The following is a 115,343-nucleotide window of genomic DNA, read 5'->3' as shown; positions in this document are numbered from 1 at the left end:
ATCTCTAATCGTTTCTGATCAGCAAGAGCTTTAAATTTTTGTTCATATTTCTGAAGTAGTGCTGATTTCGTCTCAACCATCATATCGCCTTCTTTAATCAAATTTTTTTGATGTATTTATTATACTCAGATTTTTTAAATAAATGCAACCAAATAAATCAATTTTTTTTGATTAATCGTTAAAGCCCCTAAAACTTGTGTAACCAGATAGAAATTTTCTATTTTTTAATATTTTCTTCATCGATATAACATCAAAGTTACCACTTGTATTTGGTGCCAAGTCATGAACTCCGAAAGGAGATTTAACAACTCCAAAAAAAGATAACAGTATCATTTGGTATCCTCCTTATAAGTTCGAGTTCCTCAATTAAGCAGAAGCTTATCATCCATTATAAAAGCCTGTTATTTTTCAACATTTAAAGTCATTCATAACCCTGTTGAAAACAAGACAATAAGAAGAAACTGTTTTTTCATCCTGTCAATTTGTTTTTCTCCAAACAATACATGCCTGACAGAGGCCACCGTACCAGAATCTGCTGTCAGGCATACGTGTTATCCATTTATTTGATTCATATGGGCTGCAATCTCTTGAGACACCAATAAAGGATTGTCCAGCATGGAATAATGGCTGCATTCCGGAAGCACTTTAAACGTTGAATTCGGAACAGTTTCTTGCAGCTTTAATCCCCAGTATGAAGGAAGGTACCGATCATATTGCCCATACAAAAAAGTAGCCGGTACGCGCACTTCCTGAAGCCCAGGAACCACATCCTCTGTTTGATGATGATCAAGCGCGAAGGAAGCTTCCTGTAATTCCCCCAGTCCGTTTTCATGGTCAAACGGCGCGATAAAAGCTTGAAGAATCTCGGGTGTAACCATCTGCTGATGAAAGACCCCTTCACTGATCATCCGCTCAATGAAATATGGAGACGGCTCAAACTCAGGCGCTGTCGGATACCGCAGCGATACAACTTTAGGCAGCGGCCAGTTGCTGAAGGTCACGCCATCAATGACAACAAAACTCTCTACCCGGTCCGGATACTGGACAGCTAATATTTGTGCGACTCCTCCGCCCAGATCATGCCCGACAACGTTTACTTTCTGAATGCCAAGCATATCTAGCAGCGATATTATGTACTGCGCCTGCATCGGGAGGGTCAACTCTTCTTTTGCCGCCCTGCCTGAAAGTCCGTACCCAAGCATATCAGGAGCAATAACAGTGTACTGCTTGGCCAGCTGCGGAATCACATTCATCCACAAAAAAGAGTTTGTCGGAATTCCATGTAACAGCAAAATCGTTTGGCTGCCGACACCTGCAGTCCGGTAAAATAATCTGTGCTCCCCAACCTGAATTTCTTTCTGAAGCATGTCCAAGCAAAAGCACCTCCTGAAATAAAATACATCATTTGGTGTTCCCTTTTTATGTATCTTTCACTCAAGAAAGCCTTTCCATTTATTTTTTGGAAAAGCTTTCACCTATGGTTCACTCATTCCCGACATGCTGATAGTGTTGCAGCGTCAGCCGCTGCATTTGTTCACTGGCCATCGGAACAAATTCACCATTTCCTCTTCTGATAAGACGGGTGTAGAGCATTTGCAGCGCGGCATCTTGGAAAGACATTTGAAGATGAATATTTCTCACGTTAGGATGTTTCATCATTAATGCAGAATTAAAATTATCGCTTCCCATGAGTTTTGCGGTCGATCTAGCCTCAAGAGCGATATCTTTTTCAGCAGCCGAAAGAGCCCCTGAATGCTGGTGAAAATGAACGTACGGCATTTCAGGCAAATGCACCTCACTCGTTTGATCCGGATTGATCAGTGCCAGCATCGCCGTGACATGAGTTCTTAAAAGATTCGCATGCAGGTGGAGTAAATCCCTCAAATCGCGATGCCGAACAGCAGATCCGTATGCTTTCAGCTTAGAAATCACACCTTCATGGGTGCTCAAATGCTCTGCCATTATCCCCAGATCTGCGGCAGGAAGTTTCATATGAACATCCCTCCTTTATTGTCTATATAGGCTATGAACGATTGAAAAAATGGTGCATTGTTTTCCCCAAGAATGATGAAAATAAAAGACATATGAATGAATCTATATAAAAGGAGCTTTCGCCAATGCCTATTCCTCAACTGATCATTAGACTCTTCATCGCCTTTATCACCTTGTTGGTGTTAACAAGACTGATGGGCAGAAAAGAAATCGCCCAGCTGACCTTTTTCAACTTTGTTTCAGCAATTTCCATTGGAACCATTGGGGCCTCGCTTGCCATTGACTCAACCCTTAGCATCAGAAATGGGTTAATCGCCCTGTTTGCCTGGAGCGCTTTTACAATCATCGTCGGATTTTTGGATATTAAGTTCCCTGCTATTCGGTATGCGGTTGAAGGGCAGCCGGTCATCTTGATTAGAAAAGGCAAAATAATGGATAAGCAGTTGAGAAGCGTCCGTCTTGATCTCGATGCTTTACAAACCTTACTACGCAAAAAAAATATATTTTCCTTGGCCGATGTCGATTATGCCATTTTTGAAACGGACGGCAGTCTATCCGTACTGAAAAAGGAAGCAAAACAAAACGTGACGAAAAAGGATATGAACGTTCAAGGAGAAAATGCAAATCCGAAAGTATCTCATCCTGCTTCAGTCATAACTGATGGGAAAGTGAGAGAAGACAACCTGAAAAAATTGAATCTGAGCAAACAATGGCTGATGGATCGGTTAAAAGAAACCGGTGTCCAGCATCCTAAAGAAGTCTTTTATGCAGAAGTTCAAACAGACGGCACTCTGTATATTGATAAAAAAGAGGATTCTACACCTGAATAAAAAAAGGCTTGAACCAGTCTTCTCTAACTGTTTCAAGTCCATGAAATACTCTCATTGTTAAGCTGCCTGTTTAAAAGCCTCAGCACATGAAAAACAAGCTTCCACGCAATCCTGACAATGCTCTTTGTCATGCTTTAGTATTATAAGTTATTATTATATTTGTTCATTGATATTAGCACATCAGAAGTCGCATACAGATTGTATGCGACTCAGCTTGTCGACGCAGACAATTTAATTGTCTGCTTTTTCATTTGGACGGTTTTTAAGAGAACATGATTTTCATATGGTTCAAGGACTTGCACTTGATGCCATGTTCTCGATAAAGAAGATCAATCACTCTAAAAAAAATACCAATATAATTTGGTATCTCCATCCAAATCGAGTCCCTCAATAAAATGGAAGCTTATTGTCAAATACAGAAGCCTGTTATCTCAAGTAGATGTCATTAATTAAACTCATTTTCATTGAATTTTATTTTGAGCCCTTATATCAAGTTAAAGAAGTTACTTTTTAATCGAATGTCGTATTTCCTCTGACTTTATTTGTTTAGCTATAATGTTAATAACGTTCCTCAGAAATTCCTCTTTTGTTAATGAAGCATAAAAAAGAAACCGTCATTTACTTTTGAACCATTGTTTAACAAAGAAGTGCATTAAATCTGATTAAGGAATCAACACACTAGTTACATTTATTTTTAACACGTTCTTCCTCTCTCCGTACAGCCAAAATAACCTCCTGTTACATACACAGGAGGCCGCCATTAAAACTCAATTTTAATTTTTTGAGAATCCCTGATTTTCTTGTGGTTTTGATCAAAAACGTCGCTCGTTGTGATCTCGATCCACTTCATATCCTTTGTTTTCTTACTGTCTTCTGCTTCCTTGTTATGCGCATGTCCGCTTGCTGCGTTAACGATAAAACCTAGGTTTCCGGCTTTTGCAGCGCCGCCATCCAATTCTCCATTTAACTCCTCAAGGTAAATATCCTTTTTCCAATCAAAGGTTTCACCTGTGTTTGTTTTCAGTAAAGCAATTGGTGCAAAATTCACTTTCTCAGAAGACTTGTTTTTAATTTCAACGAAAATCTTAACAAAATCAAACTCTTCATCATGTGTCAATACGTGAAAATAATCAATCATGCTGTAATCCGGGCGCAAGTGAATCAGCTTCACGTGTCTTACGGTTAATTCAATTGAGCCTATGTCATATGTTTTGCCTACGTTTTTGATATTTTTTAAAACGGCTTCACCTTTGTCATCAGAAAATGTTTGATTGACCTTTTGCAATGACCTGTCATCTGTAACTTGCGGATTAGGCTGATACTCATTTATTTTACTGTCTGCTTGAGCGGAAGCGTTCTGCGTTTTGACTTCTGCTGTTTGGCCGCCTGTATTGTTTTTGCTGGCGTTTGATGAGCAGCCGGCAAGCATCATGATTGAAAATAAGATGAAAAGCGCCTTTCTCATCTTAATGGCCTCCATTCAAATAGAGATCCCGTTACTTCATACAAGCAACGGGACACCTTGTATTCTCTTACTTATCTTTAATCTTGATTTTGTATTGTAGGGCATCGAAAACATTTTTTGCGATTTCGGTATTATCGATTTGTCCGGCAAATGTCTCGCTTGACGGTCCGTATGCGTATACAGGAACATCTTCACCTGTATGTCCGCCCGTTGTCCAACCGGTGTGAGAGCGTTTGTTGAAAATGTCTTCAATCGCATTGTCGATATCAAGCACTTTCTTCGTTTTGGCTGCTTCTTCTACTGATTGAATGTCTCCTGCCGTTAATGCTAACTTCTTTTGATCAATATATTTCTTTAATGTTTTTTCAACATCCGCACCGCCGGCGATTTTTTCTGCCATAAAGTCAGGCGTGCGCTTTGCTGCTTGAATCGGTTCACTGAACCAGTTGTAGATGCCGTCTGCACCGATAGAGTATCCGCCGGTTGAGTGGTCAGCCGTTGCAACAACCAATGTATGCTTGTCTTTTTTGGCAAACTTAATGGCTGCCTTATAGGCTTGTTCGAAGTCATCCATTTCACTCATCGCGCCGACAATATCATTGTCATGTCCGGCCCAGTCAATCTGGCTTCCTTCAACCATCAGGAAGAATCCGTCTTTATCCTTGCTTAATTTTTTAATGGCTGTGTCTGTCATATCTTTTAATGAAGGAATATCCTTCGTGCGGTCAAGCTTTTTAGGCAGGCCGCCGTCAGCGAATAGACCGAGAACTTGGCTGTCTTTATTTTTCAGCATGTCCTTACGGTTATCCACATAGCTGTATCCCGCTTTTTTGAATTCCTTGATCAAATTACGGTCCTTACGGTCAAAATTGCTTTTTCCTCCGCCTAGAAGGACATCAATTTTGTGCTTGCCGTTTACCATTTCATCAAAATAATCATCGGCAATCGAGTTCATATTTTTCCGGCTGTGGTCATGTGAACCGAAAGAAGCCGGAGTGGCGTGTGTAATTTCTGAAGTGGCCACAAGTCCTGTTGATTTTCCTTTTTCTTTTGCCGCTTCAAGTACGGTTTTGGCCTCTGAACCGTCGTTATCCACCGCAATCGCATTATTGTATGTTTTAATTCCCGCTGACATGGCCGTTGCCGCAGCTGCAGAATCCGTCACATTTTGCTCAGGGTCATCGGGGTAAGTCGTTTGCTGGCCGACAAGATATTGATCAAAAGCGGTAGGCTCCACAGCCTTTGTCTTTTTATTATCCTTTAAGTAGCGGTAAGCGGACGTATAGGACACACCCATACCATCACCAATCAAAACGATGACATTTTTGATTTCATTTTGCTTCCCCTTTTTCTTTTCTTGAGCGCTGGCTTCAGATACACCGCCGCCGGCTAAGCTGCTGAACGCAATAGATGACAAAACCGCGATAGGCAGTAATTTCTTAGGGAATTTTTTCAACTCGATAACCTCCTAACATAATTGACAAACCTATTATATTTATAAAGTATTAAGCTAATATTAATCGATTTTAAAGATTGGCTTAACAAGATGGACAACTTATGAATCGGAAAACGAAAACGTCATCGACACCATTCAAAGTCAAAAAACATATCGACATCCTCAGGACGAGAGAAAGAAAACGAAGCGCGAAATCGTAAAGGAGTCCGGGATCTCGCGCTGCTATGTACCCTGACCTGAGAAGGAGAAGCGATGGAATGGGAAATAAAAAGAGGCCGGTAATAGAAGCCGGCCTCTCTCTTCTTCGTATACTCCTTAAAATCAGAGCACCTTCACTTTATTTTCTTTATCTTATTTTTTCATCAATTGATACTCTTTCTCCCAAAAATGAGCATTTTTTATACCCGGTTTTTCCGGATTAAATACCGGGTCTTTCCTCGCTTTTTTTTGCTCCTCATCATACCTCAGCACTTTCACGCAACAATGAATGCGGAGGAACCTGGAATGTTTCAATCAGTTTTGGGATAAAAAACGTGTTGACGCTCCTCTGCTTGACTATTTAATATTCGATAGCTGGACCCTCCAATATGAAGCGGAACATCCAATTTTTCTAAATTCGGCATACCATTTTTTAAGAAAAGCTCTTTATCTTGATATCTCTGTAAAACTTCTCCCGCAATCCACTCTTGATCGCCCAAAGTGGAAATACTGTGTACTTTACACTCATAAGCGAAATACGCATCAGTTAAAATCGGTATCTCAGCTTTTAGTCCTTCTTCGTATTGAATATGAAATGCTTCAAACTTATTTAAATCTCTGCCGCTATGGGTGCCTAATGCTTGAATGAGTTCCGAACATCTCCCCGGAAGAAAATTCACACCGAAAACGTCGCTTTTCTCAATCAATTTGTAAGTATATGTCTCTTTATTTATCGATATCCCATACATCCCGGGAGAAGATCCAATATACGTATGCCACCCGGAAGCCATGGCGTTTTTTTCACCTTCATATTGAGCCGTAACGACAGCTACCATTCCAGGGTAGGCGTACCAAATGGGTTCATCTATCGGTGCTCTCATCTTCATCGCTCCTTTTGTTTTAGATTCATTTTTTATTTAAATTTGAGAGGCACACATCTAAATCGCCAAGTACTTCTTCAAATAAACCATTCGTTTAGAATTTAATAAATGGGCTTCCAGCAGGCTTTGCGGCATGAGTAACCGAAGCGTCTTATTTTCTGCCATCTTATACATCCTTCCTTTCAATATTCATCAGAACGATGCATAAATCATAAACCCTATAGCAACTATAGGGTCAAGGGGATTGTTAATTTTTCCGCACTCTAAATTCTGTGAGGAAGTCTTCTTCTTTTAATGAGTTATAGCTGTTTGGAAAAGAAACTTGATATACTTTTCCATCCGTTTGAATGCCATGTGATTCAATAAAATCGTACAGTTTTTGATAGTAGTAAAAATAATTTGTTGCCGTGCAATCAAATGAAATACATACATATTCGCCGGATGGGATTGTATCTATCCTCATGTTTTGTTCCCCTGTATCTATCTTTACTCCATCATAAATCGTCGTATAAACGCTGTTGCAATAAATGTCACCGGAATCTTTATAGGGCTTTAAATCATAAATCAGTCCATAATAGTTATCAACGATATCTCCTCTTTCTTCAAGAACTTCAGCCAATTTTCGGTAATACAAATCTGATTGTTCATGAGGATTCACTTGAGGTGTCACTGCTTTTAAAATGGTTTGGCCTCCTATATGTCGAACATAAACTAGACCTTCTTCTTTTTTAGTGCGTATCTCCAATTGTTCATTAAGCTGGTGCTTTCTTCTTTGAAGAAATTGCCTGGCACGTTCGAGGCTTTCCATCTCACGCTCAATCACGCTTTCTTGTTCCTCAAGAAAGGCTTGCATCAGTTCAGGGGTAGATGTATGTGAAATCATGCGCTTAATTTCTCCCAACGGTGTTTTAATAGATTTGAGATATTTTATAATATCTAAATAAAAAAACTGTTTAACATGGTAATATCGATAGCCATTATCCCGGTCTGTACATTGAGGCTTAAAAATTCCGATCTTATCATAATAGCGCAATGTTTGAATGGAAATGTTATTAAGACGGGCTGTTTCCCCAATTGAAAAATATTCCTTCATTAATCTCATCCTTTCTTCTTTGTTAGTTCAAGATGATATCAACTGAACGATCTTGAGAATAACCTGTTTAAGACGATCTTCTTTTTTCGTTCTTTGTTCAACATATCCATCAAGCAATGATCGTTCATTTGTTACGCAGCTTTAAAAATGATTATGAAAGGGGTGAGTATCTGCCAGAAGATGATTAAAGAATCCACCAAATATCCAGGTATGGTGTACTCGTGCGTGTTAAATTGACATGATATATGTCTCATTGCTTTGACTCCATCTTCTGTTTCTTTATGTAGTGATTCATGATGGGTTCATGGTTCTTTTGATCATCAAAATGCGAATGAGAATTAACCACATTATAGCAATTTCACAGTCAATAGAGTGTATATAATGGCATGAATAGCTGCATTTTAAGGGGAAGATATGGAATTTGTAAGTCGGGTATGAGTAGACGTTAAGTTTTAGTTGTTACTTATCTAGGTATGTAATGACTTGCTTCAAGTAAATGGTGTATGATCATCTTTACCGCCTTAATTGGTATCAAAGCCAAAAGATATATCGACACCTTGGATGTCAGAAAAAAGGAAGTCATCATCGGCCGTTTCGACCTTGATTTGAAGAAGGAGCTCAGGATCTCGCGGAGCTATGATTCCGAATCTGAGAAATGGGTGAAGAGGAAGTGTGATATTCAGTGAAGAGACTCAGGATGAGATAAACCTGCACTCTTACATGAAAAAAGAATACGCTGAGGATTTTTTGCACATTCATAGTTCCCTGACATGCTAAAGGACTGAATACTTGTTCAATTCAGCCCTTTAGCTTTTTTATCTTATCATAACGATAAAGTACAGGTTGCAAAATCAATAAACAAAACACAATCCAAATAAAAAGAGAAAACCACTTTAATAGTGAATCCCATCCGCTCCAAAAAGACATAAAATAAAGTATTGGCAAAATAAAAATCAAACTAAAAAGCAATTTTGAAGCTGTTGTTTCCTTTAGCGGACTTTTACATTTGGGGCAAGTTGGCTTCTTTGTTCTAATAAGTTTATATTTTTCTCTAAAAGTAAACGGTTTCCTGCATACCGGACATTTGCTCATTTTCCCGCTCCTTAACAGGGCTTACTTTGTAAAAACCAGCTTGAGCTTTGTTGTTTGCTTTGTTTTTTCTTATAATACCATGTGGACTTATGCTTATATTTATATTGTTTGTAACACATGCTTCCATCTTTGACAGGCTTCGAAGTTCTGTATTGCTTGATTTTCACCTTTATTAATTTATCAAGTGTCTCTCCTACAGCCAATGAAGTTAGGGTTAAAACTGTTTGTTTTACTCTGCTCGCAGGAACCCTGGTCCATATACTTGTCAAAGAAATTGCCGCTCCAACCAAAGTGCCTGCCGGAACATTATTTGTTACAGTTCCCATGTATACTTCTTTGTACGCTGACAAACCCATTTCAAATTCTTTCTTTGTTTCTAATGTTACACCGTTTAATAAGGTCATGCCCGTTGCAGGGTTATATTGAATATGAGTCGTATGTTTATTTTCAGTAACGATGGCTTCAACGATTCCATTTTCATGGTATGTTGTTTCCAGCGTAAAATGCATCTGCCCATCTTTTACAATTTCCCTTGTCTTTTTCCCTGAGTAATATAGATCATCAATGGCAGTTTTATGTTCTACAAACCCTTCAGCCGAGACAAAGTCATATGGAGTCACAAAAGAACCACCTGCAAAAAGCAGTACTATTAAAAAATACATTTTCTTTTTCACACTTCTCTCCCCCTTGAATATCCAAATAATTACTTTACATTTTATAAAAAGGGGTTATTTTGCACAATACTTTTGTCAATACCAATTTCCTAAAGTCAATAAAACACTTTTTGTATGTCACAGGAATGTATCGACATCTTGGACGGAAAAAAGTCATCATCGGCCGTTTCGACCTTGATTTGAAGGAAGAGAAAACGCGAAGAAGCGGGCGCTGCGGAAGATGTTTCAGAAGTGTGATCGGACGGAGAAGGAAAAGCGGAAATAATATCAGTCAGAGGCCGGGAGTAAGACAATATCGGCCTCTTGACTCTTTATTCCATGCGCTTGAGCAGACATTTTCTTTCATTACAATCCGCTTGTAATGGCAAGACCGTCTTTCTGCCATTGGACAATGCCCCCGCTCAAACTCAATACTTGTTTGAAACCGCCGTTAGCCTGCAGGATGCTGGCTCCGATGGCAGATCGGGCTCCGGAATGACATTGCACAAGGATCGGACAGTCTTTTCTAATGTCATCCAGACGTTCTTGGAGCGTTCCCAACATGATGTGTTGCGCATTTGGAATATGACCTTCCTGCCATTCAGTCAGATTGCGAACATCAAGCACGTGCACGAATCCGTCTTCCACTAATTTTTCGATCTCAGGTGGTGTCATCTCCGCGTACGATTCAAGTGAAAAAGCACCGCTTGCCAGAATTTTGTCACGATCCATAAACCCTGCAATATTGTCAATGCCTACAGAGCGCAGCGCTTCCACGAGTTCGTTCACTTCAGCCGGATTCGTTATGAAGTACACAGGACGAGTGTAGTCGATGAGCCAGCCTGCCCAGTTCGTAAACGCCTTGTTGAATGGAATGTTGATTGTGCCTTTGATATGCCCTTCAGCAAATTCCCGGGAAGAGCGGGTATCCACAATTTGCTCTTTTCCCTGCAAATCTTTCACTTGTTCAATCGACGTAATCTCTGGAACAGGAGAAAGATCTTTAAGCAATGCAGGGCCTTCTTTATTTACTCGTTTCATCACAGCGAAATACTTTGGCGGTTCTGGTTGCCCGTCAAGCAAGGCTTTAACGAATGTTTCTTCATCGGTGTATGCCATTGCCCAGTTAAACATCTTTTCGTAACCGACAGTCGTAGTTGGAATGGCTCCCAATGCCTTGCCGCAAGCGCTGCCTGCGCCATGAGCCGGCCAAACCTGCAAGTAATCCGGGAGTTGTTTAAACTTTCCGAGGGACTTGAACATCTCTCTTGCCCCCGATTCTGACGTTCCTTTGATCCCCGCCGCTTTTTCGAGCAAATCGGGTCTGCCGATGTCGCCCACAAAGACGAAATCTCCTGTAAAGATGCCGATTGGACGATCCGCATTTCCTCCGCTGTCCGTCAACAGAAAGGAAATGCTTTCCGGGGTATGGCCGGGAGTATGCATAACCTCAAACATCAGGTTTCCGATAGAAAAGCGATCGCCGTCTTTCACAAGTTGACGTTTCAATTCATCGACATATTGGTATTTCCAATCTGCGTCCCCTTCATCGGAAAGATACAGCTTCGCTTGATGTGTAGCGCCGAGTTCGCGAGCGCCGGAAACAAAGTCGGCGTGAATATGGGTTTCTGCGGCCGCTGTAATGTTTAGCCCTTCATCTTCGGCTGCTTGTAAATATGGTTTTAGATTGCGGCCGGGATCAATGACAATTGCCTCGCCTGTTTTTTGGCAGCCAACCAGATAGGATGCATGGGCCAGCTTTTCATCGTAAAAATAGCGCAATAACATGTTGTATTCCTCCTCTTGAAACATTTATCGGAATATGTCCTTTTTTGAGTTCGCATCACATCAGTCCTTTTAACATGCCATTCCAATACATGATGGGAAGCAATCTTCTTTTTAACAGGTACATGCTGAATCGTTCCTTGGACTGATCAAATGGAAACGTTTCTTGCGGCACCTTATGATAGTCAAACTCTGCCAGCACGAGTTTGTTGTATCCTGTAACCAAGGGGCACGAGGTATATCCATCGTACTTTGCTTCTAATGAAGATCCTTTGATCAAGGACATCAGATTTCGCACCACAACCGGAGCCTGTTTACGAACTGCAGCTCCCGTTTTGGACGTCGGCAGGTTGGCACAGTCACCAATTCCAAAAACATTGGCAAACTTTTTGTGCTGCAGAGTGTACGGATCCACATCGACCCAGCCGCCGGCATCCGCCAATACGCTTTCTTTGATGAAGAGAGGTGCTTTCATCGGCGGCGTCACATGAAGAAGATCATATGCTAATACTTCCTGCTCTCCCGTCTCCAAGTTTTCGAACAAGGCTTCTTTTGAATCAGGCCGAATTTCGATTAGATTTCTCTTGTACATCGTTTGGATATCCTTGCGCCTGACGACTTTTTCGAGCGCATTTGCGTATTTGGGGGCATCAAAAATGGTTGATTTCGCCGATGCAAAAATCATGTCCGATTGATTGCGAACATTTGACTTGCGAAAATAGTCGTCTGCTAAGTACATAATTTTTTGCGGAGCTCCCCCGCATTTCACAGGAGAATCAGGATGAGTGAAAATGGCGGTTCCGCCTTTGAAATTACGGATATTTTCCCAAGTGCTGTCAACCGTATGGTATGAATAGTTGCTACAAACCCCGTTTTTTCCAACCGCATCTTTCAAACCTTTGACCCCGTCCCAATCGATTTGCAAACCGGCTGCTGCCACGAGATAATCATAGGAAACGATCGTTCCTTGTTTTGTAAGAAGTGTGTTCTGATTCGGGCGAAACTCTGTTACAGCATCGCCGATCAAGTCTACCCCGGCAGGAATCAGGGAAGCTAAATCGCGCTCGGACTCTTCCTTCTTCGCAGCGCCGCCTCCGACTAATGTCCACAAAGGCTGGTAGTAGTGCTTTGTTTGCGGGTCAATGATGGCAATTTGTCCTTTGAGTGTTTTAGAAGCCCGGACGAGACGGGCGGCGACAGAGATGCCAGCAGTCCCAGCTCCTACAATAACAATGGTATAACGAGCTTGTCTTGCCATAGTCAACCACCTTTTGTTTTAAAAAGTTGCTGTTTTTCTTAAAGATGTGTCTCTTGTTTTTTAAGTTACCATCCATCTTCCTTTTTTTGTATAGGGGAACTCCCCTACTTTTATTTGAGCCCCGTCTTCCCAAGCTGACAAGGTTAAGAGGCTGTATGTTAGAACGTCAGATCGAGATATTTGTTTTTGATCCCATATTGGATTAATTCGTGTTTCGAGTCCAGTTTTAATTTCTGCATCATATTTGTTTTATGATTTTCGACGGTTTTGACGCTGATTGAGAGTTTATCGGCAATCTCCTTATTGGCATAACCCAGCACAATGAATCTGAGAATCTCCTTTTCGCGAACAGTTAAAACAGAAGGCGGCTTTTGGGACGCTGAACTCAGCCATTGATCAATGATGTCTTGCGATACAGATGTCTTGTAATAGAGATTTCCCCTGTACACTTCGACAATCGCCTGATAAAGCAACTGATAATGACTGTTTTTCAAGACGTATCCATGGGCCCCCGCCTCTATCGCTTTTTGGATAAAAATTTCTTCATCATGCATTGTCAAAATCACGATTTTAACAGAAGGGTTCATCTTTCGGATCGCAGTACTCGCTGTGAATCCGTCCAACCCGTTTGGCATCGACAAGTCCATCAGCACGACATCCGGTTTCAGCTGTCCGACCTTAAAAACGGCTTCGTTGCCATTGTTGCTTTCTCCCGCAATTTCGATTTCAGAAAAACCTTCCAAAAGCACACGGATGCCCTTGCGGATCATCATGTGGTCATCGACCAGCAATACCTTGATCACTCCCCCTCCCCTCCTTTGTCCTGTACTTTCACTTTAATTGTCGTTCCTTTCTGAAGTGCGGAGTGAATTCGAAGGCTTCCTTCCATCTGATCGACTCTTTCTTCCATATGTTTAAATCCCAAGCCTTCCTCTGTCAGCCCACGTTCAAAACCGATGCCATTGTCCTGAATCATCAAAACGAGCTCACCATCTTCTTTGTACAATATGACCTTAATATGTGTCGCCTGCGAATATTTCAGGGCATTATGCAGCGCCTCCTGAATGATGCGGTATAAATTGATTTCCAAAACCGGCAGCAAGCGATTGCTGACATTGCTTGAGGCAAACGTAATAGAAACATCCTGATGCGTCTTGTTTAAGCTGGACACAAGGTGTTTGACAGCAGGAATCAGCCCCAGCTGATCGAGACTGTGCGGCCGCAGCTGAAGAGAGTAGAGCTTGACGTCTTGGATCGCTTTTTCCAGTTCATCGATGATTTCCTGCATGTACTCCGTAAATGTTTCTTCCAGCTCCATGCGCGATTGAATCGCTTGAATACCTACTGAAACCGAATAAAGCGATTGCCCTACGCCATCGTGTAGTTCCTGGGCCAGCCGCTTGTGTTCGTTTTCCTGGGTTTCTAACGTTTTTTGCAAAACCAGCTTGGAGATCTTCGCTTCTTCCTCCTTTTTCTTCATTGTTAAATCTTTCAGGACCAAAAGAACTTCCATTTGATCGCCGTTTTCAGAAATGACGGCCGTACTCATCTCCATGTCGACGAATCGCCCCTCATAGGTGGGCATCGAGGAAAGAAAATAAGGAACTTCCCGCTTGGCCAGCAAATAACAACGCGCTTCTCCCGCTTCCAATTTTCTCGTTTGGCAGTAGGAACAGTACGGAACCTTGTCCCCTAATTTCCATCCCGTCATCTTCTCTGCGGACGGATTCATCACCAGAATTCTGCGTTCCTGATCCATCATGATGATTCCATCCTGCAAATGGTCGAAGATCTGCCTTAAATAGCCGCTTTCCATTGACTTTCCTTCTTCTTTATACCGTTCAAAAAAAGTCGATTTTTGACACATCATGGCCCCTCCCTCAGCTATCTATTCCTCGTACAACTGATAGACTCTTTTTAACTTCTGTTCAAGCTGCTGAAAATGAACAAAACGCGCTTCTCTTAGACATTCGGTTCCCTCAATAAACAAAAGAAGCACAGGAATTGTGAAGACTGAAAACCTGCCGGCAACCTCCTCCACTATATCAGCGTTGATATGCCCTAATTTAATCTTTGGAAAGCGAGTCAACAGTACTCTAAGCTGCGGCAGAACAGCATGACATACTGTGCATTGAGGCCTTGATATATATAGAAAACTCAATTCATGACCGGTTATAAACTTCTCAATTGCCACCATCGAAGTCAGATCTGTCATCTCTTTCATCCAATTCCTCCTTTAAAATGAAATTTTCTCTGATCTGTTTATCTTAAAATATGAATTTAAAATATCAACCTAAACTTTCACTGTTGTCATCATAATAACGAATATCAGAATCCTTGTGAGAAACGGGCACCGATCAAGAGTTTACCGGCCAGAGAAGGGAAAGCGCTCATCTTATTGACTCATAATTGTTTAACTCCCATAATACCCATTAAACCAATAAGTTTTTTCACAACTATTTAAACCTGTGCAAATCGCTATTATTAAAAAGAATGTCATCCAGCGCTTGAAACGATGATTGAATGCGATCGAGTTTCCTAACATGAAAGCAATCGACTATTGAACCTGTTGGGTCTTTCATTTTCAAAGGTATCCTAACCAGATTTTAATGGCTGTCGCTGCTATTAATAGAGCTAAAACCCATTGCAGGAATTGTGTATTTACCTTTTGTCCAACTTTTGCGCCAAGAGGAGATGCAATTAAACTAGCGATCATAAGAACCAGAGCCGGCCCAAAAAGCACCTGTCCGGTCATTACTTTTCCAATTGTTGCGCCGATAGAGGAAATAAACGTAATCGCAAGAGATGAAGCAACGGTGATTCTTACAGGAATATTTAAAATCGATAACATAATAGGAACTAAGATAAAAGCGCCGCCGGCTCCTAAAACACCTGATACGCCGCCAATAATAAAGGCTAAGGACGAAGCTAACCATTTTTGAAATGTGATTTCTTCGCCTTCCCTATGTTCTTGTCCTTTTTTAGGTGTAAACATTAATATAACAGCTATAATAGCCAAAATTCCGTATATGAAATTCATTCCTTGTTCAGATAAACGATGAGAAAAGTAACTTCCCAATACACTCCCAATCAGGATACTGCTTCCCATGTAAGTGATTAATGGTTTATTTAAAAAACCACTCTTACGATAAGCCCAAACACCGCCAAGTGTTGCAAAGAACACTTGAATCGCTCCTATCCCTGAAACTTCATGGGCTGTTAATGACATCACTCCCGCTAGAGAAGGAATGTACAACAACATAGGATAATTAATAACAGATCCGCCAATACCAATCATTCCGGAAATAAAAGCGCCAATAAACCCTATCATGAAAATCGTGATCATAAAGGCAATATCCATTTTGGTTTCCCCCTTTTCAAAGGAAAAGGGTATCTTTTGATTCGATACCCTTTTACATCCATTAGCCTTTTTTAATCCAGAATTTCAGTACATCGCCTTCTTCAGTTTGCTCTAAAAGGTCATGTCCGCCAGATTTAGACCAAGCAGCAAGATCATTTTTAGCTCCCTTATCTGTTACATGAACTTCTAATATTTGACCTGATTCCAGTTCATTCATCGCTTTCTTTGTTCTGACGATTGGCATTGGGCATGCCAGGCCCTTTGCGTCTAGTACTTTATCTGATTTCATGTTCATCTCTCCTCTTTTTAATAGAAACTTGTGTTACCTTATTGCACAGCGGTTTGGACCAATCTCCATTTCACGCTGTTTTTCTTCATCTGGGCTGATTTTCCCCATGTTTGTTTCTCGAATCTCTTGATATGCATTTGGTTGCGGAGGCAAATGATCTGTAACTAAGTGTCTAAATTCTGTTTCATCCGCAATATTCAAACCATGGTTCTCGGTAAATAATGTACTTAGTTTTTGACCAACACTTCCATCCTCATTTAGCTCATCAATGATCATAAAGTGTGCCGGTAATACGATTAAATCCTTCGATAACGCTTTGTAGCGGCTATAAAGCGTTTTTCTTAAATCTCCTACCCAATCTTCTGCCATACCGGCTAAGTCTGGTCTGCCAATTGAATCGATAAATAAGATATCACCTGAGAGAAGATACTGATCATCGACAATGAAAGAAGTGGAGCCAATGGTATGTCCCGGAGAATAAATCGGTTGAATTTTAATCTTTGTATTTCCAATGATAATATCATTTCCTTCTTCCAACGGCTGATAATCGAATGCCACTTCTTCAGCATCTTTAGGCGGTAACCAGTAGGTTGCATTTGTTTTTTCAGCAATGACTCTGCCGCCTGAAATATGGTCTGCGTGAAGATGTGTATCAAATACGTGAGTAATCGTTACACCTTTCTCCTTCGCAAAATCTAAAAATACTTCTGCCATACGTGTCGCATCAATGATCGCTGCTTCACCATTGGAGATGACCATGTAAGACAAGCAACCTTTCCCAATTCGAACAAACTGATACATCTCACCGCCATCTTTTAAACCCCCTACTTTTACCGGCTCTAAATGTTCACTCCATGCTTTCATTCCGCCTTTAAGATAGGATACAGAAAGACCTGCTTCAGAAAGCATTTCGGATACCATGACGGATGAACCTTCTTTTGCACATACGACCAGCACTTCTTTTCCAGAAGGAATTTTCTCCAAAATATCTTCTACGCCATCTAAAAGATCGAAATAAGGAACATTCAAATGGTCAAAATAGTGCCCTTCAATCTTCCAATCGTTAAAATCACTTTCATTACGTACATCCAAAATAAATAAAGGTTCTTTGTTAAAGATTTTTTGTGTCACTTCTTTTGCGGTAAGTGCTTGCACGGTCATGTTTAATTTCCTCCCATATCAAAATCTTATTAAGCAGGACTAAAATGTTAAAGATACATCTGCGTCTTTTGCAAAATCTAAGAAGGTAACAGCCCCGCCTACTTCAATTCCTTCTATAAAATCTTCTTTAGTTAAACCCATAACGTCCATCGTCATTTGACAACCAATAAATCTAACACCCATCTCTTGTGCCATTTCAATCAGTTCAGGAATAGACGGCACGTTTGCTTTCTTAAATCCTTCCGCAAAGTGTTCTTTTCCTTGCGGCATTTCTAATTCTTGATGTGCTTGCTTATGAATCAGATTTAATCCCTCGAATGTAAAGAAGATAGATACTTCTTGATCACTTGCTGCTGCCGCAGTTGCAATATTAAATACTTTATAAGCATCAAATAGACCACCATTTGCCGCAATAATCGCTACTCTTGTACTCATATGTTCATCACCCTTTTTATTTATTCTGTTTTACCTGTCCAATCACGCATACCTGAGACAACATTAATAACCTTTTTAAAACCTTGTTTTTTCATGGTGTGGGCTGCCATTTCACTTCTTCTTCCCGAATGGCAGATAATATAAATTTCATCATTTTTGTTTAATTCGTTAGAGCGCTTTTCCACTTCACCAAGAGGGATATGCACAACTCCGGGGATATGAGCTTCTTCATACTCCTCTATCTCCCGTACATCTAAAATGTTAAGAGACTCGTCACTATCCACTTTCTGTTTGAAAGCTTCTAATGAAATCTCAGGAATTGAAGATGCATTTTCTGATGAATGCTCTCCTCCTTTTCGAAGAAAATGACGAAGGACTTCTCCCTCTGTTTCAGTACCTAGATATTCATGACCTGTACTTTTTGCCCATGCTTCCAGATCTGCCGTAGAGCCCTTGTCTGTCGCTTGAATTTCCAATACTTCACCAGCTTTTAATTCTTTCATTTTCTTCTTCGTTTTTACGATTGGCATTGGGCAAGCCAAGCCTTTAGCGTCTAGTACAATATTTGCTTTCATCATTTTTTTCCTCCTTCTCTCTTATAGGGGTGGGGGTATACCATCAGATAAAAAATCGGTGTTAATGCCACGCATTCATGCCGCCTTTTATATTTGTGATACGTTTAAATCCTTGTTTTTTCAATACTTTACTTGCCTTTAAACTTCTCATTCCACTTTGACAGATCACAAATACGGCTTTATCTTTCGAAAGCTGATTAGTTTGATGAGGCAAGTCAGACAAGGGAATATTTTTGAACCCTTTAATATGCCTTGTCCGGAACTCATAAGGAGTTCGTACATCGATAAACTGTTTGTCTTTATTTTTCAGCTCTGACTTTAAATCAGCAATTGTTACTTGTTTAACACCTTGCAATGGTAAAAAACGTCGAAATACGATCCAAAGTAAAAATAAAATGAGTAATGTATTGATTATTACGCCGCTAACCATATTGTTATATAACCTCCCTTCATTTATTCAATTTGAAATGGTTAAAATTAGATGAATAAGTTGACATTGCCTTCTTCAGCATCTGCTAAATAAGCTGCTACTCCGGCATAGTCGATATCATCTAATAGTTCTTTTTCCTGCAAACCAAGAAGATCCATTGTCATCGTACAAGCTACAAGCTTCACATCCTGGTCTTGAGCCATCTCGATTAACTGTGGCAATGTCAGCGCGTTATGCTTTTTCATAACATTTTTAATCATTTTAGGACCCACACCCGCAAAGTTCATTTTAGATAAACCCATCTTTTCAGCACCGCGAGGCATCATTTGTCCAAACATTTTTTCAAGAAACCCTTTTTTCACTGGAACAAGTTCTTCTTTACGCAAAGCGTTTAATCCCCAAAAAGTATGAAAAATCGTCACTTCATGATCGTAGGCAGCAGCACCATTTGCAATAATATAGGCCGCCATTGCTTTGTCATAATCTCCGCTAAATAAAACAATTGTTGTACGTTTTGTTTGTTCTGTCATGTTTAACCTCCTATCATCCATATACCTATAGGGGTATATGGAGATTAAAAATTTTTTTCTGAAGATCTGCTATTAGCCAACTCGTTAAATACCGGTAGGGGTATATTATAAAACATATAAAAATTCGTCAACCCTAAAATTATAGGTTGATGAATTTTTTATCGGCTCTTTACCAATAAGTCGACTGCTTCTTTTACTAAGCTGGATGTGTCTTCTCCCTGTTCCAAGCTTTCACGAACACAATGTTCAAGGTTTGTACTCACAATAACACCTAATGCTCTATCCATTGCATTACGAGATGCTGCCAATTGAGTGACGACTTCTCTACAGTCTTTTCCTTGCTCCATCATCGTCAATACACCTTTAATCTGTCCTTCTATCCGGCGCAAACGATTTTTAATCTTTTGATCATACTCCATATCGCTAAGATCCTTTCTTTTATTAATTTCCGCTTTGCAAGTTGCCAATTCATAACTGTTCACAAGAATACCTTTGCGCTTTAGACAACGAACGCCTAAATTAAATTCTACCCTGTAACGAGCTATTATGTGTATCTTATCACGCGGAATCTCTAAATAAAAACGTTTTAGATACGCGTATGAGAATGTTTAAAATAAAATCTTCTGATAGATCGGGTACATCGTTTAATCGCGCATATCTATGATTGCCATATCTGCGGCTTTTTTTCATCCGGTTATAGGATCATAACGTTCGAATGATGATAAGCAGAAATGATATAGCTAAATCATTAATTTTATTGACACCACCTATTAACTTTCTTTATCGCTTACGAAGTAATTTTATACCCCTTAGGGTATATTGTCAAGCACAAAAGTTAACTTCTTATCTCCTAAAAATAAGAAACAAGCTGATTTATCAACTTTGTGCACATCGACGTCTCGGACGGCCGACAAAAAGAATCCATCACCACACGCTTCGGTCTTGATTTAAAAAAAGAGAACACAGAAAGGAAATCGCAAAAGATCTCGACATGCAATGGAGCCATGTGTCCGAACCCGGAAAACGGGATCGATGAGGATGTTCCATGAATTTTACCGGGCGGAGAATATGAAGCTGAAGGAGATGATGTGCCGTATGAGAAGCCGGATCGTTTTTCCGGCTTCCTTTATTTCATTTCAAAAAAACAAGAAATCACTTTATGCTGCTGGATATAAACATTGAGGCATCTTGATTCATAAAAATACGATGACCGTGATAGAATGTCTTCATTTCAGTTGATTTAAAGCCAACATCGGATAATCTTTTTTTCAATTCTTCGTGTGAAAAACCGCTGTGGACTTTCGGATGTTGAATTTTATCGTTTTTGTCAAAATCTACAATCATGAGCTTTCCGCCATGATTTAAAGCACCGAACAATTCTTGTAAAATTTTATTCGTATCCGGAATATGAAGAAGGACGAGTGACATTAACACGATGTCTGCCTTTAATTCCGGAGTTTCTTCGGTAAAATCTGAATGAAGCACTTTTGCGTTGGCGATTCCTTTGCGAGAAATTTTAGCTTTCGCCACCTCCAGCATTTGTTTTGACGAATCGACCAACAAAATAGACTGTACTAAATCTGATAATTCTAAACTAATGAGACCCGTACCGCTCCCATAGTCAATTAAAGATTTTGATTGACTATTTCGCAATTCCGGTCTTACTTCATCAACAATCACTTTTGCTAACTGAATTCTTTCTTCTGTATCATAGCGATTTGCCATCTGTTCAAAAACGTTATTTTCCATGCTCTGCTCCCCAGTTATTTTTAGAAGTTTCACTGCAGACTATGCTAACACCTTACATATTTTCGTTTGAAACCAAGGCGGCCTCTCTCTATATCCATTTGAATATTTTTGGAAGCGTTCAGGATACTGCTTTTTTTCTTGTCCCGCCGAAGTTCGACCGGGCCTACTGCTTTTGCGGTTTCAACCGCCTTTTCATGGAGGGGTAAATATGAAATCCCGACTGTGTAGATAAAGTTATTCATAGCCGATTTTGTTCGATCCGGAGAATCGTGAATCGCATGTTCCACCTGATCAAGCATACCGGCCATCTTGGTGACATTAAATTCATCGTCTGACCGATTACCTAAAAGCCAGCAATAACAGCTCCAGCCTGCCGACATTCTGAGTTCTTCCCCGCTTGAAATCCATTTATCTGCGACAGCTTGCGCAAAATCGGTTTCTGCCAAAGTTACGGCAACAACATAATCAGAAAGCATATAAAAATACATAGCATCGATCCAGCGCTCAAAATCCGCTTCAGTCATTGTCATTGGGTCAGCAATAATGCCGGCAAAATACATGGCATCGTAGTTCCCGGTAGCGTAAAGCTGCTCCGCCAAAGGCTGATTAACTTTGATTTTCTTTGCGAGCGGCTTCATTTTGCTTGTCGCCACGCCAAAAAGCGGTTCGTGTGCACCATTCGTTATGTATCTTTTTTTCATGTTTTCCGTACCCAACGCTTCCAGTTCCTTCATAACCGTTTCAAGATCCATGCTTTCACTTCCTACTTTAAATTAAATTCGTTTCTTTTATTCCATTATCATGCTCTTTCACTTCATCTAATCATTACAAATCCACTTTATTTGTTTTAATGCTCTCATAAACAGTACATCAGCATGAAAAGATCAGTTGCCATGAATGATCCTCATCTTTTTTAGCGGCAGTTTTGATTCCTAAATCTGATGAAAACTAAACTTCCTCTGCATATCATTTATGTTTATTATATGAAACATTTTAACAAGCAGAAAGGGGTTGTTTTTGACCGCCTTTTCTCTTCATGCGTCAAATTCGAATGCCGCCGATATTTGCAACAAAAAGAAGACTCTTAAAAAAAGAGTCTTCAATCGTTTCGCCAGCAGCTCAAGCTTTTCTGAAGGGATTCAGATGTCCCTGTCAACATTCCTTTTGTCCGCTTACAGCTTTCCAGTTAAAAACTGCGCCTCGCCGAGGCCGAAACTCCAATCGGCATCTCCATTTTCTGTGATGGACACCATGACATCTTCAGGTGAAATGCCGCATTCCGCTTCGAGCCTTTCAGCAAGTAAAGCATACAATTTCTCTTTTTGACTTTCCGTTCTTGTTTTACTGGTGATGCTGATCACAACCAGATCCTTTGATCTATTCAATCCCAAGCCTGTATCTTGGATAATAAGCTCATTCGCCGAATGCTGATGAACAATTTGATAGCGGTCTTTCTCCGGAACGTTAAACGCTTCTACCATCGCATCGTGTGCGGTATCTAATAATTTTTTTAATGCTTGTTCATCACGGCCTTCTATTAGATCGAAACGTAATAATGGCATTTGTTTATCCCCTTTTTGATCATTTTAAATTTCGTTAGCAAAATAACAAGAAATGATGTCTGTTAACTTGATAAAAACATAACACATAACCAAAATATATTCAATAATTGATCACCTTTTCATCTGCTTTATCAGTATCGAAGATATAAGGTCTGTATTATTAAAAATTAGTTGATACCCGTTCTTTAGGAGATGAGTATGTACATAATAGTTCATCAAAACATGACAATTATATAATCAGAAAACACTTTTTTTGTCTTCCAGTCAAATGAAATCGAATGCGGTTAAGGCGGAAATTACGAAGACCGCCTCCTTCTTTATCAACACTCTACTTATTTCTTAAAAAAGGACAAGCTTTCTCAACACGAATATGATGAAAATAATAAAAACAAATAAAGGGATAAACCCAACCAAGCTAAAACTTGTAAGCATAATAAGCTCCTTTCTTCATATATCCATTTAGTCCCTGCTCCAGTTTACGTTATCCACATTTTAAAAATATAATATAGATGTAAATGATATATTAAAAACAGATTTGTATACAAAAAAATCACCATCCAAGATTACGGATGGCGATTTTCTATTATTCAAGGTTGGCATGATTTCCATACATGTTATGAGTATTCAGCCCTTTCATTTCCATGATTCGCAATATGATAGCGTCATAATACAATAAAAGAGTCTGTTCAAAAAGCGAGCCCATCGGTTGTATCGTCTGTTTATTGCCTGTCGTTTGATCTTTTGGGGAGCCGGGCAGCTTCAGTATCAGGTCAGATATTTCAGCTATCGGCGAATCTGGAGAGATCGTAACTGTCGCTACAGTGCCTCCGATATCTTTTGCCTTTTCCGCCATATGAAGCAAACTTTCTGTTTTCCCTGATCCTGTGCCCACGATAAGCAAGTCTTTTTCGGTAAATGGCGGTGTTACGGTTTCTCCTGTTACAAATGCATCAATACCCATGTGCATTAATCTCATAGCAAATGATTTCCCCATTAAACCAGAGCGGCCTGCACCGGAAACAAACACTTTTTCAGAAGACATGATAGTGGATATTAAGTCTTCTATTCCTTCCGCTTGATTTTGAGAGGTTGCATGATCAAGCTCTGCGATGATCGCTTTTACATAATCATAAGTCTTCATGATTGTTGAATCATCTGTTTCATTTTTGCGGCTGCCGCCGCTTTGTCATCTTGATTTGCAATACCGCCCCCGACAATAATCAAATCAGGTTTTAATTGAACGACTTCGGGCAATGTGTCTAATTTAATTCCGCCTGCAATAGCCGTTTTAGCGTTTTTCACAACATTTTTAATCGTCATTAAGTCTTCAAATGAATTTTGGCCAATGGCTTGAAGGTCATAACCGGTATGCACACAAATATAATCGACACCAAGTTCATCCAATTCTTTAGCGCGCGATTTGATGTCTTTAATCCCAATCATATCCACGAGGATTTTGTTCCCTTGGGCTTTTGCCTCTTCTACAGCGCCTTTAATAGACATGTCTTCAGCAGCCCCTAAAATGGTGATGATGTCAGCTCCTGCTTCTGATGCTTTCATCACTTCATACCCCGCCGCATCCATAATTTTAAGGTCTGCCAGCACTTTCAAATTCGGGAAAGCGGCTTTCACCTCTTTCACTGCACGGAGTCCTTCATTTATCACAACCGGCGTACCGATTTCTACAATGTCAATGTATTCTTCTACTTCTTTTACTACTTCGATGGCTTCCGGTATGTTGACTAAATCTAATGCTAACTGTAATTCCACTTGCAATCACCCCTGTTTAAATTAAGAATTCCGCGGATTGTTCTTTTCATATTTTGTTACATGAAGAGTATAACAAGGGGAAAATTCCTTTAATAGTACGCACTTTTTTTTTACATACTATACTTTTACTCATATGGTATAGAAAAAGATACTGTCTCCAAAACAGTATCTTAAAGTCAATCATTCTATTCATCATCTTTTGAAAAGTTAGTTTCTATATAATTTTTACCCCATTCATACATCGCCTCTAATATAGGCATTAAACTTTCTCCTTGTTTTGTTAAGGAATATTCAACTTTTGGGGGAACAACCGGATATACTTCCCTATGTACAATATGATCTTCTTCTAATTCACGCAGCTGATTCACCAGCATTCTTTGCGTAATGCCGGGCATCAAAGCTTTTAATTCTCCGAACCTTTTCGTACCTTCTTTTCCTAAAAACCACAAAATCAGCATTTTCCACTTTCCGCCGATAATGTTGAGCGTCAGCTCCTTCTCACAATTAAATGTTTTATTTTCCATTCGTGACATATGAATTCACTCCTTATCTAAATGACTAAAATATGATCATCAATTACATCATTGTAAAAGAACTTTGTTTAACGAATCAATCATCGCGCTCTTACAAATTCCTTTATTCGCCATAACATCATGCGGATTTGCCCCATTATAACATTGTCAATCTTCTTATCCATTAGAATGAAGGAAACATGACAAGTGTCATGTTTGAAGCATGATGTGTGCTACTACAAAGACATCTCGCTGTGCCGTAAACTTAATTTAAGACCCATTTATGAGAGGATAACTTTACTATGACTGAACAAACTATTGCCCATAAACAAAAACAGCTAACAAAACAGGTTGCTGCGTTTGCCCAGCCTGATACCAAAAACAGTCTCACTCAGCTCTTCAATACGTTTATTCCTTTTTTCGGACTTTGGTTTCTTGCCTATTTCAGCCTCGATGTCTCCTATCTCCTTACTTTAGGAATAACGGTGATTGCCGCAGGGTTTTTGACGAGAATTTTCATTATTTTTCACGACTGCTGCCATCTGTCCTTTTTCAAACAAAAACGCCATAACCATATTCTCGGCTTTTTGACAGGCGTTCTGACTTTATTTCCTTTTCTTCAATGGCAGCACAGCCATTCGATTCATCATGCGACAAGCAGCAACCTGGATAAACGCGGAACAGGCGATATCTGGCTGCTGACGGTAAACGAATATAAAGCCGCACCTTTACGCACAAAAATCGCATACAGACTTTACAGAAATCCGTTTATCATGTTTATTCTCGGACCGATTTATGTCTTTCTGATCACAAACCGCTTTAACAAAAAAGGCGCAAGACGAAAGGAACGTGTGAACACATACCTCACCAATCTTGCGATCGCGGCATTGGCTGCTGGCTGCTGCCTGATCTTTGGCTGGCAATCGTTTTTGCTCGTACAGGGTCCGATCTTTCTGATCTCGGGTTCGATCGGCGTTTGGCTGTTTTATGTTCAGCATACATTTGAAGATTCTTATTTTGAAGCGGATGAAAACTGGAGCTACGTTCAGGCCGCTGTGGAAGGAAGTTCATTTTATAAGCTCCCGAAACTGCTTCAGTGGCTTACAGGCAATATCGGGTACCACCACGTTCACCATCTGAGCCCAAAGGTGCCTAACTATAAACTTGAAATCGCCCATGAGCAGCACGAACCACTAAAAAACGTCCCGACCATCACTTTAAAAACAAGCCTGCAATCACTCGCGTTCCGGCTTTGGGATGAAGAAAAAAAGCAGTTTGTAACCTTTCGGGACATGAAACAAACATCTTCCCATCTTCCGCAGGATTCAACGGAAAAACAGAAGCTGCGGAAGAACGCCTGACGATGAGGAGGTCTTCTTATATCAACAAGAAGGCTTCTTTATTTATTGTCGGATGATGCAATCCGGCTCAGGCAATGGTAAAGTTACTCTAAAGATGAAAAGCTGAAAAAGAGGTTATATCATGTTCAAAAAGCATTTTGCATTTCAAAAACTTAACGGGATCTCGCCGTATATATGGACGATATTTTTCATCCTGCCCTTCTACTTTATCATGCAATCATCATCTACACTTGTCATCGTCATCGGCATCATTTTGACACTTTTATTTTTTGCGGTATACAGATTTGCTTTTGTCTCAAAAGGCTGGGACGTTTATTTGTGGGCGTTTATTTTAATCGGCATTTCAACCGCCTCGATTATGCTGTTCAGCTATATTTATTTTGCTTTTTTTATCGCGTATTTTATAGGAAATATTAAAAAACGAGCCCCTTTTCACATTTTATATTACGTTCATTTAATAAGCGCATCCGTCGCTGCCAACTTCAGTCTCGTCTTAAAAAAGGAATTTTTTCTGACACAAATTCCTTTTGTCGTCATCACTCTCATCAGCGCAATTTTATTGCCGTTCAGTATCAGAAGCCGCAAGGAGCGCGAACGCCTCGAAGAAAAGCTCGAGTATGCTAATGAACGGATCGCCAATTTGGTAAAATTAGAAGAGCGGCAGCGGATTGCCCGCGACCTCCACGATACACTTGGACAAAAGCTGTCTCTGATCGGTTTAAAAAGCGACTTGGCGAGAAAATTAATTTACAAAGATCCCGATCAAGCCGCGCGTGAACTGAAAAGCGTTCAGCAAACTGCGAGAACTTCTTTAAATGAAGTCAGAAAAATCGTATCCTCCATGAAGGGCATCCGGCTCAAGGATGAAATTATGAACATCAAACAAATTCTTGAAGCAGCCGACATTGCGTTTATCTATGAAGAAGATAAATTGCCGGAAAATATCTCCTTGCTTAATGAAAACATATTGAGCATGTGCTTAAAGGAAGCTGTCACGAATGTCGTCAAGCACAGTCAGGCTAAGACCTGCCGCGTTGACATCCAGCAGCTCTGGAAGGAAGTTGTCATTACAGTGACTGACGATGGAACGTTTCAAGGTGAAGAGAAGTACTTTTCAAAAGGACACGGCTTGCTTGGCATGAGGGAACGGCTTGAATTTGCAAACGGAAGCCTTCACATTGACACAAAAAACGGAACTAAGCTTACCATGTCAATTCCTAATAACTCAAAATAAACAAAAAAGGATGGCTTGCATGATTAGTATATTTATTGCGGAAGATCAGCAGATGCTCTTGGGCGCTTTAGGATCGCTACTGAATTTAGAAGATGATATGGAAGTCGTCGGCAAAGGCACAACCGGACAGGATGCCGTTGATTTCACAAAAAAACATCGGCCTGATGTATGTATTATGGACATTGAAATGCCGGGAAAGACGGGGCTTGAAGCTGCTGAGGAACTAAAGGATACAGGCTGCAACATTATTATCTTAACCACTTTTGCCCGCCCCGGTTACTTTCAGCGGGCTATTAAAGCAGGTGTTAAAGGCTATTTGTTAAAGGACAGCCCAAGCGAAGAACTTGTGAGCGCCATCCGCAGCGTCATGAAAGGAAAGCGGATCTATGCGCCTGAATTGATGGAAGACATGTACAGTGAGGCCAATCCCCTCACAGATAGAGAAAAAGAAGTGCTCGAACTTGTGGCCGACGGAAAAAACACAAAAGAAATCGCCCAAGAACTCAGCATCAAAAGCGGAACCGTCCGAAATTATATCTCAATGATTCTTGAAAAGCTTGAGGTGAAAAATCGGATCGAAGCCATTACCCGTTCAAAGGAAAAAGGCTGGTTTAAATAAAAAGAGGATCTAGGCATATCTCCAAGATCCTCTCGACGAATCAGCCGCTCCCTCAGGCGGAAACGTTCCTTTTCTACACGAACATCTTCTTCACAAACTCGCGGTTGCGCTCTTTGAAAACCTCATTATGTGACGACACCATCGCACTCTTGTGCGCTTCGGGATCGATAAAGCGCTTGGCGCTGTTGACCGCGTTTGCCGCATCCTGAAACGCTCCGGCGATCAGGTGCAGCTTGCCTTCATAATGCACAATATCCCCCGCCGCATACAGTCCGGGCACGGAAGACTGGCAGTTGGCGGTACCTTTAATATAATAGTCATCAACCCGGTTAATATGAAGCCGGCTGTTCTCCAGCAGTGAGGTGTCGCGTTCATAGCCGTGGTTGATGACCACTTCGTCGACAGGGAGCTCCATCACCTCACAGGTTTGCGCGTTCGTGAGCTCAACCCGTTCGATCACCTCATGATCATCTGAAGCGATCAGCTTCGTAATCTGGGTATGGAAGAAGCAGCTCACCGAGCTGTTCAGCAGCTGATCCACCTGGGCCTCATGCCCGCTGAGCGCATCTTTGCGGTAAGCGAGGTAGACCTTTTTTGCTACAGGTTCGAGCTCGTTGGCCCAGTCGACAGCCGAATTGCCCCCGCCTGATACTATGACCGTTTTATCTTTAAAATGCTGCAGCGATTTGACCGTATAATTCAGATTGGACACTTCAAAACGCTCTGCTCCTTCGATCTGAAGCTTTTGCGGATTGAGGATGCCGCCGCCCACGGCAACGATGACAGTCTTGGACAGATGCACCCCTGAGGCAGCCGTATGTAATTCAAACAACCCTTCTTTATTGCGGGCAATCGATTCAACTTTCTCATTCAGCAGCACTTCAGGATGAAATGTTAGCCCCTGCTGCACGATCTGTTCTATCAGCCTGGCTCCGGAAATCGGTGTTAGCCCCCCGACATCCCAGATCATTTTTTCAGGATAAACGTGGACCTTGCCGCCCAGCATCGGCTGATATTCGATAATCTTCGTTTTCATTCCCCGCAGCCCGCTGTAAAAGGCGGAATATAACCCGGCCGGACCTCCGCCGATCACGGTCACGTCAAACACTTCATTTCTGCTCATCGCTCTTCACTCCCGGTATATGTCATGAGTTTACAACCTCAAACGTAAATGATTATCATTATCATTAAGTGTACTTTGATTGCTTCGTTTTTACAATCCATTTTAATAAAAAGTTCATTCTTCGCCCACTTCAATTTTGCCTCTCCCTCTTTGCGCTCGTTCTTCACGGGATGCCGCCGCTCCCCTATTCCGCAGCATTTAGGCAGTTCCTATATCTTACATTGACAAGGATATGCTTCCTGCATAGAATGAAAATGATTATCAACTTCACTTAGGAGGAAACAAAGCATGATGAGCGGAAGGATTAGTTTGAAAATTAAAATTACTTTTGTATTAATGCTTGTCTTTTCTATTTTATTAGCCGGATGTACAACGTCAGGAAATTCAACAGAGAAAACTCATGAAAACATGGTCACAATGGCTTGGCCTAGAGATATTGGCGAAATGAATCCGCATGTGTATAATCCTTCCCAATTATTTGCCCAGTCGATGGTATATGAACCTTTGGTTACCTATGAAGCGGGAGGAAAGCTTAAACCGCATTTAGCCGAATCTTGGGATATATCAAGTGACGGTAAAATATATACGTTTCATTTGCGTAAGAATGTAACATTTTCAGATGGAACGAAGTTTAATGCGAAAATTGTGAAAAAGAATTTTGATTCCATTTTAAAACATACTGAGTTACATAGCTGGTTAGGGTTTATTTCAAAAATAGCCCAAACAGAAGTGATCGATGATCATACATTTAAATTGACATTAACTGAACCATATTACCCGACCATTCAGGAACTAGCCGTTGTACGGCCGGTCCGTTTTTTGGGAGAAGCCGGCTTCCCTAAGGACGGCGATACTTCAAAGGGTGTCGCAAAACCGGTAGGTACGGGCCCATGGGTATTGGAAGAGCATAAAGCTGATGAATATGCGGTTTTTAAACGCAATGAACATTATTGGGGTGAAAAGCCAAAAGTCGAGAAAATCAAGGTGAAAGTCATCCCGGACGCCGAAACAAGGGTGCTTGCATTTGAAAAAGGCGAGCTTGACCTCATTTACGGCGAAGGCGTTATCAGTTTGGATGCATTCAAGCAGCTGCAATCGACAGGTCAATATGAAACAAGCCTTTCTGAACCAGTGGCGACGAGACAGCTTGTCATGAATACGAAAAAAGAACAGCTTTCTGATGAGCGCGTGCGTCAAGCCCTGCACTATGGTTTTGACAAAGAAGCCATGGTGAAAGGCATCACCTCCGGGTTAGAAGAAAAAGCAGATCATATTTTACCGACAGACTTCCCCTACACGTCTGATATTGATGTAAAGAAAATCAACTATGATCCAGAGAAAGCAAAAGCGCTATTAGATGCGGCAGGCTGGAAGCTTCCGAATGGCAAGACGGTGCGCGAGAAAGACGGAAAACCTCTTGAATTTAGTTTAATGTATGATTCAGCGGAATCCATTCAAAAATCAATGGCCGAAACGCTTCAGGCGGAATGGGCGGCGATCGGGGTAAAGCTGAATCTTGAAGGCGTAGAATTGGCAACCCAAGTCAAACGGTTTAAAGCGAATGAATTTGATATGAACTTTTTTAGCAACTATGGTGCGCCTTATGACCCGCACACATTTTTAAACATTGTCGCCTCCAAGGGATTCGGATTTAATGAAGCGATTTCAGCCTATCCAAACAAGGACGAGCTAATCAAGCAGATGGCAAAGGTACCTCAAACGACCGATGAAAAAGAGCGGCAGGAGCTTTACTCATCTATTTTAAAATCCCTTCAAGAACAGGGAGCCATCGTTCCTGTTTCTTATATTAAAAAGACGGCGATATATCAAAAGAATATTAGCAACTTTACGTTCCCTGCCAATCGTGACGAACATCCATTTACAGGGATTCGCATCAAACAGCAGCACTAGGAGGCTTTTATGGGCAACTATATATTGAAACGAATCATGTCTATTATTCCAGTGTTTCTTTTAGCTGCACTTCTGACAACTGGAATGATTCATCTCTCACCGGTTGACCCAGCTGAAGCATACTTAGCCGCAGCACATATCCAGCCGACCGATGAAATTTTAGCGCAAAAAAGACATGAGTTTGGCTTGGATCAGCCATTCTTTATTCAATATGTAAACTCTGTATTGAAGATATGCCAACTTGATTTTGGCATATCTTATGTTTCAAATCAGCCGGTTTGGGATGAAGTTGCACACCGAATGCCGGCGACGATCGAGCTCGCGCTTGGGAGTTTATTGATTGCGGTGCTTGTCAGTGTGCCGCTCGGCTTCTTAGCCGGAATCAAAAGAAACGGTGCAGTTGATCATATCAGCCGCTTCATTTCCTTTTTCGGGGCATCCATCCCGACTTTTTGGTTAGGGTATATGCTGGTTTTTTTCTTTTCTGTTCAATTAGACCTTTTCCCGGTAGAGGGAATCGGGACATGGCAGCATCTTGTACTGCCGTCGATGACTTTGGCGCTTCCTTTAATCGCGATGTATACAAGGCTGCTCCGTGCAAGTGTCATCGAAAACCTGCAAGAACCATATGTGCAATTTGCACGCATAAGAGGAATGACGAAGGTGAACATTATGGCCAAACATGTATTGCGAATGGCCATTTCTCCGATGATTACAGGGCTGGGAATGAACCTTGGCAAACTGCTCACCGGCACAATCATTGTTGAAGTCGTTTTTTCTTGGCCAGGCTTTGGCCGTTATTTTATTGAGGCCATTTTCAATCGGGACATCCCTGTCATTCAATGCTATGTGTTCTTAGCCGCCACCTTTTTTATATTGAGCAACTTAATTGTTGACCTCATTCAAATGTATATTGACCCGCGCATTTCAAGGAAAGAAGGGCAGCATCGATGATAAGTATACGCAAGATTTTCAAAGGCTCAAAAGTGATCACAATATGCGCCATCATATTAACCATCCTTTTTATCATCGCTGTATTCGCCCCTTGGATTGCGCCGCATCATCCTGCTGAAGTCCATTTGGTCTATAAGCTGCAGCCTCCATCCTGGACGTTTCCTTTAGGAACGGATCATCTGGGAAGATGCAACTTATCCCGCCTTTTGTACGGCACCCGGATTTCTCTTGGATTCGCGATGCTCATTTTCATTTCCTCACTCGTTATCGGCCTCATTATCGGGACGATCTCAGGGTATAAAGGCGGCTGGATTGATCAGCTGTTAATGAGATGCTGCGATGGTGTGATGGCCTTTCCGAACTTAATTTTAGTTCTTGGCCTCGTGGGCATATTCGGTCCTGGGCTGCCCCAAGTCATTCTGGCCCTCATGCTTGTGCAATGGGTCTATTATGCAAGGATTTTTAGAGGAATGGTGCTTAGTCTGAAAGAGGAGAACTTTATTGCGGCGGCAAAAATCAATGGATCTTCACAATGGAAAATTATTAAACAGCATATTATCCCTAATGTCCTCCCTCCCCTCGTCGTCATCGGCACATTGGAAATGGGCTGGGCTATTATGGATATCTCCGCCATGTCTTTTCTCGGATTAGGCGTCCAGCCCCCGGCAGCTGAATGGGGAGCGATGATTCATGAAGGTAAATCATATATTCGGACGAACCCCGAGATCATGATTTATCCAGGGGTGATGATCATGGTTGTCGTTGTGACGTTCAATTTATTGGGCGAAGCCTTATCAGATCAATACGGCGTCAAACGTCGATGATAAAAAGGAATGAGGAAGTTGGGAACAGAACAATCAACAGTGCTTCAAGTCAGAGATTTGCATGTACAGGTTCATAATCAAAAAGGACATTCAACCCTTGTGCAAGATATTAATTTTGAACTGAAGCGCGGACAGGTTCTTGGTTTGATTGGTGAGAGCGGCTGCGGAAAAACGGTAACGAGCATGTCTATTCTTCAGACGCTTGATCCGAAAACAACCAAGGTGGAAGGAAGTATTGCATTGCTGGGCCGGGAATTGAACGGATTAGCAGATCAGGACATGCGCAAAATCCGCGGCAAAGATATTGCCTATATCATGCAAAATCCGATGAACGCTTTTACACCCGTTTTTACGATCGGCCAGCAAATGACCGAATCGATTCGCTCTCATACATCTTTTAGCAAGAAACAGGCGAAAGAGCTTGCGACCGAAGCATTGCATCATGTGAATCTCCCCCACCCTGCTAAACTTTTGCATTCTTACCCTTTTCAATTAAGCGGCGGAATGCTTCAACGGGTCATGATTGCAATTGCGGCATGCCTGGAGCCGGCCGTTCTTATTGCGGATGAACCCACAACTGCGCTCGACGTGTTTAATCAAAAGGCGGTGCTGAAATATTTAGACGGCTTGCGATCTGAATTCGGCACGGCGATTTTGCTTATATCTCATGATCTGGGCGTCATTGCTGAATTGGCCGATGAAGTCGCTGTGATGCAGAATGGGAGAATTGTAGAAAATGGAGATGTGTTTCAGCTGTTTGATGAACCAAAACATGACTATACAAAGAGGCTGTTAAGTGCACGGTTGACATTGCCAATGGATCAACTTGCCACTTGAGTCAGTATGAAGAAGACCTGCATTTGATACGGGGTGAACAAGTGAGTTTATTACAAGTGAAAGACGTCACTCATCATTATACGGCGCGCAAATTGTTTAAATGGAAAGCTCCATCGAAACAAGTCCTTTCCAATGTCAGTTTTTCAATTGAAGAAGGCGCATGTCTAGGCATGCTTGGACCAAGCGGAGCCGGGAAAAGCACATTGGGAAAAGTGATGCTCGGTTTGGAACGGCCGCAATCAGGCCAAATCTTTTTTCAAGGTCATGATCTATATAAAGCCGATCAATCCATCCGGCGGAAAATCCGCCGCGACCTTCAAGCTGTTTTTCAAGACTCATATTCTTCCGTCAACCCGCGAATGACGGCGGAACAAATTATAGCAGAACCGCTGGAAAACTATGAAAGGCTCACAATCGCCGAGCAAAAACGGACCATTATCGAGCTGTTGGAACGAGTAGGCTTAACTGAAGAGGATTTAACAAAATATCCGCATCAATTCAGCGGCGGCCAATTGCAGCGAATTAATATTGCAAGAGCCGTATCGCTGAAGCCGAAGCTGATCGTATTAGACGAGTCTGTCAGCAGCCTGGACATGGTAACTCAAACGCTTATATTGGATTTATTAAAAGAGCTCAAAGACGATTTCGGAATGTCGTATTTCTTTATCACGCATGATTTAAAAGCCGCCTATCAATTAAGTGATACATTAGGTGTATTAGATCACGGCCAATTGGCCGGGCTATACGAGAAAGATCGGTTTTTAAAGTCAGACCACCCGGTAGTAAAAGAAATGAAGCGTTCCATACTGGCAGAACACCCGCGATTTCGTTCGATCGGAACAAGGGCGGCTCAGCAATGAATTTGCCGGGAGCTTTTCCTGAATAAGCTTCTTTAACCAATCTGTATTCACGGTTTTGAAAAATAAATATGGCAAATGAGGGCTTCCAATCATGAAGCCCTCATTTATTTTTGAAAATCTATCATTCGTGATCTCCGTTTCTGCTTCATGATAATAGATTGCTTCGGCGTAATGCCTCTTTTAGAGGCTGCGGTTCCTTGTTGACCAGGCATGCATTTTCACCTAATGTCAATAGTAGACTTAATACATAATTCCGATAACCGAATAGCTCTGTATTTCGGTGATATCACTAAAACGAACAAATGAGGTGAAAAATGATGAACAATCGATTCCGCGTGGGAGAAGTAGCGCGACTTTTCAAGCTGCCCGCATCGACTCTGCGTTACTATGATGAAATCGGACTGTTCAAGCCAAAGTATACCGATCCTGAAACCTCCTATCGATATTATGGTGTTGAACAATTTCAGGTTCTGGATACGATTATTTTTTTAAGGAAAAATGGATTTTCGTTAAAAGACATTCAGCATCAGTTAAATAAAAGGACTCCGGAAACGACGATGGACATTTTGAAGAAGAAGCTTGAGGAAGTCAGGACGGAAATTTTCCGGCTCCAACGCAGTGCGGCGCGGATCGAGAACAAAATTTCCACAATCGAAGAAGGGATAAAACTTGCCGGTCATCCCGCTTTAACATTTCAGTATTTCCCCAAACGGGCTGTTTCCTATCTGTATTTTGACAAACCTGTCGATCTGATAGAGGAAGGCGACGACATTTATTTAAAGGATAGAGAAACGCTCTCGAGCCAGTCGATCGAGAATAACGGCTTCTTCACCGGAGACATCGGAACGATCGTGGATATGAAAAGTTTGAAGCAAGAGGGACCTGTAAAATACATCGGCTTATTTGAATTGCTGCACGGCGAAGACAGCGATGAATATTTAAACGAAGGGTTGTATGCCAGCTATCCCCATATTGGCCCCTACGATGACATGAGGAAAAGTTATCAGCTTGTTTTACGTCAGCTGAAAGAGGAAGGATATAAACTTGAAGGAATCCCCGTTGAGATTTCCGTTCTTGATGAGGCTGTCATCAAGGAGCCCGATCATTTTGTCACTTTAATCCAAATTCCGGTGACAAAGTTTTGATTGACCTTCAAGTAACTTGAAGGTTTAGAATACTCCTGTAGCTCATTATAGGAGGAATACATGATGACAGAAACACATCAGCAGCTCATGAAATTACCAGTTAATCAAGTGTTTTTTAAATATTTCATCCCTGCAACGCTTGGATTACTCTTGATGTCAGCGAATATTTTAATTGATGGCCTATTCGTGGGAAATGGCATTGGAACCGCAGCACTGGCTGGAGTGAACCTTTCCTATCCGGTCATTTCTTTGATTATGGCCATCGCTCTTTGGATTGGGATAGGCGGAGCAACAAAATACTCCATCAGCATCGGCGAGAATCGCCCTCAGAAGGCCAGCAGCATTTTTTCATTGGCTCTCTTCTTGGCGTTTATCATCAGCTTGCTTTTAGGAGTATTCGGGATTCTCAACATTCAAACCATTTCGCTATGGCTTGGCGCTAACTCCGACACCTCTTCTTACGTCATAGAGTACTTAAACGTCATGTTTTTATTCGGCTGGGTCATCGCATTAGAACAGGTGTTAAGTATTTTTGTAAGGAATGACGGCAGTCCAAAGCTTTCGATGATCGCTCTTGCAACAACATCGATTGTGAATATCATCCTAAATTTTTATACAATCATGATTTTGAACATGGGGGTAACAGGCGCTGCGATTTCAACGGTGCTTGGCGGATTCGCCGGACTGCTTGTACTATCCCTGCACTTCTTTAACCGTCAAGCGCAACTGAGAAAGCTGGCGTTTCAATGGTCTTGGAAATCCCTTATGCATATCTTTTCCATCGGGTTTCCAAGTTTTCTGGCAGAGGCCGGGCTCCTCGCATTTGTGACAGGGTATAACTTAGCGATGGCCGGGCTGGCAGGCACGGAAGGAGTCGCTGCCTTCTCGGTCATTAACTACCTTCACGGGTTCATGTTCCTGTCCTTCTTCGGCATTGAAATGGCACTTCAGCCCATGATCAGCTATTATTATGGTGCTGAAGAAAGTGAACGAATCAAAAGCAGCATGAAGATTGGGGAGAAGACCTCTGTTATCCTGGGGATTCTTTTGCTCGTTATCGGCTGGGTGGCTGCACCGTTCCTTGTAGGCTTATTCGGAATAGAATCAACCGAAATCCAGCAGCTGGCCATCGATGGAATCCGCCTATTTTTTATCGGGTATATCTTCCTTGGCTATAACTTTGTCTATATGAGTTACTTTCAATCCATTGGCCGGGCCGGTTCATCGGCTGTGATCATCATATTGCGAAGCTTCGTGTCCCTTTTCATCCTGCTTTGGATTTTGCCTAAGTTTATTGGTGTCACGGGAGTTTGGCTATCCTTGCCGCTTTCCGAGTTTTTTGTCGCCGCCCTCCTCTTTTTCATGACGAGAAAACATGTGATGAAAACAGGAAATCCCGTGTTTGGCAAGGGATGATTTTACAGCCGGGAGTTTCCTCCCGGCTTGTTTCCTATATCTAAGGACTGCATACATCAATTGAAGATTCAAACAATAATACTTGTCCCTCCTATTTGAAGGTAATGATAGAATACAGGCGCCCGCCTGTCACAATCTTCGTACGCTGACGCGTTCGGCGTAACCGGCAAGTTAAATGTCGTCCTTTGCTAGTTACAGTCCGACAATGGATAGGTAAAGTTATAACTGTCCCGCCAACAAGGCAGGACGCAATGACGACCTAGTGAGCGAAGGTGCAGAAAGTTAAAGGAGTGCTCATACGTATGATGTCTCATAATCGAATTAAATTCCCGGCAGGGTTTTGGGCAGGATTGCGTCACTTAGGAATTAATGCCTCTGACGTGCTCCGAAAAGCCCGGCTGCCGCTCACCATGATGACTGAACCAGTTGTCACCGCCGCCCAATACCTCGCGATCTGGCAGGCGTATTCCGATCTCGTTGATGATGTTTCCAAAGGAATCATCAAGCTTGCGACCGGCTTTGAGCCGGCACATTACCCTCCGGCCGTATTAGCGGCTTACCATGCTCGTGACTACCGCGACGCGCTAAAGCGAATGGCCCGCTACAAACAATTGTGCCCTCCCGAAAGCTTGCGTATCACCGAGAAAAGTGAGCACTGCGCAATCGAACTGGAATGGTCGGATGCTAAGCAACCTGGTCCGCCGCTCTTGATTGGCATTACACTGGCATTTCTTCTCGAACTCGGGCGCCGGGGCACAGGTCAGCCGTTGACAGCGAAGTCGGTCGAGTTTGCACACCCAATGGGCGACATGCAGGCGCTTGAAGCATACTTCGGCTGCCGTATCCGGAGCGGTGCAGCTCGGAATCGGCTGACGCTGCATCGCAGAGATCTGGACCGCCCCTTTGTCTCGTATAATGCAGAGTTGCTGGAGATTCTGACTCCTGTGCTGGATCAATCGTTGAATGATCAGCAAAATAGCCTTTCAATTACCGGAGTGGTCAAGTGGATCATGAAACGGACGCTCTCAGGAGGGCACCCAGACATTCAGACTGTCGCGGGCGAATTGGGAATGAGCGGCCGCACCTTGCAGCGCCGGCTTACTGACGAAGGCACTAGCTTCAAGCAGCTGTTGATCCAAGTCAGACATGAGCAGGCGCGGGAGTACTTGGCAGACCCTTCGCTCGATATTAAAGAAGTGGCCTTTCTGATCGGATATGAAGATCAGAACTCATTCTACCGGGCCTTCCGCCTCTGGGAAGGCGAGACACCTTCTAATTGGCGTAAGCAAACCCGGCTGAATGGACTTAACTAGAATAGGAGAAATGTTTGATGGATATGGGATTAAAAAATAAAACGGCTTTAGTTACAGGATCGACGAAAGGGATAGGAAAAGCCATCGCTATTGAACTTGCCAAAGAAGGTGTTCATGTCCTCATTAACGGCCGAAATGAGGAAGAGGCAGAACGAACAGTCAATGAAATAAAATCAGCTTTTCCTGCCACCTCTCCCCAAAACGCCGCGGCTGACATCGTGGATATTAGGCAAAGGGAAGCTTTATTTAACAAATACCCTCAAATCGATATTTTAGTAAACAATATGGGCATTTATGAAATCATGGAATATGAAGACGTTGACGATGAAGTATGGGAAAAATACTTCCGCACCAACGTTCTGGCTGCAAACGGTTTAACTAAATTTTATTTGCCGAAAATGCTGAAAAGTGATTTTGGCCGCATCATCTTTATTGCGAGTGAAGAAGCGATGATGCCTTCAGGACAGATGCCTCAGTATTGTATGACAAAATCAATGCTATTATCATTGGCAAAAAGCTTATCAAAATTAACAATCGGAACAGAAGTGACGGTCAATACGATCATGCCGGGGCCGACGCTCTCTGAGAATGTGAAGCAAATCATTGAGGGAATGTATCCTGATGAAGGGATGACTTTTTCGGAAAAAGAGAAGAAATTTATGACGGCAAACCTGCCTCAATCCGAAATACAGCGATTTATCAAGCCTATTGAAATCGGGAGACTGGCAGCATTTGTATGCAGTCCTTATGCATCCGCATTTAAAGGGTCTCCGATCCGCATGGACGGGGGAATGGTGCCGACTATTTTTTAAGATCCCCTGTTCAAGATAGACTTCGTCAAAACTAAAAACAAGCTGGCGGCAGTAAAGTGCCAGCTTGCAGCTTTTGATGAAGATCAGCTTCTCCCCTTTTGATCAACTTTCAACTGAATACTGTTGGACTTATAGATGAGCTTCACTTTATACTTGCTTGGCAATCCTCTGATCTCGACAGAAGAAAATGAGCCATGACGCTTGTGGAAGGTTATGATCGCCGATCCGTCAACCGGTACGTAGTTGTCCGTAAAATTGAGGCGTAATATCCCTTTCAATTTTGCTTTGCCATTAATTTTCAGCTGATCTTTTTTGCCGCTGAGCTGAAGTTCAAGTATTCCTTTAGCAGATTGTTTGTAGTCTCCTCCGATGACCAGTTTTCCTAGCACATCTTCCTTAAAAATGCCTCCGTTTAGTGTAACATCACCTCTCCCGAAAGCTGTCTCCGAACCGCCCTCAAGTGTCCCTTGATCAATCCGTGTGCCGCCGGAATATGTATTTTTCCCTTCCAGCTTCAAAGTGCCTGTCCCCTTTTTGGTCAGCTTACCAGCGCCGGAGATGTCATTGCGCCAGCGATCCGTTGCATGGAAGCCGCCTTTGGCAGAATCCATCTTCACGGTAACATCTTTGGTAAAAGCACCATATCCATCTGCGGCGGAAAAGAGATTAAGCCTTCCCCATCCTTCTCGATCATCAAGAACAGGGTAGCCGGCCGGAAGACCGGTAGTGGCTAAAATCATACGGCGCTGCTTTTTGTCAAGGTAAGGAAAACGCGTTTCCAGCAGGACTTCGGCTCCCTTTGGAACTGCCATTGGTTTAGCGGTTGTCTTCATTCGACGAAATCCATATGTCAATCGTTCCGTATATTGTTTTTTATTCGTTTTATAATCGCTGTAACTGTCTTCGCCTGTACCGGTTTGCGTTAATAGTTTACGATGCGCTTCATCATAAGCCGCTTTCTTCAATTTTTCATTGTCGGGATCAGACAGAATCGCAGCTGACAACGCTGTTGCCATTACCCTTCCCCCCATAACGTCCAGCGGGGAATGCATACCGGCAACAATCCGGTTATGACCGAGTTCAGAAGCGCGAGTCAGCAGCTCCTGATAACGCTCTGGTATCGCATAGGCATAAGCAAAAGCGCTGAGATATGCGGCGTTCGTATGTCCGCTTGGAAAACCTCCGTCTTTGTTCGGATCAGGATTGATGACGGGAATAAGCGTTGGAACAATGATCGAATTGCCTTTCCAGCGAAACGGACGGGGATAATTGAAATAGCCTTTAGCCGGATTCGATGAAGAAAAGTTGCCGCGTAAAGTATTGACCAAACTCACGACATGTCCAAGTTCCGAGCTGGTGCTGCCTGAATTGGTTCCTTCATCATGATATTTTTTTATCGAGGCATCTGCCGGGATACTGATGATCGTTGTCGTCGCTCCCGCGTTCATTCGATAGACGTCAGCAAGCTTCCCGAGGCCGTCAATAACACTGTAGCTCTGGCCCCTCCGATCATCAAAATATGCAGCATTTTCCTCAAGCATCGTGCGGTGTTCAGCAATATCCACGACTTTTTGGATGTTGGCATCCAACACTCTGCTGTTCAGTTTAGTACCGGTATTCCACGTCTTTCCGGGGTTCCAAAGTGTATTAAATTCGGAAAGCACCCCGATGACAGGATTGGATTCCACCGTCATATTAGCAGAGATATTATTTTTGTAATGATCTACGAAAAATCCGGAAGAGTGCGGCGAAGCTGCGGTTGTTGGTTTAGTGGCTGCGCTCGCATCGCCTACAACCGGAGAACTTAGAAGAAGTGCCAAAGAACAGACAGCTATCAGTAAATGCTTCCTCATCCTTAACCGTTTCATTCTCACATCATATCCCCCTTGCTCTTCATCTCCCAACCATCAAGTTCTATATGATCGTATCGTAAATTTGTTAATCAAATGGCTTGATTTTATTAATGTTTTGTTTATATTTTTCAATGATCTCTCTAAACAGTTGAAAGATCGTGTATACACAAACATTGGTTTAAAGGCATTGTCTGAGAAAAAGCGCATCACGCAGGCCGCAAAGGATCTTAGTGAGCTTTGTGTCATGCTTGGAAGCGGGCGTGTTTATAGTGAGAGGCATACTGGCCTAATAGATAATGACAGGCAATAAAAAATAAGAAGCTAGGATGAATAAAACCCTAGCTGTGATAAAGTCAAACTGATTTTCCCCATTTTCCAAATACCCTTCCTATTGCAGCAGCATATGTAAGGACAAATGGCAATGTCACGACGAAGCATGTTAAAGGCACCCACTTCGGTATGGCTGTTGTATAATGAAGGATTGTTGTAAAGAAAGTCAAGCAAATTAAGGTAATCGCAACATATCGAACTGATTTTTCACTTCTCTTATATTTTTCAATCAGAGTCGAGCGATCAGTATATATCGGTGAAGTCCCGGGCTGAGCGGCAAAGACATGCATGCCATGGTTAGAACATACATGTTCCCAGCCTGCGGCTTCAAACATTTCGATATAATCCTCAAAGCTGTCTTCATCCATCTCCTGATAATCAATGCTATATGTTACATTCTTAGGCTCGGCTTTTTTCAGTTTATATCCCATAAATGCAAATGAATCGAGCATCCAACCTTTGCTGGCCATCTCACTGAGCTTTTTCATATCTTTTTCTTCTGAAAAGGCCAATCCTTCAGACATCATATATTTTGTTTGTTTCATATTAATCCCCTTTCAATTGTTGAAAAGCACGCTCACCGTGTTCAGCCATCATTCTTCTGCGTTGAATTTCTTTTTTTAATAACTCTCGGCCATGCAGAGTTGTTTTGTACACTTTACGGCGCGGGTTGTCGTTGTCTACAAGTTCAATAACCCTTTCTTGAAGTAATTTCTTCAGTAATGTATATAAAGTAGCCGGACCGATAGCAAAGGAATGATCAGTCATTTCCTCTATTTGCTGCATGATGGAATAGCCGTGTTTTGGCTCTAACAATGTTAAGACAATATAATATGCCGGATCAGTGAGCTGATCCATTTCCTGAGAACGTTGTTTTGGCAAGTGGCCACCTCATTTCTTATATCAATAATAGATATATCATTTAACGATATAATAAAATTTACCTTATTGTTTGTCAATCATTTTTCTGAATTCAGTTAGTGAGGTAGACTGAGGCTTAGCAGGACACGAAAGACTTCGGGAAAACCGGCTAAAGAAGTGTTACTTATCAAGTACTTCGAAAAATGGACAGGTCAATCATAGCATGGGTATCATATAATCTTTCCGTAAACTCTTAAATATGAAAAAGAGCTGTATTGACAGCTCTTTTGGTTTAATAAATTAACGCTTCTTAGCAACCAGATATTCAACGACAGGAAATATAACCATTCCCAAGCTTAACACAGCTAACAAAAATATATTAATGGTTCCGTTCACTAATTGATCAGCAAACACAGCTAACAATATCGCAAATAACAGAATAAAATAACTGATTTTCGAGCTTTTCTCGAGAACTTTTTGATCAAGTTCATCACTTTGATCTTCTTCCTTCTTATCCTCCCTAGCCATTACAGAAAAAAACATCATGAAAAATATCGATATCGTTATAATTTCATTGAAACCCACATCTTTTCCTGACATCATTTTGTAAGTTGTGTAAGCTATTGCGATGAGAGTAGCAATACCAATTATAATTGCACCAATTTTCCGCGTGCTCATTTTTCTATCTCTCCCTCATTTAAAAGTAAATATCAAAATTAAAGGCGGAAAACATTGCAAAGAAAAAAGAAAATTCAATAGAGAGGACAGATCCTAAAATCCAGCCTCTCTCTTCTAATCTTTTAAGCGCTTATGAACTTGACCGAAATCCATTTACACTTATTTATTTTCCTTCTCTAAAAACGCCATAACCGCTTTTGTCAGATTCTGTGCTTCTGCCGGCGCATCCGGAGAGCCGAACATCTTATTTAAATCACTGTGAGATAAGCTGTTGACTTGATAAACAAAATCCGTTGCTTTCGCTTTGTTTACGGTTTCCGCGAATTTGTAGACCGCAGGGTCTTCCCAGCGGGTCACAAGATAGGCCGGGGGCAATTTTGAGTTGTTTATGTAGGAAAGCGGCGATGCTTTTGTCCACACCTTTTCGTCTGTGCCAAACACTTCTTTATAAGACGGGATCGCTTCGATGAATCGTTTCATATCCAAGGGGCCATCTAAAACAACAATCGAATTGAGTGCGGCCGGCGTGAGGCCGACACGATTTAAATATGTTGAATCTGCGGCAATTAATCCGGCCAAGTGTCCCCCTGCCGAGTGTCCCATGACGTTGATTTTTGACGGATCGATTTGATATTCATCAGCATGATCCATCACCCATTTAACGGCCTTAGCCGCATCATCAGCCATCTCATCATACTGAACATCGGGATGAAGCCGATAGTTGACAGATACGAAAACATAGCCGTTTTCCGTGAAAAACGCCGGCTTCGAAGCCGCTCTGCTTTTGTCTCCGCTTGTCCATCCTCCGCCGTGAAGGTAGATGAGAACAGGATGTTTTTTACCCTCGTTTGTTTGCGGTGTATAAATATCCAATGTTTGTCTGTCGTCTTTTGCGTAATGAACATTTTCAGCATTCTTGTTGGAAGTACAGGCGAACAAGCCGATACACAGAATCGCCACCCCTGTCCATTTGATGAATCCTCTCAAGTTTAAAAACACCTTTCTTCTTTCGCCGGTATATTTTAAAACGGTCTCATGGAACATTCCGGGAATGCCCATCTGCTAAGCAGTTTTAAGGCGGCGGAACATGAACATATGTTTCTAATTATAAACAGAAACAAGAAATTTACAAATATTAAAATCAATGAGAAAATTAAAGGTTTTTATTGTCGAGGTGCTGTAAACCTGCGTGGAAAAGATGAGAGGATGCATTCGCAAAAGCGACTGAAAAAGAAATAGACGATTAAGCCGGCAAGAAGAGTACTCCCCGTCATATTGGGGAGTACGATTTTTATGAGCCCTGTGATAGATGGACGTCTGCTTTTTCTTCGGCCGAAATGACAGATAACAAGTCACGGCTGACGGCAAATCCAACCATTTAAAAACATAATGGCAGTTCTTCTAAAGCTCTCATCAGAAAATTGCCTTTCCATTTGATCTGCTCCCTTTCACCTTTGATCTCTATATGTTCAAAGCGGCGCAGCAAGGTTTGAATAGCGATTTTGGCTTCAAGTCGGGCAAGCGGTGCGCCGAGGCAAAAATGGCTGCCATGGCCAAAGGCAAGGTGGCGGTTATCCTTTCTTTCAATATCAAAGCGGTCGGCATTCGGGAAGACTGTGTCATCGCGGTTGGCTGAAGCTAATGAAATGATGATCACATCTTTTCGCTTAATCTCCTCCCCGTGCAATGTAAACGGTTCGGCCGCCCAGCGCAGGGTCGTTAATTCCACTGGACTGTAAAATCTGAGCGCCTCTTCAATGGCTGAGTCGATTAGATCAGGATGTTGACGAAGCTTTTCCAGCTGATCAGTGTGGTTCAGCAAGGCAAAGGTCATATTAGTTATTAAGTTTACCGTCGTTTCATGGCCTGCAACGATAAGAAGCATAATCGTCGAATACAGCTCTTCTATGCTTAATTTCGTTCCTTCGCTTTCTGCCTGAATTAATGCACTGACTAAATCCTCAGCCGGCTCGTCCCTTTTTTTGCGGACCAAATATTCCAGGTATTCAGCGAATTCGCCTATTTTATGCTTGTTTTCCTCAAGGCTTTCAGGAGTGTCGGAAAAATCAATTATTGCCTGGGACCAAACTCTGAATTTTTGCCGATCTTCAAGCGGAATACCAAGCATCTCGCTGATGACAATGATCGGCAGCGGGAAAGCGAAGTCGTCTACAAGATTCATAGAATGGTTCGGTTCTACTTGATCCAATAAGGAATCGGCGATTTTTTGGATTCTGTTTTCGAGCTGTAAAACCATTCGGGGAGTAAATGCTTTCTGAACAAGGGACCGCAAACGGCCGTGGTTGGGAGGATCTGCGTTGAGCATATGCTTTGATAAAGGTTCTTCATTTTCCAGAGCGGAGAAGTTCTCTAATTCTTCTTCTGTAAACACATTTTCGTAATTTTTCTTCATTCTTGCATCCTTTAATATACGGACCGCATCATCGTACCTCGTAATGAGCCAGCCTTCGCCCAGATCTCCCATGGATACGGGATAAACAGGACGCGAGCCGCGTGTGTTTTTGTAAAAATCGTACGCATTATGTTTAAATGCAGCAGAAGATAGTTCTTCTTCAGATAATATGGTAGAGCTTTTCTGATGTTTTGATGACATTTTTACAACCTCCATCTCCAAGAATTGTTAATATAAACCTACATTAACATATTAAACCACACATTGTATTGATTTCATGATGCCAAAAGCTTCATTCCGCTAAATTCGATCGACAGGGTTCGGCCGAACGGCCTCTCCCATTTATGCTTTGCCTTTGGAGGAGCTCGTTTTCGCCATAACTTTTCTTCTAGCCCGTCTCCGTAAATATAAAGCTTTCAGCCCTGTTCAAGCATGCGCAGTAGTTCGTTTTCCTGCCGTTTGATCAAATGTTTTGGTTGTTTCCACGCGAGAGAAAGCGACATGGAGCTTTGAGGATGGCTCGCTGGAAAAATCAAACGGATTGCTTCATCGCAAAACCTCCTTCGCCATTCTGAACACTCATCAACTAATGATCATGTGTTTAATATAAGTTGGGGCAACTTTCAAATTCAATCGGCAATTAAGCGATGGATGTTCATTAATGAACACCTTCTGGAATCATTGTTTAGTAATGAAGTTTAATTTGAAAGGTTTCATCATGCATCTGCTCCTTTTGGGTTTCACTTACCCGTAAAGCGAGCGAGGATGACAACTTTTAAATGCACCGAGGGAGGAAAGAGGCATTAAAACGGGGAGGGAGGATAGCGAATTTGAACCGCCCCCGATTGTCGGGGGCGCTGTTTTTTTGACTCATAGCTCTTTGTACATAAAGTAATCAAAATCGGCATGTTGATGTGCCCCGCTTGTATCTTGGCATTGCATTCCCACAAAAGCTCCGGTGAAGAATCCTCCTCCGCGCACATAATCATCTGACAATTTTTTAGATTCCAACGGGATCTCAATTTTATACCAGTCTTTTTTATTAAAAGAATAGGAGTAATAATATGTTTCCCTTTCGACATTTACTCTTAAATAAACATATTGTATGTCCCGCGGGATGACAATTTTGTCTTTTATCGGCTGTGAGAATGTAAAATTATCGCATATCGTTACATCCAAAATGCGCCCAAGGTCTTCATCATAAGTCACTTGAAGAGCCGTCCAGTTTTCGGTGTTGTAGTAATTCACGAGTCCCGCGGCTTGCTGAAAGGTCTCCGGGTTGAAATCAACAGCAGTTTCCGCTGTAAAACGGAGGCTTTGCCAACGCCTGGCTACAAACGCCTGGGTAAATGTGGAGGTTAGTGATTCATGTCCATATAAACGTAAATGATTCGGCCTTTCAGTCAATGATCCTAATTCTTTCGTAAAGGGAATCCGCAATGTCTGAAAGTTCATATTTAATGTCCGATCAGCAAATTGATCGACTTCCTCATATGTCGATGGAAACTTGGTTTCAGATATGCGGGGCGCTTCCACCTCCACCCTCCCCTCTTTTCCGCCTACAACATAAGGCCAGCCGTCTTTCCACTCCAATTTTTGAATCGCGGTTTCTCTTCCCAAAGGACAATATCCTCTTTGGTGAATAACCGAGTCATCAGCAGGATGAATCGGACGCCCGGTTAAATGAGCTAAATACCACTCGCCTGTATGCGTTTCCACAATTGATGCATGTCCGCATTTCTGCAACGGATTCCGAGGTTCGTGCCAAGACGTTAAAATTGGATTATCGGGGTGAATTTCATATGGTCCTTCGATATGTTTTGAACGGGCAATTGTAGCGGCATGCTCGAAACGGGTTCCGCCTTCCGCCGTCAATAAATAGTAATAATCCCCGATATGATAAAGGTGCGGCGCTTCAGTCAGTTTAATATCTGTGCCTTCAAAAATGATTTTCGGATGATGGATAAGTCTTTTTTCGCGCACGGAAAATTCCTGCATCACAATGCCTCCGAATGAATGGCGGCCGGTCCGGTGATCCCACAGCATATTTAACAAATATTTTCTTCCGTCTGCATCATGGTACAATGAAGCATCAAAGCCGGAACTATTTAGTTGAATCGGCTCCCCCCAATCCCCATCGACGGTTTCGCAAGTAACTAAATAGTTATGACAGTCTTTCCAGGCTCCATCCACAACTTTTACATCTGTATATATAAGCCAAAACCTTCCTTCACTGTAACTTAGACAAGGCGCCCATACACCGCCTGAGTCGGGATTCCCTTTCATATCCAATTGTGAAACCCTCTGCAACGGATGTGCAACTAAACGCCAATTCACCAAATCTTTTGAATGATGGATTTGCACGCCTGGAAACCATTCGAAGGTGGATACTGCGATATAATAATCCTCCCCTACTCTGCATATGGATGGATCCGGGTTAAAACCATTAAGCACCGGATTGATAATCTTCATCTTCATTCCTCCTAACGGTTTTAAAGTATAAGCCGGCTAATGGCTATTCCCGCTCAAATTCATTCATATCGTCCAAGTCACTTTGTCTCTATTCTCTAATTCACGGACGACTTTTGCATATTTTTCATCGCTTAAATTGTAAAAATTAATGTCGATCATAGCTAATATAAGGAAAATAACCGGAACTACAGTTGTCGTTAATAATATCCCTGTCAACGCTTCAGGAGTTTGGACCTGACCTGCGGCATAGCCGAACTTTTCCAGTATGAGTCCCGGAACGATTCCGCCGAGTGCCATGCCAAACTTGAAAAAAAAGCCGATAATCGCATAAATCAATCCACTCAAGCGTTTCCCTGTCTTATATTCGCCATATTCGATTGTTTCAGGGATAAGCGCCCACATATATCCCCCGGCCGTCACGCTTCCAACTGCGGCAATGACCCGAAAGAAGAGCACCAGAAACACATTGCTTGGCGGAACAATGAGAATGGCCAAAAGTCCAATGATATTTAATAATAAAGCGGCATTTAATAGCTTTCTCTTTCCCAGCCACTTATTGATTCGGGGGATAAACGGCAGGATGGCCAATGCAGGAAGGCTTCCAAGCAAGCCGTACCATTTCACAAGATCAGCTCTGCCTACATTGTACGTCATGTAGTAAATGCCGACGGAATTGCTTATCGAGTTGACGCCAAAAATAATGATAAAGAAAATGCTTAAAACGACTAACGGACGATTCACCCGAAATTGCTCGAATATATCAGAAAATTTAATTTTTTCTTCGGACATTGGCAGAGCGACCCGTTCTTTTGTACTTTTAAAACAAAAGATTAATAGACAGGCGCCAATGATCCCCAGCATGCTCATCGTCAGTTGCCAGCCAAGAGCCGTGTTTCCTGTCGTATCACCTAAATAAGTAGAAAGTAAAGGAACAAAAAAAGATACGATGAGTCCGCCAAGATTGGCAAAGACCATCCGAACAGAAGTAATGCTGACGACCTCTTGATTATCTCTCGTCATCGCGGAGGTTAATGCGCCGTATGGAACATTTATCGCTGTATATGTGAGCGATAAACCGACATACGTGATATAGGCGTAGATTAATTTTCCGGTATCTGAAAAATCCGGGGTTGTAAAACAGAGGATGGCAAGTACAGAAAGCGGAAACGCGCCGAACAGCAGATACGGCCTAAACCTTCCGAATCTGCTGTTTGTTCGGTCTACTAATGTTCCGATAAAAGGATCGGCAAGCGCATCAATGATTCGAACAATCAGAAACATTGTTCCAGCGGCAGCGGCTGATAAACCATAAACATCCGTATAGAAAAATAAAAGATATGTAGAAACCGTGGTGTAAATTAAATTACATGCTAAATCTCCAGAAGCATAACCGGATTTCTCATACATACTAACTTGTTTTACATGTTCACCCGTCATGATTCTTACCTCCTTCACAGCCTTTCAAAGCGGCTTTAAAATAAGTTTTCATGAAAGCGTATACATTAAACCTGGCAAGCGGCTTTCAGCAGAAGTGAGACAGATGCTTCTCTCGTCAACCACGAATTCTCTTCAAGATTGTAGGTTTATGTGATCTTATCACCTCCATTTTGAAATTTTCATAAAAATCAGATTTCAAAGGTTGCTTATAATCAGCTCATAAAAATGATCTCCCTCTTTCATCCACTCCTTATGCACACACTTAGTTTAATCATCAAACTAAGTTTAAGTCAGTTTGAAAATGTTGTCAATCATTAGCAGTGTCTATTTCAATTTCAAAAGAAAAAAACTCGAAAAACCGCGGAGGCCTTCATGGGATATCAGCTTCATTTGTTACAGCGCCGCAGCACCATGATCGGCCTTTTTTCTTAATAAAAGCACAATTTATAGATGCCGTTCGCAAAAAGTGCATCATATGAAAAAGATAAACCCGATTTTTCAGGGAACAATGCCTCATTCTTTCATCTGTGATGAATGATACAATCCCCAGTGTAGTGACTAAAAAGGAGGACCAATCATGAAATTCAGCAAAATCGGTGCCTTACTGCTCACTTTGGCGTGTTTGCTTTTGCCTTTTTCTTCTGCGTCTGCAGCAGGTGCCGGTGTATGGGATAATATCGGCACATACGGCATGACATCGCAGACTCCGATCATTAAATCAGGCGGAGGGAAATTTTATTTTCACAACAACAGCTTTTATGGCTTTACTTTTACTCTGTATGAAGTTGACGGGGCGGGAAGCACGCCCGAAATCGCAAGAAAAAATATCTACGTCGGACCAAAAAGCAACAGTCCGGTGATCGATGTCAGCGATTTTACAGATGGTGCGAATAAAAAAGCAGAACTCGTCCTGTTTAAAGGGAACGATACATACATCACCGTTACTTGCTATGATTGAATTCCCCATAAACAGTAAGCCCGCCGTTTACAGACGGCGGATTTTTGATGCTTTTTTGCCTGGTCAAACAAACGGTCCCCTCTTTAAACTGACGGGCACAAAAAAGTGCCTATATAACTTTAAAGTGCGTACTTCCGTTTCGGGTTCTTCTGTTCCATAATCATGAATGATGTTTTGTATGACATTGTTCTGTTTATACTGAAAAGAAAACGGAGGGATCCATGATGAACCTGAACTTACGAGGAAAAACAGCATTGGTGACCGGATCAACGTCCGGAATCGGCAAAGCGATTGCCGCTTCACTTGCGAAAGAAGGTGCGTCTGTCATCATTAACGGACGCCGACAAGACAAGGTCAATCAAATAATAGACGAATTGAAAGGCCAATTCCCCGAGGCTGTTCTTCATCCAGCCCCTTATGATCTTGGCACTGAGAAAGGGTGTCAAGACCTAATAGCAGCGTTCCCGCATGTTGATATTCTCATTAATAATTTAGGAATTTTTGAGCCGGCGGAATATTTTGAGATTCCGGATGAGGATTGGTTCCGCTTTTTCGAAGTGAATATTATGAGCGGAGTAAGGCTCTCGCGGAGATATTTGCAAAGCATGATCGAGAAAAAAGAAGGCCGGGTCATTTTTATTGCGAGCGAAGCTGCGGTTATGCCGTCACAGGAAATGGCGCATTACAGCGCAACAAAAACGATGCAGCTTTCGATTTCCCGGAGCTTGGCAGAGCTTGCTACGGGTACAAATGTGACTGTCAATACCGTTATGCCGGGCTCAACCTTAACCGAAGGCGTTGAAACGATGCTGAAGACTCTTTATCCGGATGAAAACCTGACGGTCGAAGAAGCGGAAAGGCGGTTTATGAAAGAAAACCGGCCGACCTCTATCATACAAAGGCTGATTCGGCCGGAAGAAATCGCGCACTTTGTCACCTTTTTAAGCAGTCCGCTTTCCTCGCCGATCAATGGTGCAGCCTTGCGGGCGGACGGCGGATTGGTCCGCAGCGTCTTTTAAATGAAAGGCTGGAATGCCCGGCATTCCAGCTTCATCGTTATCGATCAGCATAAACATGTTGGAAGACTGCGGTCGCATCCCATGCATTCAAGCCGAATACTCCCTCGGTAAACGTGGAATCCCGGGCGCTTATCACCAATCGGTCATCCAAGTAAATATAAAAGTTGGAACCGCGGGCCACCGCCTTCAGGTGATATTTCCGGCCGGCTTCTAGCGGTGTGCGGTGTTCGGCAATAACAGAGGCCGAGCCGTTTTCAAATTTGAAAAACTTCACCACATCATGCTTGGCATCCACATTGGCAAGGTATCCGTTTTGAACATCCTTGTCGGCCCGAAACACGAGAGCACCCGCCCCTCTGCCATTTCCATCCTTTACCGTGACATCTGCTTCATATGTGAAATCTGTTCCTTTTGCTGAAGATAAAATGAACGAATCCCCGTCAGAGCGTCCTTGTTTTCCATCAATCGTGTCGGCCCATACGCCGTTTACGGTCGTCCAGCCGGTCAAATTCGATTGAAAGGGCGATGTTCCCCATACTTTTTTCAGAGGATGAACCGTCATCGAATTCAGCTTGACAAACCCGTTTGATGCGTACGCTTCAACCCCTTTGCTGGATCGGTCCGGCAGAATAATGTCGGTGATCACCTGCCTTCCGTCGTTGCCGAATACTTCGACTGAAGAGCGGTCGACATAAATGCGCATCTTCACCTTCCCACCGACCGGTTGCAGCGGGGCCGCATGCTTTCCGGTGTTAAAGTTCGGATGAAAGGAGACGTTTCCGGATTGGCTTCGGTCGACGAAGAGGGAAGCGCTGTTTTTGCTGTATCCGATTTTCGTATATTGGTTTTCCCCTGTTCGGACTTTAAAGCCGAATTCGGCCGCAGTTCCGGTATTTACTTGAAATTCCGCATTGATTTCGTACGCATCACCTGACAGCGCTTTCAAAAAATTTCTGTTTCGAGGCGAAATGATCTTGTCTTTCCACCTTTGCGATGCACCCCTGATCGACTTCAGCTCCGCTACCGGAGCCTGAACAATTCTGAACCCCTCGGAAAACGCTTTCAATTTTAGTTCTCTCGGGATAGACATTGCGCTTCTCCACGGGGAAGTGGGAACATCGTTTGCGTATTGCCAATTGCTCATCCACCCTAACCAAAGCCTTCGTCCGTCTGACTGCGGGATATCAGACCAGCTGACAGCTGCGTAAAAGTCTTTGCCGTAATCTGTCCATAATACGCGATTCGGCGGGTTTTCATTTTTAAAGGTTGTTCCGTCAAAGCTTCCGACGAAATATTGCATGCCTGATCCTCCTGAGACAGCGCCGTCTCCAACACTGACTTGCATCACCCATTTCGTTTCATTCGGTCTGCCCTCTACAGGAAGCTCAAACAGATCCGGACATTCCCACACGCCTCCATGGCTGCCTTCTCCTTTTCCAAATTCGCTCGCATATGTCCACTGCTTCAGGTCAGGCGATGTATAGATTAGAATTCGGTCGCCACCTGCAAGCAACATCACCCACTTGTTCGTCTGTTTGTGCCAAACGACTTTCGGATCTCGGAAATCTCTTTTTCCCGGATTTGGAATGACAGGGTTGCCTGAGTACTTCGTCCACGTCCTGCCTTTGTCATTGCTGTAGGCGATGCTTTGTACTTGTTCCCCGTCCCGGTCCTGCGTATAAATGGCAACGAGCGGCTTCTCCGTCCCTGTTTGAAACCCTGTTGTATTATGCCGATCGACGACAGCGCTGCCCGAAAAAATCGTCCCTTTTTCATCCGGATACAGCGCGACCGGCAAATGCTCCCACTTGACCAAATCTTTGCTTACTGCGTGCCCCCAGTGCATCGGCCCCCAGCGCAGGCCATACGGATGATATTGATAAAACAGATGATATTCCCCCGCGTAATACACCATCCCGTTCGGGTCATTCATCCAGTTTGCTTCCGGAGTGAAATGATACTTGGGCCGATGATCCTCGTTATAGTAGTCCGGGTCGGCCGCAGCTGCAGAAAACGCTTCCGGAAACATCATGGCCCCTATGATCCCCATCTGAATCATTCTCTTTTTCATCCCTTTTCTCCCCTCTTCTTCACACGGTTTTTAGTGACGGTCCAAACAGCCGCCCCCTTTTTGCGGCCGAATGGACCTGCCTCTCCAAAAGCCAAGAAAAGAACAACTAAGTCATTTTATGCCAAAAAACCAGTCCAATAGCCGACAATCCCGATAATAAAAATACCGAAAATCATGAGAAGAGGATTCACTCCTTTGCGAAGCATCCAGGCAGCGAGCAATGTCAATCCTAAAGGCAGTACCCCCGGCATGATGCTGTCTAAAATGTTTTGCACGGTCTGCACATCGACTTTGCCTGCATCATCCTTAATTCTTGACACGACGATCGGGATATTGATCGTCGTCCACTTGGAAACGAGCGCTCCCATTACAAACAGCCCGAGTATTGAAGCGCCTTCCGTCAGTTTCTGAATGCGGTTCCCGACCAAGTCCTGCAAAATTTCCATGCCTTTCACATAGCCGTACTTTAACCCGTAGTATTTTGTACTTAACCTGATCGCGTTGATTAAAAAGAAAAACAAAAGCGGGCCGGCGATATTTCCGCTTAAAGCAAGCGACGCTCCCAAGGCTGCCAGAACGGGACGCAACGTCCCCCAGAAAATCGGGTCGCCCACACCTGCCAACGGGCCCATTAAGCCGATTTTCATTCCATTAATCGCTTTGGCATCAATCTTTTTATTGTTGGCCATTTCTTCTTCCATCGCAGCGGTCACGCCGAATATCGGCGCTGTCAGCCACGGATGCGTATTAAACCATTCCAAGTGGCGCTGGAGCGCTTCGCTCCGTTTCGCTCCCGGACCGTACAATTTTTTGATCGCCGGAATCATGACGTAGCAGTAGCCGAGCGCCTGTACACGCTCAAAGTTAAATGATCCGAGCAAAAAGTTTGAGCGGATAAACATACTGAAAATCTCTCTTTTTGTTAACCTTTTTTCTGTGCCCATTATTCGTCCCTCCTTCAATTGTTAAGCATCCAGATCATCGTCATCATCAAAAGCGGCAACGGTGCTGTCACTGGCGGCGGCAACCGCCCCCTGTGCATGATTTTTTTGCATCACTTGCTGATATAAAAATGCCAGACAGAGCCCAAGGGCACCGAAGCCGACTAAATTGAAATCGGTAAACGCAGCCAGCAAAAAACCGATATAGAAAAACGGCTTCAAATACGGAATGTTCATCATGTTGATGACCATCGCGTACCCGACAACAACGATAATGCCTCCGCCGATTTGCAAGCCTTTTGTAATGACGTCCGGAATATTTCCTAAAAACGCCTGAACAGCGCTGACACTGATCAGAGCCACAATCAATGTCGGAATCATAACGCGCAGCGCCTGAAACGCCATGGCGGTTATATGCATGATTTCAATTCCTTTAAAATTGCCATCCTTTGCGTATTTGTCGGCGCGGTGAATTAAAAATACGGTGATCGTCCTGACGAAAATCGTCAGCGCCTGACCCGCAGCAGCCAAAGCAACCGCGACGGCAATCCCTTCGCCGACTCCCTGATCGGCGGTAATCACTAAAATGGTCGAAATCACGGAAGCGATAGCCGTATCAGGGGCCATTGCAAGACCGACGTTCATCCAGCCAAGCGCCATCAGCTCCAGCGTTCCGCCGAGAATGATGCCTGTTTTCAGATCCCCGAGAACAAGGCCGACCAACGTGCAGGCAATCAGGGGACGGTGTGTCTGCCCTTCGTCCAATACACTACCGATACCTGTTATAGCTGCAATGACGAGCAACAAAATAATTTGAATTGTTGACATCGCTTTAGAACCCTCCTTCTAGGATTTTGTTGCGTTTCTTAAAATCTGCATAAAGTCTTCGCTCGAATCTGACGGCAGCTGCCTCAGTTCCAGCTTCACGCCCAATCCGTGCAATTGTTCAAACGCTTTGATGTCCTTTTCAGTCACGCTGACCGATTTCGTGATTTGCCTGCGGTTATTCTCGAAGCGCATCCCGCCGACATTGACTGTTTCGATCGGAACACCTGCTTCGATTAAGGAAACAATGTCGCCCGGATTTTCGAATAACAGCATTGCCGTCGTATCTTCGTACCGCGGACTGTGAAACGCTTTGGCCATTTTGGAGATCGAAACGGCGCTGGCTTTCACATTTGAAGGTGCGACAGAAAGGATCAGCGTTTTTCTCATCTCGTCCTGCGCCACCTCATCAGAGACAACGATAATCCGGTCAGCGGCGTGGATTTTGATCCATCTTGTTAATACTTGGCCGTGAATAAAGCGGTCATCAATTCTTGCTAAAACGATTTTCATAACAATTCATCCTCTCTTCGCTGATTGGACTGACTGAATTTTTCCAATTGTTCGCTGCAGATTTGAAAGCATTCCCGGCTCATTTTTTTCAACTGGTTCAGCAGTTGTTTGAGCGGCATATGCTCCCTCAAGCTCAATGCCTCTAACAAAATCGGCAGGTTCACGCCGGCTGCCATATCGAATCTCCGCTCCTTCGCGATGTAAGGGGTCGCTGCGTTATATGGCGTCCCGCCGAAAATATCCACTAAAAAAAGCACCTCGTGTTCCTCCGGAATGTCCTTCAGCGTCTGATGATATTTTTCTTGCAGTGTCTGAATGCCTTCCCCTTTCAGAAACGGCACCGCGATCAGGCTGTCTTCTTCTCCGAATATCATCCCTGAAGATTCTTTTAATGCTGTGGGAAAGTTTCCATGGCCGCTGATAATGACTGTAATCATGTACATTGCTCCTTTCTTTTTTCGTTCGCTTATTTATAATGCAAGTATCGTGCCAACAAAGTTGTATTAAGCGCTTTCACTGTATTTCAAGACGAATGATGTTTAAGTTTGAAACACATTCAAGCATAAAAATAAACCTGTATTAAAGTGGGATTCCACTTAATACAGGTTGACCTGAATAAATCGCTCATGGAAAACAGCTATAACTCTTCAGAAAAGATGGACGCGATAAATATTTTTTCATCTTCGCTGATCGCGAGTCCAAGCTTTTCTTCGTAAGGCTTTAATGTTTTCTCTGTGATGTGAAGAACTTTTACAAGCTGATCATTCATTTCTTCTTCCTCAGGAAAAGCGATCGGATTTTGTTTGATCACCCTTTCAAAAGCAAAAGCGGTATGCATGATGACTTTGATCAGCACCGCGTTGCTGAATGTGATGCGCAGTTCGTCTTGAACCGTCTGAAGCCACTCCAACAGCATGTCTATCATATGATAGGGATTCAAAAAGACAAGATACTTCTTCAGGCTGTCTTCGCACAGCTCCTTCACCACCACATTTTTACCGGATAATCCGCCGCTCACAGGGATATTGCCGTTTCCGATCACTTGCTGAATCACTTTTTCTCCTTCGCCTTCAATCAATACTTCTAAAGGCACGTGCGGAGCATCGATTTTAGGGTTCTTCGTGCCCACCGTGGCAAGGATCTCATACGCTTTTTCAATCTCTTTTATGCGGCTTGCTAATTTGATCGATGACACCGTCAAAATGCTGATTTGTTCATCGGATGTCCTGCTCACGATTGATGTTAAGATCTCTTCGAGCTTTTTCGCCGTTCCGCCGCCTGTCGTGCAAATGGAGACGATCGCCTTCTTTTTGCCTGAAACCCGCGGTTTATCGGCCCATAAATCGATGAAATCCTTTGTAACCGAATCGTAGATGGCGTGCAAATTCAAATTCAAATAATTCACCTTGCGGACGGCATCAAGCACCATTGATGTCGTCACATTGCTGATCGTTTTTATTTTTACGCCCGTTTGTTGTTCGAGCCTTGTTTCCAGCATCGCAAGCGATCCCATGTCGACAAGCATTAATACGCCTTCACCTTCATCAACCTGCTTCACTTTCTCCGCCAGACTGCTGACGATTTCCGCGGGTGAAACGGTCAAAGGCATATCAACCGCAGCAATCGGGGTGCTCCCCAGCAGTTCAGTGGCTACTTCAACCATAGAGCTCGCCGTGCTGTTTCCATGGGCCGCCACGACAATGCCCGTCCTTTTGTTTTCTTTCCATGATTTAATCGACTGAATCAGCATCGTCAAGTAGATCACTTCGATTTCCGGAACGGTTACTTTAAAATACGCTTGAATTTTATCTTTGAAAATCAGTGCGACCTCATATTCTTTCACATGGGTTTCCCTGATTTCATCTGTTTCCTGCGGGTTTAAGACATCAACCTGCTTTCCGCGCTTTAAAAATGCGGCGATGTGCATGCTCAGGAAATAGATGAATTTACGGTCGAATTTGCAGTCTAACTCATGTTCCGCGACTTCCTTTAATTCTTTCGTCATCTGAATCACGTCGTCTTCAATGAATTTGAGCAAACTGTGGTTATGAAGCATTTTCTGATTAAAAAAGCTTCTGACGTGCAAATGAATATCCGTTAAAATATATTGATTGATTTGTTTTTTTGTTAATCCTTCTTTATTCAGGATTTTCGCTTTTTCTTCTATGAGATGGTATAAGTTAAATGAGTCATCGATTTTCGTTGTGTCATCTTCCACAATCGGAGAGATGATCGTTGTAATGTTGACGTATTCAGAAATCATTTTGCTCCGTTCGATATTTTTGCTGCTGGACATCCAGTCCTGTTTGATCTCATCGGGAAGATCCCGGACGGTCAGTTCAACAACCTCGTCTTTGTCAAGGTTATTTAAAAATCCGTGCGCACAGACGAGCTGCACATTTGATTTCAGCTGCCCGACATTTCCGAATTTTGCAGAATGAATCAATGCATTATAGACATCGATATGCACATTTAAGTTTTTTTTGATCCGCTCTGCTTCTTTCCCCAATAAAAACGTTGTCAGCTCCACTCTTTCTCCAAGGGACCGTTCATCGAGCGACGGGATATGTACGGTCATCGGAATTCTCCGTAAAAATGTCTTCAGCAAGGCAGAACTCGGGTTTTCTGTTGTTGCGCAGATAAACAGGACTTTTGCCGTTCGCTTATGCTCTGTTTCACCAAGCCTGTTGTATGTGCCGCTGTCAATGAAATAAAACAGCATTTCCTGCCCCTCCGGCGGGAGACGATGAATTTCATCCATAAACAGAATGCCCCCGTCCGCCTGTTCGACTAATCCTGCTTTGTCTTCGCCGGCACCTGTAAACGACCCTTTTTTATGTCCGAACAATTGCGAGAGCAATAATTGAGGATTGTTATAATAATCGGCACAATTGAATGTGATGAACGGGGAATCGGGCTTCAATATGTTCGAATAAACGGCAAACTGGTAGATCCGGTTCGCAAACAGCGATTTCCCCGAACCCGTCGGCCCGAGCAGCAGCATGTGCAAGCCGTGCGGTGGATAAAAGACAGCCGCTTTCGCCTGAGAAATTGCCTTTTTCAGGCTCCCTTTAGCCCCGATCATGAGCTCGAGGGGATCGGTGGACATGTTGCGCGCCGGCTTTTTTTGGCCGTCAGCCAGCCGCTTCAGTTCTTCAACCTCCATCAACTCTGAGTTCCATTTGATGTTCAAGATGTTTTCAACGATTTCCACCGGGATGTAGCGGACGGGGAACGTTTTAATCTTGATCACCTTTTTGGCACGAACGAGATTGTTTAATTCAAAGCTGACATTTGAACGCTCCATTTGCAGCTGACCGGCGATTTCTTGAGCCGAATTTCCTTGTATCTTTAAAAGCTGATGGATATTCGTTTCACGAAAATTATCCAGCAGCTGATGGTAGATTTTATCTATTCTTTTCATATGTATCATCCTTTGTTCTCGATTAATCAGCAAAAAGGCGGCAAACTTTCTTGAAGATTCAGAACTTTAAAGCCGAATCACGGGATAAAAAAAGATCTTTTACAGATTGACAACTCCAGCTCTCCTACTTTTATATCGATTTGATCGTGCTCTCATGACACAGTTTGGTGTTTTTGCTTCATCAGCATCTATAGAAACACCCCTCCCAAAGTAGCAGCTTGTCAATAGTGTATCATTATTGAGAAAATATTGGTGAAAACATCCCGTATTTTTCTCTACATGTAAATGTTTTGTGAAAAGCTCTGCTGATCAACGTTCACTTCGATATCATGTTGGCCGAACGACCGGCTGCCTTAATCTTCACAAAAAAGGCCGTTGACGGTTCAACGGCCTCTTTCTTCATGATTCATCTCCCTTTGAAAATAAACGATTCCTTTAAAAGTCTGCCTTCTCTCCCTTTTTCCGTCCAAATCAAGTCCACTTCCAATTCGGTCGCTTTCTCTGCCAATAGCAAATTCCGGTGCTTGACAGGGCTTCCGTCATTTAAGCTTTTGGCTAAAGAGACCGCATTGTCGTGAGGAATGTTCCAAAGCGAAAATTTCGTCGAAGAATTGGGCTCATTCCGGTAGAGATAAATTTCCGCCGAAGCTACATCGTGTCCAATGTTTTTGATTTCGACAGCATAAGTATGAAACGTTCCTTTTTCCGGCTTCGCCATTCCGTTCCCGGCTTCGGCTTTACCGATTTGAACTTCCCATTGTTTTGAAGCCTGTTTAACCGGTAATTCTTCAAACGTCAGCGCTTTCGTTTCAAATGTCGGAACAATCATGCCGAACAGGCACAATGCACATATGAATAACCGCATATTTTTCACTCCTCGATGTTTATTTTCCATATATTTTTCCTTATTCATAAATCCTATGCATACCGACGTTTCATTCCTGCTTCCGGCAGGGTAATAAAAGGACTGGAGGGATCAAGCAATGCCGCAAAACCAAAACAATCGATACGAACTCTTTTTCAAAAAAAGATACAAAGTTCTTCATACATTAAACGATTTTCTCATCGGTCTTTTATTTCTTGTCGGGAGCTTCTGCTTTTTCTCCGAGGAACTGAAGCCGGCGGGAATATGGATGTTTGTGATCGGCAGCTTTCAACTGTTAATCAGGCCGACGATCCGTTTGGTTCATGATTTTCATTACCGGAAGTTTGTTGAGTGCCGGCGTTCCAAATGCCGTGAGTAAATTCAAACAGCAGGGAGAGATGTTAAGAGACCCGCTAAGAAGTGCATAAAAAAAGGCCGAATCCTATCGGCCTTTCCTCTGTCACACAAGCCACTCCTCACAATCGGCGGCAAGCCGTTCCAACTCGTTCATAAAAGCGCCGGCATGATAGCCGTCACACACTGCATGGTGAACTTGCAGGGAAACGGGCAAAAATGTTTCACTGCCTTCTGAAAAATATTTCCCGTTTGTAATTATCGGCAGCAAGTGTTCGCTGTTATCTAGGTTTAAATTAAAGTTTGTAAAGCGCACCCATGGAATAGAAGAAACTGAATACGTATTGGGCGGGATGTCCGGCTTAGCCCACAAGCCCTTTTTGTCTCCAAAGCGCTCAGCATCCTGAAGATATTGACGATAAAACCGTGAGAAATCATCTGAGTATTCTGTCCAGAGGGCGGAAAACGTTTGGTCGTCCTGATGAAAAATTGTATAGCACGGATGTATTTGTTCCCAATAGCCCAGCTGTCCTTTGTCATCAAACGTTGTTCTAAACTCGGGACGCGAATGAATGGCCTTTGATACGATATAAATAAAAGCCGGGTACAGCTTGAGCTTCTTTTTCTTGAGTACAGCGAGCAAATTTGTCACATTGACGTTTGCCGTTATGCTGAAAGAACATTTCGCTTCCTTCATGTAATGGTCAAAATAAGGTTTTCTATACCAAGTGTCGAGCTCGATTGTTTGAAAATTCATGTTTTGCCTCCTAAAATATAGATTTTTATTTTAGGAGGCCTGCTTCACTGATTTCGGCAATATTCTCACCTCATCCTGTATTGTAAATGAATTGTGGCGCGTTTCATAGGTCCAAGCAACAGTCCCTCTTCTTCTTCTTTGTCTTCTTGCTGTGCCATTCTCCGCCTCTCCACCTCCGGCCTTCATTTAGGTTATACTGACATAGATCGGGGTGAAGATATGAACAGCAAATCACGATTGACGCCTGAAAGGTGGCGGGCGATTACGGAAAACGATTCCGCCTATGACGGAGTTTTTTATTACGCGGTCAAAACGACCGGGATATTTTGCCGCCCTTCCTGCAAATCGAGAGTTCCGCAAATCGAAAATGTGCAAATCTTTTTCAATGCAAAAGATGCCTTATCAGAAGGATACCGCCCCTGCAAACGCTGCAATCCGGCCGGGGTGCTGCTGCCGGATGAAGAGCTGGCACAGCGGGCGGTGCAAATCATCGAGGAATCTTATCGCGATCCGCTGTCTCTGCAAGCTTTGGCTGACAGGTGCCATATCAGCCCTTTTCATCTGCAGCGGACGTTTAAACGAATCAAAGGCGTCTCGCCGGCAGAATATATCCTGCAGAAAAGGATTGAGAAAGCATTCGATTTGCTTGCCCATTCTGAACGAACGATCGCAGAAATCGCCTCAATGGTAGGCATCGGGAATGCGGATTATTTTGCCGCTTTGTTTAAAAAGAAAACAGGGCAATCACCGACGTCATACCGGCAAATGAAACGGAGGTAAACATATGGAAGATCAAATCGTATACTGGCGTACGCTGACTTGCCGCCGCTCGCAGATTCACATTGCGGCGACTGCCCGCGGGCTCTGTTTTACAGGGGGAGGGAATCAAGGCTTCGGGGAGCTGGCCGCTTGGGCTGAAAAAAGGTACGCACAGCCAGTTTTCATTCGGGATGACAAAGGATTGGCAGAATACGCCGGGCAGATTCAGGCGTATTTAGATGGCAAGCGGACTCATTTCAGCTTTCCTGTCGACCTTGCCGGAACGCCTTTTCAGCTAGCCGTGTGGCAGGCGCTCTCCGAAATTCCTTTCGGCAGCACGCGTTCCTATTCCGATATCGCCGGGCATATACAAAAGCGGAACGCTGTCCGGGCCGTAGGTACGGCGATCGGCGCAAATCCGCTGTTAATGGTAGTGCCGTGCCATCGGGTTATCGGCAAAAACGGACAGCTCACGGGATACCGGGGCGGATTGGAGATGAAAAAAGAACTGCTGATACTGGAGGCCGCAGGCGCCGCTGAACATCCTTTAACAACGGCATCCCGATCTCAAGCTTTCTCATCCGAGACAATGTGAAGGTCGATTCCGTCTGTATGCCTCATAATGCTGTTGACAATCGAGCCTTTTCTGATTTCTTCCCATCGCGATCGGGCGGATTGGCCGAGCACGATTTGTGTAATGCCGTGCTGTTTCGCTGTATCAGTGATCGTTTCAGAAATGCGCCTTTTGTTTGAGTGTTTAAAAATGAATTTGGCGCCGAATTGTGCACAGAGCGTCTCCCATTGCCCGATTTTATCCCGTTCTGTCGGGGCCAACTGCTCCTTTGACGTGCGCGACACGTTTAAAACGAGCAGATCGGCCTTCAGCCGGCTTGCGATTCTCCATCCGCGCCGTATCAGTTTTTCGGCATTTTTTCCGTGCTGGACGCACACCAAAATCTTTTCATTCGTTCCCCTCGGCCGGAGGCTTCCGTTCGTCCGCTCCAGACGATCATCCACATCATCTGCAACTTCACGCAAGGCGAGCTCTCTCAACGCAGCTAAATTATTTTTCGTAAAAAAATGGGTTAAAGCCTGTTGTATCTTATGCTTTTCATATACCTTTCCTTCCTGCAGCCGCTTTTGCAATGTTTCCGGAGTGACGTCAATCAAGATGACTTCATTCGCCAATTCCAACACGCGGTCCGGGATCCGTTCTCTCACTTTCACCCCGGTGACATGCTGAACGATATCATGGACGCTTTCAATATGCTGGATATTGACGGCGGACAGCACGTTGATGCCTTCCTGTAAAATATCTTCAACGTCCATGTACCGCTTTTCATTTTTCGAACCTGGCACATTGGTGTGTGCTAGTTCATCGACAAGCACAAGGTCCGGCTTCCGGTCAATAATCGCATCGACATCCATTTCCCCCATCGTTATCCCTTTATATGAAATGTTTCGTTTTGGAATGACTTCTAAACCTTTGACGAGTGCGGCCGTGTCTTTTCGTTGATGCGTTTCGACAAGGCCGATCACGACATCGATCCCTTCACGCTTTAAATCGTGTGCTTCCTGGAGCATCCGATACGTTTTTCCGACTCCCGGCGCAGAACCGATATAAATGGTCCAATGCCCTCTTTTCAGCTGTTCAATTTCGGCCAGCAGTTCTCCCGGCGTCTTCCTTCGATAATCACGGGTGTTTTTTGTCCGCATTGCAGCATCTCCGTTTTCTCATCAAGTTTGTTTTTCCCGGTGTCGTATGATCAGACACCGGGCAGCATTCTACTTCAGTTTTTCTTTTAAATCGATATTGAGAAGCAGCACGTTGACGCGCGGTTCACTTAAGAAGTCGCTTTTGGTATGCTGATGAACAAGCTGCACAAGCTCTTTCTCCGGCAGTCCTGTCAGACGGCTGATTCTCGGAATTTGCGCCATCGCCCCGTCGGGACTGATATCAGGGTCTAATCCCGAAGCGGAGTTCGTGACTAAATCGACCGGCAGTTTACTGATCGGAACATCAGGGTTTTCCTCCTTCCATTTTTCAATTGAAGCTTTCAGCCGTTTCAGCAAATCGGGATTTGACGGCGCTTCGTTTGGGGATCCAGATCCTGCGGCATCATACTTGATGCTGGATTCCCTTCCTTGAAAGAGCCGCGGGTCTCTAAACCGCTGGCCAATGAGTTCAGAGCCGATCACATTCCCCTGCCGGTCATACACAAGACTTCCATTTGACTTTCCAGGCATGGCAGCCTGTGAAATCCCTGTCAACGCGAGCGGATATCCAAGCCCGCAAACCAGCATTAACAGCAGGCTGATTCTGAAGATTACTCCGATTTCTTTCATGACGATTCCTCCTTACAACATAATCTGAAGCAGCATATCGATCAGCTTGATTCCGATGAAAGGGACGATGACGCCGCCGAGGCCATAGATCAATAAATTGCGGGCCAGCAAAGCATTTGAGCTCATCGGCTTATAAGCAATTCCTTTCATGGCTAAAGGCACAAGAAGCGGGATGATCAGCGCATTAAATATCAGCGCAGATAAGATTGCTGAAATCGGCGAACCAAGCCTCATGATGTTCAGCGCGTTCATCTCGGGAATCGCCAGCATAAACATCGCCGGGATGATGGCAAAATATTTGGCGATATCGTTTGCGATGCTGAACGTAGTCAAAGCGCCGCGCGTCATAAGCAGCTGCTTTCCGATCGAGACGACTTCAATGATTTTTGTCGGATTCGAATCAAGGTCCACCATATTCGCTGCTTCCTTGGCAGCTGTTGTGCCGCTGTTCATGGCAAGACCGACATCAGCCTGCGCAAGTGCGGGCGCGTCATTGGTTCCGTCGCCCGTCATGGCGACAAGCTTTCCTTCAGATTGTTCGCGCTTGATCACATTAATCTTGTCTTCGGGCTTGCTTTCGGCAATAAAGTCATCAACGCCCGCTTCCCTTGCGATCGTAGCGGCCGTTAACGGATTGTCGCCTGTGCACATCACCGTTTTGATCCCATTTTGCGAAGCTCGGCAAAGCGCTCTTTCATGCCCGGTTTAACGGTGTCTTTTAAATAGATCAAACCGAAGATTGTTCCGTCTGCCGCTACTGCCAGCGGTGTTCCGCCTTCTTTTGAAATCCGTTCGCTTTCCAGATCGAGATTCGAAGGTATCGTTCCGCCATTGTTGATCACCCACTTTTTCACGGCATCGACAGCGCCTTTGCGAATACGCCTTCCGTCAGGCAGGTTCACGCCGCTCATTCTCGTTTCCGCCTTGAATTCAATCGGTTCTCCTGCTTCAGCAACGGACGAGTCATAATGAATCGAGAGTTTATCAGCGAGTTCGATGACTGAGCGTCCTTCCGGTGTTTCGTCATGGATGGAGCCAAGCGCCGCATATTCACCAACGGTTTGAAGCGATTCATCTCCGACAGGAACAAATTCCCCGGCCATCCGGTTTCCAAAAGTGATCGTCCCTGTTTTATCAAGAACAATCGTGTTAATGTCGCCCGCAGCCTCGACAGCTTTCCCCGACATCGCCAGAACGTTGAAGCGGGTCACGCGATCCATTCCCGCAATCCCGATGGCTGACAGGAGCCCGCCGATCGTCGTCGGTATAAGACAGACAAGCAGGGCAATCAAGACGGCGGGATCAATTTGAAAACCGAGATAGGACGTGAAAAACGGGAGTGTCGCAACAACGATCAGAAAAATCAGCGTTAAGCTCGTTAAAACCGTATTCAACGCGATTTCATTCGGCGTTTTTTGCCTTTCAGCCCCTTCGACTAAAGCGATCATCTGATCGAGGAACGTTTCACCCGGATCACTCGTGATCTTGACTTTAATCGAATCGCTGACGACCCGGGTGCCTCCCGTAACAGAGCTGAAATCACCGCCTGCTTCCTTTATGACCGGAGCAGACTCTCCCGTGATGGCCGATTCGTCTACTGATGCGAGACCCGCGATGACTTCACCGTCGCCAGGTATCATTTCTCCCTGGGAGACGATGACGATGTCCCCCTTTCTAAGCTCGGCAGACGCTACCTTCTCAATGCGGTCATCCATTACTTTATTGGCCGAAATCCCTTTTTTCGTCTGTTTTAAAGAATCGGCCTGCGCCTTTCCTCTTCCTTCAGCCAGCGCTTCCGCGAAATTCGCGAATAACACGGTGATCAGCAAAATGAAAGAAACCGCCGGATTGAACCAGGGAGCCGCCGTACTGCCGAAAAACCGGGGAAACACGGAAAGCAGAACCGTTATGAAAAATCCGACTTCTACGACAAACATAATCGGATTTTTGATCATAGTTCGCGGATCTAATTTTAAAAAGGCATGTTTGACCGCATCTTTGATGATCGTGTCGTTCATCGTTTGCTTTGTTGTGTGAACGGCATCCGGTGTGGCCTGTTGACTGGAATGATGCAAATCGTTCATGAGTAAAGCCCCCTTATCGTAATGTTAAATATTCTGCGGCCGGTCCTAACACAAGCACCGGAAAGAATGTTAAAGCCCCGACGATCAGGATCGAAGCGATAAAAATCCCGCTGAACAGGCTTGAATCGGTGCGAAATGTTCCGATTGTTTCCGGAACGGTTTGCTTTTTCAAAAGTGACCCCGCAACTGCGAGCAGTGTGACAATTGAGAAATAACGGCCGATAAACATCACAATTCCCGTTGTTATATTCCAAAAAGGCGACGCGTCTCCGAGCCCTTCAAATCCTGAACCGTTATTCGCGGCTGAAGACGTATATTCGTATAAAATCTGGCTGATCCCGTGAAATCCGGGATTTGAAATTGCAGCCTGACCCGCTTGCGTCATGACGGCAAGCGCTGACGCCCCTAAGATTAACAAAGGATGAATCAGCAGAGTAACGGCTAAAAGCTTCATTTCTTTTCCTTCAATTTTTTTGCCTAAAAACTCAGGCGTTCTTCCGACCATTAAGCCCGACAGAAAAACCGCAACCATCGCGTATAGAAGCATGTTCATCAATCCGGCGCCTATTCCGCCAAACACCGTGTTCAGCATCATATTAAGCAATGCCAAAAGACCCGTTAGTGGCGTGAGCGTGTCGTGCATCGTATTGACGGCCCCTGTCTCGCTTGCGGTGGTAACCATCGCATAAAAAGCTGAATTCAATGTTCCAAACCGCACTTCCTTACCCTCCATGCTGCCTTCTGTGTGCTCGATTCCGAGCTGATTGATGACGGGATTGCCTTGCGATTCCGCCATGAAAGCTGCCCCGGCTGAAAGCAAAAACAAAAGACCTGCGGATACAAAAAGAATGCGGCCTTGCTTCAGATTCCCAACCATTTTCCCATACGTAAACGGCAGTGAGATGGTAATCAAGAGCATTAATAAAATTTGAATCGCATTGCTCCATCCATTCGGATTTTCAAATGGATGAGAAGAGTTGACGCCAAAATACCCCCCGCCGTTGTTCCCCAGCTCTTTGATGGATAAAAAGGACGCCACCGGCCCCCGAACAATGGACTGCTCACCTCCGCTCACCGTATGGGCTGTCACGGAACCGTCAAGCGTCTGCGGTACGCCTAGGGCGACGAAAACAAGCGACACCACAACTGTGATCGGCAGTAAAATCCGCGTGATCGAACGGACCAAATCGACAAAAAAGTTGCCGAACGGTTTCCCGGCGAGCCCCCGAATCATCGCAACCGCGGCTGCCAGCGCCGTAGCGGGAGCGGCAAACATTAAAAAGGTGATCGCAATCATCTGCGAAAGCATGGACAGACCGCTTTCGCCGCTGTAATGCTGCAAATTTGTATTCGTCATAAAACTGACTGCCGTATTAAAAGCCAGTGTAGGTTCCATTCCCGCGACCTTTTCAGGATTTAAAGGCAGTACACCCTGCAGACGAAAAACGAGATAAACGATGAAAATCATCGCCGTATTCGTGAGTACCAGCGCGGCGGCGTATTTCTTCCACGATTGGTTTTCTCCTTTTACTCCGCCCAGCTCCAGCAGCAAGCGTTCCGCCGGAAGGAAAAACCGGTCGATTTTGGACGGGGCGCCGTCAAATACCTTCGCTATGTAAAGCCCCATTGGTTTGGCTGCCAGCAATGCGGCAAGCAGGATAAAACAGATGGATATGAGCGTCGTCATTTCAATACCCCCAATTTGTGTACAATTAAAATTTCTCAGGATTCAATAAAGCATAAGTCAAATAGACAAACATGGCGGCTGCTCCCGCTGCCAATAGCGTCATGGCAATCACTCCTTTCACATTTATGATTGATCAGCGGTTTTCCCCGCCCATCTTAGCAATAGAAACATCACCTCCGCTAAAAATGCGACAATGGCCAGCATCACGATATCCAGCACTCCGCTCACCTCCTTTCATGTTTTTTGCACGAAAAAAAGCCGCAAGAGAACAAACCTCTTACGGCTTTTTTGGGCACAGTTAAGAAACCGTGCTTTATGCACGTTTTTTGGTTCTCTTTAAACGCTTGCGAGGTTAGCTGTCGGATTCAGGTGCAAAGAGTCACCTTACCTTGAAAAGGATTCACCCCAAGTGGCAGCGCCACAAAAAATTGGTTCCCCCGCTTCCAATTGGAATTCAGCGGTTACGTTAATTGGAAATTTTATTCAGTTTTTTGATGAGATTTATATTACGCCCGTTCAATCATCGTGTAAAGTTTCATAAATGATCAAATTTCCTCGTTTATCAATTTTATAACCTTTTTTACACATTTTATGACTTATTACCTTCTATTTTCTCTTAATATCTCGTTTTCTCTTTCATGTTATGGCCTTTACCTGTGAAAAACGGCGGATAAAAAATGTGTCGAAGCCCCGCTCGGAAATTCGAACGGGGCCGTTTTTTGTTAAAAGTCAAAGTTATCAGGATCAGGACCGACACGGGTGTTTTCATTCAGCCCGTCAATTTGCTTCATTTCCTCGAAGGTCAGTTCAAAATCAAATACGTCCGCGTTTTGGGCAATGCGCTCCGCTTTTGTCGACTTTGGAATGGTGATGACTCCGTTTTGCAAATCCCAGCGTAAAATGACTTGAGCAGGTGTCTTGCCGTGCTTGTCCGCGATATCTTTCAGCAGCGGGTGGCTGAGCAATTGGCCTTGCATCAGCGGCGACCATGCTTGAAGCTGGATGCTGTGCGAACGGCAAAACGCTTGCAGCTCTTTCTGCGTGAGCCGCGGGTGATACTCGACCTGGTCGATGACCGGTTTGACGGCGGCATCTTTCAGCAAGTCTTCCAGATGGTGAACGTGAAAATTGCTGACGCCGATTGCTTTGACGCGCCCTTGTTCATAAAGAGTTTCAAGGGCTTTCCACGCCGCTTTATAGCGCCCTTCAACCGGCCAGTGGATCAGGTATAAATCCAGGTAATCGAGCCCGAGCTTTTCGAGACTCGCTTCGTAGGCTGCAATCGTTTCGTCATAGCCTAAATCGTCATTCCAGACCTTTGACGTAACAAACAAGTCTTCTCTAGAAATTCCGGCTTCTTTCAACCCTTCGCGAATTCCTTGGCCAACCCCTTCTTCATTTCCGTAGATGGCTGCCGTATCGATACTGCGGTAGCCGTGCTTGATTGCCGTTTTTACGGCTTGCACCAGTTCGGGCCCTTCCTCTACTTTAAACACGCCTAGTCCAAACCAGGGCATGTCCGTCCCGTTATTCAATGTGATTCGATCTTGCAGATTTTTTGCCGTCATCTAATTGGCCTCCTCATATTTTTGTATACATCATGCGCAGTTTTTCTTTAAAGCTTGATTTTGTTTTTGGTCATGTCGTTCCAGCGCCCTGCTCCAGCCCGTCAGCGCGACGGCGCCGAGCACCATCAAAGCTCCGGCCCATGGAGTGTGAATCAAACCGATCGACTGTGTGATGGCGCCTCCTGTATAAGATCCGATCGCGATCCCGGCGTTGAATGCAGCGATATTGACAGCTGATGCGACATCTACCGCCCCCGGAACAAACCGTTCAGCCAGAATTACCACATAGGACTGGAGCCCGGGGACATTCATAAATGCTAAAAATCCCATCAGCATGATGACGATAAAGCCCGCTGCCTGATAAGGAGCAGCCGCCGTTAAGATGAGAAGCACAACCGCTTGGGCGATGAACATATAGAATAATGCAGTAAGCGGTTTTTGGTTGGCCGCTTTACCTCCGATGATATTTCCGAGCGCGACGGCAATGCCGTAAGCAAGCAAAATGACGGCAACAGCTTCCTGTTTAAATCCCGTCACATGCTGAAGCAGCGGGGATAAATACGTAAAAACAACAAATGTTCCTCCATAACCAAGCGCCGTAATGATGAATAAAAGCAGCAGACGGCCATTGGTTACAAGTTTCAACTGGCTCTTGATAGATGTTCGGACGCCTTTTGGCAAATCGGCCGGAACAAGCAAGCTGTTGGCGATAAACGCCAGTGTGCCGACTGCGACGATCACCGCAAAAGCAATCCGCCAGCCGAACAGCTGACCGAGGAACGTGCCGATGGGAACTCCGGTAATCATCGCAATCGTCAGACCGGTAAACATAATCGATATCGCTCCGGCTCTTTTATCCGCCGGGACCAGGCTTGCCGCAATCGTTGAACCGATTGACATAAATACGCCATGAGAAAACGCGGAAATCACGCGGGCGGTTAATAAAACACCGATGCTTCCGGCACATGCCGCAAGCCCGTTGCCGATCATAAAAATAATCATAATCACAAGCAGCAGCGCTTTTCTCGGCATACTCGATGTGACAGATGTCAATACGGGGGCGCCGACTGTCACGCCTAAAGCGTATAACGATACAGTCAGCCCTGCGGTCGTCACTGAAATGTTCATGTCATCAGCAATTAAAGGCAGAAGTCCCACGCTGATGAATTCGGTTGTCCCGATGGCAAATGCGCTGGCCGCCAAGGCTAAAAGCGCTAATGTACTGCGTTTTTTATCATGAACAGAAGTCATTCTTTTTCCCCCTTTCGTTTTTAATGTATAGCAAATGGCTGCCGGCAAATGATATTATGATACATATCATCTATAAAAAAAAGTACGTACTTTTAAGTGCGATAGGAACCAAAAAGTTAGATAGGTACTTTTCAGTTCCTATGGTTTGGAGGAGAACATGAAGCAGAAAAAGTACAATATATCTGTCGAAGCTACACTCGAAGTAATTGGCGGTAAATGGAAATGTGTGATTTTGTGCCATTTGACGCACGGCAAAAAACGCACGAGCGAGCTGAAGCGGCTGATGCCGAACATTACGCAGAAAATGCTGACCCAGCAGCTGCGCGAACTGGAAGAGGACGGCGTCATCAACCGGATCGTGTACCAGCAGGTGCCTCCGAAGGTCGAATACGAACTCAGCGAATACGGATGGACGCTTAAAGACATATTGGATTCACTGTGCGCCTGGGGCGAAACACATATTACGAAAGTGTATGGAGACAAATTTGCCGTATTGGAGGACAGCGTGCTGAATGAACAATTAAAGGAAACATAATAAATGGATGGAGGTCAGGATGGGAAAATGGTTTCTTTCCGGAGGCGGGGATGCGCACCAAACCGAACGGCTGGATCGGCATTTTGCCGGGAGCCTCTGCCCTCATAAGCCTTTGTTGTATATTCCGATTGCCATGGACGCCGACAGGTATGGTGACGGCTTCGATTGGATCAGCCGGCTCTTTCACCCGCTCGGCGTTAAAAATATCGTGATGTGGACGGATGTCAAAGACAAAACCGGGCACGATTTGGACGCGTTTTCTGCCGTATATATCGGCGGAGGAAATACGTTTCGTCTGCTCAAACAATTCATTGAATCTCACTTTATCGAGGTTTTAAAGCGCTATGCCGAAAGCGGCGGCGTCATTTACGGCGGAAGCGCCGGCGCCATCATTCTCGGAAAGAACATCATGACTTGCTCTTATATGGATCGCAACGCTTGCGGATTGCGCGATTTTAACGGCTTAAAGCTCCTGGGAGACTATGCGGTTTGGTGCCACTACAAGGTTGAACATGATCCGCTGATTGAAAGGTATAGGCATGCTTTTGACACGCCCGTCATCGCCTTGCCTGAAGAAACGGGAATCGCCGCAAGCACTTCAGACATCCGGGTCATCGGAACAAAGCCCGCCCGGATTTTTAATGAAGACGGCGCTGTATTCGTTTCAGATCGATTTGTTTTATAAAGCAAAAAACGCTTCGGCTCATCGGCGAAGCGTTTCTCTTGTTTTTGCGGCTGCAAGCCGTTTGACCAGGCGATACGGCAGAAAAAACACGGCGAGACTCAAACCCAGCAAAACAGAAAAATTTGAAACCAACGGCTCACGATCAACATATTCAAAAGCATGATTCACAAAAAGTATCACGGCCCAGAAAAAGAAAGCTCACGGCAAGCTTGCGTCTGCGGCTTTTTTCCTTTTGGGTCTGCATACATGGCAGCGCCTCCCAAGGAGGCTCTCACACCCCAATCTGCTGATTTCCTTCGCACTTACTGAGTTTTGATTTCCTCTTCCGTTTCATAAAACCGCGCCAGCTCCACAATCATCGCTCCCATCCGTTCGAGGCCGGGAGCGAGCAGGCGTTCAACTCCTTCTTCTCTTAAAGCTTCTGCCGTCACTTTTCCAACAGCGGCCGCCAACACGCGGTCTTGAAAAGATTGAACAATTTTCTCCGCATAGCCGTTTTCTTTCGCAAAATGAAAAAGCGAGCGGACTTGGACGGCTGTTGTAAAGCAAACCGCATCCACTTCACGGTTGATGATCTCGCTGCACAATAAAGCGACGGTTTCCCGGTCCGGGGCAACATGGCGATACGGCAGAAGCGGAACAACGGCTGCACCTTTCTCTTCCAAAAACTGAAGCAGTGACGGTGCGTTTTCGCCGTGAAGCTGGACCATCACCCGTTTCCCGGAAAAATCGTGGGATTGAAGCGAGTCGATCAGTCCCTTGGTAGTGCCGTCTTCATCCGCCGCAACTGGCGTAATGCCGAGCTTTTTTAAAGCGGCGATTGTTTTGTAGCCTCTCGATGCCGCCTTCGCCCCGCGGATCGCTTGCAAATAGCGCTCACCGATCCCCAGTTTCTCAGCTAGGCTGACAAGCGTATCCGTCCCGATTCCGGTCGTAAAAATCACCCAGTCGGCTCCCGTTTCAACAAAGGCTCGCAAATCAGGACCTACTTCTTTTTCGGCCAAAAACACGGTACCCTGAAGGGAGCGTACGACGGGAACTCCGCCTTGCTTTTTAATTAATGTGCTCATTTCATCCGTTTTTCGCGATGCTCCGATGGCAATTCTTCTGCCGTTCAATCCTTTTCCCAATCTAATCCCTCTTTTCCGTATCTGTTTCTATCAATGTAATGGTTTACTAGCATCTTCCAAATGAGATATGATTGAATTATCAAAAAAATAACAGGAGGTTTTTCAATGCATTCTCAATTTGAAACCCGAGCCGAGCATTTGACGAAACATGCCCGTTTTTTCGAGTATACCACTGCCTCTGACCCGATTGGAAGCGGAATAATCAGTCCGGTTCCTGTGAAAGAGTTCGGGCCTGAATTGTATGAGACAGGTGAAACGCGGATCATCCCGCTGGACATCTCTGAAGAACTGAAGACGGAATATCCCGCTTCAAGCCCTTCCCTTCTCGCCCACTTCATCAAGATTCGTTCAGGCGACACGATTCACACCGCCCCCCGCGCGACAAGCGAACTATATTACATTGTCAGCGGCGCAGGGCGTACCGAAGCGGGCGAAGATACGATTCACTGGCAGAAAGGCGATTTTTTGACTTTGCCTGCCGGTTCAAGCAGCCGGCATACCGCAGCAGAAGATGCAGCCATTTATTACATCACCGATTCACCTCTCCTGCATTACTTGGGCGTAAAGCCGTCGGAATCCCGCTTTCAACCAACCCTCTACACCGCAGAACAGGCAAAAGCAAAATTGGCTGAAGCGGCCGCCGCTCCTGACGCCCGTTTCCGAAACCGTATTTCCGTTCTTTTAAACAATGATATATTCGATCAAACGTTGACGATCACCCATGTATTGTGGGCGATGTTCGGCATCGTGCCTCCCGGCTCCAATCAAGCGCCCCACAGCCACAAGTCGGTGGCTCTCGATTTTGTCGCCTATGCCGCACCAGGCACGTACACATTAGTCGGAAGCAAAATCGATCCGGACACAAAGGAAATCATCGATCCGAAACGGATTGACTGGGTAACCGGAAAAGCCTTCATTACACCGCCGGGATTATGGCATTCCCACCATAATGAGTCAGGTGAAGCGGCCTATATCATCCCCATCCAAGATGCGGGCCTGCAAACGTACCTCCGGACACTGGATATTCAATTTCAGCATTATGAAAAATGAAAAAGCGGGAAGCCGGATCATTCTTTTCGGCTCCCCGCTTTTCTATTCGTTTTTCGCTTTCTTGGAAATCATGTCCGCGATTTCTTCGGCCTGCGCCTGAACAGCGTTTGGATCATACGGCCAGAACCTGTCCGGATCGAGGAAAAAGACCTTGCCTTTTTTCACCGCGTCAAGCGACTTCCAAACCGGATTGTCCTGATCAAGCTTTCCGTTGTATGATTCATCGACAAATATGTAGTCTCCGGCATATTTCGACAGAACTTCGAAAGATATGGCTTTATATCCATCAGCTGTATCAATGGCATCCTTTTTAACAGATTCAGGCGGCGTCAGTCCCAGCTGCGTATAGATCGCCTCTCCGCCCCGATACCCGTAGGCCCCGTAGACATTACACAGATTTTGCATATGCGCCGATTAAAGAGAACGTTTCGCCTTGAACAGATGCATCTTTGATTTTCGCGCGGGCGACTTTCATTTTTTGATTATACATTTTCGTCCACTCCCGGGCCTCCTTTTCCTTGCCGAGCAGCGTGCCAAACGTTTTCATTTCATCGCGTGCATTTTTAAACGTGCCGAACGGATAAACGACAGTCGGAGCGATTTTTGAGAGCTTTTCATATTCTTTTTTGTCATTTGTCATCGATACGATCAAATCGGGTTTAAGCTTAAGAATCTTTTCCACAGATACTGAAAAACCGTCTTTTCCCCCGATATTCTTTATTTCTGAAATATGATCTTTAATATAGGGACTTTCAAGATATTTCCCTGTTTCTCCAAGCGGCTTGATCCCGAATGCAAGCATGGTCCCGGCATAGCCTATCGTAACGACGCGCTTCGGATTGGCCGGTACAGTGACATTTCCGTTGATTGTTTTCACCACTCTTGTTTTCTCTTCGTTCTTTGATGCCGTCTGTTTTTGGCCGCTTTGACAGCCTGAAAGAAAAACAGAAAATGCGAGTAAAACGGTCAATATATAAGAATACTGCTTTTTCGTCATGTTCAACCCTCCAATTGATAATAATTATCATTATCAATATAAAGGATAATTGTCACCATGAGAAGTCTTTATTTGATTTACGGCTGATCAGGCCGCTCATTCCGTCGATAGTATTCGATGACAAATTCTTTAAAGTTGCGTGCCGCCGGCGATAAATAATAGTCTTTCAAAACGGCGAGACCGATCGTCCTCTCAGAACGGTAGTCTGACACTCGGCAAAATGCCACCGGAGAATGGATGTGTTCCGCCGTTTTCGGCAGGATCGCCGCACCGAGCCCTGCTGACACAAGGCCCAAAATCGTCGACACTTCTTCCCCTTCAAACGCAAGCTTCGGGCTGATGGACAGTTCCCGGCACATTTGATCAAACACATATCGAAGACCATAACCCGGCTTAAAACCGACAAAGTCCTCATGGGCAATGGATCTGATCGCGACTTCTTTCCGATCTGCGAGCGGGTGGTCGGCGGGAAGCACCAGGTAAAGCGGTTCAGTATCCAGCACCGTCCATTCAAGAAGTTCGTTTGGAAGGGGTGGTGAGCTGAGACATATATCAGCCTCGCCCGTCTCCACCATATGCTGAAGATGTTCATTTGCGGCCTGATACAGACGGAACGCAACATTCGGGTATTTCTTTTTAAAACCGGCAATCAGCTGCGGCATCAGGCGTGAACCAAGCGTATGCAAAAAAGATACCGAGATTTCCCCGGCATTCGGATTGACGCTTTCCCTGATTTGCTGGACGCCTTCGTCAAGAGCAAGGCGGGCCTGTTTCGCTTTGATGAGGAACTGCTCGCCGTACTTTGTTAGGCGGATCGATTTTGTTTTTCGAATAAACAGCGGGACGCCCAATTCTTCTTCAAGCTTTTTGATCGACCTGCTCAAAGCCGGCTGGGAAATCCTTTGTTCCAGGGCGGCTTTTGTAAAATGTTTATGCCTGCTCACGGCAATAAAATGGTCAATTTGATAGAGTTCCAATGCTCATCCGCTCCTTCATAACTAGAATGCATGATGTTGATAGATATTATAAATTAGACACATCACAAATGAAAGCGTACCATGAAACATAGATTGTCATTCTGGAAAAGAGGAGCTACCATGACTTACATACAGCTGCATACGAAAGATTATCAAAAAGCAAGCATCGCCTTATTCATCAGCGGTTTTGTGACATTTGCCACGCTTTACACCACACAGCCGCTCATGCCTCTGTTTGCGGAGGAATTCGGCATATCGGCGGCAGCTGCAAGCTTAACTTTATCCATTTCAACAGGTATATTGGCTTTTGCACTGCTTACGGCAGCAGCTTTATCTGACGGATTCGGCCGGAAGACGATTATGGCAATATCCCTGTTTGCAACATCTGTGCTCGGCCTCTTGACCGCCTTTAGTCCGAACTTCGCGGCGCTCTTGGTGATGAGAGGGCTGCTTGGCTTTTTCCTTGCAGGCGTACCCGCGATCGCCATGACTTATGTCGGAGAGGAATTTGATCCGCGAGGGCTCGGGAAAATGATGGGGTTATACATTAGCGGCACAAGCCTTGGAGGAATGAGCGGAAGGCTTTTGACCGGCCTTTTGACAGACTTGTTCAGCTGGCGTGCAGCGCTTGGAATCATCGGGGGATTATCAGTGCTATTAAGCTATTTGTTTTGGATTTTGCTGCCCCGGCCACAGCACTCCGCTAAGCGAAAAACGAGCATGAAAAAGGCTAGCCTCGCCTACTCTGCCGTCTTGATGAACAAACGGCTGCTGTCGATTATTTCACTCGGATTTCTATTAATGGGAAGCTTTGTTACGCTGTTCAATTATATCGGATTTCAATTGATGGGACCTCCGTACAGACTCTCTCAAACTGTCATCGGGTTCATCTTTATCGTTTATTTGGCAGGGGCAATCAGTTCCGTTTATATGGGAAAGAAAGCCGACCGTTTTGGCAGCCCGCTGATGCTGAAAATCGGGATTGCCATTATCGCGGGAGGCGCATTGCTTACGCTTCTGCCTCAGCTTTCTCTGAAAATCGCCGGAATCGCTGTCTTTACATTTGGATTTTTCGGGTCGCATTCGATCGCAAGCTCATGGGTTGGGCAGACGGCCGGCGAACAGCGCGTTCAAGCTTCCTCTCTTTATTTGCTGAGCTATTATCTCGGCTCAAGCTTAGCAGGGTCTTTCGGAGGCTTCTTCTGGACTCATTTTAAATGGCCGGGAATCGTCGCCTTCATTACCTTGCTGCTTTTGGCCGCTTATCCGGCAATTTTCTTTGCCGAAGCCAAAAGGAACAGGCGGCAAGACGATACACAGATCCGAAATAAAAGCTAAACTTTCTTCACCGCATGCCGATATTTAAACCAAAGCCAGCATGACGATTCCTCCTGAAGATCAGCCGTTTTTAGAATGAATAAATGCAGCCTGTCATGTTGGCTTTTCCTTTATCTCCCTCTATAATGGTTTGAGGGGGAATCATCTTGCTTAAAACAATCGGATTTTACGGATTTTTGGCATCTGTAGGTTTGAATCTTTTTCTCCGGGCAGGACTCAAGATCAACGGCACAGCGAATGATATCATCTCAGTGGCCTCCCTGGTTTTCGTGCTGATGTACGTATGGAACGATTTGAAAAAACGAAGTGCAAAAACGCTCATTTTACAAGGGCTCGCTCTCGTCACCTCTGTGGCATTATTGGCATTTGCCATCATAAAAGGGCAAACATACATTGCCGCTCTGCCTTTTTTCGAGGGCTGGGAAACGCCGGCAAAATGGGTGTATATTTTGCTCGTTTTGTTCTTGGGATCAAACCTTTACATCCATATCAATGAAAAAATCACAAACTCTAAAAAAGAGGCATCCTGATCGGTTCAGAATGCCTCTTTTTGTTTTACGTACTTGCGATGCTGTCCGCATTCACGTTATGTTGAGAAACGCCGCCGTCCCACACATCCTTTACATAGCGCCCTTCTTCCAAAAGTGCGGACAGCCAGCTTTGCGACTCTTCCTGGCTCGCTCCCTGTACAATCCGATATGCCTCGCACAAAGCTTGTTCAACAGCGGGAGCCATGCGGCTTCCGTCTCCGCACACATACAGGCGGCCGCCTTCGTTCAACAAGTGAATCAGCATGTCTGCATCCTCTCTGAGCAAATCTTGCACATATGTTTTCGGACGGCCTTCAAGCCTGGAAAACGCTGTATGCAAATGGACGATTCCGTCCTTTTCCGCTTGCTCCAATTCGTCTCGATACAGAAAATCTTCGTTCGGACGGCGGCAGCCGAAGTACAAATGCGCTTCCCCGAGCTTTATCCCGGCAGCGCGCTGGATGCGGCGCGCCTGAAGAAACCCGCGGTAAGGTGCGATTCCGGTGCCCGGTCCGACCATGATCACCGGTGTTTCAGGATCTTCAGGAAGCCTGAAGCCTGACTGGGGCTCCCTGATGAAACAAGAAATCACGTCTTTCGGTTCAAGGCCTGCGAGATAGTTCGATGCGACCCCCTTATATTGCCCGCGGCCGCTCAATGCCGGGCCGCTTACGACAGAGACGGTGATGCTTGTTTGCCGCGGGTTAAGCTGCGGCGAACTGGAAATCGAGTAATACCTCGGTTTTAGCGGAGGCAGAAGCGCCAGAAAGCGGGCGAACGGCAGTTCACAGGCCGGGTATTGCTCAAGCAGGTCAAGCATTGTCAGCCGTTTTTTCAACACTTGATTCTTATAGACGTCATCTTTCAGCAGGTCTTCAAGCTCGCGCTGATGAGGCGGACAAACAGTATGTGCCGCCAGCTCGCGAATCTGGGTCCTTGCGGCCGGTTCCTGGAGCTCGACGCAATGTTGAAAAATATCCTTGACATGAACAGGCCGCTCCAAAGGCAAATGTGATGCTTGATTCCGGCCGCTGATCAGAATTTGTTCATCTCCGTTCAGCCCAAACCGCTGAAAAACGCGTTCAATCAGCACCCCGCTGTTTTGCGGAAGCACCCCGAGATGGTCTCCCTCCTGATATGCGGTACCTTCAGGAAGCGATATTTCAATATGCCTCGTGCTTCTCCCGCTCTCTTCACACTGCAGTTCCCGGTTTGCCGATATTTCCGCTGTAAACACCTGATAAGCTTTAGCCAGCGGCGCAGCCGCAGGTGCGCTTACAAACTCGACAGATATGGCTTGTCTGTCTGTTTCTGTTTGATTCGGTTCGGGTTCGGACAATGAAAATTCGGTTCTTAAAAGCGGCCACAGATCGTTTTTCCATGATTCAAACTGTCCTTCAAAATCATCGCCTGCGTCCCCTTCTCCGAGCTTGTGCAGCCTTTGGGCGCCTCTTTTTTCCAATGCGCCGTCAATCAGGCGCGGAATCCGCTGGTAGGTGCTGGCCCAGCTCCGGTTGCCGCAGCCGAATACCGCATATTTGACACCGTGCAAATCGCCTGTCTGATCATGCTCAAGCCAATTGACAAATTCCCTTGCGCAATCGGGCGGGTTTCCGTTATAGGAAGCCGTCACAATGATAACAGCCCCTTCTGCCGGGAGGGCGCCTGGATATTGATCAAGCTCCGCCGTCCGGCTTCGATATCCTTGCTCACGCGCTTCTTCAGCAAGCTCCTTTGCAACCTCTTCGGCTGTGCCGAAATTTGAACCGTAAAGCACAAGAAGAGGAGTTCCGTGCGTATTTTCCGCAGCCGGTGCGGAAGGCTTTTCTTCCTGCCGCATGTTCTCTTCAGGTTGAGCACCCGGCGTCACCATCATTGCTTCTTTTTTCCTCGGCCTTACCTTGATTGTGAAGCCATCCGGTTTTAATGTCAGCGATTCTTTGATTTTCAATTGATAGTTTGCATGATCTTCAAGATCAAAGTACTGAAGAATCATGCCGAGCACAAGCGTCGCTTCGTGAAGGGCGAACTGCATGCCGATACATGCCCTTTGGCCGTTGCCAAACGGTTTGTATGCGTGCGCCGGAATGCTGTCCATCTGCTCGAACCGTTCAGGCTGGAACGCCTCGGCATCTTCTCCCCAGACGCTTTGATCCCTGTGCAGTTTGGGGATGAGCACTGTGACGCTCTGGCCTTTCGGAATCAAGTATTTTCCTCCGATAACCGTTTCTTCTTTTGCGTAAAGAGCGAAAGCCGGCGCCGTCGGCCAAAGCCTTATCGATTCATTCAAAATCATTCGGATGTATTTCAGCTGCTGAACCTGTTTGTAGGAAGGAACGGGATCGGTCAGCACGCGGTCTGCTTCTTCATACGCTTTCTTAAGCTTATCCGGATGCTTCAGGAGCAGATAGATCGCAAACGATAATAAACCGCTCGTCGTCTCGTGCCCGGCGATCAAAAACGTAATGATTTGATAGCGGATATTCTCATCATCCAGTTTTTCGCCGGTCTCAGGGTCTTTCGCATGAAGCATAAGCGATAAAAGGTCATTTCCGCTTTCGCCGCCGGCCTGCTTCCGGTCAGCGATGATCCGGTCAACAAGAGAAAACATCGACTCAACATCGCTGTCAAACTGCAGCTTCGTTTGGACCATCAGCTTATCCTGCAGCGGAAAGCGCTTCGTCTGTCTCATCGCTTCGCTCAAACCCCGGACCATGCTCTCGATAAACGGATGCTGTCCTTCTCGGTAAAAGCTGTTAAAGCGGTAGTTAAATCCGCATAAGCCGATCGTATCCAGCGTCAGCCGCGTCATATCATCCGGTACGTCAATACTTTCATCCTGATTGAGACGGGACCACTTTTGGATGAGCTGGACGGCGATGTCCTGCATCATGGGATGGTATCCCTTCATCGCTTTTTGGCTGAAGCTCGGCAGAAGGATATTGTGGGCTTTCCGCCAATTGGGTTCCTTCGTCCAGCTCGTAAACAGCCCGTCTCCGCTGAACTCGCGAACTTTCAATAGCCCCTTCCCCATGTTTTTGTCAAACCGGGATTCGTCAGAGACTTCTTTAACCAGTTCATGGCTGGACACAAATACCCCAATCGCATCCGCAAACTTAAATTGAAAGATAGGCCCCATCTCATCCGCGATTTTCCAAAGAGACTGGGAGACCTTGTTTTTGTCAAGCAAAGGCAGGTTGCCGAGCGGTCCGTAAGTTTTAGGGATTGGAATTCCATTTAACGTGTTCATGAAAATCATCCTTTCTGTTTTGAAAAAAGCTTTTCATCCATGATGTTTGACAGCATGCCAGGAACATTCTTCAATCTCTTTGATCAGTCCGGTAGGATCTTCGATTTCCCCGGCCCTTACCAATTTCTGAATATGAACGAACGCCCCGAATACCACAGCCGACAAGATGTGAGAAGGCAAGGGGCGAATCGCGCCGGCCGCTTTCCCTTTTTCAAAAAATAAATAGACGAAATCCAGCAGTTCGTTCAAGACTTCACGGCTTTTCTCTGTCAGGTAATGAGAGGTTTTGTCAATTTCCAAAAAATAGAGCGCATGGACATTTTCCTGAGAAAACTCGAAAAGGCAGCGGAAAATATGCTGAAATTGTTTTTTTATCCCTGCTGAATCTTCAGGATAGTTCTCCTCAATCTTTTCTTTAAATCTCTTCACACTATCTTGGAACAAGATGTTTACAAGGTCTTCCTTGCTGTCAAAGTAGCGGTAGATGGTGCCTGCACCGACGTTTGCCTTCTCGGCAATCATCGGAATGGTTGCGGCGTCAAAGCCTCGGTCTGCGAAAAGGACGAGCGAAGCCTCGATAATCTTCTGATATTTGCTTTCCGATTCCATTAATTTTGCCCTCCAAGCCAGCGGAATGAACGTTCATTCCGCTTTTTCCAATACACTCACTTTTTGACAGAACACTCGAAAATTCCTTTTTTAATATAAATTTTTTTAAAGAAAAACGAAAAAAGGGAGAATAGGCCCAACTGTTGACATGAGCTGAAATTCATAAATCGAATGAAGGAAGCACGGCTGTTCAATAGTATTCTTATATATTAATTACGATTAAAAAAGAGGAACTGATATGTCATCAGTTCCCTCTGCCATCGGATTATTTTGCTTTTTTGACTTTAAATTTGCTCGCTTTGCTCGTATTGCCGGCTTTATCTTTTGCAGTGACCGCTACAACGGTGTTTGCCTTTTGTTTTTTTATTTTGACGGAAAACGCGCCTTTTTTATCGGCCTTGCCGGTTCCAATCGTTTTCTTTCCTGCTTTGACGGTGATAGCGGCGTTTGCCTCTGCTTTCCCCTTAACGGCCGTGCTCTTGTTTGTCACCGTATTCACTTTCGGCGCGGGCGGGGGAGTTTTGTCAAGCACAGTGACGGCTTTCGCTTTGCTGGCATTCCCGGCTTTATCTTTTGCTGTTACACTGATGACCGTTCCGGCTTTTTGCCTGCTGATGTTCAGCTTGTATTCACCTTTGCCGTTCGCTTTGCCGGAAGCGATCGTCTTTCCTTTTACTTTTGCGCTGACTTGCGCGTTTGCTTCTGTTTTTCCGTGAATCACCGTACTTTTATCGAAAACCGGATAAACTTTCGGGGCGCCTGGCGGGATGACGTCAGCCACCGTCATTTTGACATCGCCGCTTTCTCTGTGGTCATCAGCAGATGCGGAGATATACAAAACGGCATATTCTTTTTGCTTATTGATTTTCACTTTAAACGCTCCGGATGCATCCGCTGTACCTTGCGCGATCACTTTTTTGGACGCGTTTTTCACTTTGATCGTGTAGCCGGCAGCCGTTTTCCCCGTTACGGCAGTATCTTTGTTCGTGATGCGTTTGACGGACGGGTTTTTCGGCGCTTTTTCCACGACGGTTCTGAGCGAGGCTTCCGCCTGATAACCCGAAGCCGCGACATGAAGAACTTGCCCCGCATTCTGGGCCGGAATTTTCACTGAAAACGCGCCTGATTTTGCGGCTGTTCCCGTGCCCAATACTTGCTTCCCTCGCAAGATTTTGACCGCCACACCGCTTTTGGCTGTGCCTGTCACTGCCGTATGGCGGTTTAAAACGGGATGAACCTTCATGTTCAGCTCAAAAATGCTGGCTGCGTGATAAACATTCAGCCTCCCCCACCCGGAAACGAAATCATATCCGGGAATTTGAGCAGCCGGTTCTACATCCAGGTCATAGTCCGGATTTGGATTATCCTGTTCTTCAAATGCCACATCTGCTGTCGTCTCGGTCAATAGCTTTGCGACTTGCTTTGGTTTCAAGGACGGATTCTGTGACAAAAGAAGTCCCGCTGCAGCTGCAACATGCGGCGCCGCCATGGATGTTCCGCTCATATAAGTGAAATTGCCGTCCGGAACGAGGCTTGGAATATCGGTTCCCGGCGCCACCATATCGAGACCTTTTCCATAATTGGAATAGTCCGAGACGAGATCGAGGTTATTGGTCGCCCCGACTGAAAACGTATATTTCGAAGATGCCGGGTACGAAATCTCCGACACTCCGTCATTGCCGGTGGCGGCAACGATCGTCACATTTTTGGAAGCCGCGTATTTGAGCGCATATTCCATCACCCGGCTGTACGGTCCGCCAAGGCTCAAATTGATGACTTTTGCACCGTGGTCGGCAGCATAGATGATGCCGTTGGCAATCTGTTCCGTATCTCCGCTGCCTGAGGAATCCAACACTTTGACAGGCAGGATTTTGGCATAGGCATTGATTCCCGCCATTGAAAAATGGTTGTCTTGCGCAGCTGCGATGATGCCTGACACGTGTGTGCCGTGGCCATTGTCATCCATCGCATCCGCGCTGCGGCCGATATAGTTATAGCCTTCGTCTTTTTTGACGCTGCCGCTTAAATCGGCAAGCGTATGATCAACACCCGTATCGACAACGGCGATTACTGTATCTCTCAGCTTTTTGCCTTTCATCAGCTTTTGAAGCTGTTCAAATTGTATATCTGCATTCGCAGCGCGGTTTTTGCCGTTATTTTTGAGCGACCATTGATATGGATACTGGGTGTCCGCTGACAGTGCTTCATATTGCTGAACCTGTTCGACGAATTCCACTTCAGGCATTTTGGCGATCTTGGCGGCTGCCGCCTGATATTGCTTTGCCGCCGCTTTGAATCCGGCAGAACGGCTTTCCTTCATTTCCACAACGTACATATCTTTAAATTCCGTTTTACTTTTACCAAAGGGTTCTAATGCCTTGACGCCGGAAGATTGGGCTTTAGATTTGAAAGAACCCAGTTTTTTGCCGTCTTTCAATTTTACAATATAGCGTTTTTCGGGCGTGCTTGATGTAGCTGTCGCCATCCCCGCTTTCTCCAGCACAGCCGATACTTTGCTGCCTGTTAATTGTTCGATGCCGATGTCTTTTGCGACTTGATCCAGCTGTTTTTTCAGCGATTCGGGAACGGACGCGCTTGCTGTTTCGTACAGACGGCTGATCGCTTTTTGATCATCATTCGTCATGGTGTATGCGCTCTCTTGTCCGTTTTTTGCGACATCGGCAAACAGCGGCTTCAGCTGCACCAAATCTTTGTAGACACTGTCTCTCATCGATTTGTTAAAGAGCATTTTTGCGCTTATGAATGGAGCTGCTTTATAGTAAAGGGAAGACAGCTCTTTTCCTTTTTCAGTTTTTGAAAGAACTTCATCCCTGATCGTTCTTAACTGTTTTAATATGCCCTTGCCGGTTTCCCTTTCGGAGACGCTTAATTCTGCCGGACACTCTTCTTCCGCCTCCTGATTTGCCGGAGGCAGGGTGACGCCTTCATAGCTGATGGTGTAAGAAATATCTGTAATTGAAGTGGATTCGTTTTCTTCATCATGGTGATTTTCTACTTTTATGTAGTAAGGACCTTTCCAGGCAATCGGAAAATCGATTAAAGCGGGATTATTTTCATAGGAGTAGCCGTTGTATCTGTCAAACGTTTGCTGTTCAGCTGCGTTTTCCAGGCTGGAGTAGACGGAAATGTTCAGCTCTGCAGCTGATTTCAGTTTAACGCGGAAATGCGTGTCGTTTGCGATCTCCTGATTTGAAGGATTGATTTTATACCAATGCACCTCATCATCGCTTTGAAATGACGCTTCAACAGGGGTCGCGCCGGTCAGTGTGGTTTCGTTAATCGGAACGCTGTCTTCGGCCGCCATTGTCTTCGCTAAAGGCAGCTGGCCAAAAATCAATGCAACAAGGAGAAAGAAAGCAATTGAACTTTTCACGATCCTTTTGTTCATAAATACCTCCGGAAAATATAGTAAAAACGTTCACTTTGATATTAAACCATGTTTGCTATGTTATTGGAATACTTTTCTTTAAAAATCAAAAATATGATATTTAAGATCCGGTTTCAACTCTATCAAACATAAAAAATCCCTCTCGTATGAAAGGGATGCTCGTACAAAGCTCACGATTTTACCGCAGAAATACAGCAGTAATTTTCGTGCATATGTACCGTGATGTCTCTGAAATGGCTTTCTTCAAGCAGTTGCTTGATTTGCTCTTCTGAGTATAAGGAAAAGCCTTTAGTTTTTTTCGATTTTTTCATTTGCCCTTCCAGATGCACGGCGAGAAACAGCGTGCCGTCAACCTGTAAAACACGGTAAATTTCTTTTAATGCTTGTTTGAAATCCGTCCAAAAATAAAGGGTGTGGACTGAATATACTTTATGAAAAGAACGGTCCGGATAAGGAATGTTTTCGGCATAGCCGAGCTTCAATTCGGCTTTTCCTTCTTCTTTCATATGACGGATTCGCCGCTTCCCTTGCTTGACCATGCTTTTTGAAGCGTCTATGCCGCAGGCTTTGCCGCTTTCAAGCATCTCCGCGACCCGATAAAGCGCCGCTCCGCTTCCCGTTCCGATTTCAAGGATGCGCTCATGCGGACAGACATCCATTAAATTGATGGTCAATTCGTTTATATCATGATTTCCGTTTTCCATATATGACGCGACCCATTTCGACAAAATGCCGCTCGGGCTCCGCAATTGTTTTCCAAGCCATTGTTCAAACACGTTCAAACACCTGCTTTAATTCTAATTAGCCCGCAAATCGTTCAAACGGGCCTTTCCCCACTCATATCGGTCAATGCACCGAATATTATAAGGATTTGCAAAAATAACTGCATTCTTTTGTTACATTCCATAACTAGACGGCTTCAGCTTTGAAAATGTTTCGCTTTATGAAAACTGTTTTTTTAATAATTTGGTCTATCCGCCCTTTCCACAACCTAAACCCATGCATAGTATATATGGAATTTTCACTAAAAGGTGGTGCTATTTATGGGCTTTGGTTACGGCGGCGGATGCTGCGGCGGCTGGGGAGGCTACCCTGGCGGATACGGCGGCGGATACGGCTATGGAGGCGGATTCGCGCTTGTTGTGGTTCTATTCATTCTTTTAATTATCATCGGCGCTTGTTACGTCTGCTAAATGAACAGGAGGGGGATTTAAAGCCCCCTCTTTTTATTTTGCCATTCAGTTTGTCCAAATAAAAAAGAGCAGAAAACAAACCGTTTTCTGCTCTTTCTCAATAATACCAATAATGCGGCCAATACCCGAATTGGCGCGCCATCTCCATTCTTTGGCGACGGTACGGATTACCGTATCCGTGCTTAAAAGAATGAGGCATTGATGTATACCCGTGGCCGATAAAAGGCATTCTGCCGTTTTTCTGCATGCTGTTCACCCGCATTCCTTGAATTGCTTGCTTCATATTATGCAGAAAAGCGGAGATGCGGAACTCGTTTCAGCCCCGGCTAAACCTGGTCCTTCTCCCGAGTGTAATGTGCCAACAGTTCCCTTCTATGCATCATTTTTATCTCCTCCTTTATTTTTTTTCGCGCTTTAAGCTAGCGCTGGCTGTTCATGTAAAGATATTTCAGCTGCAGGTCTTTCATTTCATTGTACATTTGTTCAATTTCGTATTCTCGCTCGTACTCTTCCGGACTTTTAAATCGTCTCTGAATGGTTAGTGTTAAGAAGAATAGATTTATTGTCACATCGCTCACCTCCTTTCAAGTTCGCTAAAAACAAAAACAGCCCGCAGATCATCTGACAAACCTGCGGGCGCAAACAAAAACCGCCAGATAAAAACGAATCGCGTCTTTATCTTGCGGGAGGAGCAGCGTATGATTATGCCTAACTTCCTAACGGACCGGCTGTGCTGAAAAAGCATCGGTTAAGGAAGGGCACAATCTCTCCCACAGGTTTGATGAATCATGGTATTGGCATTCACAAAGTCTAATGTATGTAGTCAGTGCTGGTTTCATGTTCATCAACCTCCTTTGCTTTTTGTTTACTTTGTAAGTATATCCATCAAATTCCTGTTTGTAAACCGTTTTTTTAATAAATGGACGGATTGATCAAGCAAAAAAAGCGGAGAGCCCCTCTCTGAGTCTCTCCGCTTACGATTCTTCCATCTCGTCTAATTGTCTTTTATATTTGAGCGAGCGCTTCACACAATAGAAAGCTCCTCCCAAAAAGCCGCATGTCGCGAGCATCATTGTCACCTTTTGGCCGGTTTCCAAACCTTGGCCGGGAATGACCGATCCGATATATAAAAATGCGCTTACGCTGAGAAGCGTAAAAGCAAACTGCTTATAGTCTTCCATCAGCGATTTGACTTGTTTCTTCTGCATGTCATGATCACCTGCTTTTGATTCATAATGGATATGATTCAGGATAACATAGATTGACAGATGACCAGACATGTAAATTCAGCCATTTTAAGAAAGCGGGGCCAGCGCTTGCTGCAAGTCTTCCAACAGATCGTCAATATCTTCTACCCCGGCGGAAATGCGGATCAATCCGTCTGTAATGCCAAGCTCCAGCCTGCGTTCACGCGGGATCGAAGCGTGAGTCATCCGCGCCGGCACCGAAATCAGGCTTTCAACCGCGCCAAGGCTTTCGGCAATCGTAAACCATTTCAGACGGCCAAGGACAAGGTCCACGTTCTCTTCTTTTCCGATATCAAACGAGATCATGCCGCCGAATCCCGTGCTTTGCCGCTTGGCAAGCTCATGTCCCGGATGGGACGGCAGCCCTGGATAATAAACCTTTTTGACGACGGGATGATCGTCTAAAAAAGCCGCGATTTTCCTGGCATTTTGCTCATGGGCTTCCATTCTCAAGCCAAGGGTCTTCATACCTCTCATTAAGAGCCAGGAATCCTGAGGCCCGAGAATCCCGCCTGTAGAATTTTGAATGAAATGAATCTCTTCTGCGAGTTCCTTCGAGGCTGTCACAACCAGTCCGCCGACGACATCACTGTGTCCGCCCAAGTACTTCGTCGCGCTGTGAAGGACGATATCGGCTCCCAACGAAATTGGGTTTTGAAAGTACGGCGTGTAGAAGGTGTTGTCGACTATCAGCAACAGGCCGTGCTTTTTCGCTGTTTCAGCGGCTTTCTTGATGTCCGTGATTTTCAATAAAGGATTTGTCGGCGTCTCAACATAAATCGCCTTTGTATTCGGCTTGATCGCTTTTTCGATGTCTTCAATGCTGCTCGTGTCACTGAAGGTCGCTTCAATACCGATGCGATTCATTACCTTTGTCATCACGCGGTATGTGCCGCCGTATACATCATCTGTCAACACGATGTGATCGCCGCTTTTAAAAAGCATCATGACCGCTGTGATCGCTGCCATCCCAGAGCCGAACGCGTAGCCTGCTGCACCGCCTTCAACATCCGCGATCAAGGATTCGAGCGCCGTTCTTGTCGGATTTCCCGTCCGGGAATATTCGTATCCTGTATGCTGTCCGGCGCGCGGCTGTTTGTACGTGCTGACTTGGTAAATAGGAACCGATACCGCCCCTGTTTGTTCGTCTCCTGTAATGCCGCCGTGAATCATTTTCGTTTTTGGCTTCATCTCATATTCCTCCTTCGTAAATTTTTTTGCTTAAATAGCGGTCGCTGCTGTCGGGGAAAATTGTCACAATGTTTGTGCCGGCTTTCGCTTTTTCGGCTTCTTTCAACGCGGCAAACAACGCGGCGCCTGATGAGCTTCCGATCAGAAGCCCTTCCTTTTCAGCGGCTTCTTTTACAAGCCGGAACGCATCTTCGTCAAGCACGGTGTAAATCTCATCGAAATGGCTTTCGTCCATATATTCCGGAATGAATTCCATTCCGATTCCTTCGGTTTTATGTCCGTGCGGTTCCCCCCCGTTTAAAATCGAGCCTTCAGGTTCAACAATAACCGTTTTAATGGACGGATTTTTTTCTTTTAGAAACTTGGCGGTTCCCGCAAAAGTGCCGCCTGATCCCGCGCCGGCGACGAAGACGTCAATCCGGCCGTCAAGATCATCCCATATTTCCGGGGCGATCGTTTTATAGTAAGCCAATGGATTTACTGGGTTTTTAAACTGCAAAATGCAATAAGAATCAGGAATCTCCTTCTCAAGTTCAAGTGCCTTTTCAATCGCACCCTTCATTCCGGCACTTCTGGGGGTATGAACAATTCGAGCGCCGAGCGCTTTCATGATCGACTGTTTTTCCATGCTGAAATGCTCGGGCACGCAAAAAACGGGTCTAATCCCGTGCTTTCTGGCGGCGAGGGCCAGCCCGATTCCGGTATTGCCCGCTGTCGCCTCAATGACCGTTCCACCGGGTTTCAGCTTTCCCGAATCGACGGCTTCAGCAATCATCACTTCTCCGAGCCGGTCTTTAATGCTGCCTCCCGGATTCATCATTTCAAGCTTTGCATATATGTTAACACCGCTGGGGATGTGAAAATTCAAAATCTGCAGAAGCGGCGTTTTGCCGATCAATTGGGTGATGTCCTTGATCACATTCATGTTCCTTCCTCCTTCAAGAGGTACAAAACAGAGGGGGGCTCCCCCCCTGTTTTTAATTGATTCTTTTGATCATGAGGAGCACAAGATCTGTCGAATGCTTGGCAGCTTGCTCCAAAAATTGGTCAAATGAAATTTCTGACTCTTTTCCGGCGATGTCTGAAAGCGCCCTGATGACAACGAACGGCGTATTAAATTGATAAGAAACCTGCGCGACAGCAGCCGCTTCCATTTCAACCGCGTAAAGGTCTTCAAACTTGCCGCGGATGAATGCCACGCGGTCAGGATCGCTCATAAAGGAATCGCCTGTTGCAATCGTTCCTTTGACAACCTGAATGTGTCCCAGTTCAGACGCTTCGTCTTCCGCCGCTTTGATCAATGTACTGTCGGCCTTGTATGCGGCCGGCAGATTCGGAACCTGTCCATATTCATAATCAAATGCCGTGACATCGACATCATGATGGCGGACTTCGGTCGAGATGACGATGTCTCCGACATTAAGCGAATGATGGAAGCCGCCGGCTGATCCGGTGTTGATGACAACGTCCGGTTTAAAGCGGTCGAGCAGAATCGTCGTGCTCATGGCTGCATTGACTTTGCCGATGCCGGACTTTAAAAGTACGACTTCTTTTCCTTCATAAAATCCGCTGGTAAATTCACAGTTTGCGATGACTTCTTGGTTCGTCTGTTCGAGCTTGCTTCGCAAAATCGTGACTTCTTCTTCCATTGCTCCGATAACTGCGATTTTCATATCTTAAAACTTCCCTTCAAATTACAATTTTGCCGCTTCCATTACCCAGACAAAATCATTATGCTTTTGAAAGGCGATACTGAATTGTTCTGAGGTAAAGATCGTTTCCATCTCCGAAATCGTCGGATAATGTTCCGTTTCAAGGTCTTCCGCCAATTGCAGGAACCCTTTTTCCTTCGCTTTTTTAACAGCGGCAGAGAAGGCTTCCCGATCCTTGAAGACGGTATCAGCAAACACTATTTTACCATGCTTTCCGAGCATTTTTCCATATCGCTTCACAGCCTCCCGCTTCTCTTCGTTTGTCAGGTGGTGAAACGCATAGGAACTGACAATCGTGTCGGGAGAAAACGGCGGTTCCGGAAAGTCGAGAAAGTCTCCGTCAACGATCACTGCATTCTCCGCTAGCTTTGCCTCGGCAATTTTCCTCATTGCTTTTGAAGGTTCTACACCTGTGACTCCCTTTCCGGCTGCCAGCAATTTTGCAGTCAGATTGCCAGTGCCGACGCCGAATTCAAGAACTTTATGCCCGGAGCGGCTGACGACATCATCCAAAATGCCGTCGTAGTTGCGAAATACTTCTTTGTACTGAAGATCGCGGCCAACTACTGTATCATCATAAGAATTTGCCCAGTTCTCAAATAAAGGAATGAACTCTCTTCCCATTTTATCGTCACTCTCCATCTATTTTTACAATTCCTATAAGTATAGTATGATTTGTTCGGTTGATTAGTTCTTATCCTACCACAAGTCGTTCGTTTTGGGTACAAAAAAGGCTTGGTTATATTTCCCTTGTCACCCGGCCGCTTCTCTGCTTTAATAAAAAATGACTTGAAACGAATGGAGGATTGGTTTATGAACTTCGGGCTCGACCTGATCAAAGATAAAATTGAGTTTTTTGAGGCGCTGAGCTTAGAGGAGCTTGAAAAAAAGATCAGTCAGCAGATTGAAAACAACCAGGCGATTTTGCTGAGGGTCCATTCGGTTTCCCATCAGACAGCGGTCATTGACGGACGGATCCACTACAGCGCAGTCGTTCATTTTAAAGCCGAATCATAAAAAAAGCGCCCGGTTGTTAAAACCGGACGCTTTTTTCTTTATTTCAACTGTTCAACTTTTGTCGGCTTCCAGCCTTTTCCGTCAACCCAAGTAATGGCTACCTGGTATTTGACGCCGGTGTCCTTCGCCTGAATGGTTCCTTTCGCATCTTGCGGGCTGCCGTTGTTTCCGAGCCAGATCAACGTCATGTTATCCTGGGAAACCCCTGTCGCATATGAAATGGCTTCAAGCATTTCTTTCCAGTCTTGTGAAGAAGAATCATATGTTGCGGTATGCTGTCCGCTCTGTTGTGTGCCGACAGGCTTCCAGTCAGGATTGATGATCGTTTTTTCAACATTGGCGCTTGAACCGCCTTCTTTCACTTCGGCTCCTTTAAACGGATCATCTGATGTTGATTTGTCCTCGTCTGAAGCAGAGTCTTTATCCTTGTCCGAGTCGGAATCGCTGTCTTCTTTGTCGGCAGAATCGCTTTTTCCTTTGTCCTCATCTTTTACATCTTCGTCAGACGTTTGTTTCTTATTGTCGGAAGCAGGTGCTTCTGTCGTCTGTTCAGAATCGTTTTTCGAAGCATCTTGCTGCGCCTGCTCCTTCGGGCTGTTCATCATCAGACTGCTGGCGACGACAACGATTAATACCAATACGATGCCTATTAAAATGTTAAGCACAAGATTCGCTTTCCTGCGCTTATCACGATTTTCAAAACGAGATTCCCTTGTTTCGCTCAAGTTCATTGCACTCCTTTTTCCCTCTTGCCTCGCTTTCTATTTTATCATCACCTGAGGCATTCTTCTATGTCTGGTTCTTTTCAATTTCATATACTTTTTTAACAATATCATAAAATACGGCATTTGTCGCAGCCTTGCTATCCGGCGTATCCATATGGACGACGACGAGCGCATATTTCGGCTTGTCCGCCGGAAAATAACCTGCGAACCATTTATGATAGAGCGTTTTTTTATCATCTGTCGTCCTGCCTGTCTGCGCTGTGCCCGATTTTCCCGCTACATCGTACGGAAGATCGCTGAAGCGCCGGCCTGTCCCCTTTTCAGAGGTGACGACTTTTCTGAGCAGTTTCTGCAGCTTTTGCGCTGTATACTGATCGATTTTCTCCCCGGGGAGCTTGTGATCTTTAAAAGCCGTCATCAATGTGCCGTTTTTATATTCGATCTGGTCTGCGATCTTGACTTGTTTTTTCTCTCCGCCTCTTGCGATGGTCGCCATCATGTTGGCGATTTCCAACGGGGTCAGCTTCACATTTTTTTGGCCGATGGCGGTCTGGGCTACAGCTTTTTTAACTTTTTTGTCCTTTTCATCCCCCCAGATTGATCCGGCAGTTTCATGATAAAACTGTCTGAACTCATCTTCATGATACAGCTTCCCTTCCCAGCCGACCCGTCCGGTCAACCCAAGCTTTGCGGCGGTATCTTCGATCACGGAGCTGTTTTTTTCAACGAGCTGTCCGGCAAGATTTGTAAACGTGTAGTTGCAGCTTTCCGCAAAACTGTCTTCCAAGCTGAGCTTTCCTTTGTCTTCTCCGGCCTCACCGTACAGGTTCAAATTGCAGTTAAAGGTTTTTGACGGATGGTCCAAGCCGTTTTCGATCGCTGCCGCGGCAATCACGGTTTTAAAAACCGAGCCGGGATATACCGGTGTCAGCATATAGTTTTGCCTTGTTTTTTGCAATGCCATGTTGAGATCGGGCTTGCTCGCAATCGCCGCCACGCCGTTCGTCTCGATGTCAATCAGAACCGCTCCGCCTTTATCAAGCTGATGGTCAGCCAGTACATCTTCCATTGCCCGCTGAACCTTTTTGTCGATCGTTGTTTTGACTTGCAGCGGGTAAAACGGATTTGCATCTGCCGTATATTTGACGTCCATACCGAACAAAGGGTTTCCCAATCCGTCCACATGATACAACAGTTTTGTATCTTGTTCAGGCAGCAGGAATTCATCAAATGTCCGCTCCATGCCGAAGGTGCCGATTTTCGTGCTGATGGAGAGGCCCTCTTTATCGGGATATTTTCGTCGGAGAAGGTCCGGGTCTTGATTGGTCATACCGAGCGTATGCGAAGCCAGCCTGTTCTTTTCTGTTTCTTCTATGTATACGCCGTAAACGCCGGGATATTTCAGTTTATTGATTTTTTCGAGAGCCGTCTTTGAAATGGACGCTCCTTCATGTTTTGTAAGAATCACAGGTTTTTTCGCATGCTCAAGCTTATTCTCGAGCTCATCTTTTGTCATGTTTAAAATGTCGGCTGCTTTTTCGGCCGGCCATGACTGATGTTTTAAAAAAGGAAATAAGACGATGGCCGGTTTTTGTCTGACGGACAAATGTTCGCCGTTCCGATCTAAAAAAGATCCTCTCCCGTCTGAAATCCGAACTTCCTCCGTGCGCTGTTTGACGCTTTCCTGGATTAAGTTCACATTCCGTTTAGAAAAGGATTCGGTAAAAAACAGTTGAATTTCAGCGAGCCTGATCAGCAGAAATAACAGGGCAGCCGAAATGATAATCGAGACCCACTTCATGCGCTTTTGCCATTTCATAATAAAAACACCTCATCCACATTGTGGACGAGGTCATCGTTTGCTAAACAAATTTTATGAAATTTTCACAATCTTTACAAGCATTTCGCCGCCCGGTGTTTGAACGGTCACTTCGTCCCCGACCTGTTTGCCGAGAAGGCTTTTCGCGATTGGGGAATCGTTCGAGATTTTTCCTTCAAACGGATCGGCTTCCGCGCTGCCCACAATGGTATAAGATTCTTCTTCACCGTCAGGAAGCTCCGTAAATGTAACGGTTTTTCCGAGGCCGACGATATCTGAGTTTGCACCATCGTCTTCGATGATCTTTGCGTTGCGGATCATATTGTCAAGGGTTGTGATGCGCCCTTCTACAAAAGCTTGTTCTTCTTTTGCTGAATCGTATTCGGAGTTTTCGGAGAGGTCTCCGAAGCTTCTTGCCACTTTAATACGTTCAACAACTTCTTTGCGTTTAACCGTTTTCAAATACTCAAGTTCTTCTTCCAGTTTTTTCTTTCCCGTTTCTGTCATAGGAAATACTTTCTCTTGTGCCATGTTCCTTCACTCCTTCTAGTTGGTTCCTCATCACTTGTATGTGAGGTATAGACTTGAATATACAAGAATGAGGACAACCCTTGTCCCCTTCTTCTCTCCCATATTTGTAAAGTATCATATAAACCGGATGGAAGGCTCCGGTAAATGGTGCTTATACAGTTAAAGAAGGGCTCAGGATGAGAACCCTTCAATTTCTATACATAATATGGTCAGAGTTGTGTTTGTCTATGCTATGTTATTATAAAATCGCGTTTTGTTCAAGAATAGTTTGTATTTTTGTTACCATCAGGTCGATGGCGACGCGGTTTTGTCCGCCCTCCGGAATAATGATATCGGCATAGCGTTTCGTCGGTTCGACAAACTGATTATGCATCGGTCTGACGACTGAGATGTACTGCTCGATGACAGAATCGATCGAACGTCCTCTTTCTTTTATGTCTCTGACCATCCTTCTGATGATCCGCAGGTCGGCATCCGTATCGACATACAGCTTGATGTCCATTAAGTCGCGGAGCCTTTCATCCTCGAGGACAAGGATTCCTTCCAAAATAATAACATCTTTCGGATCGACGTGCACGACTTCCTCTGAACGCGTATGCAGCTTGTAATCGTAAATCGGCTTTTTGATCGGCTTGTAGGCAAGCAATTCGTTTAAATGCTCGATCAAATAGTCATTATCAAATGCAAGCGGATGGTCGTAGTTCGTGTTCAGCCGCTCTTCAAACGGCAGATGGCTCTGATCTTTATAATATAAATCCTGTTCCAGCATCAAGATCGAATGACCTTTAAACTGTTCATAAATGGATCTGGTGACGCTCGTTTTTCCAGATCCGGAGCCTCCCGCTATGCCGATAACTACCGGTTTTTTCCCCATGCCATTACTGCCCCTTTCTCATCATGTTGCTAGGATATATCTTGTTGTCCACTTTAAATTTGACGATCTGCAGGGGATGGCGGGCTGCATCAAGCACATTGCCTTTTTCGTCCCATATCGTGTCAATTTTGCATGTGAAATTTTCGATTTCCGGACCGAAAAATTCGACTTCATCTCCGGTTTTAAAGAAGTTCCGCTGCTGGAGCGTAACCATTTTTGTCTCTTCATCATAATCAAGGACAAGTCCGGCAAAGTCGTATGTTGTCTTTTTGCCGTGAACGCCGAACATCTGCTCTTCATATCCGGGGGTTCCTTCAAAGAAAGCAGGCGCCGTGTCTCTATTGGCGCATTTGTCCAGTTCTTTCAGCCATTCTTCTTTGATGACGAAATTTTCGGGGTCAGCGCAATAAGAATCGATCACTTTTCTATACACACTGACGACTGTCGCAATGTAGTGGATCGATTTCATCCGGCCTTCGATTTTCAGGCTGTCAATACCCATTTCAATCATTTGCGGAATCGATTCGATCAGCTTCAGATCTTTCGGGCTCATCGCAAACGGTGCATCGCCTTCTTCATATAGCGGCAGTGCATTCGCCCCGTCCGTCTGATACAAATCATAGTCCCATCGGCATGACTGGCAGCAGCCTCCGCGGTTAGAGTCTCTGGCCGTCATATGGTTGCTGAGCACGCAGCGGCCGGAATAAGCGATGCACATCGCACCATGTATGAATGTTTCGATTTCAATATCCACTTTTTCTTTCATTTCTCTGATCTCAAGTGCGCTCGTTTCGCGCGCGAGCACGACCCGCTCAAGGCCTTCTTCCTTCCAGAACTGAACGGCTTTCCAGTTTGAAAGGGACTGCTGGGTGCTCAAATGCACTTCCAGCTTCGGCGCGACCCTGCGGCATGTTTCAATGATCAGGGGATCAGCGACGATAATGCCTGACACGCCTGCTCCCTCGAGGTCGCGCAAATAGTCTTCTAGCCCGTCGATATTTTCTTCATGCGCAAAAATGTTTGTCGTCACATAAATTCTTGCGCCGTATTTTTTCGCAAATTCGACACCTTCAGCCATTTCTTCAATTGAAAAGTTATCTGCGTTTGAGCGGAGTCCATATTCACGTCCGCCGATAAATACAGCGTCTGCGCCATAGTGGACAGCGATTTTCAGTTTTTCCAAATTTCCCGCCGGAGCAAGAAGTTCTGGCTTTTTCGTAATGACGCGTTTTCCATCAACGATTTTGGAAATTTTATCTTTTACTGCAGACATGGCTATCCCTCCTTTTAGTATACTGTTTCTTTGAAAAAGAATCCGGTATCGATGCTGCGGTTTGCAGGCTGCAGCTGTTCAATCCGCTCGATCCATTCTTCTTTCTTGTCTTCGTATGCTTCTCTGTCTGCGATGCAAAGGTCGATGGCTTCGCGGTACATGGCCGTTACCTCAGTCATGTATTCGACCGATTTTAAAATCCCTTCAATTTTAAATGAATCGACGCCGGCATCGATTAAATCCTCAAGCTCATCAATGATGCAGACGTCATTCGGACTCATGATGTGCGTGCCGTTTTCGTCTTCGAAAATCGGATATTTGTTACCGCGTTCTTTATCATGAAGATACATGCCTTTTTCTTTTTTCTTTCCTTCGATATCCATGACTTTTCCCTGGTATTCAAAATAGTTGCCGATCAGGGAGCGCTTTGACTGGAACATACATGTCATGCCGTGAACCTGAATTTCGATCTCGACTTCTGCTTTCTCTTTAATCTCAACGATGCTGTCCATGTTGAGCTCTCTTGCGAGCACCGCGCGCTTCGCGCCCTTTCGACCCCAATAGTTGCAGGAATAATGGTTGGTTGCGGTCGTTTCCGTATTCCAGTGAAGTTTCATATTCGGCGCTGATTCCCGTGCAGCCATCAGTACGGCGGGATCGCCGAAGACAACTGCATCGGCGCCTGCCTCTGCCAAGAAAGAAAGGTAGTCATTCAGTTCTGGCACCCGGTCATTGTGAAAAATCGCATTCACGGCAACATATACTTTTGCGCCTTTTTGATGAGCCTGAATGATGGCTTCTTTTACTTCCTCTCTGGAAAACTCCCCGGCTAAACGCAGACCGAACCTTTGTTCACCGATGATAAACGCATCGGCGCCCGCCTCTGCCAAAGGCTTAATATCCGAAACAGCCGTCGGCGTCACAAGCAGTTCAGGCTTTTTCATATCCGTTCACCTCTTTTTTGACTGACGGCCAATCCGTCGCCCACAGGCAGGATCGCCGTGTGGTAGTCAGGATGCTCCATCAGCCAATGATTGTAATGATCTATTTTCGATACAAGCTTTTTGATGCGCTTGTTTTCGATCTGATTGTAATCTGATGCGACAAGGCCTTTGAAAAGGACATTGTCAGTAAAAATGATGCCGTCATCGGCGAGCATTTTTTCATATATACTGAAAAACTTCTGATACTGGCCTTTTGCGGCATCGATAAAAAGCGCATCATAAGGAGCCATCGATTGAACGGCGTCCGATTCGCTGAGCGCATCGCCGAAGAACACGTGAATTCTGTTTTCAAGCTGGAATGACCGGATGTTTTTCAACGCTTCCCGATACCTGTCTTCATCGCGCTCGATCGTAAAGATTTCAGCTTCGGGAAGGGCAAGTGCCATCCGAATCGCCGAATAACCGATGGCGGTACCGATTTCAAGAATTTTTTTCGGATTTTTGAGTGAAAGAAGCTGCAGGAGCACTTCGATTCCTGTCGGTTCCATAATAGGCACGCCATGCTTTTCGGCATAGGCCTCCAGTTTCATAATTTCAGCCGATCTTTGCTTCAGCAGCTTTTCAAGATAGCCGGTCAATTCTTCGTGTCCAATCTTCACGGGCAGATGGCCTCCCTTTCATAAAAAAGAGCCTTAGGTCAGATGTGCAGCACTCTCCTAAAGCAGTCGACTGTCTTTTCTCAATAAACAACCCGATATATTTTATCATAAAACCTTTGTATTTGCGAATAAAAGGAGAGTAATTTTTACTCTCCTTTTTCCTCGTCCTGCGTGTTCGTAATGTATTTTGCTTTTGCTTTATTGTGTTCTTCAAGCGTTTTTGTAAAGACGACTTCCCCATTTTTCTTTGCAAGGAAATAAACATAGTCTGTTTGCTCCGGATTTAATGCCGCTTCCCAGGAGCTCTCTCCCGCGTTAGCAATCGGCCCAGGCGGTAGACCGGCATGTTTGTACGTATTATACGGGGAATCCGCTTCAAGGTCTTTGTACATGACACGGTTTTTATGCTCCCCAAGCGCGTATAAAACGGTCGGATCCGTTTGCAATGGCATGTTTTTGCTGATGCGGTTGTAAAAGACGCTTGAGATTTTGTGCCGGTCCGCTTTTTCGGTAGCTTCTTCTTCAATTAACGAAGCCATCGTCAAGGCTTTGTGGACGGACATCTTTTTGTCTTTCATCTGCTTTTCATACTTTTCAGCCAGCTGATCTGTTTGTTTGATCATCGCTTCGATGATTGCGTCCAGCTTCGTCTCAGGGTCGTAAAACGGATATGTCGCAGGATACAGGTATCCTTCAAGCGGATGCTTGATATTCTTGTTTAGCACGTCGTCGGTGATCAGTTTCGGATACTTCTGTTTTAATAGGCTGATGAATTCGCGGTCATCCAGCTTTTTCATAATGTCCGCTGCCGAGTAGTTGGTTTGTCCGGCGATGATAGCTGCGATTTCCTGGAGCTGCCTTCCTTCAGGAACGGTAATTTTAAATGCCGGTACATGCGAAGCGCTTGTCAGCTTTTTGACCATGCCGGCCGCATCCATCGACTGGCTGAGCTGAAAGTTCCCCGCTTGAAAGCCGGAGGCATTTTTAAATTTCACATAAGCGATAAATACTTTTTCGTTTTTAATTAGGTCCTCTTTTTTCAGTTTGGCGGCGATGGACGTAACGGTCGATCCTTCCGGAATATAGACGCTGACCGTTTTTGCATTATTTTTATCGACCGGTTCGAGCGCCGATTTGACGTAGAGCGAAACAGCGCCTGCGGTTAAAATCAGCAGAACCGCGACCACAGTCAGCCAAAACTTTATTTTATGTTTAAGGAGTCTTTTTATAAACGGTTTCTTTGTCTGATCTTCAAACATTGGTGTCCTCCTCTCCTCCCATGGTATATACTACATGATTCGTTATCATTCGGCAATTTATTACAAAATGTTTTAATAAAAAAAGCCGCCTGTCGGCAGCAGGGCGCAAATGATTGCAGATGCCCATTTAAAAAATGACAAAATCCTAAAACGGTTTAAGTTTTAGGATTTTGTCAAGCGGTTCAGCCGCTGCTTTATTCTTCTTCGTCTTCATCCGCTAAAAACGTGTTCAGCGTCTCTTCGATCATATCCCACTCTTCTTCTGTTTCAATCGGCATCAGTTCGCCGTCTTCTCCGGCTTCATTCGGTACGAAGCTTGAAGCATGGATCTCGATCTCTTCCTCGTCCTGTGCTTCAACCGGATAATAAAGCACGTATGACTTGTTAAACTGATCGCTGTCAAATGTGAAGAGCACTTCACACAGCTGTTCGTTTCCTTTGTCGTCTACAATCGTAATGTTTTTTTCTCCGTGTTCCATCTTAATCACCTCATGAGTTTAGGCTGTCGAGATATCCTTGAAGGATCATCACGGCCGCCATTTTATCTATTACTTTTTTTCTTTTCTGCCTGCTTACATCTGCTGAAATCAGCATTCTTTCGGCCGCCATTGTCGAGAGGCGCTCGTCCCAAAGCACGACGGGAACTTGAAACGTTTCTTCAAGCACTTCCGCGAACTTCTGGCTCGCCTCCCCCCTCGGGCCGACGGTTCCATTCATGTTTTTGGGAAAACCGAGTACAATCTTGTCAATTACATAGTCTTTCGTCAATTCGGCGAGGCGGTTCAAGCCGTAGTCACCGCCCGCCTCGTCGATTTTAATCGTTTCTATCCCTTGAGCCGTCCAGCCCATTTCATCGCTCAACGCTACGCCGAGCGTTTTCGAACCTAAATCCAGACCTAATATTCGCATGCTTGTTTACGCCTCTTTATGCTGTTCTAAGTACGATTTAACCAATTCTTCGATTATCTCGTCTCTTTCTATTTTCCGAATCAGGTTACGTGCATCTCGATGCCTTGGAATGTAAGCGGGATCTCCTGATAGCAGGTATCCGACAATTTGGTTGATCGGGTTGTAGCCTTTTTCCTGAAGCGCATCATGGACGGTTATCAGCACTTCATTTACATTGGTTTCCATCGAATCGTCGGAAAAGTTAAATTTCATCGTCTTATCAAATGAGCTCACCGTTTTGCACCTCTTTCCCAAATTCGCAGGCAAAGTTTCAGCCTGATTACCTTCTAATCACCATTCTACACCACAACGGCTATTTATAAAACGGATTTTACCCATTCTTCCGCAGATGCTAATGCTTCAGCAAGCCGCTCAGGCTGTTTTCCCCCCGCCTGCGCCATGTCTGGACGGCCGCCTCCGCCGCCTCCGCATGCTTCTGCGACTTGCTTGACAAGCTTGCCTGCGTGGAAACCCCGCTCTATTAAATCTTTTGTAACTCCGGCGGAAATATTCACTTTTTCGTTTTGAACCGCCCCGAGAACGATGACGGCTGAGCCCAGTTTCGCCTTCAGATCGTCAACCATTGTGCGCAGGTGATTCATATCTTTGGCATTCACTTTTTCTGCGAGCAGTTTGATTCCGTCAATTTCTTTTACTTTTTCTAAAATCTCTCCGGCTTCTTTATTTCCCAGTTTCGCCAATAAAGATTCGTTTTCTCTCTGAGCTTCTTTCAGATCAGACTGGAGCGCTTCGATCCGTTTCGGCACTTCCTTCACATTGGTTTTCAGGACTTCTGCCGCCTGCTCGAGAAGCTCCAGTTTGGCGTTCATCTCTTCATAAGCGCCCTGCCCAGTTACCGCTTCGATTCTGCGGGTGCCGGCCCCGATGCCTGATTCGGACACGATCTTAAAGAGACCGATTTCAGCCGTGTTTCTCACGTGGCAGCCTCCGCACAGCTCGATGCTGTAGTCGCCAACTTGAACGACGCGGACGATGTCTCCATATTTTTCGCCAAACAGCGCCATGGCTCCCATCGCTTTCGCTTCATCAATCGGTTTTAAGTCGATTTGCACAGGAATCGATGCCCAAATTTTCTCGTTCACTTTTGTTTCTATTTGTTCGAGTTCTTCCTTAGTCACCTGTCCAAAGTGAGAGAAGTCAAAGCGCAGACGGCTGTCAGTGACTAGCGAGCCGGCCTGGTTGACATGCGTACCGAGCACATCTTTCAGCGCCTGGTGAAGCAAATGTGTCGCGGTATGGTTTTTGACGATGTCTTTTCTTAGCCGCTCCGTGACTTCTGCGGTCACGCTCATGCCTCTTTTAATTGCGCCGCTTTCTACGATCCCTTCATGCAGGTTCTGGCCGTTCGGCGCTTTTTTAACGTCTGTGACGCGAATCGCGGCATCCCCGCTTTTAACCCAGCCTCTATCACCGATTTGTCCTCCGCTTTCAGCATAGAACGGGGTTTTTTCCAGGATAAACTGAACCTTCTTGCCTTCTTGAACGAGGTCGGCAAGTTCCCCGTCTTGAAGAAGCTCGGCGATTTTCGTTTCCGTTTTGATATCGGAATAGCCGATGAATTCGCTTTTTGTCATGATATCGCGGAGAGCGCCGCCTTGAACCTGCATGCTGCCGACGTCCTGGCGCGCCTGCCGGGCCCGTTCGCGCTGCTTGTCCATCTCGCGCTCAAATCCGTCATGATCGACTTCCATGCCTTCATCTTCGGCGTATTCTTCGGTCAGTTCAACAGGGAATCCATACGTATCATACAGTTTAAAGACATCTTCCCCGGAAATGATGCGGTTTCCTTTTGCTTTTTCCTTTTGAATCACTTCTGAGAGAATCGCCAAACCCTCGTGCAATGTTTCATGGAAGCGTTCTTCCTCTGTTTTGATGACTTTCGCGATAAAGTCCGCTTTTTCTTTGACTTCGCCGTAGAATGCGGCCATGATGTCGGCAACTACCGGCACGAGCTCATACATAAACGGACGGTTAATATTGATGGACTTCGCATAGCGGACAGCGCGGCGAAGCAGCCTTCTGATGACATAGCCGCGCCCCTCGTTTGACGGAAGCGCTCCGTCGCCGACCGCAAACGCAGCCGTTCGAATATGGTCAGCCACAACCTTAAATGCCGTATCTTTTTCAGCAGATGTGCCGTATTTTTCTCCTGAAATGGCTTCTGTCGCCTTGATGATCGGCATAAACAAATCCGTATCATAGTTCGTCTTGGCATCTTGAATAACAGATACCATCCGTTCAAGACCCATCCCCGTATCGATGTTTTTCTTCGGAAGCGGTGTGTATGTTCCGTCAGGATTGTGGTTGAACTCGGAGAACACAAGATTCCATACTTCAAGGTAACGCTCGTTCTCCCCGCCCGGGTAAAGTTCCGGATCAGACGGGTCATTTCCATAATCTTCACCGCGGTCATAGAAAATTTCGGTATTCGGTCCGCTCGGGCCTTCGCCGATATCCCAGAAGTTCCCTTCCAGTCTGATGATCCGTTCCTCAGGAACGCCGATTTTTTTTGACCATAATTCATAAGCTTCGTCATCTTCCGGATGGACCGTGACTGACAGGCGTTCGGGATCGAAGCCGATCCATTTTTGATCGGTTAAAAATTCCCAGGCCCACTCGATCGCTTCTTCTTTGAAATAATCGCCGATCGAAAAGTTCCCGAGCATTTCAAAGAACGTATGGTGGCGGGCTGTTTTCCCGACATTTTCAATATCGTTCGTCCTGATTGATTTTTGAGCGTTGCAGATGCGCGGATTCTCCGGCACAACCCGTCCGTCAAAATATTTTTTCAGCGTCGCAACTCCGCTGTTGATCCAAAGCAGGGAGGGATCTTCATGCGGAATAAGAGAGGCGCTCGGTTCAACGGCATGCCCTTTTTCTTTAAAAAAATCTAAAAACATTTGGCGCACTTGTGCGGATGTTAATGTCTTCATTATTTTTTTCCTCCTTTAATGATGCACATGCAAATTAAAAAGCCCCCGCCCTATGCAAACAACGTTTACACAGGGACGAGAGCTCCTCTCGCGGTACCACCCTGATTATGGGCGTAACAAAACGCCCATCACCTTGATATCCGAATAACGCCGGATGAAGACGGCAGGTTTTCGCCTGCACTCAGGATTAGCTTCTACTGATCTTCTGTTAAAGCTCTTTCACCGCAATGGAGCTTCTCTCTATCAAACAGGGCTTCAGTATACTCGGATCCGTCAAACGAGATACGTATGTATGTCTATTTCGAAATTATAGACAACGGAAGCCGTTATGTCAAACTTCTGCCGCTCACGCTTTTCTTGCCGCTAAAAAATGGACGAACATCACTTTGATAACGGCCATGACAGGCACAGCGAGAATCATGCCGATGATGCCGGCAAGCTCCCCGCCCGCCAGCAATCCAAGCATAATGACGACGGGATGCATATGCAGGCTTTTGCCGACAACAAGAGGGCCGAGAATATTGCCTTCGATAAACTGCAGCACCAAAATTGTAATGATCACTACGAAAACGAGCCTCGTCGATAAAGCGGCAGCTACCATGACGGCGGGAATCGCGCCGATGACGGGACCGAAATACGGGATGACATTTGTCGCGCCGATGACAAGGCCGAGGATCAGCGGATAGGGCAGGTCAAAAAACCAAAATGACAGGCTCGCTCCCAAGCCGATGACAAGACAGACAAAAAGCTGCCCTCTGATGTAGTCTCCAAGAGAATCATCGACATCGCGGATGAATTCGCTGCCTCTCGCCCTCCATGAAGAAGGCGTCAAATACCATACCGCCTTCTTCATCGTATCAATATCTTTCACCATGTAGAATACTAAAAAAGGAATAATCGCAGCCACGAGCATATAATCAAAAACGAACCGGATGCTTCTGATCGTCCGTTCCACCCAGCTTGCTACGAATTCTTCCGTCTGATTGACAAATCTGTCGATCCTGTCGTGCATACCGTCGGGCCAGCCGTCTGTATGATGATGCAGCTGATCCAGCATGCTTTCGTAAGATGCGGCAAGAAACGGAATTCCCTCTGATAGCTCTGTCAGCTGTTTAATGAGAATCGGCACCCCTTTGTAAAAGGCGTAGCCGAGACCGGCAAAAAACAGAACATAAATCAGCAAAATACTCAATGTTCTCGGCACGCCTGCCCGGTGTATCTTTTCAACGACAGGCAGAAGCAGATAGGTGATAAAAACCGCAATCACAAGCGGGATCAGAATCGACTTCAGCAGCACGCAGACAGGCTCCCAAATCATTCTCAGCTGCAAAAAGATATAGACGGTTAATAGCAAAAGCATGAAGATCGAGACCCACATTAAAAGCTGCAGCGGTTTTTTCAGCATTTTTTTCACCCCTTGTTAGCTTTTGATTTCTGCTTGTAATTATTCCCGAAGAAAAAAGGGACACCCTTTTAAGGGTATCCCTTCTGCTTAAAACATTTTCATGACGCGTCTTCTCAGCTTTCTCATGTTTCGCTTGTTCATCATATCGTTCTGAGACGCCATGTAGTACATCAAAGCCCCGGCTCCTAAAGAAATGAGAGAAGTCATTGTACGATTCAACTTTCTAACCTCCATTCAAAGGTTAATCGTTCGTTCGTCATCTGAAAACAGATCGTCCAGGCTGCTCAATGTTCCGTCCTCTTCGACTTGATGAGTCGAAATTTTTCCTTTTGAAAGGGTCAGCTCAATAAAGCATCCCCAGCAGTAATATTGATTTACACCGATTTTGCCGATGTTTTTGCTTTTGCAATTCGGGCAAACGAGCATTTGAACACACACCTCTTATTCGTTCAAGACGATTGTGCTTCTGCCTACTTCAAGCGGTTCTCCAGATGAGTGAATCTGCTTTTTGTCGCCTGACAAATCGGCAAAAAAACCGTCTGATAGTTCATATGCTACGATTATGCCCGTGTCGGAAGAAAAGTATACATCTTCCAGCATGCCCAGCGTGTCTCCTGCTCCGTTTTTGACCATTTTTTGTTTCAACTGGTCATAAGAAAGACTCTGCTTCGGAATTTGCATCGGCTTGAATTCGGTGAAATCAACGTATACGCCGTCACGTCCGATTTCGGTGACAGCGGGAAGCGGAAGAAGCGAACGGGGATTGTAAAAGCGCCGCTTCTCTTCCATAATCAATCCGAGACATGTCCCTTCGTGAGAAAAACAGATATCTGTTACCATCCCAAGCGGGAGGGAAGATTGTCTGTCGTAAACATTGAGTCCTTCCAGCTCATTGCATGTTCTCAAAGTGTGATCAACCACCTTTTTACGAACATTCTTATGATCTGCTGTTGCGACGCGACTCATACGATGAAATGGATTCCATGAAAAACACTTATTCTGCTTCCTTTTCCATAAATTCAAAAGGTGTAATGCCTTCCATCCCGATATTGGCGTCATAGACGCTGAAAGGCAGCTCTTTTTGCAGCGCCATGAGTTCTTCATCCTCTTCATGCGCCGCCTGCTGAAGCCTTCTTTTAAGCGATGTCTGCCTTTCCGATGATTCTTTATTTTTCACGCCCCATTCAAGGGCTTCTTCTTCCCCGCACAGAATCAGGAATTTCTTGCTTCTTGTGATGGCCGTGTACAGCAAGTTCCTTCTCAGCATCCGGTAATAGCTTTTGACGACCGGAAGGATGACGATCGGAAATTCGCTGCCCTGCGATTTGTGGATCGAACAGCAATAGGCGTGCGTAAATTGGTTAAAATCTTTTTTTGTAAAGGTGATTTCATTCCCGTCGAAAGAGACGACGGCCATGTCTTCTTTTTCCGTATTTTCTTTTGCATAAAAAATCGAAACAATCTCACCCATGTCACCGTTAAACACGTTGTGTTCCGGCTGGTTGACGAGCTGGAGCACTTTATCGCCGGTACGGTACACGACATCTCCGTACTTCATTTCCCTGCCTTTCGGCTTCGGGGGATTCAGTATGCCCTGCAAAAGCGCGTTTAACTCGTTGATGCCGGCCGCTCCTCTGTACATCGGAGCCAAAATCTGAATATCCCTGGCCGAATATCCTTTTTGCAGCGCGTTTTTGACGACTTTTTCGACGACTTCTTTAATCTGCTGCTGGCGGCAGCGAATGAAAGAACGGTCTTTTGTCGGCGCGGTCAAGTTTTCCGGAAGCTTTCCTTGTTTCATTTCATGCGCCAGTTCAACGATTGAAGAGCCTTCAGCCTGCCTGTAAATATCGGTTAATCTGACAGAAGGAATGACATTCGATGCCAAAAGATCCCTTAGCACCTGTCCGGGACCGACGGACGGAAGCTGGTCTTCGTCTCCGACCATAATCACCTGTATCCGGTCGGGAATCGCCTTGAACAATTGGTTGGCGAGCCATATATCAAGCATGCTCGTTTCATCAATGATGAGCAGCCGCCCTTCAATCGGATTGTCCTCATCGTGCGTAAATCCTTCGGCTCCATTCCAGCCGAGAAGCCTGTGAATCGTCACGGCCGGCAGCCCGGTCGACTCACTCATCCGCTTAGCGGCTCGGCCGGTCGGTGCTGCCAGCACAAACGGAAACGTTTCATCCTTTTTGTAATCAGCCGGATTTAAGCTTAAGCCGTGCAGCTCGCTGTACAACTCGACGATTCCCCTGATGACGGTCGTTTTCCCGGTTCCCGGTCCGCCCGTCAAAAGCAGCATCGGCGACATCAGCGCTTTTTGAATCGCTTCTTTTTGGCTTGGCGCGTACTGCACTTTCATCCGTTCTTCAAGCTCCCCTAAAGCGAGCAGGAATTCCGATTCGGGAAACTGGTCATCGTATTCGGTCTGTCCGGCGATTTTCTGCACCCTTTTGGCAAAGCTTTGTTCAGCGTAGTAAAGGGACGGATAGTAACACCTTTCATCTTCAATGAACAGCTCTTTTTGCTCCCCTAAAGAAATGATCGCGTCGGCCACATCCATCTCGGTTACTTTTTCATCACCTGCAGACTGATTTAACAGTTTTTGCGTCTCGATGATGAGCTGTCTCGTGTCTATGTACGTATGTCCTTCTTGAAGGCATGTCGCTTCAACCGTGTATAAAATCGCCGCCTTGATCCGCTCTTCATGTTTGCCTGAGATCCCCATTCTGCCGCCCAGTTCGTCTGCCTTGATAAAGCCGATTCCTTCGACATCCTTGACAAGCTGGTACGGATTTTCGCGGATTTTATCAAGCGTTTCCGCTTCGTACGCCTGATAAATTTTCATGGACAGCTGGGGGCCGAAACCGAATTCGCTCAGGGAGATCATAATCTGCTCGAGCCCCTGATGCTGCTGCAGGGCAGCGGCAAGCTTATCCGCCTTTTTTTTGGAGAGCTTCGGAACATCATACAGGACGGCGCCGTCGCTTAAAATTTTGTTGATCGCACCTTCCCCAAGCTTTTTGACAATTTCCTCGGCCGTTTTCTTGCCGATTCCTTCAAATAAATCGCTGGCCAAGTATTGGATCACGCCTTCTTTCGTTGTCGGCACTTCTTTTTTAAAATGATCCGCTTGAAATTGCAGGCCAAATTTCGGATGGGAGGCGGTTTTTCCGTAAAAAGTGTAGATATCATCTTCATGGATCAAAGGAAAGTAACCGGTGACAGAAACGGTTTTGTCTTCAAAAGACTCCGATGTTTCTGCCACTTTTACTTTTAATACGGTATACAGGTTTGTTTCATTATGATAAATGACAGCCGCAACCGTTCCTTTTACAAATGAAGCTTCTTCCATTTCGATTTGGTCCGGGTTATGGTGCTGCATCACTGTTCTCCCCCTCTCCATTCAAAATCCGTCATGACGGCCTTTAATCAATCAAGCTTCTTCCAAAAGCTGCTTGGCGCGAATGCTGAGCATATGGTCCGGCTGAATGTCCAGCGCTTTGTTCAGCATGGCAAGCGCTGTTTCCCGATCTTCCTTAAACGCATAGGCAACGCCTAAATTATAAAAAGCATCTGCATGGGACGGGTCGCGCTCAGTTACATTTGAAAACTCCGTGATCGCTTCGTCCAGCATCCCTTCATTGGCAAGGCACATCGCATATTGAAAACGGGCTTCGACATCCGCATCGTTCAGCTCAGCGGCCCTTTGCAAATACGGCATCGCGAGCTTCGGCCGCTCAAGCTTCATAAGCGTCGTTCCGAGCATATAATATAAGTCGCTGTTTTCCATGCCCGTCCGATGCGCTTTTTCAAACATGTCCTTCGCTTCTTGATACCGCTCTTTCATGACATAGACATTCCCGGCTCCATAATAAGCTGCTCCCGCTTTCTCGTCCAAAGCAGCCGCCCGGTCGTAAAACTTAAGCGCCCTGTCCAGTTCCCCGACTGCTGAAAGCAGATTGGCAAAGTTGATATAAGGCACCGGATCACCGCTGTTTTCATCAATTGCCTTTGTAAAGGCTTCTGCGGCTTTTTCAAAGTCGCCTTTTTGCATAGCATCTATTCCAATTTGATTGTAATCCAAAAGCCCTCTCCCTTTCACGAACTATTTTAAAAAGGCCGCCGACATTGCCGGCAGCCGTTCGAGAAGCTCCGGGGTGTTATCCAGAGCCCCGGTTTTATACATACCAAAGTTGTTGTCCGTCTTTAAACACATCATCAATCGTTCCGCCGCCGAGGCATTCTTCGCCTCTGTAAAAGACAACCGCTTGTCCCGGCGTAACGGCGCGGACCGGCTCTTTAAAGACAACCTCTGCTTCATCTGTCCCGGTCATTCTGACAGTGACTTCGTGATCAGCTTGGCGATAGCGGAATTTGGCCGTGCAGGTGAGCTCGTCTTCGCCGCCGAAGACGCCGTCATGCACAAAGCTTACGTTTGTCGCCGTGATCTTATCGGAGAAAAGAAGCGGATTGTCGAATCCTTGGTCAACATACAAGATGTTTTTTTCGAGGTCTTTTCCGACGACGAACCAAGGGTCTCCGCTTCCGCCGATGCCAAGGCCGTGCCTTTGTCCGATCGTATAGTACATTAAACCGTCGTGGCGGCCTTTGAATTCGCCTTCCATCGTCCGCATATCTCCCGGCTGTGCTGGAAGGTACTGGCTGAGAAACGTTTTGAAGTTCCGTTCTCCGATAAAGCAGATGCCTGTGCTGTCTTTTTTGGCAGCTGTCGCAAGCTCCGCTTCTTTTGCGATTTCCCTGACGCGGCTTTTTTGAAGCTCGCCGATCGGAAACAGCACTTTGCTTAACTGCTCTTCTGTCAGCTGGTTTAGAAAATAGGTCTGATCTTTATTTTCGTCAAGCCCTCTGAGCATTTTAACACGCCCGTCCGAACGGTCGACCCGCGCATAGTGGCCGGTGGCCAAATAATCGGCTCCAAGCGACAAAGCGTGCTCCAAAAAGGCTTTGAATTTAATTTCTTTGTTGCACATCACATCCGGGTTCGGCGTTCTGCCCGCTTTATATTCATCAAGGAAATATTGAAAAACCTTTTCCCAATACTGCTTTTCAAAATTCACCGCATAATACGGAATCCCGATTTGATTACATACCTTTATAACATCTTCGTAATCTTCCGTCGCTGTGCAAAAACCGTTCTCATCTGTGTCATCCCAGTTTTTCATGAAAATTCCGATGACATCATAGCCCTGCTCTTTCAAAAGCAAAGCCGCGACAGAGGAATCAACGCCTCCGGACATTCCGACGACCACCCGTGTATCTTCAGGCCGCTTCGCCATTTTCATCAACTCCAATAAATCAATTCAAAAACTTGTCCTTTCAGATCATATCATCATTTTCTGGCAAGATGCGAATCTTTAGCTCGGAGCGTCGCTTCCCGACATTTATGACAGGCGCTGAACAATTGCCGCAAGTTCTTGCGCGGCGCGCTCCACTTGCTCCTCTGTATTGCCAAAGCCGAAGCTGATCCGAATGGATGACGTCAGCCGATCGTCTTCCTCGCCAAACATGGCGGAGAGAACATGAGACGGAAGCACAGATCCGGCCGTGCACGCCGATCCGCTCGATACTGCAATTCCCGCCATATCGAGATTGACGAGCAGCGATTCAACAGATACTCCCGGAAAGTACAGATTCAAAATATGCGGCAGGCTGTGCTCTCTGCTGCCGTTCACATCGAAGGAGACGCCATCTGCTTCCAGCGTACGAATGACGATGTCTTTAAACCGGCGGTAAAGCGCCGATTTTTCTTCTCTTTCCTGACCTGAGAGCAAAACGGCTTCACCGAGTCCCGCGATTCCCGGGACATTTTCCGTTCCCGCCCGGCGTTTGCGTTCCTGCTCTCCCCCGAAAAGCAGCTGGCTGAGCTTCACGTTTTCGTTGACGTATAAAAAGCCTGTCCCCTTCGGCCCGTTCAGTTTATGTCCGGAGACTGACATCATATCGATGCGGCTCTTTTGCACATCAATCGGCAAAAAGCCGAAGGCTTGAACCGCATCTGTATGAAACAGCGCCCGATGGTCTTTTAGCAGATCGCCGATCTCATCTATCGGCTGAATCGTTCCCACTTCATTGTTTCCATACATCACCGTCACCAGGATGGTATCGTCCCGCAGCGCGTCTTTCACCTGCTCGGCGGAGATTCTTCCGCTTTTGTCGACATCAAGATATGTGACGTCAAATCCCATTTCTTCAAGCCTGTTGCACGTATGCAGAACGGCGTGGTGCTCGATCTTTGTCGTGATGATGTGGCGGCCCTGCTGCTCTCTCGCCAGCGCGGTTCCGAGAATCGCCATATTGTCGGCTTCGGTTCCTCCGCTCGTAAAAACGATTTCATTGGAATGCGCTCCGATTTCCCGAGCGATCAGCTCCCTCGTGCCGTCAAGCCACTTTCGGCTCTCCCTTCCAAAGGAATGAATGCTTGAAGGGTTTCCGAAGTTTTCCGTTAAGTAAGGCAGCATTTTTTCCACTACCCGGGGGTCAGTCGGAGAAGTCGCTGCATGGTCTAAGTAAATCCGTTCCATCCTACCATTACACCTCGATCTTAAATGTAAAACATATACGCTTCTTGCTCGCCCTCTGTATAGCTGGCCAAGTCTTCAAGCGTCGTGGAGTCCAGCACTTCCTTGACAGCATCGCGAATCTTGATCCACAGTTCGCGCTTTGCAGGCTCCTCATTTTCAAGCACTTCCACCGGGCTAATCGGTCCTTCCAAAACGCGAATGATATCGCCCGCCGTAATCGCCTCAGGCTCGTCACCCAAAATATAGCCGCCGTACGCGCCGCGGATGCTCTTCACAAGCCCTGCGTTCCGCAAAGGTGAAACAAGCTGTTCCAAATAATGTTCCGATAAATCGTTTGTCTGAGCAATACTTTTCAAAGAAGTCGGGCCTTCCCCATGCTTTTTAGCAAGCTCAATCATAATCGTCAGCCCGTATCTGCCTTTAGTTGATATTTTCAAAATAAACACCTCTAACCTATAATAAATCAAGCCTTCAGGACGAAGGTTCTCGGCGTTTTTCGCAGGACGCGATAGCCTTTAGCCGAGTCTCCTTTCTCACCAGGACGAAGCTACTCGGCGTTCCTAGCAGGAGGTAAAAGCGCGCAGCCGAGTCCCGTTCGGACGCAGGAGGCGTCCGGCACTTCCTATCAAGGCATAAGCCGATCTCCAAGATGAAACACCGGTGCAAGCCGGCTGTCGGTTTCATGCATCTGTTATATATAAAAAACTCGGTTGGGGCAAGGTTCCGGCCTTGCCCTTCTGATAGATTACAGGTTATTATAGCACACTTTATATAAACTTTCATTTTCAGCCCTATATTCAGCTTGCCATATTCATTTCTTTTCTAATCGTCTTTTTTCCGTTACTCTATAAAAAGAATACATTCGGGAGAGATCAATCATGAAACCACTCGCATTTCGAATGCGCCCTACAAAAATCGAAGAGGTTCTCGGCCAGGATCATCTGGTCGGGGAAGGAAAGATCATTCATCGGATGGTGCAGGCCAAACACCTCTCATCGATGATTCTGTACGGCCCCCCGGGCATCGGCAAAACGTCGATCGCCACGGCGATTGCCGGCAGCACAAGCATCGCTTTCCGAAAGCTGAACGCAGTCATCAATAATAAAAAGGACATGGAAGCCGTTGCCGCCGAAGCCAAAATGTCGGGGCAGGTCATCTTAATTCTTGATGAGGTGCACCGGCTTGACAAAGGCAAGCAGGACTTCCTCCTTCCGTATTTGGAAAACGGTATGATTATCATGATCGGGGCGACGACAGCCAACCCGTACCATGCGATCAATCCGGCGATCAGAAGCAGAACGCAGATATTCGAGCTGCACTCATTAGACTCTGAACAAATCAAAGCGGCCATTAAACGGGCGCTTGAGGATGAACACAGAGGCCTTGGTTCGTATGATGTTGCCCTCGATGATGAAGCGCTTGACCATTTGGCCCGCAGCTGCGGCGGCGATGTCCGCTCGGCTTTGAATGCGCTCGAGCTTGCCGTATTGTCCACAAAGGAAAACAGCGAAGGAACCATCCGCATTACATTGGAAATCGCAGAAGAATGCCTGCAGAAAAAAAGCTTTGTCCACGACAAAGATGGAGACGCGCATTATGATGTCATTTCCGCTTTCCAAAAATCGATTCGAGGCTCTGATGTCAATGCTGCACTTCATTACCTGGCAAGGCTCATTGAAGCGGGGGATTTGGAAAGCCTTGCACGGAGGCTGCTTGTTATCGCCTATGAAGATGTCGGCCTGGCGAGTCCGCAGGCTGGAGGAAGAACGCTTCAAGCCATTCAAACGGCGGAACGAATCGGATTTCCGGAGGCAAGGATTCCGCTCGCCAACGCCGTGATCGAGCTTTGCCTGTCCCCTAAATCGAACTCGGCGATCCTTGCGGTTGACGAAGCGCTAGCAGACGTCCGCTCCGGAAAGATCGGCGATGTGCCGAACCATTTAAAAGACGCCCACTATAAAGGAGCCGCAGAGCTTGGCAGAGGCGTCGAATACAAATATCCGCACAATTACGAGAACGGCTGGGTCAAACAGCAGTATCTGCCTGATCAGCTGAAAAACAAAGTTTACTATCAGCCGAAGCAGACAGGAAAATTTGAGCTCGCGCTGAAACAAGTATATGACAAGCTGATGAAACAAAAATAATAAACAGCCTGTTCCCTTTTCATATGGGGGACAGGCTGTTTTTCTTTACACTAAGCTTTAAAGAATGACAAAATCCCAAAACGACTTTTAGTTTTGGGATTTTGCCAACAATCATAAACGACAGCACCTTTGCCGTCGTTTTTGTATTACTTATCTTTCACCCTTTTGATCGGAATATCTTTCAAAAGCTCCATGATCACATGGCCGCCCATGATCAAGCCTGCGACTGACGGAACAAAAGCGTTTGAAGACGGCGGCATCTGCGCTTTGCGGATTTTCGCCTCGTCATTTCCGACGACTTGGCGTACGTCTTCGCGGATCACGATCGGGCTTTCGTCAGAAAAGACGACTTTAACGCCTTTCGTAATGCCTTCCTTGCGCAGCCTCGTCCTGATGACTTTGGCAATCGGATCAGTGTGGGTTTTAGAAATATCGGCCACTTGGAACCTTGTCGGATCTGTTTTATTGGCCGCTCCCATGCTTGAAATGATGTTGATGTCCCGCTTCAGGCACTCTTTCATTAAGTGGATTTTATAATGAATCGTGTCTGACGCGTCGATCACATAATCCGGTTCATATGCAAAAAACTGTTCATACGTCTCTTCGGTATAGAACATTTTTAGAGCGACGACATCGCACTCCGGGTTAATATCGGCGATTCTCTCTTTCATTAAGTCAACTTTCGGCTGTCCGACCGTTGAAAGTAAAGCCGGCAGCTGACGGTTGACATTCGTGATGTCAACATCATCTTTATCGACCATCACGATTCTGCCGACACCAGAACGGGCGAGCGCTTCCGCGGCGAAAGAGCCGACCCCGCCGACGCCTAAAACGGCGACCGTGCTGTTTTTTAAAATATTTAAACCTTCTTTTCCAATCGCTAATTCATTGCGCGAAAACTGATGTAACAAGAATCTCACTCCATCTTTATTAACAGTTACCGATAGTATCTTATCATAATCGGGTGATTAAACAAGCGGTCTATTTCATTTTCCCGTCATATTTTTTCGCTTCGCCTCATAGATTATCCTATGTATGGCCGAAAAAGGCCTTTTCAAGCACAAAAAAGTCCCGATTGTGCCGTTGTCGTATTCCTTCGTTTTGATCCCGCTCTCGGCAGGTGGGTGTTCTGTTCCAAACTTTGCAAGTCCTCCTGAGCACACGAGTGATAAGAGGCATTTGCTCCATTTGGAAACGTCGAACTCCCAAGCAAAAAAATGTTCGGTCAAAACTAGGTGTACAACAAACACATCAGGACTTTATTTGTTAAAAATGATATCATACGTCCCTTTGATTTTCAATGGGATGTACAGCCGTATATTTTACAATTTACTGTCGAACTTTGCGGTTGATTGACAGGTGCAGCTCATCGAGCTGGGCGCTGTCCACTTCGCTAGGTGCTTCCATCAACAGACAGCTTGCGCTTGCCGTTTTC

General features: G+C 45.1%; 114 protein-coding genes, 1 other RNA gene, 4 pseudogenes and 1 riboswitch (2 of these 120 running past the window's edge). Of the genes and pseudogenes, 26 read left to right on the top strand and 93 right to left on the bottom strand.

Annotated elements, in window-relative coordinates; genetic code table 11:
* From arsR to QMZ64_RS04235, 4 genes are all read right to left on the bottom strand, one after another.
* A protein-coding gene (gene arsR / locus QMZ64_RS04250) for an arsenical resistance operon transcriptional regulator ArsR (protein ID WP_265626208.1) crosses the window boundary here: on the bottom strand, positions 1–80 show its 5' end (the start). Its footprint begins 238 nt before the window's first position; the window shows 80 of its 318 coding nt (coding positions 1–80); its start codon is at positions 78–80; its stop codon lies off the left edge, out of view.
* 91 nt (positions 81–171) lie between these two features.
* Positions 172–333 (bottom strand): hypothetical protein, encoded by a 162-nt coding sequence (locus QMZ64_RS04245; RefSeq protein ID WP_265626206.1) that lies wholly within the window; start codon positions 331–333, stop codon positions 172–174.
* 218 nt (positions 334–551) lie between these two features.
* The gene (locus QMZ64_RS04240) at positions 552–1,367 is read right to left on the bottom strand and encodes an alpha/beta fold hydrolase (protein ID WP_265627920.1); all 816 of its coding nucleotides are present in this window, start codon (positions 1,365–1,367) and stop codon (positions 552–554) included.
* A 115-nt stretch (positions 1,368–1,482) separates the two neighbouring features.
* The gene (locus tag QMZ64_RS04235; protein WP_265626204.1) at positions 1,483–1,992 is read right to left on the bottom strand and encodes a hypothetical protein; all 510 of its coding nucleotides are present in this window, start codon (positions 1,990–1,992) and stop codon (positions 1,483–1,485) included.
* Positions 1,993–2,117: 125 nt separating this feature from the next.
* Here QMZ64_RS04235 and QMZ64_RS04230 point away from each other — a divergent pair, with 125 nt between their 5' ends.
* On the top strand, positions 2,118–2,822 hold the full coding sequence (locus QMZ64_RS04230; RefSeq protein WP_265626203.1) for a YetF domain-containing protein: 705 nt from the start codon (positions 2,118–2,120) through the stop codon (positions 2,820–2,822).
* A 57-nt stretch (positions 2,823–2,879) separates the two neighbouring features.
* Here QMZ64_RS04230 and QMZ64_RS23260 read toward each other — a convergent pair whose 3' ends face one another.
* From QMZ64_RS23260 to QMZ64_RS04105, 26 genes and pseudogenes are all read right to left on the bottom strand, one after another.
* A complete protein-coding gene (locus tag QMZ64_RS23260; RefSeq protein ID WP_483298496.1) occupies positions 2,880–2,963 on the bottom strand; it encodes a hypothetical protein in 84 nt (27 codons plus the stop codon).
* A 619-nt stretch (positions 2,964–3,582) separates the two neighbouring features.
* Positions 3,583–4,287, bottom strand: a complete 705-nt coding sequence (locus QMZ64_RS04225; RefSeq protein ID WP_265626202.1) for a DUF4352 domain-containing protein — start codon at positions 4,285–4,287, stop codon at positions 3,583–3,585.
* A 67-nt stretch (positions 4,288–4,354) separates the two neighbouring features.
* Complete coding sequence (gene phoB, locus QMZ64_RS04220; RefSeq protein WP_265626201.1) at positions 4,355–5,743, bottom strand: alkaline phosphatase family protein; 1,389 nt, start codon at positions 5,741–5,743, stop codon at positions 4,355–4,357.
* A gap of 351 nt (positions 5,744–6,094) precedes the next feature.
* Positions 6,095–6,199 (bottom strand): annotated as a pseudogene (locus tag QMZ64_RS04215) (alanine:cation symporter family protein); the annotation flags it as partial.
* Positions 6,200–6,252: 53 nt separating this feature from the next.
* Positions 6,253–6,822: a flavin reductase family protein gene (locus QMZ64_RS04210; protein ID WP_165427621.1), complete on the bottom strand. Its 570-nt coding sequence runs from the start codon at positions 6,820–6,822 to the stop codon at positions 6,253–6,255.
* A 247-nt stretch (positions 6,823–7,069) separates the two neighbouring features.
* The gene (locus tag QMZ64_RS04205) at positions 7,070–7,915 is read right to left on the bottom strand and encodes a MerR family transcriptional regulator (RefSeq protein WP_165427622.1); all 846 of its coding nucleotides are present in this window, start codon (positions 7,913–7,915) and stop codon (positions 7,070–7,072) included.
* A gap of 1,103 nt (positions 7,916–9,018) precedes the next feature.
* The gene (locus tag QMZ64_RS04200) at positions 9,019–9,681 is read right to left on the bottom strand and encodes a hypothetical protein (protein ID WP_075752203.1); all 663 of its coding nucleotides are present in this window, start codon (positions 9,679–9,681) and stop codon (positions 9,019–9,021) included.
* A gap of 345 nt (positions 9,682–10,026) precedes the next feature.
* Positions 10,027–11,448 (bottom strand): MBL fold metallo-hydrolase, encoded by a 1,422-nt coding sequence (locus tag QMZ64_RS04195; protein WP_165427623.1) that lies wholly within the window; start codon positions 11,446–11,448, stop codon positions 10,027–10,029.
* A 55-nt stretch (positions 11,449–11,503) separates the two neighbouring features.
* Complete coding sequence (locus tag QMZ64_RS04190; RefSeq protein ID WP_265626196.1) at positions 11,504–12,703, bottom strand: NAD(P)/FAD-dependent oxidoreductase; 1,200 nt, start codon at positions 12,701–12,703, stop codon at positions 11,504–11,506.
* Between the two features lie 158 nt (positions 12,704–12,861).
* Positions 12,862–13,506, bottom strand: a complete 645-nt coding sequence (locus tag QMZ64_RS04185; protein WP_265626195.1) for a response regulator — start codon at positions 13,504–13,506, stop codon at positions 12,862–12,864.
* Positions 13,503–14,570, bottom strand: a complete 1,068-nt coding sequence (locus QMZ64_RS04180; RefSeq protein WP_165427626.1) for a PAS domain-containing sensor histidine kinase — start codon at positions 14,568–14,570, stop codon at positions 13,503–13,505. The genes QMZ64_RS04185 and QMZ64_RS04180 overlap by 4 nt, the downstream gene beginning before the upstream one ends.
* 21 nt (positions 14,571–14,591) lie before the next feature.
* Positions 14,592–14,927, bottom strand: a complete 336-nt coding sequence (locus tag QMZ64_RS04175) for a thioredoxin family protein (protein ID WP_165427627.1) — start codon at positions 14,925–14,927, stop codon at positions 14,592–14,594.
* 360 nt (positions 14,928–15,287) lie between these two features.
* Entirely contained in the window at positions 15,288–16,064 is a 777-nt protein-coding gene (locus QMZ64_RS04170; RefSeq protein ID WP_165427628.1) for a sulfite exporter TauE/SafE family protein, read from the bottom strand.
* A gap of 61 nt (positions 16,065–16,125) precedes the next feature.
* Positions 16,126–16,353, bottom strand: a complete 228-nt coding sequence (locus QMZ64_RS04165) for a sulfurtransferase TusA family protein (protein WP_165427629.1) — start codon at positions 16,351–16,353, stop codon at positions 16,126–16,128.
* Between the two features lie 33 nt (positions 16,354–16,386).
* A pseudogene (locus QMZ64_RS04160) lies at positions 16,387–17,521 on the bottom strand (MBL fold metallo-hydrolase).
* Between the two features lie 32 nt (positions 17,522–17,553).
* The gene (locus QMZ64_RS04155) at positions 17,554–17,949 is read right to left on the bottom strand and encodes a DsrE/DsrF/DrsH-like family protein (RefSeq protein ID WP_059231375.1); all 396 of its coding nucleotides are present in this window, start codon (positions 17,947–17,949) and stop codon (positions 17,554–17,556) included.
* Between the two features lie 20 nt (positions 17,950–17,969).
* The gene (locus QMZ64_RS04150) at positions 17,970–18,527 is read right to left on the bottom strand and encodes a sulfurtransferase TusA family protein (protein ID WP_059231377.1); all 558 of its coding nucleotides are present in this window, start codon (positions 18,525–18,527) and stop codon (positions 17,970–17,972) included.
* 58 nt (positions 18,528–18,585) lie between these two features.
* Entirely contained in the window at positions 18,586–18,954 is a 369-nt protein-coding gene (locus QMZ64_RS04145; protein ID WP_265626194.1) for a rhodanese-like domain-containing protein, read from the bottom strand.
* Positions 18,955–19,001: 47 nt separating this feature from the next.
* Positions 19,002–19,484 carry a DsrE/DsrF/DrsH-like family protein gene (locus QMZ64_RS04140; RefSeq protein WP_301441138.1) on the bottom strand — a complete coding sequence of 161 codons (483 nt, stop codon included), beginning with the start codon at positions 19,482–19,484 and terminating at the stop codon, positions 19,002–19,004.
* Positions 19,485–19,642: 158 nt separating this feature from the next.
* A complete protein-coding gene (locus QMZ64_RS04135; RefSeq protein ID WP_059231383.1) occupies positions 19,643–19,903 on the bottom strand; it encodes a metal-sensitive transcriptional regulator in 261 nt (86 codons plus the stop codon).
* A 733-nt stretch (positions 19,904–20,636) separates the two neighbouring features.
* Positions 20,637–21,233 carry a class I SAM-dependent methyltransferase gene (locus QMZ64_RS04130; RefSeq protein ID WP_265626192.1) on the bottom strand — a complete coding sequence of 199 codons (597 nt, stop codon included), beginning with the start codon at positions 21,231–21,233 and terminating at the stop codon, positions 20,637–20,639.
* Positions 21,234–21,277: 44 nt separating this feature from the next.
* A complete protein-coding gene (locus tag QMZ64_RS04125; RefSeq protein ID WP_301441137.1) occupies positions 21,278–21,985 on the bottom strand; it encodes a DNA alkylation repair protein in 708 nt (235 codons plus the stop codon).
* A gap of 420 nt (positions 21,986–22,405) precedes the next feature.
* Positions 22,406–22,795, bottom strand: a complete 390-nt coding sequence (locus QMZ64_RS04120; protein ID WP_243942974.1) for a tautomerase family protein — start codon at positions 22,793–22,795, stop codon at positions 22,406–22,408.
* Between the two features lie 583 nt (positions 22,796–23,378).
* A complete protein-coding gene (gene hxlB, locus QMZ64_RS04115) occupies positions 23,379–23,936 on the bottom strand; it encodes a 6-phospho-3-hexuloisomerase (RefSeq protein ID WP_265626190.1) in 558 nt (185 codons plus the stop codon).
* Entirely contained in the window at positions 23,933–24,565 is a 633-nt protein-coding gene (gene hxlA, locus QMZ64_RS04110; protein WP_176275045.1) for a 3-hexulose-6-phosphate synthase, read from the bottom strand. Before hxlA ends, hxlB begins: the two co-directional genes overlap by 4 nt.
* A gap of 185 nt (positions 24,566–24,750) precedes the next feature.
* Positions 24,751–25,098: a winged helix-turn-helix transcriptional regulator gene (locus tag QMZ64_RS04105; RefSeq protein WP_003183789.1), complete on the bottom strand. Its 348-nt coding sequence runs from the start codon at positions 25,096–25,098 to the stop codon at positions 24,751–24,753.
* A 281-nt stretch (positions 25,099–25,379) separates the two neighbouring features.
* Between QMZ64_RS04105 and desA the strand changes: the two genes are divergently transcribed.
* The 3 genes from desA (at position 25,380) to desR (ending at position 28,291) form a co-directional block, all read left to right on the top strand.
* Positions 25,380–26,438: a Delta(5) desaturase DesA gene (gene desA, locus QMZ64_RS04100; protein WP_265626188.1), complete on the top strand. Its 1,059-nt coding sequence runs from the start codon at positions 25,380–25,382 to the stop codon at positions 26,436–26,438.
* 121 nt (positions 26,439–26,559) lie between these two features.
* A complete protein-coding gene (desK, locus tag QMZ64_RS04095; RefSeq protein ID WP_265626187.1) occupies positions 26,560–27,672 on the top strand; it encodes a two-component sensor histidine kinase DesK in 1,113 nt (370 codons plus the stop codon).
* A gap of 19 nt (positions 27,673–27,691) precedes the next feature.
* Positions 27,692–28,291 carry a two-component system response regulator DesR gene (gene desR, locus QMZ64_RS04090; protein WP_020452333.1) on the top strand — a complete coding sequence of 200 codons (600 nt, stop codon included), beginning with the start codon at positions 27,692–27,694 and terminating at the stop codon, positions 28,289–28,291.
* 73 nt (positions 28,292–28,364) lie between these two features.
* Here desR and QMZ64_RS04085 read toward each other — a convergent pair whose 3' ends face one another.
* On the bottom strand, positions 28,365–29,414 hold the full coding sequence (locus QMZ64_RS04085) for an NAD(P)/FAD-dependent oxidoreductase (protein ID WP_265626186.1): 1,050 nt from the start codon (positions 29,412–29,414) through the stop codon (positions 28,365–28,367).
* Positions 29,415–29,702: 288 nt separating this feature from the next.
* Here QMZ64_RS04085 and nikA point away from each other — a divergent pair, with 288 nt between their 5' ends.
* The 9 genes from nikA to QMZ64_RS04040 all read left to right on the top strand — a co-directional run bounded on the left by nikA (position 29,703) and on the right by QMZ64_RS04040 (position 39,486).
* Positions 29,703–31,325, top strand: coding sequence for a nickel ABC transporter substrate-binding protein (gene nikA, locus QMZ64_RS04080; RefSeq protein ID WP_265626185.1), 1,623 nt, complete (start codon positions 29,703–29,705; stop codon positions 31,323–31,325).
* A gap of 9 nt (positions 31,326–31,334) precedes the next feature.
* Positions 31,335–32,279: a nickel ABC transporter permease subunit NikB gene (nikB, locus tag QMZ64_RS04075; RefSeq protein ID WP_265626184.1), complete on the top strand. Its 945-nt coding sequence runs from the start codon at positions 31,335–31,337 to the stop codon at positions 32,277–32,279.
* Positions 32,276–33,103, top strand: a complete 828-nt coding sequence (gene nikC, locus QMZ64_RS04070) for a nickel ABC transporter permease subunit NikC (RefSeq protein ID WP_265626182.1) — start codon at positions 32,276–32,278, stop codon at positions 33,101–33,103. Before nikB ends, nikC begins: the two co-directional genes overlap by 4 nt.
* An 18-nt stretch (positions 33,104–33,121) precedes the next feature.
* Entirely contained in the window at positions 33,122–33,940 is an 819-nt protein-coding gene (nikD, locus tag QMZ64_RS04065) for a nickel import ATP-binding protein NikD (protein ID WP_301441136.1), read from the top strand.
* Positions 33,941–33,981: 41 nt separating this feature from the next.
* Positions 33,982–34,800 (top strand): nickel import ATP-binding protein NikE, encoded by an 819-nt coding sequence (nikE, locus tag QMZ64_RS04060; protein WP_265626180.1) that lies wholly within the window; start codon positions 33,982–33,984, stop codon positions 34,798–34,800.
* Between the two features lie 314 nt (positions 34,801–35,114).
* Positions 35,115–35,945 (top strand): MerR family transcriptional regulator, encoded by an 831-nt coding sequence (locus tag QMZ64_RS04055; protein WP_301441135.1) that lies wholly within the window; start codon positions 35,115–35,117, stop codon positions 35,943–35,945.
* A 60-nt stretch (positions 35,946–36,005) separates the two neighbouring features.
* Positions 36,006–37,361, top strand: coding sequence for an MATE family efflux transporter (locus QMZ64_RS04050; protein ID WP_265626176.1), 1,356 nt, complete (start codon positions 36,006–36,008; stop codon positions 37,359–37,361).
* Positions 37,362–37,666: 305 nt separating this feature from the next.
* On the top strand, positions 37,667–38,674 hold the full coding sequence (locus tag QMZ64_RS04045) for an AraC family transcriptional regulator (RefSeq protein ID WP_301441152.1): 1,008 nt from the start codon (positions 37,667–37,669) through the stop codon (positions 38,672–38,674).
* 17 nt (positions 38,675–38,691) lie between these two features.
* Positions 38,692–39,486, top strand: coding sequence for an SDR family NAD(P)-dependent oxidoreductase (locus tag QMZ64_RS04040; protein ID WP_243942952.1), 795 nt, complete (start codon positions 38,692–38,694; stop codon positions 39,484–39,486).
* Positions 39,487–39,569: 83 nt separating this feature from the next.
* On the opposite strand, the gene QMZ64_RS04035 is transcribed toward QMZ64_RS04040, so the two are convergent.
* The 8 genes and pseudogenes from QMZ64_RS04035 to QMZ64_RS04000 all read right to left on the bottom strand — a co-directional run bounded on the left by QMZ64_RS04035 (position 39,570) and on the right by QMZ64_RS04000 (position 49,530).
* Complete coding sequence (locus QMZ64_RS04035; protein ID WP_265627918.1) at positions 39,570–41,354, bottom strand: phosphatase PAP2 family protein; 1,785 nt, start codon at positions 41,352–41,354, stop codon at positions 39,570–39,572.
* A gap of 338 nt (positions 41,355–41,692) precedes the next feature.
* Complete coding sequence (locus QMZ64_RS04030) at positions 41,693–42,214, bottom strand: DUF2812 domain-containing protein (protein ID WP_265626174.1); 522 nt, start codon at positions 42,212–42,214, stop codon at positions 41,693–41,695.
* Between the two features lies 1 nt (position 42,215).
* On the bottom strand, positions 42,216–42,551 hold the full coding sequence (locus QMZ64_RS04025; protein ID WP_265626172.1) for a helix-turn-helix transcriptional regulator: 336 nt from the start codon (positions 42,549–42,551) through the stop codon (positions 42,216–42,218).
* 279 nt (positions 42,552–42,830) lie between these two features.
* Positions 42,831–43,208, bottom strand: a complete 378-nt coding sequence (locus tag QMZ64_RS04020; RefSeq protein ID WP_025811084.1) for a hypothetical protein — start codon at positions 43,206–43,208, stop codon at positions 42,831–42,833.
* 159 nt (positions 43,209–43,367) lie between these two features.
* Positions 43,368–44,195 carry an alpha/beta hydrolase gene (locus QMZ64_RS04015; protein WP_265626170.1) on the bottom strand — a complete coding sequence of 276 codons (828 nt, stop codon included), beginning with the start codon at positions 44,193–44,195 and terminating at the stop codon, positions 43,368–43,370.
* Positions 44,196–44,586: 391 nt separating this feature from the next.
* On the bottom strand, positions 44,587–45,822 hold the full coding sequence (locus QMZ64_RS04010; protein WP_265626169.1) for a cytochrome P450 family protein: 1,236 nt from the start codon (positions 45,820–45,822) through the stop codon (positions 44,587–44,589).
* A 669-nt stretch (positions 45,823–46,491) separates the two neighbouring features.
* Positions 46,492–48,093 carry a xylan 1,4-beta-xylosidase gene (gene xynB / locus QMZ64_RS04005; protein WP_265626167.1) on the bottom strand — a complete coding sequence of 534 codons (1,602 nt, stop codon included), beginning with the start codon at positions 48,091–48,093 and terminating at the stop codon, positions 46,492–46,494.
* Positions 48,094–48,136: 43 nt separating this feature from the next.
* Positions 48,137–49,530, bottom strand: a pseudogene (locus QMZ64_RS04000) (MFS transporter).
* Positions 49,531–50,107: 577 nt separating this feature from the next.
* On the opposite strand from QMZ64_RS04000, the gene QMZ64_RS03995 reads away from it, so the two are divergent.
* Together QMZ64_RS03995 and QMZ64_RS03990 are read left to right on the top strand one after the other, a co-directional pair.
* Positions 50,108–50,488, top strand: a complete 381-nt coding sequence (locus QMZ64_RS03995; RefSeq protein ID WP_165427657.1) for a hypothetical protein — start codon at positions 50,108–50,110, stop codon at positions 50,486–50,488.
* Between the two features lie 224 nt (positions 50,489–50,712).
* Positions 50,713–51,507: an SDR family NAD(P)-dependent oxidoreductase gene (locus QMZ64_RS03990; RefSeq protein ID WP_025811081.1), complete on the top strand. Its 795-nt coding sequence runs from the start codon at positions 50,713–50,715 to the stop codon at positions 51,505–51,507.
* 37 nt (positions 51,508–51,544) lie between these two features.
* Here QMZ64_RS03990 and QMZ64_RS03985 read toward each other — a convergent pair whose 3' ends face one another.
* The 7 genes from QMZ64_RS03985 to QMZ64_RS03955 all read right to left on the bottom strand — a co-directional run bounded on the left by QMZ64_RS03985 (position 51,545) and on the right by QMZ64_RS03955 (position 60,146).
* Entirely contained in the window at positions 51,545–53,578 is a 2,034-nt protein-coding gene (locus QMZ64_RS03985; RefSeq protein ID WP_265626166.1) for a glycoside hydrolase family 32 protein, read from the bottom strand.
* A gap of 116 nt (positions 53,579–53,694) precedes the next feature.
* Positions 53,695–54,522, bottom strand: coding sequence for a PTS system mannose/fructose/sorbose family transporter subunit IID (locus QMZ64_RS03980; protein WP_165427659.1), 828 nt, complete (start codon positions 54,520–54,522; stop codon positions 53,695–53,697).
* Positions 54,523–54,543: 21 nt separating this feature from the next.
* The gene (locus QMZ64_RS03975; RefSeq protein WP_265626165.1) at positions 54,544–55,347 is read right to left on the bottom strand and encodes a PTS mannose/fructose/sorbose transporter subunit IIC; all 804 of its coding nucleotides are present in this window, start codon (positions 55,345–55,347) and stop codon (positions 54,544–54,546) included.
* Between the two features lie 18 nt (positions 55,348–55,365).
* Positions 55,366–55,857 carry a PTS sugar transporter subunit IIB gene (locus QMZ64_RS03970; protein ID WP_075752143.1) on the bottom strand — a complete coding sequence of 164 codons (492 nt, stop codon included), beginning with the start codon at positions 55,855–55,857 and terminating at the stop codon, positions 55,366–55,368.
* Positions 55,854–56,294, bottom strand: coding sequence for a mannose/fructose/sorbose PTS transporter subunit IIA (locus tag QMZ64_RS03965; RefSeq protein ID WP_265626161.1), 441 nt, complete (start codon positions 56,292–56,294; stop codon positions 55,854–55,856). Before QMZ64_RS03965 ends, QMZ64_RS03970 begins: the two co-directional genes overlap by 4 nt.
* 200 nt (positions 56,295–56,494) lie before the next feature.
* Positions 56,495–59,281, bottom strand: a complete 2,787-nt coding sequence (locus QMZ64_RS03960; RefSeq protein ID WP_265626159.1) for a sigma-54-dependent transcriptional regulator — start codon at positions 59,279–59,281, stop codon at positions 56,495–56,497.
* Between the two features lie 406 nt (positions 59,282–59,687).
* Positions 59,688–60,146, bottom strand: coding sequence for a hypothetical protein (locus QMZ64_RS03955; RefSeq protein WP_265626157.1), 459 nt, complete (start codon positions 60,144–60,146; stop codon positions 59,688–59,690).
* Between the two features lie 118 nt (positions 60,147–60,264).
* Between QMZ64_RS03955 and QMZ64_RS03950 the strand changes: the two genes are divergently transcribed.
* Positions 60,265–60,525: a YrhK family protein gene (locus QMZ64_RS03950; RefSeq protein ID WP_265626155.1), complete on the top strand. Its 261-nt coding sequence runs from the start codon at positions 60,265–60,267 to the stop codon at positions 60,523–60,525.
* Between the two features lie 81 nt (positions 60,526–60,606).
* Here QMZ64_RS03950 and catA read toward each other — a convergent pair whose 3' ends face one another.
* Complete coding sequence (catA, locus tag QMZ64_RS03945; RefSeq protein WP_265626154.1) at positions 60,607–61,257, bottom strand: type A chloramphenicol O-acetyltransferase; 651 nt, start codon at positions 61,255–61,257, stop codon at positions 60,607–60,609.
* Between the two features lie 219 nt (positions 61,258–61,476).
* On the opposite strand from catA, the gene QMZ64_RS03940 reads away from it, so the two are divergent.
* Both QMZ64_RS03940 and QMZ64_RS03935 read left to right on the top strand, forming a co-directional pair.
* Positions 61,477–62,037: a bifunctional transcriptional activator/DNA repair enzyme AdaA gene (locus QMZ64_RS03940; RefSeq protein ID WP_265626153.1), complete on the top strand. Its 561-nt coding sequence runs from the start codon at positions 61,477–61,479 to the stop codon at positions 62,035–62,037.
* A gap of 4 nt (positions 62,038–62,041) precedes the next feature.
* Positions 62,042–62,611 (top strand): methylated-DNA--[protein]-cysteine S-methyltransferase, encoded by a 570-nt coding sequence (locus tag QMZ64_RS03935; RefSeq protein ID WP_265626152.1) that lies wholly within the window; start codon positions 62,042–62,044, stop codon positions 62,609–62,611.
* On the opposite strand, the gene kdpDN is transcribed toward QMZ64_RS03935, so the two are convergent.
* The 7 genes and pseudogenes from kdpDN to QMZ64_RS03905 form a co-directional block, all read right to left on the bottom strand.
* Positions 62,584–63,732 carry a KdpD-like non-kinase potassium sensor gene (gene kdpDN / locus QMZ64_RS03930; protein ID WP_265626150.1) on the bottom strand — a complete coding sequence of 383 codons (1,149 nt, stop codon included), beginning with the start codon at positions 63,730–63,732 and terminating at the stop codon, positions 62,584–62,586. The two genes, QMZ64_RS03935 and kdpDN, sit on opposite strands and share 28 nt — an antisense overlap.
* 69 nt (positions 63,733–63,801) lie before the next feature.
* On the bottom strand, positions 63,802–64,362 hold the full coding sequence (gene kdpC, locus QMZ64_RS03925; protein ID WP_265626147.1) for a potassium-transporting ATPase subunit KdpC: 561 nt from the start codon (positions 64,360–64,362) through the stop codon (positions 63,802–63,804).
* 297 nt (positions 64,363–64,659) lie between these two features.
* A pseudogene (kdpB, locus tag QMZ64_RS03920) lies at positions 64,660–66,380 on the bottom strand (potassium-transporting ATPase subunit KdpB); the annotation flags it as partial.
* Positions 66,381–66,459: 79 nt separating this feature from the next.
* Complete coding sequence (kdpA, locus tag QMZ64_RS03915) at positions 66,460–68,133, bottom strand: potassium-transporting ATPase subunit KdpA (protein ID WP_265626146.1); 1,674 nt, start codon at positions 68,131–68,133, stop codon at positions 66,460–66,462.
* Positions 68,134–68,158: 25 nt separating this feature from the next.
* A complete protein-coding gene (gene kdpF / locus QMZ64_RS23165; RefSeq protein WP_116523382.1) occupies positions 68,159–68,236 on the bottom strand; it encodes a K(+)-transporting ATPase subunit F in 78 nt (25 codons plus the stop codon).
* Between the two features lie 224 nt (positions 68,237–68,460).
* A riboswitch (cyclic di-AMP (ydaO/yuaA leader) is annotated at positions 68,461–68,603 on the bottom strand.
* 252 nt (positions 68,604–68,855) lie between these two features.
* Positions 68,856–69,701 carry an aldo/keto reductase gene (locus tag QMZ64_RS03910; protein WP_265626144.1) on the bottom strand — a complete coding sequence of 282 codons (846 nt, stop codon included), beginning with the start codon at positions 69,699–69,701 and terminating at the stop codon, positions 68,856–68,858.
* Positions 69,702–69,731: 30 nt separating this feature from the next.
* Positions 69,732–70,952 carry an MFS transporter gene (locus QMZ64_RS03905; RefSeq protein ID WP_265626143.1) on the bottom strand — a complete coding sequence of 407 codons (1,221 nt, stop codon included), beginning with the start codon at positions 70,950–70,952 and terminating at the stop codon, positions 69,732–69,734.
* A 157-nt stretch (positions 70,953–71,109) separates the two neighbouring features.
* On the opposite strand from QMZ64_RS03905, the gene QMZ64_RS03900 reads away from it, so the two are divergent.
* A complete protein-coding gene (locus tag QMZ64_RS03900; protein WP_043926545.1) occupies positions 71,110–71,487 on the top strand; it encodes a winged helix-turn-helix transcriptional regulator in 378 nt (125 codons plus the stop codon).
* Positions 71,488–71,506: 19 nt separating this feature from the next.
* The gene (locus tag QMZ64_RS03895; RefSeq protein WP_243942916.1) at positions 71,507–72,172 is read left to right on the top strand and encodes a peptidase E; all 666 of its coding nucleotides are present in this window, start codon (positions 71,507–71,509) and stop codon (positions 72,170–72,172) included.
* A gap of 302 nt (positions 72,173–72,474) precedes the next feature.
* Here QMZ64_RS03895 and QMZ64_RS03890 read toward each other — a convergent pair whose 3' ends face one another.
* Positions 72,475–73,302 carry a uroporphyrinogen-III synthase gene (locus QMZ64_RS03890; protein ID WP_265626141.1) on the bottom strand — a complete coding sequence of 276 codons (828 nt, stop codon included), beginning with the start codon at positions 73,300–73,302 and terminating at the stop codon, positions 72,475–72,477.
* 105 nt (positions 73,303–73,407) lie between these two features.
* Between QMZ64_RS03890 and QMZ64_RS03885 the strand changes: the two genes are divergently transcribed.
* Positions 73,408–74,352: a cupin domain-containing protein gene (locus tag QMZ64_RS03885; protein WP_265626140.1), complete on the top strand. Its 945-nt coding sequence runs from the start codon at positions 73,408–73,410 to the stop codon at positions 74,350–74,352.
* Positions 74,353–74,394: 42 nt separating this feature from the next.
* On the opposite strand, the gene QMZ64_RS03880 is transcribed toward QMZ64_RS03885, so the two are convergent.
* The 3 genes from QMZ64_RS03880 to QMZ64_RS03870 all read right to left on the bottom strand — a co-directional run bounded on the left by QMZ64_RS03880 (position 74,395) and on the right by QMZ64_RS03870 (position 76,326).
* Positions 74,395–74,757, bottom strand: a complete 363-nt coding sequence (locus QMZ64_RS03880; protein ID WP_265626139.1) for an ABC transporter substrate-binding protein — start codon at positions 74,755–74,757, stop codon at positions 74,395–74,397.
* Positions 74,741–75,349, bottom strand: coding sequence for an ABC transporter substrate-binding protein (locus QMZ64_RS03875; RefSeq protein WP_265626138.1), 609 nt, complete (start codon positions 75,347–75,349; stop codon positions 74,741–74,743). Before QMZ64_RS03875 ends, QMZ64_RS03880 begins: the two co-directional genes overlap by 17 nt.
* Before the next feature lie 77 nt (positions 75,350–75,426).
* Positions 75,427–76,326: a LysR family transcriptional regulator gene (locus QMZ64_RS03870; RefSeq protein WP_020452373.1), complete on the bottom strand. Its 900-nt coding sequence runs from the start codon at positions 76,324–76,326 to the stop codon at positions 75,427–75,429.
* Positions 76,327–76,446: 120 nt separating this feature from the next.
* Between QMZ64_RS03870 and QMZ64_RS03865 the strand changes: the two genes are divergently transcribed.
* Both QMZ64_RS03865 and QMZ64_RS03860 read left to right on the top strand, forming a co-directional pair.
* Complete coding sequence (locus tag QMZ64_RS03865; RefSeq protein WP_301441134.1) at positions 76,447–77,664, top strand: MFS transporter; 1,218 nt, start codon at positions 76,447–76,449, stop codon at positions 77,662–77,664.
* A 146-nt stretch (positions 77,665–77,810) separates the two neighbouring features.
* Positions 77,811–78,194, top strand: a complete 384-nt coding sequence (locus tag QMZ64_RS03860; protein ID WP_265626136.1) for a YoqO family protein — start codon at positions 77,811–77,813, stop codon at positions 78,192–78,194.
* Between the two features lie 25 nt (positions 78,195–78,219).
* Here QMZ64_RS03860 and QMZ64_RS03855 read toward each other — a convergent pair whose 3' ends face one another.
* From QMZ64_RS03855 to QMZ64_RS03840, 4 genes are all read right to left on the bottom strand, one after another.
* Entirely contained in the window at positions 78,220–81,444 is a 3,225-nt protein-coding gene (locus QMZ64_RS03855) for a bifunctional cytochrome P450/NADPH--P450 reductase (protein WP_265626134.1), read from the bottom strand.
* Positions 81,445–81,477: 33 nt separating this feature from the next.
* A complete protein-coding gene (locus QMZ64_RS03850) occupies positions 81,478–82,053 on the bottom strand; it encodes a TetR/AcrR family transcriptional regulator (RefSeq protein ID WP_265626133.1) in 576 nt (191 codons plus the stop codon).
* A 265-nt stretch (positions 82,054–82,318) separates the two neighbouring features.
* Positions 82,319–85,462 carry a S8 family peptidase gene (locus QMZ64_RS03845; protein ID WP_301441133.1) on the bottom strand — a complete coding sequence of 1,048 codons (3,144 nt, stop codon included), beginning with the start codon at positions 85,460–85,462 and terminating at the stop codon, positions 82,319–82,321.
* A 170-nt stretch (positions 85,463–85,632) separates the two neighbouring features.
* Positions 85,633–86,238, bottom strand: coding sequence for a class I SAM-dependent methyltransferase (locus QMZ64_RS03840; RefSeq protein ID WP_265626130.1), 606 nt, complete (start codon positions 86,236–86,238; stop codon positions 85,633–85,635).
* Between the two features lie 267 nt (positions 86,239–86,505).
* Here QMZ64_RS03840 and QMZ64_RS03835 point away from each other — a divergent pair, with 267 nt between their 5' ends.
* Complete coding sequence (locus QMZ64_RS03835) at positions 86,506–86,655, top strand: YjcZ family sporulation protein (RefSeq protein ID WP_003183876.1); 150 nt, start codon at positions 86,506–86,508, stop codon at positions 86,653–86,655.
* Positions 86,656–86,752: 97 nt separating this feature from the next.
* On the opposite strand, the gene QMZ64_RS03830 is transcribed toward QMZ64_RS03835, so the two are convergent.
* The 7 genes from QMZ64_RS03830 to QMZ64_RS03800 all read right to left on the bottom strand — a co-directional run bounded on the left by QMZ64_RS03830 (position 86,753) and on the right by QMZ64_RS03800 (position 91,429).
* Entirely contained in the window at positions 86,753–86,902 is a 150-nt protein-coding gene (locus tag QMZ64_RS03830; protein ID WP_164468297.1) for a hypothetical protein, read from the bottom strand.
* Between the two features lie 172 nt (positions 86,903–87,074).
* Positions 87,075–87,224 (bottom strand): YrzI family small protein, encoded by a 150-nt coding sequence (locus QMZ64_RS03825; RefSeq protein WP_020452381.1) that lies wholly within the window; start codon positions 87,222–87,224, stop codon positions 87,075–87,077.
* Between the two features lie 405 nt (positions 87,225–87,629).
* Positions 87,630–87,863, bottom strand: a complete 234-nt coding sequence (locus QMZ64_RS03820) for a YrhC family protein (RefSeq protein ID WP_265626127.1) — start codon at positions 87,861–87,863, stop codon at positions 87,630–87,632.
* 87 nt (positions 87,864–87,950) lie between these two features.
* Positions 87,951–89,093 carry a bifunctional cystathionine gamma-lyase/homocysteine desulfhydrase gene (locus QMZ64_RS03815; protein ID WP_243942893.1) on the bottom strand — a complete coding sequence of 381 codons (1,143 nt, stop codon included), beginning with the start codon at positions 89,091–89,093 and terminating at the stop codon, positions 87,951–87,953.
* 1 nt (position 89,094) lies between these two features.
* On the bottom strand, positions 89,095–90,018 hold the full coding sequence (locus QMZ64_RS03810) for a PLP-dependent cysteine synthase family protein (protein WP_165427679.1): 924 nt from the start codon (positions 90,016–90,018) through the stop codon (positions 89,095–89,097).
* Between the two features lie 52 nt (positions 90,019–90,070).
* Positions 90,071–90,766, bottom strand: coding sequence for a 5'-methylthioadenosine/S-adenosylhomocysteine nucleosidase (gene mtnN, locus QMZ64_RS03805; RefSeq protein ID WP_265626126.1), 696 nt, complete (start codon positions 90,764–90,766; stop codon positions 90,071–90,073).
* 21 nt (positions 90,767–90,787) lie between these two features.
* Positions 90,788–91,429 carry a class I SAM-dependent DNA methyltransferase gene (locus tag QMZ64_RS03800; protein ID WP_265627916.1) on the bottom strand — a complete coding sequence of 214 codons (642 nt, stop codon included), beginning with the start codon at positions 91,427–91,429 and terminating at the stop codon, positions 90,788–90,790.
* Positions 91,430–91,618: 189 nt separating this feature from the next.
* Here QMZ64_RS03800 and QMZ64_RS03795 point away from each other — a divergent pair, with 189 nt between their 5' ends.
* Positions 91,619–91,822 (top strand): YrzA family protein, encoded by a 204-nt coding sequence (locus QMZ64_RS03795; RefSeq protein ID WP_043928220.1) that lies wholly within the window; start codon positions 91,619–91,621, stop codon positions 91,820–91,822.
* A 38-nt stretch (positions 91,823–91,860) separates the two neighbouring features.
* Here QMZ64_RS03795 and QMZ64_RS03790 read toward each other — a convergent pair whose 3' ends face one another.
* From QMZ64_RS03790 to cymR, 21 genes are all read right to left on the bottom strand, one after another.
* A complete protein-coding gene (locus QMZ64_RS03790) occupies positions 91,861–92,553 on the bottom strand; it encodes a YrrS family protein (protein ID WP_026579203.1) in 693 nt (230 codons plus the stop codon).
* 58 nt (positions 92,554–92,611) lie between these two features.
* Complete coding sequence (locus tag QMZ64_RS03785; RefSeq protein ID WP_265626124.1) at positions 92,612–94,366, bottom strand: peptidoglycan D,D-transpeptidase FtsI family protein; 1,755 nt, start codon at positions 94,364–94,366, stop codon at positions 92,612–92,614.
* Between the two features lie 54 nt (positions 94,367–94,420).
* Positions 94,421–94,897: a transcription elongation factor GreA gene (gene greA, locus QMZ64_RS03780; RefSeq protein ID WP_020452389.1), complete on the bottom strand. Its 477-nt coding sequence runs from the start codon at positions 94,895–94,897 to the stop codon at positions 94,421–94,423.
* A gap of 238 nt (positions 94,898–95,135) precedes the next feature.
* Entirely contained in the window at positions 95,136–95,771 is a 636-nt protein-coding gene (gene udk / locus QMZ64_RS03775) for a uridine kinase (RefSeq protein ID WP_020452390.1), read from the bottom strand.
* A gap of 4 nt (positions 95,772–95,775) precedes the next feature.
* Positions 95,776–97,044 carry a peptidase U32 family protein gene (locus QMZ64_RS03770; protein WP_020452391.1) on the bottom strand — a complete coding sequence of 423 codons (1,269 nt, stop codon included), beginning with the start codon at positions 97,042–97,044 and terminating at the stop codon, positions 95,776–95,778.
* A gap of 14 nt (positions 97,045–97,058) precedes the next feature.
* On the bottom strand, positions 97,059–97,988 hold the full coding sequence (locus tag QMZ64_RS03765) for a peptidase U32 family protein (RefSeq protein ID WP_023855373.1): 930 nt from the start codon (positions 97,986–97,988) through the stop codon (positions 97,059–97,061).
* Positions 97,985–98,647, bottom strand: a complete 663-nt coding sequence (locus tag QMZ64_RS03760; RefSeq protein WP_145624158.1) for an O-methyltransferase — start codon at positions 98,645–98,647, stop codon at positions 97,985–97,987. Before QMZ64_RS03760 ends, QMZ64_RS03765 begins: the two co-directional genes overlap by 4 nt.
* Positions 98,648–98,793: 146 nt before the next feature.
* On the bottom strand, positions 98,794–99,906 hold the full coding sequence (gene mltG, locus QMZ64_RS03755; protein WP_265626120.1) for an endolytic transglycosylase MltG: 1,113 nt from the start codon (positions 99,904–99,906) through the stop codon (positions 98,794–98,796).
* Positions 99,907–100,100: 194 nt separating this feature from the next.
* Complete coding sequence (locus QMZ64_RS03750; protein WP_016885528.1) at positions 100,101–100,385, bottom strand: DUF1292 domain-containing protein; 285 nt, start codon at positions 100,383–100,385, stop codon at positions 100,101–100,103.
* Positions 100,386–100,395: 10 nt separating this feature from the next.
* Positions 100,396–100,815 (bottom strand): Holliday junction resolvase RuvX, encoded by a 420-nt coding sequence (ruvX, locus tag QMZ64_RS03745; protein ID WP_003183918.1) that lies wholly within the window; start codon positions 100,813–100,815, stop codon positions 100,396–100,398.
* Between the two features lie 6 nt (positions 100,816–100,821).
* Positions 100,822–101,088, bottom strand: a complete 267-nt coding sequence (locus QMZ64_RS03740; RefSeq protein ID WP_003183920.1) for an IreB family regulatory phosphoprotein — start codon at positions 101,086–101,088, stop codon at positions 100,822–100,824.
* Between the two features lie 83 nt (positions 101,089–101,171).
* On the bottom strand, positions 101,172–103,808 hold the full coding sequence (alaS, locus tag QMZ64_RS03735) for an alanine--tRNA ligase (RefSeq protein ID WP_023855375.1): 2,637 nt from the start codon (positions 103,806–103,808) through the stop codon (positions 101,172–101,174).
* A gap of 346 nt (positions 103,809–104,154) precedes the next feature.
* The gene (locus QMZ64_RS03730; protein ID WP_020452397.1) at positions 104,155–105,213 is read right to left on the bottom strand and encodes an AI-2E family transporter; all 1,059 of its coding nucleotides are present in this window, start codon (positions 105,211–105,213) and stop codon (positions 104,155–104,157) included.
* A gap of 87 nt (positions 105,214–105,300) precedes the next feature.
* Positions 105,301–105,432: a YrzQ family protein gene (locus tag QMZ64_RS03725; protein ID WP_003183926.1), complete on the bottom strand. Its 132-nt coding sequence runs from the start codon at positions 105,430–105,432 to the stop codon at positions 105,301–105,303.
* Positions 105,433–105,447: 15 nt separating this feature from the next.
* Entirely contained in the window at positions 105,448–105,639 is a 192-nt protein-coding gene (locus tag QMZ64_RS03720; RefSeq protein ID WP_016885531.1) for a hypothetical protein, read from the bottom strand.
* 15 nt (positions 105,640–105,654) lie between these two features.
* A complete protein-coding gene (locus QMZ64_RS03715; protein WP_265626116.1) occupies positions 105,655–106,119 on the bottom strand; it encodes a PRC-barrel domain-containing protein in 465 nt (154 codons plus the stop codon).
* An 88-nt stretch (positions 106,120–106,207) separates the two neighbouring features.
* The gene (gene recD2, locus QMZ64_RS03710) at positions 106,208–108,604 is read right to left on the bottom strand and encodes an SF1B family DNA helicase RecD2 (RefSeq protein ID WP_301441132.1); all 2,397 of its coding nucleotides are present in this window, start codon (positions 108,602–108,604) and stop codon (positions 106,208–106,210) included.
* 51 nt (positions 108,605–108,655) lie between these two features.
* Positions 108,656–109,306 (bottom strand): tetratricopeptide repeat protein, encoded by a 651-nt coding sequence (locus QMZ64_RS03705; RefSeq protein WP_243942870.1) that lies wholly within the window; start codon positions 109,304–109,306, stop codon positions 108,656–108,658.
* A 94-nt stretch (positions 109,307–109,400) separates the two neighbouring features.
* Positions 109,401–110,519: a tRNA 2-thiouridine(34) synthase MnmA gene (mnmA, locus tag QMZ64_RS03700; RefSeq protein WP_265626114.1), complete on the bottom strand. Its 1,119-nt coding sequence runs from the start codon at positions 110,517–110,519 to the stop codon at positions 109,401–109,403.
* A gap of 105 nt (positions 110,520–110,624) precedes the next feature.
* The gene (locus tag QMZ64_RS03695; protein ID WP_265626113.1) at positions 110,625–111,764 is read right to left on the bottom strand and encodes a cysteine desulfurase family protein; all 1,140 of its coding nucleotides are present in this window, start codon (positions 111,762–111,764) and stop codon (positions 110,625–110,627) included.
* 20 nt (positions 111,765–111,784) lie between these two features.
* Positions 111,785–112,201: a cysteine metabolism transcriptional regulator CymR gene (gene cymR / locus QMZ64_RS03690; protein ID WP_023855382.1), complete on the bottom strand. Its 417-nt coding sequence runs from the start codon at positions 112,199–112,201 to the stop codon at positions 111,785–111,787.
* 441 nt (positions 112,202–112,642) lie between these two features.
* Here cymR and QMZ64_RS03685 point away from each other — a divergent pair, with 441 nt between their 5' ends.
* Positions 112,643–113,908 carry a replication-associated recombination protein A gene (locus tag QMZ64_RS03685; RefSeq protein WP_265626111.1) on the top strand — a complete coding sequence of 422 codons (1,266 nt, stop codon included), beginning with the start codon at positions 112,643–112,645 and terminating at the stop codon, positions 113,906–113,908.
* A 146-nt stretch (positions 113,909–114,054) separates the two neighbouring features.
* Here the strand turns inward: QMZ64_RS03685 and QMZ64_RS03680 are convergent, their stop codons facing one another.
* From QMZ64_RS03680 to aspS, 3 genes are all read right to left on the bottom strand, one after another.
* Positions 114,055–114,819 carry a tRNA threonylcarbamoyladenosine dehydratase gene (locus QMZ64_RS03680; RefSeq protein WP_243942861.1) on the bottom strand — a complete coding sequence of 255 codons (765 nt, stop codon included), beginning with the start codon at positions 114,817–114,819 and terminating at the stop codon, positions 114,055–114,057.
* Between the two features lie 153 nt (positions 114,820–114,972).
* A non-coding RNA gene (gene ssrS / locus QMZ64_RS03675) (6S RNA) lies at positions 114,973–115,169 on the bottom strand.
* A 68-nt stretch (positions 115,170–115,237) separates the two neighbouring features.
* Positions 115,238–115,343 carry the 3' end of an aspartate--tRNA ligase gene (gene aspS / locus QMZ64_RS03670; RefSeq protein ID WP_265626109.1) on the bottom strand. It continues 1,673 nt past the right edge of the window, so only the last 106 of its 1,779 coding nucleotides appear in the window; its start codon lies off the right edge, out of view; the stop codon is at positions 115,238–115,240.

The sequence above is a fragment of the Bacillus sp. LB7 genome (assembly GCF_030449715.1).
In the GTDB taxonomy this organism is placed as follows: domain Bacteria; phylum Bacillota; class Bacilli; order Bacillales; family Bacillaceae; genus Bacillus; species Bacillus paralicheniformis.
This window is presented reverse-complemented; position numbering and strand designations above follow the sequence as displayed.

Bases quoted from the DNA above. Each gene is read 5' to 3' on its own strand.
- QMZ64_RS04240 (WP_265627920.1), bottom strand. From the start codon at position 1,367: ATGCTTCAGAAAGAAATTCAGGTTGGGGAGCACAGATTATTTTACCGG.
- QMZ64_RS04210 (WP_165427621.1), bottom strand. From the start codon at position 6,822: ATGAGAGCACCGATAGATGAACCCATTTGGTACGCCTACCCTGGAATG.
- QMZ64_RS03895 (WP_243942916.1), top strand. From the start codon at position 71,507: ATGGGAAAATGGTTTCTTTCCGGAGGCGGGGATGCGCACCAAACCGAA.
- QMZ64_RS04180 (WP_165427626.1), bottom strand. From the start codon at position 14,570: ATGTGTCAAAAATCGACTTTTTTTGAACGGTATAAAGAAGAAGGAAAG.
- QMZ64_RS03810 (WP_165427679.1), bottom strand. From the start codon at position 90,018: ATGAATGTGATCAAGGACATCACCCAATTGATCGGCAAAACGCCGCTT.
- desK (WP_265626187.1), top strand. From the start codon at position 26,560: ATGTTCAAAAAGCATTTTGCATTTCAAAAACTTAACGGGATCTCGCCG.
- QMZ64_RS03950 (WP_265626155.1), top strand. From the start codon at position 60,265: ATGCCGCAAAACCAAAACAATCGATACGAACTCTTTTTCAAAAAAAGA.
- QMZ64_RS03975 (WP_265626165.1), bottom strand. From the start codon at position 55,347: ATGTCAACAATTCAAATTATTTTGTTGCTCGTCATTGCAGCTATAACA.
- QMZ64_RS04020 (WP_025811084.1), bottom strand. From the start codon at position 43,208: ATGAGCACGCGGAAAATTGGTGCAATTATAATTGGTATTGCTACTCTC.
- QMZ64_RS03795 (WP_043928220.1), top strand. From the start codon at position 91,619: ATGAACTTCGGGCTCGACCTGATCAAAGATAAAATTGAGTTTTTTGAG.
- QMZ64_RS03730 (WP_020452397.1), bottom strand. From the start codon at position 105,213: ATGCTGAAAAAACCGCTGCAGCTTTTAATGTGGGTCTCGATCTTCATG.
- nikC (WP_265626182.1), top strand. From the start codon at position 32,276: ATGATAAGTATACGCAAGATTTTCAAAGGCTCAAAAGTGATCACAATA.
- udk (WP_020452390.1), bottom strand. From the start codon at position 95,771: ATGGGGAAAAAACCGGTAGTTATCGGCATAGCGGGAGGCTCCGGATCT.
- QMZ64_RS04105 (WP_003183789.1), bottom strand. From the start codon at position 25,098: ATGTCACGAATGGAAAATAAAACATTTAATTGTGAGAAGGAGCTGACG.
- QMZ64_RS04205 (WP_165427622.1), bottom strand. From the start codon at position 7,915: ATGAAGGAATATTTTTCAATTGGGGAAACAGCCCGTCTTAATAACATT.
- greA (WP_020452389.1), bottom strand. From the start codon at position 94,897: ATGGCACAAGAGAAAGTATTTCCTATGACAGAAACGGGAAAGAAAAAA.
- ruvX (WP_003183918.1), bottom strand. From the start codon at position 100,815: ATGCGAATATTAGGTCTGGATTTAGGTTCGAAAACGCTCGGCGTAGCG.
- kdpDN (WP_265626150.1), bottom strand. From the start codon at position 63,732: ATGCGGACAAAAAACACCCGTGATTATCGAAGGAAGACGCCGGGAGAA.
- QMZ64_RS04195 (WP_165427623.1), bottom strand. From the start codon at position 11,448: ATGTTATTGCGCTATTTTTACGATGAAAAGCTGGCCCATGCATCCTAT.
- QMZ64_RS04130 (WP_265626192.1), bottom strand. From the start codon at position 21,233: ATGGAAAATAACGTTTTTGAACAGATGGCAAATCGCTATGATACAGAA.
- QMZ64_RS03965 (WP_265626161.1), bottom strand. From the start codon at position 56,294: ATGATTACAGTCATTATCAGCGGCCATGGAAACTTTCCCACAGCATTA.
- QMZ64_RS03695 (WP_265626113.1), bottom strand. From the start codon at position 111,764: ATGGAACGGATTTACTTAGACCATGCAGCGACTTCTCCGACTGACCCC.
- QMZ64_RS04190 (WP_265626196.1), bottom strand. From the start codon at position 12,703: ATGGCAAGACAAGCTCGTTATACCATTGTTATTGTAGGAGCTGGGACT.
- QMZ64_RS03850 (WP_265626133.1), bottom strand. From the start codon at position 82,053: ATGGAATCGGAAAGCAAATATCAGAAGATTATCGAGGCTTCGCTCGTC.
- QMZ64_RS04010 (WP_265626169.1), bottom strand. From the start codon at position 45,822: ATGTCATCAAAACATCAGAAAAGCTCTACCATATTATCTGAAGAAGAA.
- QMZ64_RS03770 (WP_020452391.1), bottom strand. From the start codon at position 97,044: ATGTCTGCAGTAAAAGATAAAATTTCCAAAATCGTTGATGGAAAACGC.
- QMZ64_RS04145 (WP_265626194.1), bottom strand. From the start codon at position 18,954: ATGGTTAGCGGCGTAATAATCAATACATTACTCATTTTATTTTTACTT.
- nikA (WP_265626185.1), top strand. From the start codon at position 29,703: ATGATGAGCGGAAGGATTAGTTTGAAAATTAAAATTACTTTTGTATTA.
- QMZ64_RS04040 (WP_243942952.1), top strand. From the start codon at position 38,692: ATGGATATGGGATTAAAAAATAAAACGGCTTTAGTTACAGGATCGACG.
- QMZ64_RS03865 (WP_301441134.1), top strand. From the start codon at position 76,447: ATGACTTACATACAGCTGCATACGAAAGATTATCAAAAAGCAAGCATC.
- QMZ64_RS03990 (WP_025811081.1), top strand. From the start codon at position 50,713: ATGAACCTGAACTTACGAGGAAAAACAGCATTGGTGACCGGATCAACG.
- QMZ64_RS03855 (WP_265626134.1), bottom strand. From the start codon at position 81,444: ATGAACACGTTAAATGGAATTCCAATCCCTAAAACTTACGGACCGCTC.
- desA (WP_265626188.1), top strand. From the start codon at position 25,380: ATGACTGAACAAACTATTGCCCATAAACAAAAACAGCTAACAAAACAG.
- QMZ64_RS03830 (WP_164468297.1), bottom strand. From the start codon at position 86,902: ATGCAGAAAAACGGCAGAATGCCTTTTATCGGCCACGGGTATACATCA.
- QMZ64_RS04165 (WP_165427629.1), bottom strand. From the start codon at position 16,353: ATGAAATCAGATAAAGTACTAGACGCAAAGGGCCTGGCATGCCCAATG.
- QMZ64_RS03885 (WP_265626140.1), top strand. From the start codon at position 73,408: ATGCATTCTCAATTTGAAACCCGAGCCGAGCATTTGACGAAACATGCC.
- QMZ64_RS03845 (WP_301441133.1), bottom strand. From the start codon at position 85,462: ATGAACAAAAGGATCGTGAAAAGTTCAATTGCTTTCTTTCTCCTTGTT.
- QMZ64_RS03935 (WP_265626152.1), top strand. From the start codon at position 62,042: ATGGAAGATCAAATCGTATACTGGCGTACGCTGACTTGCCGCCGCTCG.
- kdpC (WP_265626147.1), bottom strand. From the start codon at position 64,362: ATGAAAGAAATCGGAGTAATCTTCAGAATCAGCCTGCTGTTAATGCTG.
- QMZ64_RS03785 (WP_265626124.1), bottom strand. From the start codon at position 94,366: ATGAAATGGCAAAAGCGCATGAAGTGGGTCTCGATTATCATTTCGGCT.
- QMZ64_RS03980 (WP_165427659.1), bottom strand. From the start codon at position 54,522: ATGGGCACAGAAAAAAGGTTAACAAAAAGAGAGATTTTCAGTATGTTT.
- catA (WP_265626154.1), bottom strand. From the start codon at position 61,257: ATGAATTTTCAAACAATCGAGCTCGACACTTGGTATAGAAAACCTTAT.
- QMZ64_RS03820 (WP_265626127.1), bottom strand. From the start codon at position 87,863: ATGCAGAAGAAACAAGTCAAATCGCTGATGGAAGACTATAAGCAGTTT.
- QMZ64_RS04055 (WP_301441135.1), top strand. From the start codon at position 35,115: ATGATGAACAATCGATTCCGCGTGGGAGAAGTAGCGCGACTTTTCAAG.
- recD2 (WP_301441132.1), bottom strand. From the start codon at position 108,604: ATGCAGCACCATAACCCGGACCAAATCGAAATGGAAGAAGCTTCATTT.
- QMZ64_RS03880 (WP_265626139.1), bottom strand. From the start codon at position 74,757: ATGCAAAATCTGTGTAATGTCTACGGGGCCTACGGGTATCGGGGCGGA.
- QMZ64_RS03985 (WP_265626166.1), bottom strand. From the start codon at position 53,578: ATGAAAAAGAGAATGATTCAGATGGGGATCATAGGGGCCATGATGTTT.
- nikB (WP_265626184.1), top strand. From the start codon at position 31,335: ATGGGCAACTATATATTGAAACGAATCATGTCTATTATTCCAGTGTTT.
- QMZ64_RS04030 (WP_265626174.1), bottom strand. From the start codon at position 42,214: ATGAAACAAACAAAATATATGATGTCTGAAGGATTGGCCTTTTCAGAA.
- QMZ64_RS04140 (WP_301441138.1), bottom strand. From the start codon at position 19,484: ATGACAGAACAAACAAAACGTACAACAATTGTTTTATTTAGCGGAGAT.
- QMZ64_RS04175 (WP_165427627.1), bottom strand. From the start codon at position 14,927: ATGAAAGAGATGACAGATCTGACTTCGATGGTGGCAATTGAGAAGTTT.
- QMZ64_RS03955 (WP_265626157.1), bottom strand. From the start codon at position 60,146: ATGCGGTTATTCATATGTGCATTGTGCCTGTTCGGCATGATTGTTCCG.
- QMZ64_RS03685 (WP_265626111.1), top strand. From the start codon at position 112,643: ATGAAACCACTCGCATTTCGAATGCGCCCTACAAAAATCGAAGAGGTT.
- QMZ64_RS03800 (WP_265627916.1), bottom strand. From the start codon at position 91,429: ATGGGAAGAGAGTTCATTCCTTTATTTGAGAACTGGGCAAATTCTTAT.
- kdpA (WP_265626146.1), bottom strand. From the start codon at position 68,133: ATGACGACGCTCATATCCATCTGTTTTATCCTGCTTGCCGCATTGCTG.
- QMZ64_RS04230 (WP_265626203.1), top strand. From the start codon at position 2,118: ATGCCTATTCCTCAACTGATCATTAGACTCTTCATCGCCTTTATCACC.
- QMZ64_RS04120 (WP_243942974.1), bottom strand. From the start codon at position 22,795: ATGCCATTATTACGTTTCGATCTAATAGAAGGCCGTGATGAACAAGCA.
- QMZ64_RS03720 (WP_016885531.1), bottom strand. From the start codon at position 105,639: ATGCTCGTTTGCCCGAATTGCAAAAGCAAAAACATCGGCAAAATCGGT.
- QMZ64_RS03900 (WP_043926545.1), top strand. From the start codon at position 71,110: ATGAAGCAGAAAAAGTACAATATATCTGTCGAAGCTACACTCGAAGTA.
- QMZ64_RS03940 (WP_265626153.1), top strand. From the start codon at position 61,477: ATGAACAGCAAATCACGATTGACGCCTGAAAGGTGGCGGGCGATTACG.
- kdpF (WP_116523382.1), bottom strand. From the start codon at position 68,236: ATGACGCTATTGGCAGCGGGAGCAGCCGCCATGTTTGTCTATTTGACT.
- QMZ64_RS03835 (WP_003183876.1), top strand. From the start codon at position 86,506: ATGGGCTTTGGTTACGGCGGCGGATGCTGCGGCGGCTGGGGAGGCTAC.
- hxlB (WP_265626190.1), bottom strand. From the start codon at position 23,936: ATGAAGACTTATGATTATGTAAAAGCGATCATCGCAGAGCTTGATCAT.
- QMZ64_RS03765 (WP_023855373.1), bottom strand. From the start codon at position 97,988: ATGAAAAAGCCTGAACTGCTTGTGACGCCGACGGCTGTTTCGGATATT.
- QMZ64_RS03790 (WP_026579203.1), bottom strand. From the start codon at position 92,553: ATGAACTTGAGCGAAACAAGGGAATCTCGTTTTGAAAATCGTGATAAG.
- QMZ64_RS04225 (WP_265626202.1), bottom strand. From the start codon at position 4,287: ATGAGAAAGGCGCTTTTCATCTTATTTTCAATCATGATGCTTGCCGGC.
- xynB (WP_265626167.1), bottom strand. From the start codon at position 48,093: ATGAAGATTATCAATCCGGTGCTTAATGGTTTTAACCCGGATCCATCC.
- QMZ64_RS03905 (WP_265626143.1), bottom strand. From the start codon at position 70,952: ATGACTTCTGTTCATGATAAAAAACGCAGTACATTAGCGCTTTTAGCC.
- QMZ64_RS03995 (WP_165427657.1), top strand. From the start codon at position 50,108: ATGAAATTCAGCAAAATCGGTGCCTTACTGCTCACTTTGGCGTGTTTG.
- QMZ64_RS04085 (WP_265626186.1), bottom strand. From the start codon at position 29,414: ATGAGCAGAAATGAAGTGTTTGACGTGACCGTGATCGGCGGAGGTCCG.
- QMZ64_RS04150 (WP_059231377.1), bottom strand. From the start codon at position 18,527: ATGATGAAAGCAAATATTGTACTAGACGCTAAAGGCTTGGCTTGCCCA.
- QMZ64_RS04245 (WP_265626206.1), bottom strand. From the start codon at position 333: ATGATACTGTTATCTTTTTTTGGAGTTGTTAAATCTCCTTTCGGAGTT.
- mltG (WP_265626120.1), bottom strand. From the start codon at position 99,906: ATGTTTGAAGATCAGACAAAGAAACCGTTTATAAAAAGACTCCTTAAA.
- desR (WP_020452333.1), top strand. From the start codon at position 27,692: ATGATTAGTATATTTATTGCGGAAGATCAGCAGATGCTCTTGGGCGCT.
- QMZ64_RS04170 (WP_165427628.1), bottom strand. From the start codon at position 16,064: ATGGATATTGCCTTTATGATCACGATTTTCATGATAGGGTTTATTGGC.
- QMZ64_RS04125 (WP_301441137.1), bottom strand. From the start codon at position 21,985: ATGGATCTTGAAACGGTTATGAAGGAACTGGAAGCGTTGGGTACGGAA.
- QMZ64_RS04155 (WP_059231375.1), bottom strand. From the start codon at position 17,949: ATGAGTACAAGAGTAGCGATTATTGCGGCAAATGGTGGTCTATTTGAT.
- QMZ64_RS04135 (WP_059231383.1), bottom strand. From the start codon at position 19,903: ATGGAGTATGATCAAAAGATTAAAAATCGTTTGCGCCGGATAGAAGGA.
- QMZ64_RS03750 (WP_016885528.1), bottom strand. From the start codon at position 100,385: ATGGAACACGGAGAAAAAAACATTACGATTGTAGACGACAAAGGAAAC.
- QMZ64_RS03960 (WP_265626159.1), bottom strand. From the start codon at position 59,281: ATGAAAAGAATAGATAAAATCTACCATCAGCTGCTGGATAATTTTCGT.
- QMZ64_RS04050 (WP_265626176.1), top strand. From the start codon at position 36,006: ATGATGACAGAAACACATCAGCAGCTCATGAAATTACCAGTTAATCAA.
- QMZ64_RS04235 (WP_265626204.1), bottom strand. From the start codon at position 1,992: ATGAAACTTCCTGCCGCAGATCTGGGGATAATGGCAGAGCATTTGAGC.
- QMZ64_RS03910 (WP_265626144.1), bottom strand. From the start codon at position 69,701: ATGACGGCAAAAAATCTGCAAGATCGAATCACATTGAATAACGGGACG.
- mtnN (WP_265626126.1), bottom strand. From the start codon at position 90,766: ATGAAAATCGCAGTTATCGGAGCAATGGAAGAAGAAGTCACGATTTTG.
- QMZ64_RS04035 (WP_265627918.1), bottom strand. From the start codon at position 41,354: ATGAAACGGTTAAGGATGAGGAAGCATTTACTGATAGCTGTCTGTTCT.
- alaS (WP_023855375.1), bottom strand. From the start codon at position 103,808: ATGAAGACATTAACATCCGCACAAGTGCGCCAAATGTTTTTAGATTTT.
- mnmA (WP_265626114.1), bottom strand. From the start codon at position 110,519: ATGGCGAAGCGGCCTGAAGATACACGGGTGGTCGTCGGAATGTCCGGA.
- QMZ64_RS03815 (WP_243942893.1), bottom strand. From the start codon at position 89,093: ATGAAGCCAAAAACGAAAATGATTCACGGCGGCATTACAGGAGACGAA.
- QMZ64_RS03970 (WP_075752143.1), bottom strand. From the start codon at position 55,857: ATGAAAATCGTTTTAGCAAGAATTGATGACCGCTTTATTCACGGCCAA.
- QMZ64_RS04045 (WP_301441152.1), top strand. From the start codon at position 37,667: ATGTCTCATAATCGAATTAAATTCCCGGCAGGGTTTTGGGCAGGATTG.
- QMZ64_RS03875 (WP_265626138.1), bottom strand. From the start codon at position 75,349: ATGACGAAAAAGCAGTATTCTTATATATTGACCGTTTTACTCGCATTT.